Annotated in this window: 121 protein-coding genes, 1 pseudogene, 1 riboswitch and 1 other annotated feature (2 of these 124 cut by a window edge); of the genes and pseudogenes, 28 read left to right on the top strand and 94 right to left on the bottom strand. The window is 35.9% G+C overall.

Annotated features, from left to right (window positions below):
• From BM211_RS01255 to BM211_RS01100, 31 genes are all read right to left on the bottom strand, one after another.
• A protein-coding gene (locus BM211_RS01255; RefSeq protein WP_090994651.1) for a solute carrier family 23 protein crosses the window boundary here: on the bottom strand, window positions 1-1,046 show its 5' portion. Its footprint begins 238 nt before the window's first position; the window shows 1,046 of its 1,284 coding nt (coding positions 1-1,046); the start codon lies at window positions 1,044-1,046; the stop codon falls past the left edge of the window.
• A 147-nt stretch (window positions 1,047-1,193) separates the two neighbouring features.
• Window positions 1,194-1,739, bottom strand: coding sequence for a bifunctional pyrimidine operon transcriptional regulator/uracil phosphoribosyltransferase (gene pyrR, locus BM211_RS01250; protein ID WP_090994649.1), 546 nt, complete (start codon window positions 1,737-1,739; stop codon window positions 1,194-1,196).
• A gap of 206 nt (window positions 1,740-1,945) precedes the next feature.
• Window positions 1,946-2,854, bottom strand: coding sequence for an RluA family pseudouridine synthase (locus BM211_RS01245; protein ID WP_035429104.1), 909 nt, complete (start codon window positions 2,852-2,854; stop codon window positions 1,946-1,948).
• Window positions 2,855-2,857: 3 nt separating this feature from the next.
• Window positions 2,858-3,316, bottom strand: a complete 459-nt coding sequence (gene lspA, locus BM211_RS01240; protein WP_035429106.1) for a signal peptidase II — start codon at window positions 3,314-3,316, stop codon at window positions 2,858-2,860.
• Window positions 3,317-3,437: 121 nt separating this feature from the next.
• On the bottom strand, window positions 3,438-3,770 hold the full coding sequence (locus BM211_RS01235) for a TraR/DksA C4-type zinc finger protein (protein WP_035429109.1): 333 nt from the start codon (window positions 3,768-3,770) through the stop codon (window positions 3,438-3,440).
• 130 nt (window positions 3,771-3,900) lie between these two features.
• Window positions 3,901-6,666, bottom strand: a complete 2,766-nt coding sequence (gene ileS / locus BM211_RS01230) for an isoleucine--tRNA ligase (RefSeq protein WP_090994647.1) — start codon at window positions 6,664-6,666, stop codon at window positions 3,901-3,903.
• Window positions 6,667-6,746: 80 nt separating this feature from the next.
• Window positions 6,747-6,966, bottom strand: a binding site (T-box leader).
• A 51-nt stretch (window positions 6,967-7,017) separates the two neighbouring features.
• On the bottom strand, window positions 7,018-7,524 hold the full coding sequence (gene divIVA / locus BM211_RS01225) for a septum site-determining protein DivIVA (protein WP_035429114.1): 507 nt from the start codon (window positions 7,522-7,524) through the stop codon (window positions 7,018-7,020).
• Window positions 7,525-7,616: 92 nt separating this feature from the next.
• A complete protein-coding gene (locus BM211_RS01220; protein WP_035429117.1) occupies window positions 7,617-8,390 on the bottom strand; it encodes a YlmH family RNA-binding protein in 774 nt (257 codons plus the stop codon).
• Window positions 8,391-8,400: 10 nt separating this feature from the next.
• The gene (locus BM211_RS01215; protein ID WP_035429119.1) at window positions 8,401-8,667 is read right to left on the bottom strand and encodes a YggT family protein; all 267 of its coding nucleotides are present in this window, start codon (window positions 8,665-8,667) and stop codon (window positions 8,401-8,403) included.
• Window positions 8,668-8,673: 6 nt separating this feature from the next.
• Window positions 8,674-9,135, bottom strand: coding sequence for a cell division protein SepF (locus tag BM211_RS01210; protein ID WP_035429121.1), 462 nt, complete (start codon window positions 9,133-9,135; stop codon window positions 8,674-8,676).
• A gap of 19 nt (window positions 9,136-9,154) precedes the next feature.
• Window positions 9,155-9,829 (bottom strand): YggS family pyridoxal phosphate-dependent enzyme, encoded by a 675-nt coding sequence (locus tag BM211_RS01205; RefSeq protein ID WP_090994645.1) that lies wholly within the window; start codon window positions 9,827-9,829, stop codon window positions 9,155-9,157.
• Window positions 9,826-10,644 carry a peptidoglycan editing factor PgeF gene (gene pgeF, locus BM211_RS01200; protein WP_035429125.1) on the bottom strand — a complete coding sequence of 273 codons (819 nt, stop codon included), beginning with the start codon at window positions 10,642-10,644 and terminating at the stop codon, window positions 9,826-9,828. Before pgeF ends, BM211_RS01205 begins: the two co-directional genes overlap by 4 nt.
• A 115-nt stretch (window positions 10,645-10,759) precedes the next feature.
• Entirely contained in the window at window positions 10,760-11,038 is a 279-nt protein-coding gene (locus tag BM211_RS01195) for a YlmC/YmxH family sporulation protein (RefSeq protein WP_035429127.1), read from the bottom strand.
• A 443-nt stretch (window positions 11,039-11,481) separates the two neighbouring features.
• Window positions 11,482-12,261, bottom strand: coding sequence for an RNA polymerase sporulation sigma factor SigG (gene sigG, locus BM211_RS01190; protein ID WP_035429129.1), 780 nt, complete (start codon window positions 12,259-12,261; stop codon window positions 11,482-11,484).
• A gap of 140 nt (window positions 12,262-12,401) precedes the next feature.
• On the bottom strand, window positions 12,402-13,118 hold the full coding sequence (sigE, locus tag BM211_RS01185; protein WP_035429132.1) for an RNA polymerase sporulation sigma factor SigE: 717 nt from the start codon (window positions 13,116-13,118) through the stop codon (window positions 12,402-12,404).
• 21 nt (window positions 13,119-13,139) lie between these two features.
• A complete protein-coding gene (spoIIGA, locus tag BM211_RS01180) occupies window positions 13,140-14,057 on the bottom strand; it encodes a sigma-E processing peptidase SpoIIGA (RefSeq protein WP_035429134.1) in 918 nt (305 codons plus the stop codon).
• Between the two features lie 404 nt (window positions 14,058-14,461).
• Entirely contained in the window at window positions 14,462-15,610 is a 1,149-nt protein-coding gene (gene ftsZ / locus BM211_RS01175; RefSeq protein WP_035429136.1) for a cell division protein FtsZ, read from the bottom strand.
• A gap of 39 nt (window positions 15,611-15,649) precedes the next feature.
• Complete coding sequence (ftsA, locus tag BM211_RS01170; protein ID WP_035429138.1) at window positions 15,650-16,951, bottom strand: cell division protein FtsA; 1,302 nt, start codon at window positions 16,949-16,951, stop codon at window positions 15,650-15,652.
• Window positions 16,952-17,357: 406 nt separating this feature from the next.
• The gene (locus BM211_RS01160; protein ID WP_035429140.1) at window positions 17,358-18,104 is read right to left on the bottom strand and encodes a cell division protein FtsQ/DivIB; all 747 of its coding nucleotides are present in this window, start codon (window positions 18,102-18,104) and stop codon (window positions 17,358-17,360) included.
• 96 nt (window positions 18,105-18,200) lie between these two features.
• Window positions 18,201-19,106 carry a UDP-N-acetylmuramate dehydrogenase gene (gene murB, locus BM211_RS01155; RefSeq protein WP_035429142.1) on the bottom strand — a complete coding sequence of 302 codons (906 nt, stop codon included), beginning with the start codon at window positions 19,104-19,106 and terminating at the stop codon, window positions 18,201-18,203.
• A gap of 50 nt (window positions 19,107-19,156) precedes the next feature.
• Window positions 19,157-20,260, bottom strand: a complete 1,104-nt coding sequence (gene murG, locus BM211_RS01150) for an undecaprenyldiphospho-muramoylpentapeptide beta-N-acetylglucosaminyltransferase (RefSeq protein WP_035429144.1) — start codon at window positions 20,258-20,260, stop codon at window positions 19,157-19,159.
• A 167-nt stretch (window positions 20,261-20,427) separates the two neighbouring features.
• Window positions 20,428-21,525: a stage V sporulation protein E gene (gene spoVE, locus BM211_RS01145; RefSeq protein WP_035429146.1), complete on the bottom strand. Its 1,098-nt coding sequence runs from the start codon at window positions 21,523-21,525 to the stop codon at window positions 20,428-20,430.
• A 256-nt stretch (window positions 21,526-21,781) separates the two neighbouring features.
• Complete coding sequence (murD, locus tag BM211_RS01140) at window positions 21,782-23,134, bottom strand: UDP-N-acetylmuramoyl-L-alanine--D-glutamate ligase (protein WP_035429148.1); 1,353 nt, start codon at window positions 23,132-23,134, stop codon at window positions 21,782-21,784.
• Complete coding sequence (mraY, locus tag BM211_RS01135; RefSeq protein WP_035429150.1) at window positions 23,135-24,106, bottom strand: phospho-N-acetylmuramoyl-pentapeptide-transferase; 972 nt, start codon at window positions 24,104-24,106, stop codon at window positions 23,135-23,137.
• Between the two features lie 22 nt (window positions 24,107-24,128).
• On the bottom strand, window positions 24,129-25,604 hold the full coding sequence (locus BM211_RS01130) for a UDP-N-acetylmuramoyl-L-alanyl-D-glutamate--2,6-diaminopimelate ligase (RefSeq protein WP_090994643.1): 1,476 nt from the start codon (window positions 25,602-25,604) through the stop codon (window positions 24,129-24,131).
• Between the two features lie 437 nt (window positions 25,605-26,041).
• Window positions 26,042-27,958 carry a stage V sporulation protein D gene (locus BM211_RS01125; RefSeq protein WP_035429154.1) on the bottom strand — a complete coding sequence of 639 codons (1,917 nt, stop codon included), beginning with the start codon at window positions 27,956-27,958 and terminating at the stop codon, window positions 26,042-26,044.
• Window positions 27,959-28,041: 83 nt separating this feature from the next.
• Window positions 28,042-30,219 carry a penicillin-binding protein gene (locus tag BM211_RS01120; protein WP_035429156.1) on the bottom strand — a complete coding sequence of 726 codons (2,178 nt, stop codon included), beginning with the start codon at window positions 30,217-30,219 and terminating at the stop codon, window positions 28,042-28,044.
• Window positions 30,220-30,238: 19 nt separating this feature from the next.
• The gene (ftsL, locus tag BM211_RS01115; protein WP_035429157.1) at window positions 30,239-30,601 is read right to left on the bottom strand and encodes a cell division protein FtsL; all 363 of its coding nucleotides are present in this window, start codon (window positions 30,599-30,601) and stop codon (window positions 30,239-30,241) included.
• Window positions 30,602-30,616: 15 nt separating this feature from the next.
• Entirely contained in the window at window positions 30,617-31,549 is a 933-nt protein-coding gene (rsmH, locus tag BM211_RS01110) for a 16S rRNA (cytosine(1402)-N(4))-methyltransferase RsmH (protein WP_035429158.1), read from the bottom strand.
• A 384-nt stretch (window positions 31,550-31,933) separates the two neighbouring features.
• Complete coding sequence (gene bshC / locus BM211_RS01105) at window positions 31,934-33,550, bottom strand: bacillithiol biosynthesis cysteine-adding enzyme BshC (protein WP_090994641.1); 1,617 nt, start codon at window positions 33,548-33,550, stop codon at window positions 31,934-31,936.
• Between the two features lie 81 nt (window positions 33,551-33,631).
• Window positions 33,632-34,510 (bottom strand): 2-dehydropantoate 2-reductase, encoded by an 879-nt coding sequence (locus BM211_RS01100; RefSeq protein WP_090994639.1) that lies wholly within the window; start codon window positions 34,508-34,510, stop codon window positions 33,632-33,634.
• A 496-nt stretch (window positions 34,511-35,006) separates the two neighbouring features.
• Between BM211_RS01100 and BM211_RS01095 the strand changes: the two genes are divergently transcribed.
• Window positions 35,007-35,477 carry an N-acetyltransferase gene (locus tag BM211_RS01095; protein ID WP_090994637.1) on the top strand — a complete coding sequence of 157 codons (471 nt, stop codon included), beginning with the start codon at window positions 35,007-35,009 and terminating at the stop codon, window positions 35,475-35,477.
• A gap of 29 nt (window positions 35,478-35,506) precedes the next feature.
• Here the strand turns inward: BM211_RS01095 and BM211_RS01090 are convergent, their stop codons facing one another.
• The 3 genes from BM211_RS01090 to BM211_RS01080 all read right to left on the bottom strand — a co-directional run bounded on the left by BM211_RS01090 (window position 35,507) and on the right by BM211_RS01080 (window position 36,891).
• Window positions 35,507-36,028: an RsfA family transcriptional regulator gene (locus tag BM211_RS01090; protein ID WP_035429162.1), complete on the bottom strand. Its 522-nt coding sequence runs from the start codon at window positions 36,026-36,028 to the stop codon at window positions 35,507-35,509.
• Window positions 36,029-36,155: 127 nt separating this feature from the next.
• Window positions 36,156-36,329, bottom strand: a complete 174-nt coding sequence (gene rpmF, locus BM211_RS01085) for a 50S ribosomal protein L32 (protein ID WP_001984764.1) — start codon at window positions 36,327-36,329, stop codon at window positions 36,156-36,158.
• Window positions 36,330-36,390: 61 nt separating this feature from the next.
• The gene (locus tag BM211_RS01080; RefSeq protein ID WP_035429163.1) at window positions 36,391-36,891 is read right to left on the bottom strand and encodes a YceD family protein; all 501 of its coding nucleotides are present in this window, start codon (window positions 36,889-36,891) and stop codon (window positions 36,391-36,393) included.
• Window positions 36,892-37,044: 153 nt separating this feature from the next.
• Here BM211_RS01080 and BM211_RS01075 point away from each other — a divergent pair, with 153 nt between their 5' ends.
• Window positions 37,045-38,286, top strand: coding sequence for a nucleotidyltransferase (locus BM211_RS01075; RefSeq protein ID WP_090994635.1), 1,242 nt, complete (start codon window positions 37,045-37,047; stop codon window positions 38,284-38,286).
• Window positions 38,287-38,416: 130 nt separating this feature from the next.
• Here the strand turns inward: BM211_RS01075 and BM211_RS01070 are convergent, their stop codons facing one another.
• Both BM211_RS01070 and BM211_RS01065 read right to left on the bottom strand, forming a co-directional pair.
• Window positions 38,417-39,388, bottom strand: a complete 972-nt coding sequence (locus BM211_RS01070) for a SepM family pheromone-processing serine protease (RefSeq protein WP_371261853.1) — start codon at window positions 39,386-39,388, stop codon at window positions 38,417-38,419.
• A 46-nt stretch (window positions 39,389-39,434) separates the two neighbouring features.
• The gene (locus tag BM211_RS01065; RefSeq protein ID WP_035429166.1) at window positions 39,435-40,226 is read right to left on the bottom strand and encodes a patatin-like phospholipase family protein; all 792 of its coding nucleotides are present in this window, start codon (window positions 40,224-40,226) and stop codon (window positions 39,435-39,437) included.
• 109 nt (window positions 40,227-40,335) lie between these two features.
• Here BM211_RS01065 and ylbJ point away from each other — a divergent pair, with 109 nt between their 5' ends.
• Window positions 40,336-41,568: a sporulation integral membrane protein YlbJ gene (gene ylbJ / locus BM211_RS01060; RefSeq protein WP_035429167.1), complete on the top strand. Its 1,233-nt coding sequence runs from the start codon at window positions 40,336-40,338 to the stop codon at window positions 41,566-41,568.
• On the opposite strand, the gene coaD is transcribed toward ylbJ, so the two are convergent.
• Together coaD and rsmD are read right to left on the bottom strand one after the other, a co-directional pair.
• A complete protein-coding gene (coaD, locus tag BM211_RS01055) occupies window positions 41,563-42,051 on the bottom strand; it encodes a pantetheine-phosphate adenylyltransferase (protein ID WP_035429168.1) in 489 nt (162 codons plus the stop codon). The two genes, ylbJ and coaD, sit on opposite strands and share 6 nt — an antisense overlap.
• The gene (rsmD, locus tag BM211_RS01050; protein WP_035429169.1) at window positions 42,039-42,614 is read right to left on the bottom strand and encodes a 16S rRNA (guanine(966)-N(2))-methyltransferase RsmD; all 576 of its coding nucleotides are present in this window, start codon (window positions 42,612-42,614) and stop codon (window positions 42,039-42,041) included. The genes coaD and rsmD overlap by 13 nt, the downstream gene beginning before the upstream one ends.
• A gap of 537 nt (window positions 42,615-43,151) precedes the next feature.
• Between rsmD and BM211_RS01040 the strand changes: the two genes are divergently transcribed.
• Window positions 43,152-43,541 (top strand): DUF7147 family protein, encoded by a 390-nt coding sequence (locus tag BM211_RS01040; protein ID WP_035429171.1) that lies wholly within the window; start codon window positions 43,152-43,154, stop codon window positions 43,539-43,541.
• Window positions 43,542-43,845: 304 nt separating this feature from the next.
• On the opposite strand, the gene BM211_RS01035 is transcribed toward BM211_RS01040, so the two are convergent.
• The 6 genes from BM211_RS01035 to BM211_RS01010 form a co-directional block, all read right to left on the bottom strand.
• Entirely contained in the window at window positions 43,846-44,121 is a 276-nt protein-coding gene (locus BM211_RS01035) for a YlbG family protein (RefSeq protein ID WP_035429172.1), read from the bottom strand.
• Between the two features lie 181 nt (window positions 44,122-44,302).
• Window positions 44,303-44,755 (bottom strand): YlbF/YmcA family competence regulator, encoded by a 453-nt coding sequence (locus BM211_RS01030; RefSeq protein ID WP_035429173.1) that lies wholly within the window; start codon window positions 44,753-44,755, stop codon window positions 44,303-44,305.
• A gap of 76 nt (window positions 44,756-44,831) precedes the next feature.
• Complete coding sequence (locus BM211_RS01025) at window positions 44,832-45,404, bottom strand: histidine phosphatase family protein (protein ID WP_035429174.1); 573 nt, start codon at window positions 45,402-45,404, stop codon at window positions 44,832-44,834.
• A 78-nt stretch (window positions 45,405-45,482) separates the two neighbouring features.
• Window positions 45,483-45,728, bottom strand: a complete 246-nt coding sequence (locus tag BM211_RS01020) for a YlbE-like family protein (RefSeq protein WP_035429175.1) — start codon at window positions 45,726-45,728, stop codon at window positions 45,483-45,485.
• 11 nt (window positions 45,729-45,739) lie between these two features.
• Window positions 45,740-46,153, bottom strand: coding sequence for a YlbD family protein (locus BM211_RS01015; protein ID WP_035429176.1), 414 nt, complete (start codon window positions 46,151-46,153; stop codon window positions 45,740-45,742).
• 92 nt (window positions 46,154-46,245) lie between these two features.
• Window positions 46,246-47,283: a CAP domain-containing protein gene (locus BM211_RS01010; protein WP_090994631.1), complete on the bottom strand. Its 1,038-nt coding sequence runs from the start codon at window positions 47,281-47,283 to the stop codon at window positions 46,246-46,248.
• A 209-nt stretch (window positions 47,284-47,492) separates the two neighbouring features.
• Here BM211_RS01010 and BM211_RS01005 point away from each other — a divergent pair, with 209 nt between their 5' ends.
• Window positions 47,493-47,858, top strand: a complete 366-nt coding sequence (locus BM211_RS01005; RefSeq protein ID WP_035429179.1) for a YugN family protein — start codon at window positions 47,493-47,495, stop codon at window positions 47,856-47,858.
• A 159-nt stretch (window positions 47,859-48,017) separates the two neighbouring features.
• On the top strand, window positions 48,018-48,179 hold the full coding sequence (locus BM211_RS26645) for a hypothetical protein (protein ID WP_218160776.1): 162 nt from the start codon (window positions 48,018-48,020) through the stop codon (window positions 48,177-48,179).
• A gap of 32 nt (window positions 48,180-48,211) precedes the next feature.
• Here the strand turns inward: BM211_RS26645 and ctaG are convergent, their stop codons facing one another.
• The 6 genes from ctaG to cyoE form a co-directional block, all read right to left on the bottom strand.
• Window positions 48,212-49,132: a cytochrome c oxidase assembly factor CtaG gene (ctaG, locus tag BM211_RS01000; RefSeq protein ID WP_035429181.1), complete on the bottom strand. Its 921-nt coding sequence runs from the start codon at window positions 49,130-49,132 to the stop codon at window positions 48,212-48,214.
• Between the two features lie 166 nt (window positions 49,133-49,298).
• On the bottom strand, window positions 49,299-49,637 hold the full coding sequence (gene ctaF, locus BM211_RS00995; RefSeq protein ID WP_035429182.1) for a cytochrome c oxidase subunit IVB: 339 nt from the start codon (window positions 49,635-49,637) through the stop codon (window positions 49,299-49,301).
• Between the two features lie 3 nt (window positions 49,638-49,640).
• Entirely contained in the window at window positions 49,641-50,264 is a 624-nt protein-coding gene (locus tag BM211_RS00990; protein ID WP_035429183.1) for a cytochrome (ubi)quinol oxidase subunit III, read from the bottom strand.
• The gene (gene ctaD, locus BM211_RS00985) at window positions 50,264-52,126 is read right to left on the bottom strand and encodes a cytochrome c oxidase subunit I (RefSeq protein ID WP_035429184.1); all 1,863 of its coding nucleotides are present in this window, start codon (window positions 52,124-52,126) and stop codon (window positions 50,264-50,266) included. Before ctaD ends, BM211_RS00990 begins: the two co-directional genes overlap by 1 nt.
• 33 nt (window positions 52,127-52,159) lie before the next feature.
• Window positions 52,160-53,209: a cytochrome c oxidase subunit II gene (coxB, locus tag BM211_RS00980; protein WP_035429185.1), complete on the bottom strand. Its 1,050-nt coding sequence runs from the start codon at window positions 53,207-53,209 to the stop codon at window positions 52,160-52,162.
• Between the two features lie 92 nt (window positions 53,210-53,301).
• Entirely contained in the window at window positions 53,302-54,225 is a 924-nt protein-coding gene (cyoE, locus tag BM211_RS00975; protein WP_035429186.1) for a heme o synthase, read from the bottom strand.
• 647 nt (window positions 54,226-54,872) lie between these two features.
• Between cyoE and BM211_RS00970 the strand changes: the two genes are divergently transcribed.
• Window positions 54,873-55,820 carry a COX15/CtaA family protein gene (locus BM211_RS00970; protein ID WP_035429187.1) on the top strand — a complete coding sequence of 316 codons (948 nt, stop codon included), beginning with the start codon at window positions 54,873-54,875 and terminating at the stop codon, window positions 55,818-55,820.
• A 99-nt stretch (window positions 55,821-55,919) separates the two neighbouring features.
• On the opposite strand, the gene pyc is transcribed toward BM211_RS00970, so the two are convergent.
• From pyc to BM211_RS00955, 3 genes are all read right to left on the bottom strand, one after another.
• Window positions 55,920-59,366 carry a pyruvate carboxylase gene (gene pyc, locus BM211_RS00965; protein WP_035429188.1) on the bottom strand — a complete coding sequence of 1,149 codons (3,447 nt, stop codon included), beginning with the start codon at window positions 59,364-59,366 and terminating at the stop codon, window positions 55,920-55,922.
• Window positions 59,367-59,702: 336 nt separating this feature from the next.
• On the bottom strand, window positions 59,703-60,905 hold the full coding sequence (locus tag BM211_RS00960) for an FtsW/RodA/SpoVE family cell cycle protein (RefSeq protein ID WP_090994629.1): 1,203 nt from the start codon (window positions 60,903-60,905) through the stop codon (window positions 59,703-59,705).
• 140 nt (window positions 60,906-61,045) lie between these two features.
• Window positions 61,046-61,330 (bottom strand): Fpa/YlaN family protein, encoded by a 285-nt coding sequence (locus tag BM211_RS00955; protein WP_035429190.1) that lies wholly within the window; start codon window positions 61,328-61,330, stop codon window positions 61,046-61,048.
• A gap of 153 nt (window positions 61,331-61,483) precedes the next feature.
• Between BM211_RS00955 and BM211_RS00950 the strand changes: the two genes are divergently transcribed.
• Window positions 61,484-61,981 (top strand): molybdopterin-binding protein, encoded by a 498-nt coding sequence (locus BM211_RS00950; protein ID WP_035429191.1) that lies wholly within the window; start codon window positions 61,484-61,486, stop codon window positions 61,979-61,981.
• A 73-nt stretch (window positions 61,982-62,054) separates the two neighbouring features.
• Here BM211_RS00950 and BM211_RS00945 read toward each other — a convergent pair whose 3' ends face one another.
• Window positions 62,055-63,383, bottom strand: a complete 1,329-nt coding sequence (locus tag BM211_RS00945; RefSeq protein ID WP_035429192.1) for a PhoH family protein — start codon at window positions 63,381-63,383, stop codon at window positions 62,055-62,057.
• 167 nt (window positions 63,384-63,550) lie between these two features.
• A complete protein-coding gene (locus tag BM211_RS00940) occupies window positions 63,551-64,006 on the bottom strand; it encodes a pyridoxamine 5'-phosphate oxidase family protein (RefSeq protein ID WP_035429193.1) in 456 nt (151 codons plus the stop codon).
• 263 nt (window positions 64,007-64,269) lie between these two features.
• Between BM211_RS00940 and BM211_RS00935 the strand changes: the two genes are divergently transcribed.
• A complete protein-coding gene (locus BM211_RS00935; RefSeq protein ID WP_035429194.1) occupies window positions 64,270-64,470 on the top strand; it encodes a YlaI family protein in 201 nt (66 codons plus the stop codon).
• Window positions 64,471-64,612: 142 nt separating this feature from the next.
• On the opposite strand, the gene BM211_RS00930 is transcribed toward BM211_RS00935, so the two are convergent.
• From BM211_RS00930 to typA, 3 genes are all read right to left on the bottom strand, one after another.
• Window positions 64,613-64,888 (bottom strand): hypothetical protein, encoded by a 276-nt coding sequence (locus BM211_RS00930; RefSeq protein ID WP_035429196.1) that lies wholly within the window; start codon window positions 64,886-64,888, stop codon window positions 64,613-64,615.
• A 14-nt stretch (window positions 64,889-64,902) separates the two neighbouring features.
• The gene (locus BM211_RS00925; protein WP_035429198.1) at window positions 64,903-65,205 is read right to left on the bottom strand and encodes a YlaH-like family protein; all 303 of its coding nucleotides are present in this window, start codon (window positions 65,203-65,205) and stop codon (window positions 64,903-64,905) included.
• A 175-nt stretch (window positions 65,206-65,380) separates the two neighbouring features.
• Window positions 65,381-67,225 carry a translational GTPase TypA gene (typA, locus tag BM211_RS00920; RefSeq protein ID WP_035429200.1) on the bottom strand — a complete coding sequence of 615 codons (1,845 nt, stop codon included), beginning with the start codon at window positions 67,223-67,225 and terminating at the stop codon, window positions 65,381-65,383.
• A 141-nt stretch (window positions 67,226-67,366) separates the two neighbouring features.
• On the opposite strand from typA, the gene BM211_RS00915 reads away from it, so the two are divergent.
• Window positions 67,367-67,546, top strand: coding sequence for a DUF5325 family protein (locus BM211_RS00915; RefSeq protein ID WP_035429202.1), 180 nt, complete (start codon window positions 67,367-67,369; stop codon window positions 67,544-67,546).
• A 67-nt stretch (window positions 67,547-67,613) separates the two neighbouring features.
• On the opposite strand, the gene BM211_RS00910 is transcribed toward BM211_RS00915, so the two are convergent.
• Together BM211_RS00910 and BM211_RS00905 are read right to left on the bottom strand one after the other, a co-directional pair.
• Window positions 67,614-68,402, bottom strand: a complete 789-nt coding sequence (locus tag BM211_RS00910) for an inositol monophosphatase family protein (RefSeq protein ID WP_035429203.1) — start codon at window positions 68,400-68,402, stop codon at window positions 67,614-67,616.
• Window positions 68,403-68,490: 88 nt separating this feature from the next.
• Window positions 68,491-68,679 (bottom strand): hypothetical protein, encoded by a 189-nt coding sequence (locus tag BM211_RS00905; protein WP_035429204.1) that lies wholly within the window; start codon window positions 68,677-68,679, stop codon window positions 68,491-68,493.
• A gap of 207 nt (window positions 68,680-68,886) precedes the next feature.
• On the opposite strand from BM211_RS00905, the gene BM211_RS00900 reads away from it, so the two are divergent.
• Window positions 68,887-69,513 carry a YktB family protein gene (locus BM211_RS00900; RefSeq protein ID WP_035429205.1) on the top strand — a complete coding sequence of 209 codons (627 nt, stop codon included), beginning with the start codon at window positions 68,887-68,889 and terminating at the stop codon, window positions 69,511-69,513.
• Between the two features lie 82 nt (window positions 69,514-69,595).
• On the opposite strand, the gene BM211_RS00895 is transcribed toward BM211_RS00900, so the two are convergent.
• On the bottom strand, window positions 69,596-69,865 hold the full coding sequence (locus tag BM211_RS00895; RefSeq protein WP_035429206.1) for a UPF0223 family protein: 270 nt from the start codon (window positions 69,863-69,865) through the stop codon (window positions 69,596-69,598).
• A gap of 470 nt (window positions 69,866-70,335) precedes the next feature.
• On the opposite strand from BM211_RS00895, the gene BM211_RS00890 reads away from it, so the two are divergent.
• Both BM211_RS00890 and BM211_RS00885 read left to right on the top strand, forming a co-directional pair.
• Window positions 70,336-71,820 carry an aminotransferase class I/II-fold pyridoxal phosphate-dependent enzyme gene (locus tag BM211_RS00890; RefSeq protein ID WP_090994627.1) on the top strand — a complete coding sequence of 495 codons (1,485 nt, stop codon included), beginning with the start codon at window positions 70,336-70,338 and terminating at the stop codon, window positions 71,818-71,820.
• Between the two features lie 291 nt (window positions 71,821-72,111).
• Complete coding sequence (locus BM211_RS00885) at window positions 72,112-72,942, top strand: protein-glutamine gamma-glutamyltransferase (RefSeq protein WP_035429209.1); 831 nt, start codon at window positions 72,112-72,114, stop codon at window positions 72,940-72,942.
• Between the two features lie 32 nt (window positions 72,943-72,974).
• Here BM211_RS00885 and BM211_RS00880 read toward each other — a convergent pair whose 3' ends face one another.
• Both BM211_RS00880 and BM211_RS00875 read right to left on the bottom strand, forming a co-directional pair.
• Window positions 72,975-73,106, bottom strand: a complete 132-nt coding sequence (locus tag BM211_RS00880) for a GapA-binding peptide SR1P (protein ID WP_035429210.1) — start codon at window positions 73,104-73,106, stop codon at window positions 72,975-72,977.
• A 198-nt stretch (window positions 73,107-73,304) separates the two neighbouring features.
• Window positions 73,305-73,601: a DUF3055 domain-containing protein gene (locus BM211_RS00875; protein WP_035429211.1), complete on the bottom strand. Its 297-nt coding sequence runs from the start codon at window positions 73,599-73,601 to the stop codon at window positions 73,305-73,307.
• A gap of 131 nt (window positions 73,602-73,732) precedes the next feature.
• On the opposite strand from BM211_RS00875, the gene BM211_RS00870 reads away from it, so the two are divergent.
• Window positions 73,733-74,125, top strand: a complete 393-nt coding sequence (locus tag BM211_RS00870; RefSeq protein WP_035429212.1) for a DUF1885 family protein — start codon at window positions 73,733-73,735, stop codon at window positions 74,123-74,125.
• On the opposite strand, the gene BM211_RS00865 is transcribed toward BM211_RS00870, so the two are convergent.
• The 5 genes from BM211_RS00865 to pdhA form a co-directional block, all read right to left on the bottom strand.
• Window positions 74,122-74,355 carry a hypothetical protein gene (locus BM211_RS00865; RefSeq protein WP_035429214.1) on the bottom strand — a complete coding sequence of 78 codons (234 nt, stop codon included), beginning with the start codon at window positions 74,353-74,355 and terminating at the stop codon, window positions 74,122-74,124. The genes BM211_RS00870 and BM211_RS00865 overlap by 4 nt on opposite strands.
• Window positions 74,356-74,539: 184 nt before the next feature.
• Window positions 74,540-75,952 (bottom strand): dihydrolipoyl dehydrogenase, encoded by a 1,413-nt coding sequence (lpdA, locus tag BM211_RS00860; RefSeq protein WP_035429216.1) that lies wholly within the window; start codon window positions 75,950-75,952, stop codon window positions 74,540-74,542.
• A 6-nt stretch (window positions 75,953-75,958) separates the two neighbouring features.
• Window positions 75,959-77,245 (bottom strand): dihydrolipoamide acetyltransferase family protein, encoded by a 1,287-nt coding sequence (locus BM211_RS00855; RefSeq protein WP_035429218.1) that lies wholly within the window; start codon window positions 77,243-77,245, stop codon window positions 75,959-75,961.
• Window positions 77,246-77,334: 89 nt separating this feature from the next.
• Window positions 77,335-78,312, bottom strand: a complete 978-nt coding sequence (pdhB, locus tag BM211_RS00850; RefSeq protein WP_035429220.1) for a pyruvate dehydrogenase complex E1 component subunit beta — start codon at window positions 78,310-78,312, stop codon at window positions 77,335-77,337.
• Between the two features lie 3 nt (window positions 78,313-78,315).
• Window positions 78,316-79,431, bottom strand: a complete 1,116-nt coding sequence (pdhA, locus tag BM211_RS00845; RefSeq protein WP_035429221.1) for a pyruvate dehydrogenase E1 component subunit alpha — start codon at window positions 79,429-79,431, stop codon at window positions 78,316-78,318.
• Window positions 79,432-80,014: 583 nt separating this feature from the next.
• Between pdhA and BM211_RS27435 the strand changes: the two are divergent.
• Together BM211_RS27435 and def are read left to right on the top strand one after the other, a co-directional pair.
• Window positions 80,015-80,095: pseudogene (locus tag BM211_RS27435) on the top strand (YjcZ family sporulation protein); the annotation flags it as partial.
• Between the two features lie 106 nt (window positions 80,096-80,201).
• Window positions 80,202-80,756: a peptide deformylase gene (gene def / locus BM211_RS00835; RefSeq protein WP_035429226.1), complete on the top strand. Its 555-nt coding sequence runs from the start codon at window positions 80,202-80,204 to the stop codon at window positions 80,754-80,756.
• A 122-nt stretch (window positions 80,757-80,878) separates the two neighbouring features.
• On the opposite strand, the gene BM211_RS00830 is transcribed toward def, so the two are convergent.
• Complete coding sequence (locus BM211_RS00830; protein ID WP_090994625.1) at window positions 80,879-81,652, bottom strand: Cof-type HAD-IIB family hydrolase; 774 nt, start codon at window positions 81,650-81,652, stop codon at window positions 80,879-80,881.
• Window positions 81,653-82,156: 504 nt separating this feature from the next.
• Here BM211_RS00830 and BM211_RS00820 point away from each other — a divergent pair.
• Both BM211_RS00820 and rnjA read left to right on the top strand, forming a co-directional pair.
• Window positions 82,157-82,369 (top strand): DNA-dependent RNA polymerase subunit epsilon, encoded by a 213-nt coding sequence (locus BM211_RS00820; protein WP_035429230.1) that lies wholly within the window; start codon window positions 82,157-82,159, stop codon window positions 82,367-82,369.
• Window positions 82,370-82,372: 3 nt separating this feature from the next.
• The gene (gene rnjA / locus BM211_RS00815; RefSeq protein WP_035429233.1) at window positions 82,373-84,040 is read left to right on the top strand and encodes a ribonuclease J1; all 1,668 of its coding nucleotides are present in this window, start codon (window positions 82,373-82,375) and stop codon (window positions 84,038-84,040) included.
• 41 nt (window positions 84,041-84,081) lie between these two features.
• Here the strand turns inward: rnjA and BM211_RS00810 are convergent, their stop codons facing one another.
• The 12 genes from BM211_RS00810 to BM211_RS00755 form a co-directional block, all read right to left on the bottom strand.
• Window positions 84,082-84,750: a potassium channel family protein gene (locus BM211_RS00810; protein WP_035429234.1), complete on the bottom strand. Its 669-nt coding sequence runs from the start codon at window positions 84,748-84,750 to the stop codon at window positions 84,082-84,084.
• 289 nt (window positions 84,751-85,039) lie between these two features.
• Window positions 85,040-85,906, bottom strand: a complete 867-nt coding sequence (locus BM211_RS00805; RefSeq protein WP_035429236.1) for a cytochrome c oxidase assembly protein — start codon at window positions 85,904-85,906, stop codon at window positions 85,040-85,042.
• A gap of 101 nt (window positions 85,907-86,007) precedes the next feature.
• On the bottom strand, window positions 86,008-86,466 hold the full coding sequence (locus BM211_RS00800; RefSeq protein WP_035429237.1) for a TlpA disulfide reductase family protein: 459 nt from the start codon (window positions 86,464-86,466) through the stop codon (window positions 86,008-86,010).
• A gap of 73 nt (window positions 86,467-86,539) precedes the next feature.
• Window positions 86,540-87,088: a peroxiredoxin gene (locus BM211_RS00795; protein ID WP_035429238.1), complete on the bottom strand. Its 549-nt coding sequence runs from the start codon at window positions 87,086-87,088 to the stop codon at window positions 86,540-86,542.
• A 210-nt stretch (window positions 87,089-87,298) separates the two neighbouring features.
• Window positions 87,299-88,429: an N-acetyldiaminopimelate deacetylase gene (locus BM211_RS00790; protein WP_035429239.1), complete on the bottom strand. Its 1,131-nt coding sequence runs from the start codon at window positions 88,427-88,429 to the stop codon at window positions 87,299-87,301.
• Between the two features lie 54 nt (window positions 88,430-88,483).
• The gene (gene dapD / locus BM211_RS00785) at window positions 88,484-89,206 is read right to left on the bottom strand and encodes a 2,3,4,5-tetrahydropyridine-2,6-dicarboxylate N-acetyltransferase (protein ID WP_035429240.1); all 723 of its coding nucleotides are present in this window, start codon (window positions 89,204-89,206) and stop codon (window positions 88,484-88,486) included.
• Between the two features lie 71 nt (window positions 89,207-89,277).
• On the bottom strand, window positions 89,278-90,114 hold the full coding sequence (locus BM211_RS00780; protein ID WP_090994990.1) for a LysR family transcriptional regulator: 837 nt from the start codon (window positions 90,112-90,114) through the stop codon (window positions 89,278-89,280).
• Window positions 90,115-90,210: 96 nt separating this feature from the next.
• Complete coding sequence (gene cbpB / locus BM211_RS00775) at window positions 90,211-90,654, bottom strand: cyclic-di-AMP-binding protein CbpB (RefSeq protein ID WP_035429242.1); 444 nt, start codon at window positions 90,652-90,654, stop codon at window positions 90,211-90,213.
• Between the two features lie 208 nt (window positions 90,655-90,862).
• Window positions 90,863-91,054, bottom strand: coding sequence for an antirepressor AbbA (gene abbA, locus BM211_RS00770; RefSeq protein ID WP_035429243.1), 192 nt, complete (start codon window positions 91,052-91,054; stop codon window positions 90,863-90,865).
• Window positions 91,055-91,141: 87 nt separating this feature from the next.
• Window positions 91,142-91,660 carry a ribonuclease H-like YkuK family protein gene (locus BM211_RS00765; RefSeq protein WP_035429244.1) on the bottom strand — a complete coding sequence of 173 codons (519 nt, stop codon included), beginning with the start codon at window positions 91,658-91,660 and terminating at the stop codon, window positions 91,142-91,144.
• A 74-nt stretch (window positions 91,661-91,734) separates the two neighbouring features.
• Window positions 91,735-91,884 carry a hypothetical protein gene (locus BM211_RS00760; protein ID WP_090994623.1) on the bottom strand — a complete coding sequence of 50 codons (150 nt, stop codon included), beginning with the start codon at window positions 91,882-91,884 and terminating at the stop codon, window positions 91,735-91,737.
• A gap of 189 nt (window positions 91,885-92,073) precedes the next feature.
• Window positions 92,074-92,310, bottom strand: coding sequence for a YkuJ family protein (locus tag BM211_RS00755; protein ID WP_020059327.1), 237 nt, complete (start codon window positions 92,308-92,310; stop codon window positions 92,074-92,076).
• Window positions 92,311-92,819: 509 nt separating this feature from the next.
• On the opposite strand from BM211_RS00755, the gene BM211_RS00750 reads away from it, so the two are divergent.
• Window positions 92,820-93,059 carry a glutaredoxin domain-containing protein gene (locus tag BM211_RS00750; RefSeq protein ID WP_035429245.1) on the top strand — a complete coding sequence of 80 codons (240 nt, stop codon included), beginning with the start codon at window positions 92,820-92,822 and terminating at the stop codon, window positions 93,057-93,059.
• A 142-nt stretch (window positions 93,060-93,201) separates the two neighbouring features.
• On the opposite strand, the gene BM211_RS00745 is transcribed toward BM211_RS00750, so the two are convergent.
• The 3 genes from BM211_RS00745 to fadH form a co-directional block, all read right to left on the bottom strand.
• Window positions 93,202-93,693: a DUF3993 domain-containing protein gene (locus tag BM211_RS00745; protein WP_035429246.1), complete on the bottom strand. Its 492-nt coding sequence runs from the start codon at window positions 93,691-93,693 to the stop codon at window positions 93,202-93,204.
• Window positions 93,694-93,877: 184 nt separating this feature from the next.
• Window positions 93,878-95,095 carry an EAL domain-containing protein gene (locus BM211_RS00740; RefSeq protein WP_035429248.1) on the bottom strand — a complete coding sequence of 406 codons (1,218 nt, stop codon included), beginning with the start codon at window positions 95,093-95,095 and terminating at the stop codon, window positions 93,878-93,880.
• Window positions 95,096-95,317: 222 nt separating this feature from the next.
• Window positions 95,318-96,082 (bottom strand): 2,4-dienoyl-CoA reductase, encoded by a 765-nt coding sequence (gene fadH, locus BM211_RS00735; RefSeq protein WP_035429250.1) that lies wholly within the window; start codon window positions 96,080-96,082, stop codon window positions 95,318-95,320.
• A gap of 197 nt (window positions 96,083-96,279) precedes the next feature.
• On the opposite strand from fadH, the gene BM211_RS00730 reads away from it, so the two are divergent.
• Together BM211_RS00730 and BM211_RS00725 are read left to right on the top strand one after the other, a co-directional pair.
• The gene (locus tag BM211_RS00730; protein WP_035429251.1) at window positions 96,280-97,146 is read left to right on the top strand and encodes a metallophosphoesterase; all 867 of its coding nucleotides are present in this window, start codon (window positions 96,280-96,282) and stop codon (window positions 97,144-97,146) included.
• Between the two features lie 106 nt (window positions 97,147-97,252).
• Window positions 97,253-97,465 (top strand): hypothetical protein, encoded by a 213-nt coding sequence (locus BM211_RS00725; protein ID WP_035429253.1) that lies wholly within the window; start codon window positions 97,253-97,255, stop codon window positions 97,463-97,465.
• A gap of 289 nt (window positions 97,466-97,754) precedes the next feature.
• Here the strand turns inward: BM211_RS00725 and BM211_RS00720 are convergent, their stop codons facing one another.
• Complete coding sequence (locus tag BM211_RS00720; RefSeq protein ID WP_035429255.1) at window positions 97,755-99,863, bottom strand: RNA degradosome polyphosphate kinase; 2,109 nt, start codon at window positions 99,861-99,863, stop codon at window positions 97,755-97,757.
• Between the two features lie 110 nt (window positions 99,864-99,973).
• The gene (locus BM211_RS00715) at window positions 99,974-101,512 is read right to left on the bottom strand and encodes a Ppx/GppA family phosphatase (protein WP_035429256.1); all 1,539 of its coding nucleotides are present in this window, start codon (window positions 101,510-101,512) and stop codon (window positions 99,974-99,976) included.
• Window positions 101,513-102,008: 496 nt separating this feature from the next.
• On the opposite strand from BM211_RS00715, the gene BM211_RS00710 reads away from it, so the two are divergent.
• Window positions 102,009-102,467 (top strand): YkyB family protein, encoded by a 459-nt coding sequence (locus tag BM211_RS00710; RefSeq protein WP_035429257.1) that lies wholly within the window; start codon window positions 102,009-102,011, stop codon window positions 102,465-102,467.
• Window positions 102,468-102,498: 31 nt separating this feature from the next.
• Here BM211_RS00710 and BM211_RS00705 read toward each other — a convergent pair whose 3' ends face one another.
• From BM211_RS00705 to BM211_RS00695, 4 genes are all read right to left on the bottom strand, one after another.
• The gene (locus BM211_RS00705) at window positions 102,499-103,119 is read right to left on the bottom strand and encodes a YkyA family protein (RefSeq protein ID WP_051957201.1); all 621 of its coding nucleotides are present in this window, start codon (window positions 103,117-103,119) and stop codon (window positions 102,499-102,501) included.
• A gap of 56 nt (window positions 103,120-103,175) precedes the next feature.
• Window positions 103,176-103,994 carry a peptidoglycan-N-acetylglucosamine deacetylase gene (locus tag BM211_RS00700; RefSeq protein ID WP_177206864.1) on the bottom strand — a complete coding sequence of 273 codons (819 nt, stop codon included), beginning with the start codon at window positions 103,992-103,994 and terminating at the stop codon, window positions 103,176-103,178.
• 332 nt (window positions 103,995-104,326) lie between these two features.
• Window positions 104,327-104,479: a hypothetical protein gene (locus BM211_RS26640; RefSeq protein ID WP_218160775.1), complete on the bottom strand. Its 153-nt coding sequence runs from the start codon at window positions 104,477-104,479 to the stop codon at window positions 104,327-104,329.
• Window positions 104,466-105,002, bottom strand: coding sequence for a hypothetical protein (locus BM211_RS00695; RefSeq protein ID WP_090994621.1), 537 nt, complete (start codon window positions 105,000-105,002; stop codon window positions 104,466-104,468). The genes BM211_RS26640 and BM211_RS00695 overlap by 14 nt, the downstream gene beginning before the upstream one ends.
• 389 nt (window positions 105,003-105,391) lie before the next feature.
• Between BM211_RS00695 and BM211_RS00690 the strand changes: the two genes are divergently transcribed.
• From BM211_RS00690 to metE, 3 genes are all read left to right on the top strand, one after another.
• Window positions 105,392-106,927 carry an MDR family MFS transporter gene (locus tag BM211_RS00690; protein WP_035429259.1) on the top strand — a complete coding sequence of 512 codons (1,536 nt, stop codon included), beginning with the start codon at window positions 105,392-105,394 and terminating at the stop codon, window positions 106,925-106,927.
• A gap of 271 nt (window positions 106,928-107,198) precedes the next feature.
• Window positions 107,199-107,474 carry a hypothetical protein gene (locus BM211_RS25735; protein WP_141771578.1) on the top strand — a complete coding sequence of 92 codons (276 nt, stop codon included), beginning with the start codon at window positions 107,199-107,201 and terminating at the stop codon, window positions 107,472-107,474.
• A 90-nt stretch (window positions 107,475-107,564) separates the two neighbouring features.
• Window positions 107,565-107,753, top strand: a riboswitch (cobalamin riboswitch).
• A gap of 127 nt (window positions 107,754-107,880) precedes the next feature.
• The gene (gene metE / locus BM211_RS00685) at window positions 107,881-110,172 is read left to right on the top strand and encodes a 5-methyltetrahydropteroyltriglutamate--homocysteine S-methyltransferase (RefSeq protein WP_090994619.1); all 2,292 of its coding nucleotides are present in this window, start codon (window positions 107,881-107,883) and stop codon (window positions 110,170-110,172) included.
• 254 nt (window positions 110,173-110,426) lie between these two features.
• On the opposite strand, the gene comJ is transcribed toward metE, so the two are convergent.
• Together comJ and BM211_RS00675 are read right to left on the bottom strand one after the other, a co-directional pair.
• Entirely contained in the window at window positions 110,427-110,813 is a 387-nt protein-coding gene (gene comJ, locus BM211_RS00680; RefSeq protein ID WP_035429261.1) for a competence protein ComJ, read from the bottom strand.
• Window positions 110,814-110,844: 31 nt separating this feature from the next.
• Complete coding sequence (locus BM211_RS00675; protein ID WP_035429263.1) at window positions 110,845-111,279, bottom strand: NucA/NucB deoxyribonuclease domain-containing protein; 435 nt, start codon at window positions 111,277-111,279, stop codon at window positions 110,845-110,847.
• A 260-nt stretch (window positions 111,280-111,539) separates the two neighbouring features.
• On the opposite strand from BM211_RS00675, the gene BM211_RS00670 reads away from it, so the two are divergent.
• Window positions 111,540-112,298, top strand: coding sequence for a DUF3967 domain-containing protein (locus tag BM211_RS00670; protein WP_035429264.1), 759 nt, complete (start codon window positions 111,540-111,542; stop codon window positions 112,296-112,298).
• Between the two features lie 23 nt (window positions 112,299-112,321).
• Here BM211_RS00670 and BM211_RS00665 read toward each other — a convergent pair whose 3' ends face one another.
• Complete coding sequence (locus BM211_RS00665) at window positions 112,322-113,608, bottom strand: ATP-binding protein (RefSeq protein ID WP_035429265.1); 1,287 nt, start codon at window positions 113,606-113,608, stop codon at window positions 112,322-112,324.
• A gap of 215 nt (window positions 113,609-113,823) precedes the next feature.
• Here BM211_RS00665 and BM211_RS00660 point away from each other — a divergent pair, with 215 nt between their 5' ends.
• On the top strand, window positions 113,824-114,024 hold the full coding sequence (locus BM211_RS00660; RefSeq protein ID WP_035429266.1) for a hypothetical protein: 201 nt from the start codon (window positions 113,824-113,826) through the stop codon (window positions 114,022-114,024).
• 107 nt (window positions 114,025-114,131) lie between these two features.
• Window positions 114,132-115,289 (top strand): aminotransferase A, encoded by a 1,158-nt coding sequence (locus BM211_RS00655; RefSeq protein ID WP_090994617.1) that lies wholly within the window; start codon window positions 114,132-114,134, stop codon window positions 115,287-115,289.
• Window positions 115,290-115,304: 15 nt separating this feature from the next.
• Here the strand turns inward: BM211_RS00655 and BM211_RS00650 are convergent, their stop codons facing one another.
• A protein-coding gene (locus tag BM211_RS00650; protein ID WP_035429269.1) for a LacI family DNA-binding transcriptional regulator crosses the window boundary here: on the bottom strand, window positions 115,305-115,343 show its 3' end. The gene runs 990 nt beyond the window's last position; 39 of the gene's 1,029 nt are visible here — the last part of the coding sequence; its start codon lies beyond the right edge, outside the window — the gene reads right to left on this strand; it ends in the stop codon at window positions 115,305-115,307.

Here is a 115,343-nt window from a genome sequence, read left to right as displayed (position 1 = left end):
CCGAAGAGTAAGATTGATACACCACCCATTACCGGCGTTGGAATCGAATGGATAAGTGCTGAGATTTTCCCAATAAACCCGAAGATAATCGCAAATACTGCTGATCCGACGAACAAGTACACGCTATATGCTCTAGTAATCGCAAGTACTCCAATATTTTCACCATACGTTGTATTTGGCGGTCCTCCAATTGTGGACGCGATAAATGTTGCAATGCCGTCTCCCATAATAGAGCGATGCAAACCAGGGGTTTCAATCAAGTCTCTATTTACAACATTTCCAAGTACAATTTGATGTCCGATATGTTCTGAAATCGTTACAATCGCAACTGGTACCATGACTAGGACGATTTTCCACGAAAACTCTGGTGTATATGTGACAAATGGTACGATGAAGTCTGGCACGTCGAACCACTTTGCTTCTACCACTGGTTTCAAGTCGACTAAGCCTTGGAAGTAGGCAAAGATATAACCACCTATGATTCCAATTAATACTGGTATGATGCTAAAGAAGCCTCTTCCAAAAATCGAGCAGATGATTGTAATTGCTAATGTTACGAGCGCAACTGAAAAGTGTGTAAAGCTATATTTTCCATCTGCATTATTCATTGCCATATTTACCGCTGTGTGCGCAAGCCCAAGTCCAATTACCATAACAACTGGACCAACTACAATTGGTGGTAAGAGATTCATAATCCAGTTCGATCCAGACTTTTTAATGCCAAGTGCAATCAACATGTAAACAAGTCCTGCCATCATTCCGCCAAGCATAGCTGCTCCTGGACCGCCTGCTGCTTTTGCTGTAATAATTGGTGCAATGAATGCAAACGATGATCCGAGGTAAGCAGGTACTTGCCCTTTCGTCACAAGCAAGAATGCTAACGTTCCGAGTCCACTTGAAATTAAAGCAACTGCTGGATTTAATCCTGTTAAAAATGGAACAAGCACCGTTGCCCCGAACATAGCGAATAAATGCTGTATACTTAACAATAACCATTTTCCTGGCTTTGGTACTTCATGAATATCTAACACTGGCTTTTGTTCCATTGTTATCTCCTCCTCCAATGTTGAAAACTTGCAATAAAAAAACTCTTTGTGACTATGCACAAAGAGTCCTATACTTACGTATGTCAAATTAGACATATGAAAGTCAAGACCCTTTGGCAGCCTCACGGGACTACATTTAAAAGGGCTTTATTTTTTTTCGTATATGCTTACTCGATCTTGTTTATCTGTTTCTTGAAGGTCTACTTCAATACGCTCTTCGCTTGATGTTGGAATGTTTTTCCCAACATAATCAGCGCGAATTGGCAGTTCACGGTGACCTCTATCTACAAGAACAGCTAACTGAATTTGTGATGGTCTACCGATATCCATCAATGCATCCATAGCAGCTCGCACTGTTCTTCCTGTATATAATACGTCATCAACAAGAATGACTTTTTTATTTGTAATGTCAACTGGAATGTCTGAACCTTTTACAAGCGGTTCTTTGTTTTTAGATTGCAAAGTCAAGTCATCACGATATAACGTAATGTCTAATTCACCGACGGCCATTTCTTTTCCTTCAATTTGACCAATTCGTTCTGCTAAACGTTGAGCGATGAAAATGCCGCGTGTTTTAATGCCAACTAGAACACAATTTTCAACACCCTTATTACGTTCTACAATTTCATGACTAATGCGTGTTAAAGCGCGGCGAATCATTTGATCATCTAGTACCACTGCTTTTTCTTTCATGTTCTTCACCTCCAGGCTTTTTTTCTTGCGTGAGAGGAATGGTATAAAAAAAACCCTCTCGCCGTCGTGTGCGAGAGGGGTTTCTGAAAAAGGATATAAAGATACCCTATGCATTTCAAACCGTTACCTTCTCAACCTCACGGGGTTGTGTTAAAGGACTTATTCAACTGATGTTATTATGTCAGTTTTTATAACGATTGTCAATATTATTTTCGTAAATCATTTAGAAGCTCTACAAAAACTTGTGGAACTGGTGCTTCAAATTCTAAATATTCACCTGTACGCGGGTGAATAAAACCTAAAATACCTGCATGCAAAGCTTGACCATTTATATCAAATGTTTTCTTCGGACCATATTTCGGATCACCTGCAAGTGGATAACCAATATATTTCATATGTACACGAATTTGATGCGTGCGGCCTGTTTCTAATTGACACTCCACATGAGTGAAGTTATTAAAACGTTCTAATACTCGGAAATGAGTCACAGCATGTTTTCCATTTTCATCAACGGTCATACTTTGACGATCTTGTTTATGACGACCAATTGGCGCATCAATCGTTCCTTTATCATGTGGAATAACACCATGAACAATTGCTTGATAACGTCTTGTTACCGTCTTTGCTACAAGCTGGTTAACAAGCGCCTCATGTGCCATATCATTTTTTGCCACCATCAATAACCCAGATGTATCTTTATCAATGCGATGCACAATCCCTGGGCGCATTACACCATTTATACCTGATAAATCTGTGCAATGATACATAAGACCATTTACAAGTGTACCACTTGTGTGTCCCGGGGCTGGATGTACAACCATGCCACGCGGCTTATTTACAACCAATACATCAGCATCCTCATAATGAATTTCCAAATTCATATCTTCGGCCTGGATATCAAGTTCTTCTGGTTCTGGAATGGTAACTATAATTTCATCATTTGTTTTTACTTTATAATTCCCTTTAACGTCTTTTCCATTTACCGTTACAACACCATCTTTAATCCATTGCTGTACTTGTGAACGAGACCATTCATTATTCACTCCAGCAACAAATTTATCAATCCGTTCATTCTTTTGCTCTTCTGAAACTGTTACTTGTACTACTTCGCTCATTATTTACTCCTTTATGTTCTTTCCTTCTAGTAATGTTTGAATAATAATTAACGCCACTCCTACACATAATGCCGAGTCCGCAACGTTAAACACTGGGAAGTTATACGAAAAAATATACGTATGAATAAAATCAACAACCTCTTTTCGTACGACACGATCAATAAAATTACCAATTGCCCCGCCTAAAATAAGCCCCAGCGAAATACCGAGAAGCTTGTCTGTCTTTGCATATTTCTTCATATAAAACAGAATAAAGATTACAAAGATAACCGTAATAACGTAAAAGAACCACATTTTATTTTCTAGAATACCCCATGCAGCTCCGCGGTTGCGGTGAGACGTTATATACAGCACATTATCAATAATCGGAATGCTCTCACCTAACTCCATTTCCTTCACGATAATCCATTTTGATACTTGATCAATGGCAATCACAAATAATGCTATTAAATAATATATCATTTTCGTTTCCCCCACAATGACAGTATACCTCAAAATTTTAGCATAGCTGCTATGTTTTCACAATGAAGCATCGCATTGGAGCATAAAATAAAATGAACTAGGTAATATAATATTGTTGTCTTTAAAGTGTTTTTACTTTTTCATAAAAGCACTCATAAATTGTACGTGCTGTCGGCATCCCCTTTAATTGTCTAAGTGTCATTTGTTGTCCGGTTTCCTCACAAATTCCATACATCCCTATTTCCATTTTCCAAAGCGCTCGCTCTACATCTTTTAAATCTTCCCTCATATCATGCAATAATAATTTATTTTTCATATCTGTTTTCGCTATAAATAGCAATTCCTGACCAAATTCCACATCATACGCATACAACTCTTCTTTAGCTAATCTCTCCTGTAATTCTCGCTTCATTAATTGTAGTTCTGCTTGAATTTCCATGTATGTGTCAGTCACAAGTGCGTCCCTCCCGGCTGGAATGTATCGTTAGTTTATCCGAAACACACTCGATTACCGCACACACATTTTTCCTTCCAAGGAAGAAAAAAATCGACTGCCTTGTATGCAGTCGATTTTCCTCATTGCATTATTTTACATAATGTTCAGTTACAACTTCTCCGCAACGCTTACATAATGTTGGATGGTCCGCATTACTTCCTACTGTTTCAGAGACAACCCAGCAACGTTCACATGTTTCACCAGTTGCTTGCGCTACAACAACAGCTGTATGTTCATATTTCGGTGCATCAGCTGGTGCTTCTTCCATCGTTCCACCAAGATGGTACTCAGAAACGATAAATAATTGTTTCACATCTTCTGTAATGGATTGTAACAATTCTTTCATTTCTGCTGTTGGATAAAGTGTGATACTTGCATTTAATGATTTACCAATTACTTTTGCATTACGTGCATCTTCTAACGCTTTTAGTACGTCATCGCGAAGTGTCATAAATGCATCCCATTTTCCTTTTAACTCTTCAGCATCCTCTACTTCTACAACTTCCGGCATATCAGTTAATTGGACGCTCTCTTCTACTACTTCAGGGATATACGGCCATACTTCATCTGCTGTATGCGGTAAAATTGGCGTTACAAGTTTTGTTAATGAAACAAGTACATCATATAGTACCGTTTGAATTGCACGACGATCATGATTATTTTCTGCTTCGATATATAAAATATCTTTTGCAAAATCTAAATAGAATGAACTTAAATCAATTGTACAGAAGTTATGAATCGCATGATATACAGCAGCAAATTCATATGTTTCATAAGCATCTTTTACTTTTGCAATTAAGTCATTTAATTTCACTAGCATGTAACGATCTACTTCACGTAGTTCAGCTTTTGCTACTGCATCTTGACTTGGATTAAAGTCAGCTAAGTTTCCTAATAAGAAACGGAATGTATTACGGATTTTACGATATACTTCTGCTACTTGTTTTAAAATATCATCTGAAATACGTACATCAGATTGATAATCAACAGAAGATACCCATAGGCGTAAAATATCTCCACCTAATTGATCCATGATTTTCTTCGGTACAACAATATTCCCGATAGATTTACTCATTTTACGACCTTCACCGTCTAGTACGAAGCCATGACTTAAAACGCCTTTATATGGTGCTTTACCTGTTACCGCAACTGCTGTTGATAACGAAGAGTTAAACCAGCCACGATATTGGTCAGATCCTTCTAAGTACAAATCAGCTGGACGTTGTAAGTCTTCGCGCTCTTCTAGGACAGCTTGATGAGAAGAACCTGAATCAAACCATACGTCCATAATATCTGTTTCTTTACGGAACTCACCATTTGGACTAGATGGATGTGTAAATCCTTCTGGTAATAAATCATTCGCTTCACGTTCAAACCATACATTCGAACCATGTTCACGGAATAACGCTGCTACATGATTAATTGTCTCATCTGTAATAATTGGTTCACCATTTTCTGCATAGAATACAGGAATCGGAACACCCCATGCACGTTGACGAGAAATACACCAGTCACCGCGATCACGAACCATGTTATGAAGACGTGTTTCTCCCCAAGCTGGCACCCATTTTGTTTCCTCTACAGCTTGTAATAATTCACTGCGGAACGCTTCAATAGACGCAAACCATTGTGCAGTTGCTCGGAAAATAATTGGTTGTTTCGTTCTCCAGTCATGTGGATAAGAATGCGTAATAAATGTTAACTTTAATAACGCACCAACCTCTTCTAATTTTTCTGTAATTGGTTTATTTGCCTTATCATAGAATAGTCCTTCAAACCCTGGAGCTTCACTTGTTAATACACCTTTATCATCAACTGGACAAAGAACTTCTAAACCGTATTTCTTTCCAACAAGGAAGTCATCTTCCCCGTGCCCAGGTGCTGTATGTACACAACCTGTACCAGCATCTGTCGTGACATGTTCACCAAGCATCACAAGAGAATCACGGTCGTAGAATGGATGTTTCGCCGTTGTATATTCAAGCTCGCTACCTTTTACTGTTTTCACAACTTCAGCATTTTCCCACTCTAATGTTTTCGTAACTGTTTCAAATAGTTCAGAAGCGATAATATATTTTTCATTATTTACTTTCACAACACTATATTCAAGTTCTGGATGAACAGAAATACCTAAGTTAGCTGGTAACGTCCAAGGTGTTGTTGTCCAAATGATGAACTTCTCATCACCCTCTAAAACATTCTTTCCATCTTTTACAGGGAATGCTACATAAATAGATGCAGATTTTTTATCTTTATATTCAATTTCTGCTTCTGCTAATGCAGATTCACTTGTTGGAGACCAGTAAACAGGTTTTTGTCCTTTATAGATATAACCTTTTTTCGCCATTTCGCCGAATACCTTAATTTGCTGTGCTTCATATGCTGGCTCTAATGTAATGTATGGATTATCCCAATCACCGCGTACACCTAAACGTTTAAATTGCTCGCGCTGACGATTTACTTGCTCGTATGCGTATTCTTCACAAAGTTTACGGAATTCAGCAACTGTCATTTCTTTACGCTTAACACCTTTATTTGTTAAGGCTTGCTCAATTGGTAGTCCGTGTGTATCCCAACCTGGTACATATGGTGCACAGTATCCCGTCATTGATTTAAAACGAACAATAAAGTCTTTTAATACTTTATTTAACGCATGTCCCATATGAATGTCACCATTCGCATATGGCGGTCCATCATGCAGTACAAACAGCGGACGTTCTTTTGTACGTTCTTGTACTTTTTCATAAATGTTCACTTCAGCCCATTTTTCTTGCATAACAGGCTCACGTTTCGGTAAATTCCCACGCATTGGAAATTCTGTTTTTGGCATTAATAATGTATCTTTATACTCCATACTTAATTCCTCCTTGAATATATAAAAGATTGACACTTTTTCTAAATAAATGGAATAAAAAAGAGACCTTCTCATCCCCAAAAAGGGACGAGAAGGTCTCCCGCGGTACCACCCTAGTAGACTACTACATATAGTAATCCTCTTTATATTCTTAACGCGAATACACGCCTCTGCTTACTTTGTTGTTCAGCGAGGAACTCCAGGGTGATATTCCCATTCTCTCCTTATCCTGAGCTTCCACCGCCCTCAGTTCGCTATATAAGGTATGAAAAAAGTACTTATCCCTATCTTCGTTTTTCTAAAAAATTATGTTGTATAGAATTATATGTAATAATGAGAAAAACGTCAAGTTTACACAGTTTCTTCTTTTTTAAGAAGCTCATCTACTTCTTCTTCTAACTCGATTAACTTGTCCCAATCGTCATTGTTTAACATTTCAAGCTGCGCTTCTATTAGCATACGGAAACGCGTACGGAACACTTTTGCTTGCTTTTTCAGCTCTTCAATATCAAATGCCACTTTTCTTGATTTTACTAACGCTTCGTTAACAATACGGTCTGCATTTTTTTCTGCTTCACGAACAATTAACTTTGCTTCTTTTTGTGCATTACGCTTTACTTCTTCTGCTGCTTCTTGTGCTACAACGATAGATTTGTTTAATGTATCTTCAATATTGGAGAAATGATCTAATTTCCCTTCTAGTTGTGCAACTTTTTCTTCTAATGATTTTTTCTCACGAATTACTAATTCATAATCTTTAATGATTTGATCAAGGAATTCATTTACTTGATCCTCATCATAGCCACGAAAACCACGACTAAATTCTTTATTATGAATATCTAACGGTGTTAACGGCACAAACGCCACCTCCAAGTAGGTTATCTAAATTTTCTTTTTTAATTATATCTTTTCTTCGACAAAATGGGAGATTTTCCTTCTAAAAAAAGAAATCATTTTAAAGTCCCATACAAAATTCTCCATTTATCGCGCTTTGTTTTTCCCTCAGCAGCGAGTAATTTACCTCTACCATGACCTCTTACAGAAAATACATCTCCCGGAAAACATTCATAAGCAGATCGATCAACGACTTTCCAGTTTACTTTCACAAGACCATTTTTAATGAATGGCTGTACCTTTTGTCGAGATAGATGAAACATTTCTGATAGCAGTACATCTAATCGAAGTGACGGGACGGTACCTGACTTTTCATCCCACTGATCTTCTATATGTAATGCACGATCAATTGACACAGGTGATAATGATACTTTTGTTTTTCCAATTGATTGTAAATTCATTTCTATATACGACACAACTTCTTTTGCAACTACAATTTGGGCACGATTGTTCTGAAGCCAAATATCTCCGCATTTCTCCCGCTTTAAGCCAAGAGACATAAATGCTCCTAATATTTGACGATGCTCTAGCGTATAAAATTTAGAAGGATAGTCAATTTCTAATATTTCTATTTGAAACTCTTCTGCATTCGGCAGAAAGTAATCGGGATAAATTAACGCCCGTTTTCTTTCTGCACTCGGGGTAGCCCCGTATAACTGAAATGCAGCATCACCTTGATGTCCAACAATCATAGAAACAATTTGTTGTTCTCGCGGATCAAGAAAATCAGTAAGTTTTACTTGATGGTATTCTTCTGCTGCTTGCTTCCATTCTAATACTTTATCAACGAAAACTGTTTCTTCAGGTCTAAAATGTTCATAGATGCTCATCTATATTTCCCTATATCAAAAAGAATTCAAATACACGTACCAATCCTGATTTTGCAAAACGTAGTACAAGAATCGCCACAATTGGAGAAATATCAATTACACCTAATGGTGGAATAAACCTCCGAAACGGTTCTAAATACGGCTCACAAATACGGGCTAGGAAATCACCAAATGTTGACTCTCTAGCTCCCGGAACCCAGGATAAAAGGATATAAACAATAAGCGCAAATGAATAAATTTCGAATAGATAGTACAAAATTTGAAAAATTACCATCATAGTGCACTACCACCTTTTTATATTTGTTTCTTCATCTTCACCAAACAATTCAGAAATTGCCCCAACAATATCTACATTATCTGGCGTACATATAAATGTTTTTGGGCCTAACTTTTGAATATCCCCGCCTACTGCATATACAGTTCCACTTAAAAAGTCAACGATACGCACCGCTTGATCTGTAGACATACGTTGCAAATTAATTACAACTGCACGACGGCCTTTCAAATGATCGGCAATCCCCTGTGCTTCTGAGTAAGTACGAGGTTCTAATAAAACAACTTTTGAAGATTGTTTTGCTGTTTCAATGCTTACTACGTTTTGTTTCGTTTGTATCTTTGCAAGAGGAATATCCTGCTCTGGGTCCTGCTGTTTTTTCATTTCATTTTGCTCCTTTTCGTAAGCATAGTGCGCTTCCCGCTCTTCTGGTGTGTCAAAAAAGAAATACTTTACTTTTGACCAACTCATAATCAAATTCTCCTTCCTTTTATTCTTTTCCCACTAAAATCGTTCCCAAACGAATAAAAGTAGCGCCCTCTTCAATTGCAATTGTATAATCATTCGACATTCCCATTGATAACTCCGTACACGGAGCATACGATAGGTTTAAATCTTGTACTTGCTTTTGCAGTTTACGCAACATCTGAAAACAACTACGAATTTGCATTTCATCGTCTATGTAAGGTGCCATTGTCATCAGTCCAACAACTTCAATTTTATCAAATTGTTGTAAGTTGTAAATAAACTCAATGGTCTCCTCTATATCTAACCCTTGTTTAGACTCTTCTGCTGAGGTTTTTACCTGCACAAAGCAGCGAATAGGTTTCGCTCTTCGTTTTTGAATTTCTTTTGCAAGGGAAAGACGATCAAGTGAATGTAAATAATCAATCTCATTTACAACCTCTTTTACTTTTCTAGATTGCAATGAACCGATAAAATGCCACGTCGCTTTGTCTCCAAAATACTCATACTTCTGTAAAAAACCTTCATTACGATTTTCTCCAAGATGTACAAGCCCGGCTTGTAACACTTCATTCGTTTTTTCAATCCCTACTGTTTTTGTAACAGCAACAAGTGTAATTTCGTCTAAAGATCGATTCACTCGTTGGCATGCTCTTTCAACTTCTTGTTGAATGTATGCTAAATTCTCTTGTACTGTCACTGTTTTCCATCCTCCTTAAAACCAATAAAACTAAGCATTCTTCCTGTCTTTCCATGGTCGCGGCGATGTGAGAAAAATAATTGCGTTTCACAGCTTGTACAAAGAGAAGACATAACAATGTTCTCTTCTTTAATCCCAGCTTGTAAACATAGCAAACGATTTATTTCTTTTAAATCTAGTGCATATTGTCCAGTAGAAATCATGTCATACGGTACGGAGCCATGAAGCACCTGCTTAGCAGCAGATAATACACGCTCATCTACAACATAACAACACGCTCCAATAGATGGACCGATAGCAACGTGTATATCATCAAGCGGTATGCCTTCATTTTTCCACTTACCGATCATTTCACTCGCAATTCCTTTTACGGTTCCTTTCCAGCCAGCATGTGCAAGTCCAATCATTCTATAAGATGGTGCATAAAAATAGAGTGGTACACAATCCGCATAACAAGATGTTAATAACACATCTGTATCATTTGTATATATGCCATCGGTATTTGGGATACCGTCTTCATAGGAAAAGACACCTTTTCCTTTCTCTTGTTTGCCCACTTTTGCAACATGGTGATCATGAACTTGTTCAGAACAAATCCAATTTTCTAATGGAACTTGTAATTTTTCTGCTAAAAGACGGCGATTTTCATGAACATTTTCCACTTTGTCATGAACGTGCAGTCCTAGATTCATTGAATGAAACGCCCCAGTACTCACTCCACCTTCTTTTGTGGTAAATCCAGCTATGATAGGACCCAGTTCTTCCCATATTTGTAAATACAACATATCGTCCTTATATGTAAATGGTTCTCTCATAAAAAGGCTCCTTATAATAAAATAACATAAAAAGTATGGTACTTCCTGTCTATTTTACCATACTTTTATTTTTCCATAATGACAACTAAAAAAAAAGAGAAAATTGTAATATTCTTTAAAAAGTTGTCGGTGTTTGTATTGTTTCTGTAACAGTAGGAACATGATCCGCTCGAACTAATATTACATCTTCCCCTATTTTCACAATTTGTTTCCAAGGGATTACTAATTCCTCTTCTTTTCCAAATAACCCTAACATTTTCCCTTGCTTTGTAATGATAACTGCCTGAATCTTCCCTGTTCTCATATCAATATCGATATCTCCAATGTTTCCAAGCCTTTTTCCGTCGGATACATTGACAACATCTTTCATTTGAAATTCTGAAATACGTATCATTACAATCCACTCCTTGTCACATATTTAACTGACAATCGCAAATTCACCTCAATTAAAAAATGAAGTAAAACTTCCATAAATAAGTTTTTTCCTTCCTACCTAACTTCTTTGGCTCTCTCCGCCTCTTGAGATGAGGCCTGTTAGTATAATCATTAGTAGAGAATCCGTCCCTTCACGTACAAAATCTTTTCTTTATAGCCATTATATGAATATGAAACCTTTCCTATGAACAGAATCTCCCCTCTTAATTCTTACATGAAAGTGGCTGACTAAAAAATTCACTTTTCGGTATGATTCAGCTCAGCGAATTGACTACTTGTATGTCGAATATCGTCGAACGGTCTTTATATTGTGCCGAAACGCCGATATATTCTAAAGAGTGGTCGATAACGAAAAAAGAACTGACTTCAAAAGGCACTTATGCGCCTTTTGAAGTCAGTTTCTTAGCCTTGAATTGTTTTATTCATTTGTTTAATTGCTGATTTTTCAAGACGCGACACTTGTGCTTGAGAAATTCCAATTTCCTCAGCCACTTCCATTTGTGTTTTTCCTTGAAAGAAACGCTTGCGAATAATCATCTTTTCTCGTTCATTTAATCTCTTCATTCCTTCTTTTAACGCTAGCTCTTCGACCCATTGCTCGTCCCTTTGTTTATCATCACTTAATTGATCCATAACAAAAATCGGATCTCCACCATCATTGTATATTGGCTCAAATAATGAAACTGGGTCTTGAATCGCATCAAGTGCAAACACAATTTCTTCGTGCGTCACATCAAGTACTTTTGCTATATCCATTGCTGTTGGCTCCTTCGAATTTTCAGCAATGAGTTTTTCGCGTACTTGTAATGCTTTATACGCAATATCTCGCAAAGAACGTGATACTCGTATTGGATTATTATCACGTAAATATCTTCGAATCTCTCCGATAATCATTGGTACAGCATATGTTGAAAATTTAACATTTTGACCTAAATCAAAATTATCAATGGATTTCATAAGTCCAATACAGCCCACTTGAAATAAATCATCAACAAACTCCCCTCTGTTGTTAAATCTTTGGATGACGCTCAGTACAAGACGTAAGTTTCCGTTTACTAGTTTCTCCCTTGCGCTTATATCGCCGCTTTGCATTTCTCGAAATAGCTGTCGCATTTCTTCATTTTTTAGTACTGAAAGTTTTGATGTATCAACACCGCAAATTTCTACTTTGTTTCTCGTCAAAGTGTTCCCTCCTAACGGGAGTTGCTGTACAGTGTAAAGTATCTCCTTTGGAGGGAATTTTATGCATTAATTCATTTGTCTCACTTTATCAAATGAAACCTACATTCTTTATAACGAGACAATTGTCTGCTTAGCTTCATCTATACCATTTTATTAAATTCTTTACGAAGCCTTTTAATAATTCGTTTTTCTAAACGTGAAATATACGACTGGGAAATGCCGAGCATATCAGCAACATCCTTTTGTGTTTTTTCTTCTCCACCATCTAATCCAAAACGAAGTTCCATAATTTGTTTCTCTCGATCATTTAATTGATGCAATGCCTTCATAAGTAAATGGCGGTCAACAGTTGCTTCCAAATCTTTTGTAATAATGTCTTCATCTGTTCCTAAAACATCTGATAACAATAGTTCATTTCCATCCCAATCAATATTAAGAGGCTCATCAAAAGACACTTCTGAACGATTTTTATTATTTCTCCGTAAATGCATCAATATTTCATTCTCAATACACCTTGAAGCGTACGTTGCAAGTTTAATTTTCTTTTCTGGATTAAATGTATTAACCGCTTTTATTAAGCCAATGGTTCCAATACTAATAAGATCTTCAATATTAATCCCTGTATTTTCAAACTTTCTAGCAATATATACAACAAGACGCAAATTGCGCTCTATTAAAAGTGACCTTGCTGTTTCGTCTCCATTTGGTAGTTTTTTTAACAAAATTTCTTCTTCTTCTTTTGTTAATGGTGGTGGCAACGCTTCACTCCCACCAATATAGTATATTTCATCGGTCTTAATTCCAAGTTTTAACAATAACTTATACCAAAGATACGTTAACCGAAACTTCAACTTCAATTCAATCCCTCCATTTCTCTATTAAGCAATTGTTATTTTTTGTGACAATAACATTTTTGGATGTAAAATACACTGATACTCACCGTTCGCTGATAGCTGCTGTGCATTCAAACCAATTAATACTTTATTTACAGTAACTTTCGCAGATTCATGATAAATTTGTACATAGTCAGGTTTAAACGCCCATAAAAATTGTTGGTTAACCCCTACAGCGCGGTAAGGAATTAAGCGCAAACGTGTTGCCCACCCCGATTCTTCATCTGGTATATAAGGAATTGCTGTTTTTCGTTGAACTTGTTCTATTAGCCAACTCGGTAGCACATTGTCCAAAGAAGAAACATGGATAATCATAACTGGTGTTTTGGTAAGCGGATCATGCAATTGATTTCCACTATCAATCAATCCATCTAGTTGAATATCATTTATACCTATTTTGATATCTACTTTCACAATTTGCTCATAATGAATCTTTGTTACTTCTACATCTGCAATTCTCTTTTTTGAAAAATAGTAGATAACAGGAAACCCGATTATTACAAACAACCAACTTACAGGATCACCATACGAAATAGATTTTGTTGAAATTAGCCCATTCATCATGTCGCTTGTTTGAAGAAAAAAGTGAGTGCCGACAAGGCCACCTCCTACCATAAACGTCACAAAATAAAACGTTAAAACACTCTGGAGAAATGTCCGAAAACGAATGAAGCCAAATGCAGTATAAACAATAAGAAATGAATATATTAATTTCATTACAGGATGTGTCATCAAGAATGCTAACGGCGTGAATGCAAAAATAACAATTGTTGAACCGATACATGCCCCAAGTATAAGTCTCCATCTTTTCACTTTCCGTTTTAAAACAACTGCTGTTAATAAAAGTAAAAGAAAATCAATGCAGACATTTAATAACCATATAATGTCGGCGTATACAACCAAACGGTTCACCTCTTTTTTATAAAGTTGAGACTAGTATAATGCATATCCAATGGAAAAGTGTGTCAATTGACGGAAGGGATTTTTTGTTATTTTGAAACTTTAAGGAATAATTTGTCATGTAGAAAAAGAGGACTCTTATAAAACTACCGAGAAGGCACTATCTTTGAGTAAGTAACGAAATTTGTATCAATATAAAGATTATTATTTTTCTGTCCGTGAATAACAAAGGAAAGAGAATAAAAAAAAGAAAACCCTCTTTGCATTTAAAGAGAGTTTTCTTCTTTATTTTTCCATGAAATACGAAAATTCATCTCGCAACTTATGGACAGTAAAAACTTAATTGGTTCAACTAATAAGCAGCGGGTATACCCTACAACTTAAAGTTTCACTTTATAAACGCTCCATTAGCGTCTGCGACGATTACGTAAAAATGCTGGAATATCGATATCATCTACATCTGTATGACGCTCGCTAACTGGCTCTTCACGCTTTACTTCACGCTTTACTTCGCGTTGTTTAACTGGTTGTACTGGTTGCTGCGCACTTTTAGTAGTAGTTACTGAGGAACGAGTAATTGGTTTAGGTGGTTGCATTGAGATACTATCATCAAAACCTGTTGCAATTACTGTAACAACAATTTCATCTTTTAAGTTTTCATTAATTACTGAACCGAAAATCATATTTACTTCTGGATCAGAAGCTGAAGCTACAATATCCGCCGCTTCTTGAACTTCGTATAAACTTAAATTCGTGCCACCTGTAATGTTCATAATAACACCTTGTGCACCATCAATAGATGTTTCTAGCAACGGACTAGAAATCGCACGTTTTGCTGCTTCTGTCGCACGGTTTTCACCAGTTCCAATACCAATCCCCATTAATGCAGAACCTTTGTTAGACATAATTGTTTTTACGTCTGCAAAGTCTAAGTTAATAAGACCAGGCGTTGCAATTAAGTCAGAAATACCTTGAACACCTTGACGTAATACGTTATCTGCTTCACGGAATGCCTCAAGCATTGGTGTATTTTTATCAACGATTTCTAAAATACGATCATTTGGAATAACAATGATTGTATCTACATTTTCTTTAAACGCAGCAATCCCAGATGTAGCTTGCGTTGCACGCTTACGACCTTCAAATGTAAATGGGCGAGTTACAACCCCAACTGTTAATGCCCCTAGTTCTTTTGCAATTTGTGCAATAACAGGAGCTGCTCCAGTCCCAGTTCCACCGCCCATACCAGCTGTGACAAAGACCATATCCGCACCGCGAAGTGCTTCTTGAATTTGTTCTTTACTTTCCTCAGCAGCTTTTTTTCCTACTTCCGGATTTGCGCCCGCACCAAGTCCGCGCGTTAATTTACCACCGATTTGCATTCTTGTTTCAGCTTTTGATAAGTTTAGTGCTTGGGCATCTGTGTTTACAGCAATAAAATCTACGCCCTGTACGCCATTTTCAATCATACGATTGACAGCATTGTTTCCGCCGCCGCCAACACCAATAACTTTTATATTTGCTAATTGATCTTGTGTAGTATCAAACTCTAACATGTCGAAATCCCCCTAGAACCTCATTTTTCGCGTTTAAATCTAATCCCATAAATATCGGAATACACGCTTCACTTTTGACATCATTCGTTCATTGTTATCATTGTTTTTACGAGGCTTTTGTTTTACTGGTTGTTGCGCTGCAGCAGGTACTGGTGCATGTGTATGCTGTGTTTCATAATTTTCCTGCTTTTCCTGCACGCTCTTTCCTCGCAATTTAGCTTTTTGGTATGCATTTTTTATAAGTCCAACCCCAATTGTATATTGTGGTTCACGTACACCAATATAATCTGGCGTTGCAATACGAACATTTTGTTGTAGAATGTCATTTGCAAGATCAAGAATACCAGACATAGAAACAACACCACCAGTAAGTACATAGCCAGCTGGTAACTGTTTCAAGCCAAGTTTTTGCACCTCATCTTGTACTAGCATAAAAATTTCCTCTACACGAGCTTCAATGATATCAGCTAACTCTAATTGAGAATATTGCTCCGTTTGATCACTGCCCATCATTGAAACAGTAAACATTTCTTCCTCAGATGCTGTATCATAAAAAGCATGTCCATATTTTAGTTTAATTTGGTCGGCATTTTCAGTTGATGTTTTCAATCCGATGGCGATATCTTTTGTAATATGATCTCCACCAATCGGTAATATACTTGTCGTTTGTAATTCCCCATCTTGGAAAATGGATAATGTTGTCGAACCTCCACCGATGTCAATAAGAGCAACACCACGATTTTTTTCATCGTTCGATAATGCAACTGATGCTGCTGCTAATGGCTGAAGGCAAATATCAATTATTTCAAGACCCGCTTTTTCTACACATCGAAGTAAATTATGTAACAATGTTCTCGAGCCTGTAATTAATGTACCTTCCATTTCTAAACGTACACCAATCATTCCACGCGGATCATTAATTCCATCAAGGCCGTCTACGATAAACTGTCGAGGCACCACATCAATAAACTCACGCTCTGGTGAAATTGACACAACTTGTGCTGCATCAAGTACCCGAAGCACATCTTCGTTTCCGATTTCACGATCTTCATTTGAAACAGCGACTACTCCATGACAAGGAAGAAGCTGTACTTGATTAGAATTTACACCTACAACAACGCGTTCAATGTGAATTCCTACCATGCGTTCAGCTTGTTCAATAGCCTTTTTAATCGATTGTACAGTCTCATCTATGTCAACAATGGAGCCTTTTTTCAAACCATTCGACTTTACATTTCCAACACCAATAATGTTTAAAGCGTCATTGACCATCTCGCCAATTATGACTTTAACATTGGATGTACCGATGTCAAGACTAACATATATTTCATTGCTGTTCATTCTTTGGCACCTCCTTCTTTATTTATACCATAAGATTCAATATATGGAACAACAATCGTTGCTTTACTATGTTATAAGAAAAATATTCAACGTATTTATGCGTTTCCCTTTTTTAACACTATATTTTTCTTATTTTCGTTTGGTATTTATTCATTTTTTTAACAGCAAAATATAAATCACTGTTATTTTTTGAAACAACCTTATCTCTCTACAAAGATTACCGCCAATTATAAGTCTACACTAAGATGTACTTCTAGAAAAGTGAAACTTACTCCTAAGATTATATTAAAAAAAGAAAAAAGAGGAAAATATGACTTAATTACATAATTTTCAAGAATACATTTCTATTTTTCTTAACAAAACAAATTTTACAACTAAAGCATCCACTTTGCTAAGCTGTTATTCGTTAATTTAGATATTCAGTGTAAGCACCTACCTCTAGGTGGATAATTGCTTTTTTATCTGGCGACAAATTCTTAACAATAAGTGGATAAGCTTCCATTCGTTTTGCAAAATCTTGAATAACTGTACTTACTTCGTATCCCTCATTCATATATAGTGTAAGATGATCTGCATACAATTCTGTTGGTTTATACTGGATTTCTGATATGGAGCGAAGAACAGCTGGTGTTAACGTTTCTAGTTCAGCAATCAATTCTTTCATTTTCTTTTCTTCAAAAGGAACAAAAATTGGTGCAGCAACTGGTAACTTCCCATTTGGAAGGGCATCTAATGATTTTCCATTTTGTAAAAGAGGATATAATTTGTCATCTTTATTAATGTAGCCAATTGTCACATATTCCTCAACATCGATAACAATCTTGTTTGGAAATTGTTTTTTCACATGGACATTTTTTATTTCCTTTTGCTTCTTTAATTTCGCTTCCGCTTGATGTCCAATTAGACTAAAATAGCTCATATTATTCGTAATCCCAGACTGCTCCATTATTTGTTTATCCGTCATATAATGATTACCATGAATTGTAATCTCTTTTATATTGCTCATCGGAGATCGAAAATAAATTAAAAAAAGTACCAATAAAAATAAAATCGATACATATAAAATTAATCGTTTATTTACTTGTTTTTTCTTCTTTTGATTTTTTAATTTTGGTACACGATCTTGTAACTTAATAACTTTACTATTCTTCATGTACGCTCCCCCTATGTAACATAAAGAACGGCATGTTATGCATGCCGTTCTTCTTCTCATTATATCATAAATGATACAAGGCAGGACAGACAACTATTATCTTCCAATGATTTCTACTTCAGTGTGCATATCTAAACCAAACTGTTCTAGTATTGTCTTCTTTACAAAAGAGATTAAATCAAGAACATCTTGTGCTGATGCTGTCCCCGTGTTTACAATGAAGTTTCCATGCATTTCTGAAATTTTCGCACCACCAATTTGATAACCGCGCAGCCCAGCTTTTTCCACTAGATCACCAGCATAGTTTGGGAGCGGGTTTCTAAAAATGCTCCCTGCACACGGATGGTTCCAAGGTTGAGTATCACGACGATAATCTTTATTTTTTTGCATGATCCCGATAATTTCGTCACGATTTCCTTCTTTTAATTGCAATTCTACTTCTAGTACAATACCAGGGCGCTTCTTTTGTAACACAGATGTACGATAAGAAAATTCTAGCTCTTCTTTCGTTAACCATTCAAACTTTCCGTCTTCAAACATCACACGAGCGCGCTTCACAATTTTAGACATATCCGATTTATGAGCGCCTGCATTCATATACACAGCCCCGCCTACACTTCCTGGGATTCCACTTGCAAACTCTAATCCTGCGAGTCCTTGACGGCTTAGTAGAGTTGAAAGCTTAATAAGAGGATATCCTCCGCCCGCGCGGACATTCGTTCCAGTCACTTCTAAATGATCCAAACCCTCTCCTAGTCGAATGACAACACCTTCAATTCCTTTATCGGATACAAGCAGATTAGAACCGCGACCAATCGTAGTCCATTTTGTTCTATACTTTTTCACACATTCTAGCGCTTTTTCTACACCTTGCATGCTACTTGGAATGACTAAAATATCTGCTGGACCACCTATTTTCATTGTTGTATAACGAGCTAATGGTTCATTTTCTAATACTTTTCCTACATGTGCTTCCATAAGTTCTTTTGCTAATTGTTTCATGATGATCTCCCCCATATTAAATCTCTGTACTACAGTAGTATGCAGGGTATTCACCTAACGTTATTTTCTACAAGTTTTTTCATCACTTCAAATAACTTATTTGCTGCATCTGGAATTCCTAACTGCTTTGCAGCAAGTTTCATATTTTGTAATTTTTGTGTATCCAATAAAATTTCATCGATATCACCAAGAAGCGTTTCACCTGTTAAATCTTTTTCAAGAAGCATTTTTGCTGCCCCCTTTTCAACAACAGAAAGAGCGTTTTTCTCTTGATGATTGTTTGTAACATATGGACTTGGAATTAAAATACTTGGTTTCCCTAAAGCTGTCAATTCAGCTAACGTTGTGGCACCTGCACGCGAAACAACAAGATCTACCCCAGTAAGTACTTCTGGCATATTATCAATGAACGGCTTAATTATAACATTGTGTGGATTCCCTTTTTGTTTCACCAATTCTATCACTTTATCATAATGCACTTCACCTGTAACGTACAATACTTCGTAAGCTTTATTACCAAATTGTTCAATTGCTTCTAAAAACGCATCATTAATTGGTCTAGCGCCTCGGCTTCCTCCAAAAATTAACACTGATTTTTTTGAAAGAGATAAACCGACCGAACGCTTGCCTTTCATACCATTTTGATTCAACACTTCTGAAGCCCGAGGATTCCCTGTCATCACAACTTTATTTTGCGGGAAATGTTCTACTGCCGCTTCAAAACAAACCGCTACATTATTCACGTAACGGCTCAAAAATTTATTTGTTACACCAGGTACACTATTTTGTTCGTGTACAACTGTTGGAATACCCAGTTTAGCTGCTGCGTATACAACCGGACCACATACATAACCACCTGTTCCAATAACAACATCTGGATTAAAACGACGTATGTACCGTTTACTATCCTGTACACCTTTCACAAAACGCATCACCGTTTTCACATTGTCAACTGATAATTTACGCTTGAACCCACTAATAACAATGGATTGAAAAGGTATCCCCGCTTTGCGAACAATTTTACTCTCCAAACCATTTTCAGTACCAATATATAAAAATCTCGCTTCCGGATGAATTTTTTTGATTTCTCGAATTAACGCAAGAGCTGGATAAATGTGCCCACCTGTTCCGCCACCACTGACTAATACTCGCACTGCTTATTCCTCCGCTTCTTTTTTCTATTATCCCACTACTGCCAGATCATAAAAGTCCGATTTGTTTAACTAACCTTACTGTTCATAAATTTCACTGTATGCTATTCATATGTCAATCGCTTAGTTTCTATTTTTACATACGAAAAACCCTGTCATAAAAACAGGGTTTAGTAGCGAGAATGGCGACTTATATTTAGTAATACTCCAACCGCCATTAACATAAGGGTCAAGCTAGACCCACCATAACTTAAAAATGGTAAGGTAATTCCTGTAACTGGCATTAAACCAGTTACAACACCGATGTTAATCATTACTTGAATCGCAATCATCGCCACAATCCCGACTGCTAAAAAAGTTCCATATAAGTCTGGCGCTCCTAATGCTACTCGAATCCCACGCCATAACAACAGACTAAATAATAATAACACAAACGAACCACCAATAAAACCTAATTCTTCAGAAAGAATCGCAAAAATAAAGTCTGTTTGCGGCTCTGGTAAGTAAAGAAATTTCTGTCTGCTTTGCCCAAGACCAAGACCAAATAATCCACCCGGTCCGATTGCAAGTAACGATTGAATAATTTGAAATCCACTTCCAAGCGGATCCGACCATGGATCTAAATAAGATGTAATCCGTTTCATTCGATATGGTGCTGATACAATCAGCCCTACAAATCCTGCTACTCCTATTAGTCCTAACATGGAAAAGTGAAAAATCCGTGCTCCCGAAACAAAAATCATAACAATACAAGTGCCAACCATTACGGTTCCCGTTCCCAAATCTGGTTGCAGCATAATCATGCCAAATGCAACAAATACAAAACTAAGCGAAGGAAGCAATCCTCGTTTAAAAGATGTAATCATTTTTTGTTTTTCCGATAAAAATTTCGCTAAAAAAATAATCATCGCAAACTTCATAAACTCCGAAGGCTGAATTGAGAATGCCCCTATCCCAATCCAACTTCGAGCGCCGCCGCGCACCAGTCCAATACCTGGAATTAAAACTAATATAAGGAGAACAAAACAAATGAGTAAAATCACTTTAGAATATGTACGCCACACCCAATAATCAATCTTCATAATAAAAAACATAGCAACGACACCAAGCCCAGCAAATAACAATTGACGTTTTGCAAAAAAGAACGAATCTCCCATTTTATACGAAGCCCATACAGCACTAGCGCTGTATACCATCACCATTCCTACCGTCAAAAGTAACAAGGTTACAATTATAAGAATAAAGTCAGGCGTCTTTTTTGTTGGCAATGAGTATCACCTCTTTGAATGTAGCTTTTCGTTAACCATACTTTTTTTACAACCGAAGTCTCATTTATTTAGGCAAGAGGCAAGCAGCCTAATTCCACCGCAAAATCAAAGAAGATATGTGTGAATAACTGCCTGTAAGAACCTGGTGAAGATTTCTCATCAGTAGAAGATGAGCTCTCTCACCGATAGAAATTTCACATTATTTTATCTATAAAAGAATCATCAGCAGAAATAATCCACTGATGATTCTTTCACTTTATACTAGCTTATGCACAGCTTGTATAAACATGTCTCCTCTTTCTTCAAATGTTTTAAATTGATCCCAGCTTGCACATGCTGGAGATAAAAGAATTATATCTCCTTCTTCAGACAGAGCAAACGCTTCTTGTACCGCTTGTTCCACATTATCGACACATTTAATACCTTTCATTCCAGCCTTTTCTGCCACTTCAACAAGCTTCGGTGCAGTTTGTCCGAATGTAAATAATGCCTTTACATTCTCAAAGTATGGAATTAATTCGTCAAATTCATTCCCGCGATCTAGTCCGCCAGCTAATAAAATGACTGGTTTCGTAAATGCAGACAATGCTTTTTCTGTCGCCAGCATATTTGTTGCTTTCGAATCATTATAAAACTTACGGTTTTGAATTGTCGTTACATATTCTAAACGATGCTTTACACCTGTAAACCGTTTTAAGACTGCTATAATCGCTTCATTTGCAGCACCCATAAGCTTTGCAATGCTCATAGCAGCTAGGATATTTTCTAAATTATGTTTCCCTGGCAATACGATATCTTGAACATCAATCACTTTTTCACCTTTGAAGTAAAGAGCGCCGTCCTTTACACACGCACCGTCTTCAATGACTTTCGTCGTAGAAAAGTACACTTTTTGTCCTTTACTTTGCTCAGACAACATTATTACCTCTTCATCGTCAGCGTTAATGATGCTATAGTCATTTTCATTTTGATTTTTAAAGATATTCGCTTTTGCTAAACCGTATTCTTCTTTCGTACCATGATAATCTAAATGTGCTTCAAATAAATTTAACAACACCGCAATCTTCGGTTGAAATGTATCAATCCCCATTAATTGAAAAGAAGAAAGTTCTGTTACAACCACTTCTTGTTCCGTTACACCTTGTGCAACTTCACACGCTACCATGCCGATATTTCCAGCAATAACAGGATGTTTTTCTCCTTCTTTTAACATTTCAAATGTTAATGTTGTTGTCGTTGTTTTTCCGTTCGATCCTGTAATCCCAATTAATGGAGCATCCGAAATGCGATACGCTAGTTCTACTTCTGTTATAATCGGAATGTTTTTTTTCTTTGCCGCTACTAGTAACGGATTAGAATACGGAATCCCTGGATTTTTTACAACGACAGAAATATTTTTTTCTAATAATTCTAAAGGATGGCCGCCACATACAACTTCTATACCTTGACTTTGTAACTCTGTCGCTAATGGGTTTTCAGCAAGCGGCTTGCCATCATTTACAATCACATTTGCTCCAAGTTTCTTTAATAAGACAGCTGCAGCATAACCGCTTTTTGCCATACCTAATACAAGAATATTTTTATTTTGATAGTCAGTTATCGTTTTCAATTACATCCACACTCCGATATAAATTCCTAACACGGCAAATAAAAGTCCGACTGACCAGAACGTTACAACTACTCGCCATTCTGACCAACCACATAATTCATAGTGGTGATGAAGCGGACTCATTTTGAATACACGCTTTCCTCTCGTTTTAAACGACACAACTTGAATAATAACAGAGAGTGTCTCAATAACAAACATTCCACCAATGATAACTAATAATAATTCTGTTTTCGTTAAAATGGAAACAGCAGCTAAAGCACCGCCAAGAGCTAAAGATCCTGTATCCCCCATAAACACTTTTGCGGGATGGGCATTAAATACTAAAAATCCTAATACAGCTCCCACAACTGCCATACAAAAAATAGCAATTGTATACTGTTCCTGAGCAAATGCAATAATACTATATGCACCAAATGCAATAGCAGCTGTTCCTGCTAATAATCCATCTAAACCATCTGTTAAGTTAACTGCATTTGAAGCTCCTATCAGCATAAAGAGCACGAGAATAAAGTACGCCCAGTGTAAGTCAAACTTAATTTCCGTACCTGGAATCATTAAATGTGTATCAAATCCTTGTCCTTTTGCAATGATAAAGAATGCTACTGCAATAATAAATTGTCCTACCAATTTTTGCTTTGATGTTAAACCAAGATTTCGTTTTTTTACAACTTTAATGTAATCATCTAAAAATCCGATTAAACCGTAGCCAAATGTAACAAGAAGCAATAAGTACGTCTCAGCACTTTTTTGAAATTTAAACATCATAATAATAGACGTAATCATAATTGAAATAAAAATAACAATTCCGCCCATAGTCGGTGTTCCCGATTTCTTTTGATGTGATTTTGGTCCTTCATCTCGAATGCTCTGCCCAAATTTTAAACGACGTAAAAATGGAATAAAAATTGGTGACAACGCAACCGAAATTAAAAATGACACCCCAACTGTAATTAATAATCCTTGTTCAAGCATATTTAGTCCCCCTCTCTTGTTGTCATTCTTTCATGCTTAAACGTTGTGCAATTGCCTCCCCAGCAACCTCACGATCGTCAAAATGGTGTACCTCTGTACCAATAATTTGATATGTCTCATGACCTTTACCTGCAATTACAATAATATCTCCAGCTTTTGCCTCTGATACAGCATGAAATATCGCTTCTTTTCGATCAACAATTACTTCATAATTATTTCCCTCTATACCTTCAATCATATCATCAAGAATTGCTTGTGGGTGTTCGCTACGCGGATTATCTGATGTATAAATCGCATGCGTTGCGTATTTCATTGCAACATTGGCCATAATTGGTCGTTTCGTACGATCTCGATCTCCGCCGCATCCAACAATACAATACACATTACCTTTTGCAAATTGTTTCGTTGTCAACAATACATTTTCTAAACTATCTGGTGTATGCGCATAATCAACAATGACAGTAAAATCTTGTCCTCTATCAACAACTTCAAAGCGGCCAGGAACACCTTTTAATTCTTTCACAACGTCGATAATTGTTTGCAGCGCTACACCAGAAACAAAACATGCAGCTGTTGCAGCTAATACATTATACACATTAAACTTCCCAATTAATTTCATCGTGATGTCAAAACTTTCATTTGGAGTTACGAGTGTAAACGTCGTACCAGCACTTGTCATCTCAATGTTTTTCGCCATAATATCACTTTTTGTATCAATCCCATACGTAATCACTGTTGCTGCTGTACTTTCCATAAAGTCTATTGTTGCAGCGTCGTCATTATTTAATACAGCGTACTTTACACGATTATGATGATAACTATTACCAAGCTGTGCAAATAGCAAGGCTTTTGCATATTTATACTCTTCCATCGTTTTATGATAATCTAAATGATCTTGCGTTAAGTTTGTAAACACCGCTACATCATAGTCACATCCATGTACTCTTCCGAGACGCAACGCATGTGAAGATACTTCCATAACAGCGCTATTTACATTTTGTTCGACCATTTTAGCGAACGTATTTTGTAATGTTAATGCATCAGGTGTTGTATTTTTCACCTCATACGTTTCATCACCTATTTTCATATTAATCGTCCCAATTAGCCCTGTTTTATGTCCATGTGCGCGCATAATTTCGTTCATTATATGCGATGTTGTTGTCTTTCCATTTGTACCTGTAATTCCAATTAAGTGTAACTTTTGCGTCGGCTGTCCATAAAAAGAGTCAGCTAACACTGCTAAAGAACGTACTGTATCTTTAACAAGTACAACTGGAACGTCAACATCAATAGGTCTTTCCGCAACAATAGCAGCCGCACCTTGCGCGGCTGCTTGCATAGCAAATTCATGACTATCAACCGTATAACCTTTTATACATACAAATAAACTTCCAGTTGTCACTTTACGTGAATCTGCTTCAATTGATGTAATTTCTGGATTTTCTATTGGAATGACTGGAAAATCATGCAAATTTGATACGAGTGTATGCAACTTCATTTCTTTAAATCCTCTCTACTCTTTATTTACCTCTTATTAATGCTATCAAAGCACTCCATTAATAAGAATGTCATATATTTACCCAACATGCAATGTGAATCAAACATCTCACTACTATAAAAACCATTTTGATTTTTTGACATCTTTGTCTAACTCTGCCTCCTAGGCCCTTATGTATAAGAACCTTAGCCAATGGCCTAAACAGGCGGCTCCGCTTTTCTTTATAAGTCGCTGCTATGCAGATTAAAACATAACCGCTACTTGCTTGCTCTCTTTGTTCTAAACCCCGTATGTGGCAGGAAAAGGCCCTGACCGCTCCAATGCACGGCCAGATGCTCTCATCCTCCTAAAAGAAAAAGGGTTTTTATGCCAGTCTTTCAATTTGTATTTATATTGTTAGTTGAGTGTTACTATATCGTACACACATGCCTTGATACTTACTTATTAAAATATATTCGAACCTTGGATCCTGCTTTTACTTTCGTACCTGGCTTTGGAGACTGTTCAACCACTTTGTTTCCATCACCGCTGGCATCAATTTGTAAATCAACAAGTTGACTTTGTAATTCCTTTCGATCCAAGCCTACTATATTAGGGACTTCTACTAATGGCGTCTCATCCCAAGTTAATTTCTTTTCAATTTGCTCTTTTCTAGGCTCTACTCCCATAACCGGTAAGACATCACGAAGAATATTCCCAACGATTGGTGCAGCAACCACTCCGCCAAATTGTGTAACTCCCTTTGGATTATCTACAGCGACATATACAACAATTTGCGGATTATCCGCTGGTGCAAATCCAATAAATGATACGATATAGTTGTTATCCAAATACTTACCATCTTTTACTTTTTGTGCTGTACCTGTTTTCCCTCCAACACGATATCCATCAATATATGCTTTGTTACCTGAACCTTTCGCAACAACATTCTCAAGTGCATACCGAACCTTTTCAGATGTTTCCTTGGAAATCACTTGTTTCTTTGCAATAGGTGTTTTTTTACTAATTACTTTGTTCGTAGTTGGGTCTATGAATTCTTTCGCTATATAAGGCTGATATAACTTGCCTCCATTTACAGCAGCCGCTACTGCTGCTACTTGTTGAATCGGGGTAACAGAGACTCCTTGACCAAACGCTGTAGTCGCTTGTTCAACAGGTCCTACTTTTTTTAGATCAAATAAAATCCCTCTACCTTCTCCTTGTAGATCAATACCTGTTTTTTGTCCAAATCCAAAATCACGGATATATTGAAACAACTTTTCTTTTCCTAAACGGTCTCCAAGTTCTATAAAACCCGGGTTACAAGAGTTTTGAACAACCTCTAAAAACGTTTGGCTGCCATGCCCCCCCGCTTTCCAGCAACGCAATCTTGCACCGCCAACTTCTGCCGCTCCATCATCATAAAACGTATCTTTCTCCAAGTCTACTAATTTTTCATTTAAAGCAGCTGCAAGTGTAATAATTTTAAATGTGGATCCTGGTTCATATGTACTCCAAACCGGAAGATTTCGGTTAAAGACTTCTGGTGAAACACTTTTGAAATCCGCTGGGTCAAAACTCGGACGACTAGACATACCTAATATTTCACCGTTATTTGGATTCATTGCAATCGCGACGATTCCATCTGGATGATACGTAGACTCTGTTATATTTAATTCTCTCTCCATAATTGTCTGAATACGCGAATCAATTGTCAACTTCAAATTCAAGCCGTCGCCTGGCTCCTTATAATCATCGCCTATGTTCGGCATGCGTTGTCCTTTCGCATCAGCAAAGAAACGGACATATCCTTTGTCACCATTTAATTCTTTGTCATAATATGACTCCAGCCCCATAAGCCCTTGATTATCACTCCCAGCAAAGCCAAGCACATGTGATAAATACTTACCAAACGGATAGTATCGAATTGAATCTTCAGCAATATATACACCCTTTAAACTTAAAGCTCTAACTTCTTTCGCCTTATCATGAGAAATTTTTCGTCCACCTTTATCTAATCTGACTATAGACTCTTTTTTCGTAAGGCGTTGATAAATATCTTCTTTCGACACACCTAAAACTGCAGCTAACTTCTCTGCAGTCTCTGCCGGTTTTTCAATTTGCCTTGGTACCACAAAGACAGTTGGTGCACTTTTATTTGTTGCAAGTTCCACACCATTACGATCTACAATTTTTCCCCGTTCAGGTTCAAATGTAATATTACGACTCCATGAATCTTTCGCACGATCTGTTAACAGATTACCAAGAAAAAACTGCACATATCCAAGACGAATATCAATAATTGTAAAAATAAGTATACCAAAAATCAGCACAAAAATAAGTCTTTTTCTTACCGTTACATTTGATACACGCATATTGGAACAAGCCTCCTTTACGCCTAGCTTGTTCCAATATATGCTTGTACTTGTTTCATTAGAACACGTTCATTTCTCCTATGTTACGTGTCCTCTTTCTTTTCCTTCTTATTTGGTTCCCGCTCTGCTTCTTGTTGCGGTTCAAGAGGTGGTTCAAGTTTTACTTCTACCTGTGTTCTTTCTTGTAAAGGAGTACCTTCAGCGACACTTTGCTCAGTTACATAACCTGTACCAGAAAGCTTCACATCAAGATTTAATATTTTCGCTAAATTCATCACATCACGAAGGGCCCAACCATTAACATTCGGCATTTTCGGTTGATTTCCTACTAAGAATACACGATCACCCGTTAACGTTTTTTCATTCGCTTTTGGCACTTGTTGTCCGATTTTTCCCTCTCCTAAAATAACAGGTCGGAACTTCGCCTTTTCCAATATGCCTTTTGCTTCTTCCATTGTTTTACCCGTTACATTTGGAACAGTAGCTTGCTGCTGGTTTCCTTGTTTTTTCACATCTTTTATTTCATTTGGCTTAATTTTCAAATACTCCAAACTATTTTTCGTAACAGATTTAAACATTTCGGATAACGGCTGTGCACCATTTTCAGTGTCTTTCAATTTAGGTTGCTTAACTGCTAAATATATGACAAGCTGTGGGTCATCCATTGGTGCCATACCAAGGAAGGAGAATATATAATTATTTTTCCCTATCATATAACCGCCTTTTCCATCCGGAATTTGTGCTGTTCCTGTTTTACCACCAACGGAATATCCATCAAGTTTATACATCGTTCCAGTCCCTTTCGGTGACGTTACAACTCGTTCTAACAGTTGCCTTACTTGCGTTGCAGTCTCTTTTGTAACTGGTTTCCCTACTTCCTCTGGACGGTGTTGCAAGACAACTTTATTATCCATCGGATCTACAATTTGATCAATCATGTAGGGTTTCATCATTTTCCCATCGTTAGCAATTGCAGTAGCTGCTTGTACAAGCTGAATTGGAGTTACAGTTGAACCTTGTCCAAATGCTGTTGTTACTTGCTGGATTTTCTTATCAAATAAAATTGTATTTTCGCCTTCTCCAGGTAAATCAATACCAGTCTTTTCATCCAGACCAAACTTATGAATATATTGACGAAAACGATCAGGGCCTAGCTTTTCATTTCCTAAAATAGCAAAAGCAACGTTTGATGAGCGCTCTACTCCCTCGTCAAACGTAATAGAACCCCAACCTGATCCGCCATTATGATCTCTAATTTCCTCATTCCCCACTTTGTATCTACCAGATTGATAATAATCTTGTCCTTTATATACGCCCTCATTAATAGCAGCTGCTAACGTAAAGATTTTCATCGTTGAACCTGGTTCATACGCGTTTGCAATCGTATCATTTAAAAAGTATTGAATATCTCGATTATTCGGATTCGGATCAAAACTCGGTCTGCTAGACATCGCTAAAATTTTTCCTGTTTTCGGATCTGCTACGACTCCAATTAACATAGACGGATCATAATGTTTTTCTGCCTCTTCCATCGCATCTTCTAGATAGCCTTGAATCCGTTGGTCAAGTGTTAAATATACATTATCCCCGTTTTTAGGAGGCTTCACAGACTGTTTACCACCATCTAACGCAATACCTTTCGTATCTCCTGTATACTTCATGCTTCCGTTAGAAGCTCTTAAATATTTATCTAAGCTTTGTTCCAGTCCAAATTTCCCTTCTGCAATTCCTTCATCATTTGGTTTTGCAAATCCAAGTATGTAAGAAGCAAAATTTCCATTCGGATATATTCTTGCCTTTTCTGTAACAAACGATATTCCATCTATTTTCAGATTATCAATTTGAATTTTCTTTTCTTTCGTTAAGTCTTTTCCAATCTTTCCGAACTCTACTTGTGTAGCATTTTTATTTAAGTACTGTAAAATTTCATTTTTATCAACCTCAAGTACTTTTGATATTTTCTCTGCCGCATCATCTTTGTCTTTCACATACTTTTGTCCTTTTAGTGCGGCAACCATCTTATACGAATTTGCATCCTGAGCAAGCACGTAACCATTTTGATCGTAAATCGTTCCTCGATTTGCTTCAAGTACCCCTTTTTTATTATGCTTTTGCTGTGCAATTGTCTCTAAATCTACTCCATGCACTGTTTTCGTTGCTTGAATATAAAGAAAGCGCGCTAACAACAGAAAAAAGAGCAGGAGAAACACCTTAATGAAGAATCCTGCTCCTTTGTTAGTATGAAATTTACGTATATTCATCTTTTCTTCACACCTATTATTAATTTAAGCCTTTTACATGATTCGCATTAATTTCAAGTCCATGTTTTTTTGCAATTTCTGCAATGCGATCATAACGTGTTAGCTTTTCCTTTTCAGCTTGTAATTCTTGATTTTCTTTTTGGTGTTTTATAAGGGTGCTTTCCATCTCTGTCACTTTAGCATCAGCTTCATATAGCGCCGCTTTATTCCCAATAACAGCTACGCATGTATATAATAAAAAGCCAATAAATGCAACATACAATAATTTTTCAATTCTTGTAATTTTTGTTTTGACAGTTGGCTGTACTACTTGCTGCGGAGCTTGAGATTGTACTTCTATTTCCACTTGTTGCTTTTTGTACTTAACGGCTAAATTTGACATACCTCTCTCTCCTTTTTATAGTTTTTCAGCAATTCGTAACTTCGAAGAACGTGCTCGTTTATTTTCTTCTAATTCTACATCAGAAGGCAAAATCGGCTTTCTTGTAATTAACTTCAACTTCGGCTTGTATTCATCCGGAATAATTGGTAATCCTGGTGGAAGCTGTGGTGTTGTACTATGTCTTTTAAATGTCGTTTTACAAATCCGATCTTCTAGCGAATGGAATGTAATCACACTAATTCGACCACCTGTTTTCGTCATATCGATCGCCGCTTCTAACGCGTACTCAAATACTTTCAATTCATCATTAACTGCAATACGAATTGCCTGGAATACTCGCTTCGCAGGATGTCCTCCCGTTCGCCTAGCCGGGGCAGGAATCCCTTCTTTAATTAACTCCACTAGTTCTCCAGTTGTTTCAATTGATTTATTTTCACGGTATGCTTCAATTTTTCTTGCAATTTGCTTTGAAAACTTTTCTTCACCATATTGAAAAAAGATTCTTACAAGTTGTTCATATGACCAACTATTTACAACGTCATATGCTGTTAGCGGGGCATCTTGATCCATGCGCATATCAAGCGGAGCATCGTGGTGGTAACTAAATCCACGTTCTGGCGTATCTAATTGTGGGGAAGAAACACCTAAATCGAATAAAATACCGTCTACTTCCGTTATTCCTAATTCATTTAATTTTTCTTTTAAATAACGAAAGTTACTTTTTACAGTTATAAATTGACCGTCATAAGAAGAGAATTTTTCTTTTGCATTTTGAATTGCAACCTCATCTTGATCAAATGCAATTAATCTTCCTTCTTCAGAAAGTTGAGATAGTAAATAAGCACTATGTCCTCCACCTCCTAGCGTACAATCTACATATGTACCATTAGGTTTAATTTCCAATCCATCTACTGTTTCTTTTAATAACACTGTTACATGTTTAAACATTGTTGCACCTACTTTTTTACAAAATAATCTTTTGAAGTCATCTTTTTATCCCCAATTCCAAAAATGAAAAGGAATCAAGATAATTGTCCATAAAATTCCGATTGGCGTGGTCAGTAATTAGTAAGAATTCCACTTCCTACTAAATTAAAGTTTTATCTTATTATATACTAAATCTTATCATCTTTTTCGGGAAATTTCACAAAAACATGTCGAAAATGATGATAATTCACTTTCTTTTTGTTCCATTTTGTCAAAAAAGAACCATTCTTCAAAAGTTGTGTATTTTCAACCAATATACTTTACAATACATATAATCAATAAACCAATTTATTTTACAGGTAATTCCACAAAATAAAATAAAATCCTGCTCTTAAGAGCAAGATTTTATAATTTTATAATATGCTGTTTTCCATTCCAACGATAAGTTTGCTTCATTACTCGTTCTACAAAATCAAGCCCATAGACATTTAAATAATAACAAATGTTCCATATTCGTTCTTGCGGTGCACCTAACGGTTGTAATGAGCACTCAATTCTTCTGAATTTATTAAGCTGCACTTCATGTTTTCTTTCTAAGTCAGATTGAATTGTCCGCTCTAACAGTTCAAGTTGTTGCATAATTTTCAACTCATTTTTCTTCGCAAAATCTCGAAGACCTGGACTTACTTTCTGAACAAATTGTTGTAATGATGTATGAATTGCTCCAATTTGCTCCGACGCATTCATAAAGTGACTGTCTATCGGCTCTTCAACTTGCTTAGATAGCCACTTTTCTCGCAGTGCAGGAATACCAGTACTGAACACTTCGCTCTCCTGAATCTGCAAATCCTGTAAATCAGTTTCAATATCGCGTTCTATATAACTAATTGTCAAGCGAGGCACAACTGGCGGCATTTGGAAGTCCACCGCATGAAATACTTGTTGGAGTTCACTCCAATACGCAATTTCTCCTGGTCCACCAATAAATGCAAGTGTAGGAAAAATATATTCTTGCATAAGCGGTCTTGTAACAACATTGTTACTAAATCGTTTTGGATGATCTTCCATACTTTTTATAATCTCCTCGTAGGAAAACGAATACATCCCTTCTTTACAAATAAAACGCCCTTCTTCTTCCTCTAACAAAAGACGTTCCCCATTAATCTCCATAAAGATATGCACTACATTCGGCTTTGTTTCAATAATTGTTTTATAGTCCAAATCACGTAATATACGTTGCTGATCGTTAAGTGCTACTTGCACATTTTTATAGCGTGCTAATAATTCTTTTAAAAAAGGAACTTCAATATTCCGCAGGATAGGATGATGAGAATCTACAAGAATTAAACCCGAATGCATAAATAGCTTTGTAATAAAACGCGCAAAAAAATCAACGTATGTACGTGATTGCTGTAAACATTCTTCTACCAAACGAAGTAGATCCTTTGTATGTTTTGTTTCTGGATATGTTTTAAATATTTCTTCGATCCAATGTTGACAATCCTCGATGGAAATCTCCGTTTCAGATGCACTCGCTTTATTTAGGTTACGTCCGTGAAAAATTGTCTTTTTTACTTTTCCGTTTTTCGTAACGAACACATGGTTAATTTCATCAATGTCATGATCTTCACCAGCAATCCAAAAAACAGGAACCACTCGTACGCCAAGCGAAGCTTCTTTTTCCTTTGCAAGTTGTAAAATAGATATAATTTTATGGATCGTATAAAGAGGACCCGTTAGCAATCCAGCTTGTTGCCCTCCTATAACAACGTATGTATCTTCTTCTAACAAAGCATTGATATTTTGAAACGTTTTTTCTCCTGCATTTAATTCTTGATTATATTGTAATAAATGTGATACTAACTCTTGTCTTGGATACTGTCTATTTCGTAAATCTTGTATACGTCTTACAAAACTCTCTTCCGTTACTGGATAATCAAAGCATTCTTGAATTTCTTTTTTATGTTTCAAATAGTCCGCAACAACTCCTTGAAGCGGGACAGAGATTTCTTTTATCTCCATATACTTCTTCCTTTCATCTCCGAATCTCTCACCAACCAAATTGTAGTCAATGTTCGTTGCAAAAGCAAAGAATAACTCTTATCATTCTAATCCTTTTATAGAATGATACAAAAAAGACAGCGTTGGAACTGATTTTTGTTGTTTCTCTGCTTCTTCAAGTAAATAACCGACAATTGCATCAATTTCTGTTTTTCTATTATTGCGTACATCCGTTAACATAGAGGAAGTGTTATGAGCTGTATTTTCACACACTGTGCATACACGATCCCAATACTCTTTACATTGTACGTCACCTACTATTCCCATTACTTCTGAAAATACTTGCTTCATCACTTTGTGAAACGAAGGATTTGTCAACAATTCTCCATTTTGTACACCGAACAACGCGGTTAATGGGTTAATACACGCATTTACGACAAGCTTATTTATCATGATTCGCTTCCAATCACTTTCAACCACTGCCGGGAATAGACTCGAAGAAAATGCAGTGAACAGAAGCTCTAAGTCCTTCCTCTCTCCATGTATGATTCCAAATTTCGTACTACCAACTCCAGTATGATGAACGATACTCCCATTTTCCTTTTTCGCTCCGTGCTCTACAATTCCTACTGCAACGCTAGCACCTTGAATTTGTTGTAATAAATGAAGGTGTCCCATTCCATTTTGTAAGAAGATAAGTCGCTTTTCCGCTTGCAAACACGGTAATACCTCTTCTAAATGATATTGCTTTACAGCAATAAATATATAATCATGTGTTTCATTTTTTATATTCTCTAAATGATTTACACGAGGAAATACAGTTTCCCGCATACCATTTTGCACACATGTAATTCCGGACTCTTTCAAACGCTCAGATTGCTCCGCTGTTCGTGTGTACAGTGTGACATCCTGCTCATTTTTTTGTAAATAAAACGCAAAAAGAAGTCCAATTGCTCCTGGCCCAACAATTCCAATCCTCATCTTTACAAAGCCCCCATTTTCATCATGCTATACATTATGAATAACTTTCCGCAAACAAAAAAAGAATTTCTACTAACGAAAGCTTTACTATATATAAATCCATTTTAATTTTTCGACATCTTTGTCTAGCTCTTTCTCCTAAGCCCTCATATTTAAGAACCTTACCAACGGGCCTGAACATCCATAAGTCGCTTCAATGCAGAATATAACATAATCGCTACTTACTCTTTTTGTTTTTAAACCTTGCAGGTGGCAGAAATAAGCCCTGACCGCTATTATACATAGCCAGATGCTCTCGCTCTCCTCAAAAAAGAGGGCTTATATGTCGGATTTTTAATTTGTATTTATATAGTTTATAAAATTAGTTTAGCAAACTTCTAAAAAAAATATCGAAAGAATCATCTCTTTTCTTCATAAAAATAAAAAAATGCGTTATAATATTATTGTAAATATTTATACTTTTCTTTATTTTACAACAAGAAAAGGATGTGATTCTATGCATTTCCCAAAAGTTGAGCGCTTGCTCATCAATTATAAAACGTTAGAAGAGTTTAAAAAATTCAAGGGTTGTGGCGCTGAAGAATTATCTATGCTGGAAGATCTACAAGCAAATATTATCGAAAACGATAGTGAATCCCCTTTTTACGGAATTTATTACGGTGGTTCTCTTATCGCTCGCATGAGCTTGTATACGAAACAACAGGCCAGCAACAATTCGTTAACTAGCCCTTATGTAGAACTTTTTAAACTCGAAGTGTTACCAACATTCCAAAAACAAGGATTCGGTAAGATGCTTGTCAATTATGTAAAACAATTAAACCTTCCTATCAAAACGATTGCTCGCGTCCAATCTGCTGATTTTTGGGAAAAATTACACTTCGAAAAAGTAACCATCGATGATAGCGATTTTTACATTTGGCATCCAAACGTAAATTTGAATGCGGTTACAAAAAGTGAATCTGCTTAAAAATAAAAACAGCTGCATAACAGCTGTTTTTATTTTGATGTTTTTTCAAGTATTCCTTTTTCTCGGTTTCTCTCTCTTTCAGAAGGTTCTAATACCATCGAGTTTCTTTTTCGGTCAATATAATCGAATAAAGTACGGTATTCTTCTTCATACAAAGACAATTGCTGCAAAAGTCCTTCTTTTTCCCTTTGCAATGCCTCAATCTTCTTATATAATTCCGTTTTTTCTTCTTCTTTTTTATAGCTTTGTAAAAAGACAATTACATCTTCTAACGTTATTGAAAGAGAAGTCACTTTCTCTTTCTTTTGTTCTCGCACTTCATAATTATCAGCTTTCCTTATTTGCTTTGCTTCTTCAATGCGTTCTTTATATTGTTTACGTACGTAAGAATTCCAACGAAATCCACAAGCGGCAGGTGTTCGCGATAAATGTCTTCCTACTTCTTTGAAGGCAGAAAGTTGCGTTCCTCCTTCACGTATATGCCGGAGCACTACTTCCGCCAGAAGTAAATCTTCTTCATCAGTCCATGCATCTTGTCTTGTTGTTGCCATCTCTCTAGTCCTCCTTATGCATTTTTTATTAAACATATGCAGTTACTAGAAAAGATAGAAGAATAACATGTAAAGAAAAGCGAAAAAATAAACGCAGGAGGTTTCCCTCCTGCGTTTATTTTTGCAATTACTTGCTGATTACTTCTTTACCTTTGTAAGTACCGCATGCTTTACATACACGGTGAGCTAATTTCGCTTCACCACAGCTTGGGCACTCTACCATACCAGGTACTGATAATTTGAAATGCGTGCGACGCTTTCTTTTTACTGTTTTAGAAGTTCTTCTAAAAGGTACAGCCATTCTTCCCACCTCCTTAAAAGAGAAAGTTATTTTCATACGAAGGCCTGAAATGGTCTTCTGATTATTTGTCAAAAAACTTCGCAAGTCCTGCTAATCTTGGATCAACAGGCTTTTCTTCGCTTTTTTCCGAAATCACTTGCCAGTCTCGACCTTGCATCGGTGTTCCTTCTGAAACATCCTCACTGAAAATTTGCATTGGAATCTCCAATAGTATATTTTCCTTAATTACAGGGAGTAAGTCAAGTACTTCTCCTTCTAAGTAATGAAAATCTGCTTCAGTTTCATAATCTTCTTTCGAAACTAAGAACACCTCAGTTGTTTCAATTTCAAATGGTAATGTTACATCTACTAACGTTCTAGAACATGGTAATACCATGCTTCCTGTTATATGTAGATGAAACGTATATTTGTTAGAACTAAAATCAACTCTACCTGTCACATGAACAGGAGTAACATCTCGAACATCGTTCTCAACATTTTTCAGCTCACTTACATCTACCATCTCATCTAACGTTAGTCCTTTTTGTCGATATTTGTTCAATTGATGAATCGACCATTTCATATCATATCACCTCAAGGCAACAAACAAAATTATAGCTAGCCATTGTATATTTGTCAATATTTTTTCTTTACACTATAATGAAGTCATTATAGGAAATAATATATAGATTATCATGTTTTAGAAAAAGATGCTACACCGAAAGGGGAGATTATTATAAAAGCTAGCGGCATTGTTGTTGAATATAATCCATTTCACAATGGTCATGCTTATCATATGCAACAAACCAAAAAGTTAACAAAGACAGATATTATCATCGCTGTTATGAGCGGACCTTTTTTGCAGCGCGGGGAACCGGCTCTCATTTCAAAATGGGCGCGAACACAAATGGCCTTAGCAAATGGCGCGGACATTATTGTCGAACTTCCATATGCCTTCGCAACGCAAAAAGCTGAAACATTTGCAAACGGTGCTATTTCAATATTAGATGCTCTTTGCGTCTCTGAGGTTTGCTTTGGGAGTGAAAGTGGTAATATTGATCATTTCTACAATACGATCACTTTACGTCAAGCTGAGCAAGACGCATTTCATTCCCTCGTACAACAATACTTAAAAACAGGAATGAGCTATGCGAAAGCAACTTCTGAGGCATTTGCATCCTTACAAAAAAACATAGATACTATCGACATTTCAGAGCCTAATAATATTTTAGGAATGCATTACATAGAAGCAATTATCGGGCAAAAGAGTTCAATGAAAGCGAGTACAATTAAGCGCTTTGCTTCGCATTATCATGACGAAACATTTCAAGATGAACGAATCGCTAGCGCAACGAGCATTCGCAAGCAATTATTTAATGATCCAGAAACTTTTCCAGCAATTATTCCCTTTGTTCCAAAAGTGACAAAATTACTTTTAGAGCAATATACACATTCCTATCACCTATTACATAATTGGGAGCATTATTTTCACTTGCTAAAATATAAACTCCTAACAATGTCACCATCGCAATTACAAAATATATATGAAGTAGAGGAAGGGTTGGAACATCGGATTTTATCATCTATTCAAGAAGCTACTTCATTCGCAAAGTTTATGGAAATATTAAAAACAAAACGTTACACATGGACACGATTACAGCGCATTTGCACACATATTTTAACCAACACAACAAAAGAAGAGATGCACAAAGTCCGTGTAGAACAACACGCACAATATATTCGTTTGCTCGGCATGTCCCAAAAAGGACAAGCGTATATATCAGCAAAGAAAAAGCAAATAACACTTCCATTGCTTTCTCATACAAAAACGTTTCAGCATCCTCTTTTAGATTTAGACCGAAAAGCAAGCGCTACTTATTTCTCTATTTTACAAGGAACCCTTTGCGGTGAAATGATAAAACGAGATATAACGCAGCACCCTATCCGATATGACGAAGTGCAACACGTATTTTTATAAAGTGAAACTTCCATAAGTGGGGGCTTATTGCCCACGAATAGCGGGATAAAGTGAATCTCTCAGCTTTCCGTGTTTAATCTTTCACTGTCTGAAAATAGCACGAAAAAAAATCCTCTCTTAAACGAGAGGATTACTTTTTTTCTGACATTTTATCTAAATACATTAAGGCATCATCTAACGTATCTACAGGTATAATTTTCATTTTTGTGTTTATATCTTTAGCTGTTTTCACTGCCTCTTTATAGTTTGAATTCTCTTTTCCATTCTCATTTGGTGCGAAGAATACTTCTGCACCCGCATTATGTGCTGCAACTACTTTTAGAGAAATACCTCCAATTGGACCGACTTCTCCTTTTTCATTGATCGTTCCAGTTCCAGCTATTTCGTGACCTTTTGTTGTATCTTCTTTCACGAGCTGATTATAAATTTCTAACGTAAACATAAGACCAGCAGAAGGTCCTCCAATCTTATGCGCATCAATTTTCACATTAGGACTTACTGTAAGCTTCTTATCTGAAATAATAGAAACTCCCATACCAGCGCGGTTTTTATCTTCTGGAATTGGCTTTAGTACAAATTTGTCTTCCTGTTCTTTATTTTCACGCACATATTTAACGCTTACTTCATCATTTTGTTTTTTTGTTTTCATATAGGCAATAAACTGCTCTGCCGTTTGCAATGATTGACCATCAACAGCAAGAATCCGATCGCCAAGTTTTAATTTTCCAGCAGCTGGCATATCATTTGCAATTCCAACTACAAGCACACCTTGATTTTCAAACGTAACAGAGGCATTTGCTTTTTTATACGCATTATAAATAGCCGCATCTTGTGACTCTTTCATTGCATATACTTGGCGAAATTGATATTCTTCATCACTTTCACCTTTTCTTAAAATTTCTTCCTTCTTAAATATTTCGTTATATTTGTTAAATTTAGCAGAAAGATAATTCACAACATTTGCTCGCCCCATCGAAACTGTTACGAGCATAAAATCCCCTTTCTCTTTATTTCCTCCCTCAACTTTTACATACGGCTCTAATTTCTCTGCCATGCCTGGTTTTGTAATATAGTATGGCAGAGGGACAAACACGATTAGCATCGCGATAATTACTCCAATAAGTAGTGCATATAAATACCGAAACTTTTTAAACATCTTTTTTCTCCTTCCACTGCTCAATCAATGTGTAAATTGTTTGAATGTGCTGCTTTGCTTCTTCTTCACCGACACGAATGATATCTTCTATATTCGTAAAGGATCGCGAACTAAACTGTTCTACAGCTGGATGCATCATAAGATCTGATGCAATTTGTCTATTTACTACAAGCTCATGTTGCATAATTTCGATACTTTGCATAATGACATCATAAATGGATGTAACTTCCCCATTGACCTTAATAGGGGATACATCAACAGCAATCACAATATCAGCCCCTAATGTTCTTACTACTGATACTGGAATACGATCAATCACTCCTCCATCAACGAGCAGCCTTCCATTTATTTTCTCAGGAACAAATATACCGGGCACAGATATACTTGCCCTAACAGCATCTGCAATAGAACCTTTTGTAAAGACAACCTTTTCACCATTTAAAATATCAGTTGCTACAACCGCTGTTGGAATGTCTAACTCTTCTAATTTTTTATTATATGTAAACATTTTAATCATATCTTTTACACGTTTTCCAGTAATAAATCCCATTTTGGGTACAGTAAAGTCCAAATAGTACTTCCGCTTAAATACTGTTGCTAAACGATACAAACGGTCCACATTACATCCTGCTGCATAAAACGTACCTATTAGTGCCCCCATACTGCTTCCTGCAATCATATGAATAGGTATATTGGCTTCTCGTAGTACTTTAATAACACCAACATGTGCAAATCCTTTTGCACCACCTGACCCAAGCGCTAATCCAATTTTCGGTTCATTCATCTTCTTCACCCTCAAAAATTTTTCACTCTCTTTTTATACTTATGGTCTAATTTCACTATGTATCCTCGTATACTGAAATGAACATTTGGGACAAAGGGGGGGATATAAAATGTACGAAAAATGGAAAACAGGCTTTCTCACCATATCGGTTTCTTTTCTTACAATTTCTCTCGTACTCCATCCCCAAGCAGCACTCCAATCATCTATTCGAGGCTTAAATATATGGTGGGAAGTTGTATTTCCTTCCTTGCTACCTTTTTTTATTATCGCGGAACTTCTAATCGGACTAGGAATTGTAAAGTTTATTGGGGTGCTATTAGAACCTTTGATGCGTCCACTCTTTCGTGTACCTGGCATCGGAGGCTTTGTATGGGCAATGGGTATGGCCTCAGGTTTCCCTGCAGGCGCAAAATTAAGCGCTCGGTTACGTCAAGAAAACCAACTTACACAAATTGAAGCAGAACGCCTCGTCTCTTTCACAAATTCTTCCAATCCACTATTTATTTTTGGAGCTGTAGCAATTGGTTTTTTTGATAACCCAAAATTAGGAATAATTTTAGCAGCCTCCCATTATGTTAGTAATTTCACAGTTGGACTACTCATGCGCTTTTACCAAGATAATCGCAAGCAAAAAGAAGCAAAAAGACATACACCGCCAATTCCGTTGCGGCATGCTTTTTCAGTTCTTCATAACACTCGATTACAAGAAAAACGCCCCATTGGTAAATTAATCGGTGATGCAATTTCTTCTTCTGTTCAAACATTACTTATGATTGGCGGGTTTATTATTTTATTCTCTGTTTTAAATAAAATGTTAACCGTTTTTCATATTACAACCTTCCTTGCTTATATTATGAAACAAATATTAGCTGCATTTCAACTTTCGCCTTATTTTAGTTTCCCGATTTTATCCGGCCTTTTAGAAATGACACTTGGGAGTCAAATGATTAGTCAAACAGAACACACTTCTATTTTACAACAAGCTATGATGACAAGTTTTATCTTAGCTTTTAGCGGTCTTTCTATTCAAGCTCAAGTTGCCAGTATTTTAGCAGAAACGGATATCCGTTTTAAACCATACTTTTTTGCACGGATTATTCAAAGCTTCCTTGCTCCAATCTATACATACATATTTTGGGGACCACTTTATGAAAGATTACATTCTTTTTCGCCTACTCAATACGATATTCCAGTCTTTTTATCTGAACAATCTACCGTGTTTGCAAAAGCTTGGAATTCCCTTATTATGTTTGGTCCGGCCTTTACACTATTTTGTTTATATTTATACGTTTTATTACTCGTTGTCCGTCTCTTTCATAACAAAAAACCCCGTTCATCATAACGGGGTTTGAAACTTCTCTTTTAAAGCACGTTCTACAATTGGCGGAACAAGTCCAGAAACACTTCCACCATAACGAGCTACCTCTTTTACAATACTTGAACTTAAAAAAGAATATTGATTATTTGTCATAATAAAAAATGTTTCTACATTCTCTTCCAATTTACGATTCATAGATGTAATTTGCATTTCATATTCAAAGTCAGATACCGCACGTAAACCGCGTAATATCGCATTCGCATTACGCATTCTCGCATACTCTACTAATAATCCACTATGCGAATCAACCTTTACATTCGGAATGTCTTTTGTCGCCTCGCGAATTAATTCTAAACGCTCTTCTACCGTAAAAAGCGGTTTTTTTGATGAATTATTTAAAACAACAACATATACTTCATCAAAAACTTTTGCACCCCTTTTAATAATATCTAAATGTCCAAGGGTAATTGGATCAAAACTTCCCGAAGAAATCGCTATGCTTGCCATTCGGTCCCCTCACCTTCATACTTATAAATCGAAATCGCTGTAATACCGTAGTTTTCAGCTCTTACCTTCACAAGTCTACCAATCGTTTCAGGCAGGTCTATATCTACACCATGTTCAGCCATTACGATTCCATCTTCTTTCAATAGATCATGCTGATCCATTATACTGATTAAAGAAATAATCCTTTGATCTTTATACGGCGGATCTAGCAGTACAAGATCGAACGATAACGCACGTTTCACGAGCGCCTTTACAGCACGTTCTGCATCATTTCTATATACTTCAGCTTGCGCTTCTAACTTGCAACTTTCTAAATTTTGATGGATTACCTTTATCGCTTTTCCATCACGATCAACAAAAATAGCTTTATCTATCCCTCTACTAAGAGCCTCAATACCAAGCCCTCCACTCCCGCCAAACAAATCAAGAGCTAAACCACCATCAAAATACGGACCGATAATATTAAAAATAGCCTCTTTCACCTTATCTGTTGTCGGCCGTGTTGTATTACCTGGTACAGCTTTTAAAGGATGACCTTTACACTTTCCTGAAACTACTCTCATAATTTTTCACTACCTTATCTCTTTCTATATCAATCCAAATTAAAAAACGACATAAAACCATTCTTTTCAGGTGGGTAAGAGCATCTGACTGCAATCTATATGTCGAAAAATCAAAATGGATTCATATAACAAATGTTCATATAAATCATTTTGTGTAAGTACAACTATACCCCGCTACTCGTGGGCAGTAATACCTCCACTGATGAAAGTTTCACTTTATGTATATGCACCTTTTTTATCCTATCATAAAACATTCGAAAGAAAAATAAAAAGGAAAAGAGAAAATTTAATTTTGCAATGTATATCTTCATACAGTTTGGGGATAAATAAATATAACAACATCACCTTCGATGTTGTTGCCAACCGCGGAGAAGACTTACGTTTCCCCATAAGTTCTTCCTCCGGTTTCTCCTCTCCCTTTGCCTTCTTGCTAGTCATACTAGTATAAGAAGGGCCCTGCTTCGGCAGGGTTTTTTCTTTGTCTTCTTTTCATTTTGAAAATGAAATGATACAGTAAAAGAAAGAGGAGGAAAAGACATGATTCAACGTTTTATTGAACTAGGAGAGGGATACTCCGATTTATACGAACTACTCGAAATTGCAAAAGTAAACAAACATCGCGTAGCGCATATGCTACAATTTAATACTTCGAAAAGCGACAAAGCTGTATGCTCTCTCGTCGTTGTTCTTCAACCCACGACAGTAGGCGATTTCCAACCTTTATACATATGTCGAGAAGGGATCCCTGTATTAACAGATAAAAAAAGCAAACGAATTACTTTATTTGAAGAAACGGCTGAACAAATCGGAAAAAAAGTAGTGTCTTTTACTGTAAAACCATCTACTATATTTCCAGAAACCGAACTATACTTTAATCATCTCATCGGTATTTTACGAATGAATCATTTTATTCCACCGATGCAATAAAGTGAAACTTTAATCAGTGGGGATTTTCTTCATCCCCCACTGATTATTAGCCCTCACAAATCGGGCTTTGATGAGCAGTTTATCTCCCGCCTAACTTCTTAAGAAAAGCGGAAGTGGCTCGCCCAGAATCGCAGGACGCCCACGCCCCTCGGACGAGGCGCTTTTTTGCCTCGTCCGAGGGAGTGAAACGGCCGGAGATCCTAGAACAATGCTTTTGCTGAATTTTGAGGCGGGAGTATTACTGCCCACGAATAGCGGGATAAAGTAAAAAATACAAAAAGCCCACCAAAATTTTGGCGGGCTTTTAATCCATCTTATTGTAATCATACTCTTTTGCACGATCTGGTCTGGAATTTTCGAACTCCGTTTTTAAAAACGGCCGATAAGATGGCTCGATTTTTTTTACAAACGGAAGTTTATTTAATTTTTGCATCAGATGTTCTAATTGCTCCATATCACAATATACAACAGCATATTTAAACCGTTTCGATATGTAATGAATGTTTCCATATTTCCTTAAAATTTTAGCATTCTTTAAGGAATTTAGATAGACAATCATACTTTGTCGTTGCCCAAACATAATGTTCTCCTTTTATTTAATATCATTCATTTATTTTACAATAAGCCACAGAAATTCATCCCGTATTAACGGGTATTAGGCCTCCACATACAAAGATTTCGTTATCATTTTTCAAATATTTAAAAAACGGAAGCCATTTCTTGTAGTCCTTTTTCTTCTATATTCTAAAAAACGGGGCAGATTACCCCGTTTTTTTACACCCACAACTACCTCCAGAGCCACAACCGCCTCCACAACCACCTGCATCAAAAAACGGATTGCCTGTCGGAACCTTAATAGCAGGAGAGATTTCAGCTCCCATAATTACACTTATCTCATCCAATAACTTTTGCAAATCATTTTCTGCTTTTTTAAAAGCAGCTATTTTTTCATGCAAATCTACTGCTCGTTTTAACTCCCGCATTTGTTTCGATACGGTTGTATAGTCAGGATGATATTTTCCAAAACGCTGCACTTCTTCATAACGCTCTTTCATTGCTGAAAATTGCCCTATTAGCATTTGTACTTCCGAATCTTGTTGCAATATGCGGTAGCACTTGCGGTATTGCTCTGCTATATCTGAAAGAACAACAGCCTTTGCAAGTTGTTCAGACTTGTCTAAAATCATTACGCTCTCTAGCGTCGCTACAATCATGAGAGACACCTCCGAATATTAATCATATCACATTTATAGCAGAACTACTAATTCTATGACTTTATTCAGATATAAATTACAAACAAATATGTTCAGCAATATTGTACTTCACAACTTCCCATGTTCCTTCCATTTCTCTCACATAACTAATACATGCATTTTGTAATGGTGTTTGAAATGTAATTTCTTCTGGAGAAATAGCGTGTAACATTGCTTTAATTGCATGAGAATGTGCAACAATAATTATACGTTTTCCCATATATTTTTGGGCAACATCTTTTAATGCTGCAAAACACCGCTCCACAATTTCTTGATCCGTTTCCATTCCTTCTACGTTACCATCTGTAATAAACTGTCTAACTTCAGCAACCGGTTTTCCTGATGCTACTCCAAAATTTCTTTCCATAAAACGTTCATCAAGGTGAATTGTGTCTATTTTCACCGCATTAGCAATAGCTTGTGCGGTTTCGTATGCTCTTACTAGCGGACTACTAACAATGATATCCCATGATTCAGCTTTTAAAGCTGCAGCACTTTGACTTGCTTGTTTTTTCCCAATTTCATTTAAAGGAATATCTTCTCTTCCTTGAATGATTTCTTGAAAATTCCAATCAGTTTGTCCATGTCGTACTAAACAAATTTCCGTCATGCTATAACTCCTTTTTCTATAATCCATTTTTTTATTGTAACAAAAGTTTCGCATGACGGACACAGTTTTTACTCCTAATCAATTAACATTTTGCTGTTTCATATATTGAAACATGTCTATCATAAGAGAAGCAACGGATAATTGATTTTGAAACTTTTCTACCTTATCTGGGATCGTCTTTTTAAAATATTGCATAGCTGCTAATTCAAATGCTTCTTTTTCACTTGGATTTCTAGAAAGTTTCCGATACCAATGCGGTTGCTCACGAATATATTTCTGTAAATCTTCATTCGACTTTATAAATTCGATGAGTTCTGATCTCATCACTCTTCCTCCTAATCTTTTTGAAAGAAAAACGGATTATTTTCAGAATTGCGCTGTTGTTTTGTTGTCTGGTTCCCTTGAAACTGTTGAATAACCTGCTGTACACTTCCAATAGCTGTAGTCATATTCACTAAATGTTGCTGCACCTGTTCCACATCTATTTTTTTAAAAAACGACGCCATTTGTCCCATAAAGTCCCCTGACTTTTCTCCGCTCTCTTCTTGTACAGAAGGAGGAACAACCTCTCCGTTTACTTTGTAGTAATTCCATACGCCATCTTCTTCTCCAAGTAAATACCATTCTTCGTAAAACTGTTGCCATGATTTCTTTCCATTTCGAACGTCATGAACCATCTTTGGATGCTGACGTACAAACTCTTTGAACTTTTGGATAGAAGGATGTAAATCTCCTTTCACTGTTGTCATCACAATCACCCACCCCATCAGATGTATCTTTTTACTATATTGTAAGAAAAAAAAGGCGCATGGTTCGCCTATTTTTAGGCAATCCATACACCCTACTTCTGAATAAAATTTTGCGTATAAAATTTATCATACACGCCAATCCCTAAACCGGTAAATTGTTCGTTTAGTAAATTCTTTCGATGCCCCTCACTATTTAACCATCCTTGAATCGCTGCGATTGCATCACTATGCTGCGCCGCAATGTTTTCTCCGGCTAACTGAAATGATACATTTCCTTTTTGCAAACGATCTCCTAATGTACCAAACGAAGGTGAATCATGAGAAAAATAGTTGTTATCTTTCATGTCTTTACTGTGCTCAAATGCTACTGCTGCCGTTTGTTGATCCCATGCTAATAATGGAATATGGTAACGACTTCGAATGACATTTGTTAAATCTAAAATTTGCTGCGCATTCCCTTGTTCAACTTGTTTCATTAGTTCTGGCGATAATGGCTGTGGATTCGTTAATTCTCCAGAAGAAACGAGTTGATACGGTTTTTGTTTAATTAACGTCTCATCATCCATATAACGAACACCAACAAGTTTATGTGTAAAATGATCAAAATATAATTGCGCCCAGCCATCTTCTATAGAAACGAGTGGTTGTTCTATTAGTTCAACATCAGATAATTCGAATTGATAGCTATTTCTTCCCATTTTAAGTGAAATTTCATGTGAAAACGGATTTTTCTTATAAATATCTTCATATGTTTCCCCAATATGAAATGGCGAAATATTTACTTTCTCTCCGCCAACATAAATCGTAACAATTTTATGCTCTTTAACTCCAAACTGCACATATTGCGATTGGTCTTTATTATATATCCACCATTCATAACCATATGCAGATGGTTCAATTCGCGCTGGTTCATCCCAATTCGCTAATAAAATTTCAGAATCCCTACCAAGTAACTCTGGAATCGTATCTGGTACCCCTTTAATCTCTTTTTCTTTTTTGATTTTCACAATCTTATGCTCTTTTTTTAATTGAGGTGATTGAAATATATATTGAGAAACGAGTAATTTCCCGTATAGATCGATTGCTAAAATAAGAAAAATAATTACTATAATACGAAACAACTTTTTCAAATTATATACCTCCTGAATAACCATGAAATTGAGGTATACACAAACAAAACTTTTTTCCATTTTGTGTGTACCACACTATGTTCACTATATCATATTTCTATTATAAAATCAGACATTCCCCCTTTTCTCTCTATATGAATTGCGTTTTCTCACTATTCGTACTATTATAAATTCAAGCGATACTATGTTTATAATAAGGGGGCAATTTCATGCAATTTGCAAATACGAAACTTGAAGGCGTAATTGTTGACTTCACACTTCTTACTGAAGTAATGGACAATCATCACTTTGTACTAGCTGGGCAATGGGATTACGAGCGAGTTACATACGACTATAAATTTGAAATGCTAAATGATGTGTATTATTTACGTATACAAGGTTTTGCAACAGAAGGAGACATCGGGCGTCGACATGCCCATATTAAATTATTAAAACCTCTTTTAGGTAAACATTATTATCCACACGGCGTGGAATATGGAGAAAATGAAAATTTCCCAAAAAACGTTCTTCAAAAAAGCGAACAGTTACTTCAAAATATCGAAAAAGAGTTGCAAGGTTTGGCGATTACAGAATAAAGAAAACCTTCTACGAGTTTCACTATATACAAGGTAAAAAACGACATAAAACCCTTTTCTTTTAGGGGGGCGAGAGCATCTGGTCATGCATAGAAGCGGTTAGGGCCTTTTCCTGCCACATGCGGGGTTTAAAACAAAGGGAGCAAGCAAATAGCGATCATGTTGTATGTTGCACAGCAGCAGCTGATCCAACTCCAACTGTTTAAACATGAGGGCTTAGAAGGCAAAGCTAGACAAAGATATCGAAAAATTAAAATGGATTTATATAAACAAAAAGAAGGTATACACAATGATACACCTTCTTTTTGTTTAGTAAATTAACCTCGTTATTCGTGGGCAGTAAGCCTACTTGGTTAGAGCTTGCTTTCAGCTTGAGCTTGTAAATACGGGGGTAATGCATGTATTTGTTCAGCATCCTTTTTCCGTTCTTTACGCGCCCACGAGAAGAAAACATACCCAATCACTGTCCCATATACAACTTCTTGAATAACCTTCATGATAATCCCTCCTGTTTTCTGATCCTCCAAAACAGGAAGCCAATGTAAGAAATCAGGACCTGTAATATTTAGGTTAGATAATGTTCCAGCTGGCACGCAAAGTTCCATTGCCTTCATCCATGCACTTGGATCTGTATATGTCACAAATAACGGCTCATTAGCAAAAATAATAAGCGCACAAGCCGGTGTTAATAGCATCCCATTAGCAAACATATAACCAATCTTTTTAATTTCACTTAATGTTTGATATTGTGATAACGGATTAAACATCGGCCACCATAACATAATTGCCACAAAAAACAGTACAGCAAGAACAATTGGATGTCCTATTTGACTCTGTTTTACCGCATCAAACACAATTGGTAAATGATACATCGAAAATAACCCATTAAAAACAATTAATGCGATAATAGGATTTGCCCATATGCGTAACATGATACGAATCCATCGAAATGATGTGATATACTCAAACAACCAGTTTGGTAACCCTAGTAATAATAATGGCGGCACAGCAATATACATAATTGCCATTTCTAACATATGTGCACTAAATACAATATGTCCAAGTAAATCAATTGGGCCTCCTTTAACAAAATATAAGAGGAACATACCACTTGTAAAACAAATGATTTTTCGCTTACTTACTTTCTCTCCGTTCGGAAAACGATTTCGATACTTTCCAATTATAAAAAAATAGCTAATCACGACAGCTAGTATAAAAAGAAAAAAGATTGGGCTCCACAATGCTTCAAAACCAAATATCCATAAGTTGTTCATTTTTTGACACCCTACCTTTCATAAAGTGAAACTTTAATCAGTGGGAGTTTTTTCATCCCCCACTGATTATTAGTTGAACCAATCGGTGCATGCCAGCAGTTATCTCCCACGAATAGCGGGATAAATAAAAGGAGATTGATAAACCTCCTCAATCTCCTTTCATTTTTTAAACCCAAACAATTGTCATAAACGCTAAAATCGTTAATAATCCAACTAGCAAACCACCATACAAGAAAAATGCCGGAGCCTCATGTCCCTTATGGCTCATATGCATAAAATAATACAATTGAAAAATAACTTGTACGGCAGCTAACAGTAAAATAAATGGTACAGAAAAAAGCGGACTAAATGTTTTTGGATATGCAACTGCTACAAACGAGATCATTGTCAAAAAAATCATTAATCCGAAAGTAACGACTTGATGCTTCATTTCTTCTGCACTTTTTTTTCTGCGATAAGCAAGATCCACTTTAGGGTTATTTATATTTGTTTGTTTTATCGCCATTGTTTATCCCACCATTCCCATTAAATATACTACAGTGAAAATAAACACCCAAACTACGTCGATAAAATGCCAGTAAATTGATGCGACGTAAAACTTTGGAGCATTGTATAAATTCAAACCACGCTTCGCATTACGAACCACTAGAGTTAAAATCCAAAGTAATCCAAATAAAACGTGTAATCCATGCGTACCAACTAATGCATAAAATGCAGAACCAAATGCACTACTTTTCATTGTATGCTTAAATTCATGAGTATAATGAGTGAACTCATAAATCTCAAAACCTAAAAAGCCAAGCCCAAGTAAGATCGTAATAATAAGCCAAAGCTGCATTTGTTTAAAATTAAAATTTTTCATATGGTACATTGCATATACACTCGTTAAACTACTCGTTAAAAGAAGCATTGTCATAATAAACACAAGCGGCATTTGAAACATTTCTTGTGACGTTGGACCGCCGTTAGTTGAATTTTTCAACGCTAAATATGTTCCAAACAAGGAAGCAAACAGTACCGTTTCGCCTCCTAAAAACAACCAAAACCCAATAAATTTATTCTTTCCTTCAAGGGTTGCTTTTTCAGGCTCTGCTGGAAAGGTTTCATTTGTTAATTTTTCCTCTGCATGCATTACGCCTTGCCCCCTTTATCATCTAAATCTTCTTTATGAATGTGGTATCCATGATCATCAATTACAGATCGGAAGAACATCGCTCCAAACGTGATAATAAGACCAACAATCGCTACCACTAACCACATTTTCTCTTTTCCACCTTGCATATACATCGCTCCAAATGCTGCGATAAATAAGCCTAATGAAATTACAAACGGTAAGAAAGATGCATTTGGCATATGAATGTCACCAACCGGCTCTGCTGGTGTCATCTCATTTTTTCCTTCCCGTTTTTCAATCCATAATGGGTCTAAGCCACGCACAAACGGTAATTGTTTGAAATTATATTCAGGTGTCGGCGTCGGAATTGACCATTCTAGCGTGCGGCCATCCCAAGGATCGCGGCCCGCCTGCTTTTTGGAAAAAGATGTTTTCACAACATTAACCAAAAGCACAATTGTTCCAAGAGCCATAAATACTGCGCCTATTGAACTAATTAAGTTTCCAGTTTCTAATCCTTGTCCTGGCAAATACGTAAAATATCGACGCGGCATACCGATTAAACCAAGGAAGTGCTGAATAAAGAACGTTAAATGAAAACCAATAAAGAACAACCAAAACGTAATTTTACCAAGTGTCTCATCTAACATTTTATTAAACATAAGCGGCCAATAATAATGAGCCCCCGCAAATAATCCAAACACAACTCCACCAACAATTACGTAATGGAAGTGAGCGACAACGAAGTAATTATCATGAAACTGATAATCAGCAGGAGCAGACGCAAGCATAACCCCTGTCACACCCCCCATAACAAATGATGGGATGAAAGCAACAGCCCACATCATTGGCGTTGTAAAGCGAATACTTCCGCCCCACATCGTAAAGAGCCAGTTAAAAATTTTAATCCCTGTCGGAACTGCAATTGCCATTGTAGCTACAGAAAAAATGGCATTTGCTACCGGTCCAAGACCCACCGTGAACATATGATGCGCCCACACCATGAATCCTAAAAATCCAATTAATACCGTTGCAAATACCATAGATGAATATCCGAATAATCGTTTTTTAGAGAATGTCGCAAATATTTCTGAGAATATTCCGAAAACTGGGAGTATAAGAATATATACCTCTGGATGACCGAAGATCCAAAATAAATGCTCCCATATTATCGTATTTCCTCCTAAAGCTGGATTAAAAAAGCCTGTTCCAAATAAGCGATCTAACATTAATAAAGCTAAACCGACTGTAAGCGGAGGAAATGCAAATAAAATAAGTGCAGATGTTACAAATGTCGTCCATGTAAACATCGGCATACGCATATATGTCATTCCAGGTGCACGCATATTAATAATGGTAACCAGGAAGTTAATCCCGCCTATTAATGTTCCAATACCTGAAATTTGCAAGCCGAGAACATAGAAATCGATGCCGTGTCCTTTTGATGCGAGTGATAACGATGCATATGATGTCCATCCTGCGTCAGGTGCCCCGCCTAAAAACCAACTTAAATTTAAAAATACACCACCAAAGAAAAACAGCCAAAATCCAAGTGCATTAATAAATGGAAACGCAACATCGCGTGCGCCGATTTGGAGTGGTACAGCTGCGTTCATCACCGCAAACACAAGCGGCATTGCTGCTAAGAAAATCATTGTTGTTCCATGCATTGTTAACACTTGATTGTATGCATCTCCAACAAGAAAGTCATTGTTTGGAAACGCTAACTGATACCGAATAAATATTGCTTCTATTCCACCGATGATAAAAAATAACCCACCTGCAATTAAATAGAGAATGGCAATCTTTTTATGGTCTACTGTCGTTAAATAATCCCAAATTACAGAGCCAACTCCCTGTTTCTTTGCTACAGAACTCACGTTTTCAACCTCCCCTTCGCAAATAGTTTCTCGTTACTTTTCAACTTTTAATGTTTTCAAGTAAGCATTTAATGCCTCTACTTGATCATCAGTAAGATTACCGTATTTTCCAGTCATTTTATTTCCTGGTTTCATGCTTTCAGGGTCTTTTAACCATTTTTTTACGTTTTGTTCATTATTTTCAGCAATTCCCGCAACCAAATCACGATCTGCAAAATTTGCTAAATTAGGTGCGATACGTGCAGAAGGTGGTCTGCTATCATTTGATCCAACTGCATGACAACCCATACAACTCTTTTCAAAAATTTGTTTTCCATCTTGCTCTTGCGTGGAAGCAACAGCTTTCTTACCATCTAATTCTTTCATACTAGCAACCCATTTTTTGTACTCGCTTTCATTAAGAGCTTTCACTTTAAATTGCATTAAAGCATGCGATGGGCCACAAAATTCTGCACAAAAACCATTATATGTGCCTTCTTTATCCGCTTTAATCCACATTTTGTTTACATTATCTGGATTTGTATCCATTTTTCCAGCTAAAGATGGCACCCAAAATGAGTGTTTGATATCAGAACCTTTTAAATTTAAATACACTTTTTTACCTGTAGGGATGACTAAATCTTGCGAAGTTACTAATTTTTCATTATTGTAAGAAAATTCCCACCAATAAAGATTCGCTGTTACATCAACAACGATTGTATCTTTATCAATATTCTTTTTCTCCATTCCACTAACGTCAGCAAGTTTAAACGTATATGTAACAGTAGGGACAGCTAACACCAATAAAAGTAAAATCGGAATGACTGTCCATATAATTTCTAGCTTGTGATTTCCTTCTACTTGCTTTGGAATATAATTTTCCTGTCCTTTCCTTTGGCGGAAACGAACAATTACATACAAGAAAATAATCGTAACAACAAGAACAACACCAATCATGATTGCGCTAGCTAATAACAATAAATCATATTGCATTTTTGCTACTTCACCTTGTGGTATCAAAGTAGATTGAAAGGCTTTACCGCATCCCCCTAACAGTAAAGCCACTAGTGAAACGAGCGAAAGCAATCGCCACTGTTTCTTCATGCAAACAACCCCCACTTTCTTTGTTATTTAGATTGTACTTTATAGTAAGTAAAGTAAATCTCAACGTAAAGAAATCCCCTCATGTCGTTGTCTTAGAAGAAAGTTACAACAATCATTGAAATAAATAAGATTGTTAAGTAATTTAAGGAGTATACAAACATTTGCACGGACCATTTGATGTCATCTTTCTTTCGGAAGCCATAAAACCCTAAAACGATCCAACCGATGTTAAGCAATGTTGCAATTACCATAAATGTTACTCCAAGTGCACTCATATAAAATGGCAGTGGTAATAAACATACTGTCCAAATCATAATTTGACGCTTTGTAATATCAAATCCATGCGCAACAGGAAGCATTGGAATACCTGCATTGCGATATTCTTCAACACGTTTCATCGCAAGTGCGAGGAAATGTGGAATTTGCCAAACAAACATAATTAAGAATAGCATCCAAGGAATAGGATTACTCAAACTTGGATCAACAGCTGCCCAACCGATTAAAGGCGGTACTGCACCTGATACACTACCTACTACTGTATTTAACGTATATTTTCGCTTTGTCCATAATGAATACAGAACAACATACGTAAAGAAACCAATAAAACCAATAAATGCTGCCATCGGTGTTGTAAATAGTAAAAATACAAAGCCTAGAAGCGAAATTGTAATACCTAATGTTAATGCGAATCCAGGTTTATATTTTCCTGTTACTGTTGGACGATTTTTTGTTCGTTCCATTAAATGATCAATATCGCGGTCAATATAGTTATTTAAGCTACATGCCCCCGCCATAATTAAAGCAGAGCCGACGATTGTAAAAAACATTTTATCTAGATGGTCCACAACATTCAATCCATTGAAATGTAAAGCTAACCAAATGCCTGTAAATACAGTAAGTGTATTGGAATTTACAATCCCCATCTTAACGAGCGCTAATAAATCTTGTACACGTGTTGTTTCCGGTACAATTGTTACAGCTGACTCATCATGCAGTTCACTTGTTGCATGGTTCATCACTTTAACCCCCTCTTAAAACTTCCATCTTTCTTTTGTCCATTTACTTAAAATAAAACATCGCGCTTTTATATAGCAATATTATTACAGTAGAAATGTTGTTTTATGGTTTCACTATTAATATACACTTCTCGCTCGAATATATTAAAACATATTTCATGAAGAAATTGTGAAGAAAACATGAACTTTTTGTGTCTATAACTCAATAAGTTTCCTACTCCTTCATCAATCATAGAACGTAATTCTCTTTTATAATAAACTATTTTGTCAAATTCCGCATGTATTTCCGCTTATTTATTTATAAAACTCACTTTTTTTTGATAAAATTAGCAATTTATGTTCAAAATGTTAATGATTTTTTTTCTTCTCGTCACATTTTCTGTCCCCTTTGCTATTTTATCAGATTTTATATATCATAGGACTGTAGTGCATTTCTGTTTCTATAACATGTATGGCTATCTACAAGTAGTAAGGACTCCACCTTAATATTCTGAAGACATATAGTATATCGGTTGGGAACTACTCGTATGCGCCAAATTAGTTTAACTAACCCTTGGTAAGGATGAAAAACAACAGCGAGGGAAGTTTCACTTTATTTTATTAAAATATTGCACAATAACTTTGAAATTGAAAGCTGGTGAAAAGGATTGCAACGCTTTATAAAATGGTTAGCAGTCATTACAAGTCTTGATTTATTATTTGTTCTTCTTGGCGGGGCATTAGTTACTAAAACTGGCTCTGGACAAGGCTGCGGTAAATCCTGGCCGCTATGTAATGGAGAATTAGTTCCTTCGAATTTATCAATGGAAACAATTATTGAGCTAAGTCACCGCCTCACTTCCGGTTCTGCAGGAATTCTCGTTACATTGCTATGTATCTTATCTTGGAAATATTATGGACACGTTCGTGAAACAAAAGCACTTGCTATTTTATCTTTCGTGTTTTTAATAGCGCAAGCGCTAATGGGCGCTGCTGCGGTTGTATGGGGGCAAGTTCCGGCTGTACTAGCAATTCATTTCGGTATTTCCCTTATTTCATTTGCTGCTGTTATTTTATTAACACTTCTCATTTTTGAAATCGATAAGAAATTTGATGCCTATTCACTTGTTATTGATAAAAAGATGAAATTTCACATTTATGGTGTAACAATTTACAGTTACCTTGTTGTCTATACAGGAGCATTAGTACGGCATGAGCACGCAAGCTTGGCCTGTCCGATTTTCCCATTATGCAGTAAAAACAGCCCTCTACCCACGCAATATCATGAATGGGTACAAATGGGGCATCGGATCGCTGCTATGTTAATTTTCGCTTGGGTTTTATATGCCATGATGATAGCTATTAGGCATTATAAACAACAAAAGGTTATATGTTATGGGTGGATTACAGCTTTTATTCTTGTAACATGTCAAGCAATCGTTGGTATTTTAGTTGTATACACAGACGCAAGCTTAGCAATGTCACTTCTTCACTCGCTCTTTATATCATGTTTATTTGCTGTATTATGCTATTTAGTTATACTAGGAACACGCAGTAAAACCAACATGAAAAAAACAGAAATAAACCGTACTACTAAACAAACAAAACTATCATAATAACTTGTCTCTTTCGGCAAGTTATTATTTTCAAAAAAGAAAAAGAGCTGCACTAAAGCAGCTCTTTATTATTTTCAAAATTCAAGTGATAGCCTTATTTTATTGCTCTAATTCAATCAGCAAATCACCTGTTTGAATTGCCTCTCCGTCTTTCACATACACTTTTTTCACCGTGCCAGTAAATGGAGCTTGTACAGTTGTTTCCATTTTCATCGCTTCTGTAATTGCCATGGTATCACCTTTTTTCACTAGCTCTTCTTCTTTTACCACCACTTTAATTACAGTTCCCGGCATTGTTGCATTAATATGACTTGGATTTTCACGATTCCCTTTCACTCGTTGCGAAACAGTTGCTTTAACACTTTCATCTTTTACAACAATTTCACGAGGCTGTCCATTAAATTCAAAATAGATAACACGTGTACCATCTAATTGTGGTTCTCCAATCGAAATTAATTTTACAATTAACGTTTTACCGCGTTCAATTTCCACACCAATTTCCTCACCAAGTCTCATTCCATAGAAGAATGTCGGTGTATCAAGAACGGAAATATTTCCATATCGCTCTGCAGTTTTTTGATAATCCATAAATACTTTCGGATATAACGCATACGCTACAATATCAAACATCGTTACTTCACGACCGAGTTTATGGAATAATTCTTCTTTTAATGCTTCAAAGTCGATTGGCTCTAATAATTCACCTGGTCTTACTGTTAAAGGCTCTTTTCCTTTTAGAATAATCTCTTGTAACTCTTTAGGGAAACCACCAAACGGTTGTCCAAGATCACCCGAGAACATTTCGACAACTGACCCTGGGAAATCTAATGCATGACCACGCTCATAAATATCTTTCTCTGTTAAATGATTTTGCACCATAAATAGAGCCATATCACCGACTACCTTTGATGATGGCGTTACTTTCACGATATCACCGAACATATCATTAACGCGGCGATACATTACTTTCACTTCATCAAAACGATCTCCTAATCCGACAGCTTTCGCCTGTTGCTGTAGATTACTGTATTGACCGCCTGGCATTTCATGCATGTACACTTCTGTATGCGGTGCATTCATTCCACTTTCAAATGAAGAATAATATTTACGAACATCTTCCCAATAATGAGAGAGTTTCTCTAACGAATTCACATCCACATTCGGTTGTCTTTCGTTTCCTTCCAATGCATAGAACAATGTATTAGCGCTTGGCTGAGATGTTAAACCGGCCATAGAACTTACCGCAACATCTACAATATCAACACCAGCTTCAATTGCTTTCACATATGTTAATACACCATTTCCACTCGTATCATGCGTATGAAGATGCACTGGAATCGATACCGTTTCTTTTAATGCGGATATTAGGTCGTATGCTGCATTTGGTTTTAATAACCCTGCCATATCTTTAATCCCTAAAATATGAGCACCAGATGCTTCTAACTCTTTTGCTAAGTTTTTATAGTAATTTAAATCATATTTACTGCGCATTGGATCATGGATATCACCTGTGTAGCACATTGTTGCCTCTGCAATTTTACCGTTTTGACGCACAGCATCAATTGCAACACGCATACCTTCTACCCAGTTTAAGCTATCAAAAATACGGAATACATCAATACCCGCCTGCGCAGAACATTCCACAAACATTTGAATTAAGTTATCTGGATAATTTTTATATCCTACTGCATTTGATGCACGAAGAAGCATTTGGAATAATACATTTGGCATACTCTCACGTAATTGTAATAAACGTTCCCACGGATCTTCTTTTAAGAAACGATACGCGACATCAAATGTTGCTCCGCCCCACATTTCTGCTGAAAATAAATTCGGTAACATTCTTGCTGTTGGTTCAGCAATTTGGTTCAACTCTTGTGTACGAATACGTGTCGCTAATAACGATTGATGTGCATCGCGAAATGTAGTATCAGTTAATAAAACTTGCTTTTGTTCTTGAACCCATTTTACTAATCCATTTGCTCCACGCTCATCTAAAATTTGCTTCGTACCAGTTAGAATTGGTTCAGAATGTTTTATGTTTGGAATGCGCGCTTCTGCAAAAATCGGTTTTTCTTGTCTCCCTACTCCAGGGAATCCATTTACTGTTACCGTGCCAATATACGATAGCATTTTTGTACCACGGTCTTTTCGCTTTGGAAATACGAATAGTTCCGGTGAGGAATCGATAAATGATGTATCATATTCTCCAGATAAAAAGTTTCGGTGTTTCACAACATTTTCTAAAAATGGAATGTTAGTTTTAATGCCCCGAATACGGAATTCTTTTAAGTTACGTTCCATTTTAGCTGCCGCTTGTTCAAACGTTAATGCCCAAGTTGTTACTTTTACAAGTAATGAGTCATAATATGGTGTAATAACTGCACCTTGGAAGCTATTTCCTGTATCTAAACGAACCCCAAAACCGCCACCAGAACGATACGCCATAATTTTCCCCGTATCTGGCATGAAATTATTAAGCGGATCTTCTGTTGTCACACGGGATTGAATTGCAAATCCATGTGTAATAATATCTTTTTGTTTTGGAATACTTATTTTTTCACTATGCAGAGCATATCCGTCCGCAATTAAAATTTGTGATTGAACGATATCAATACCTGTAATCATTTCTGTAATTGTATGTTCTACTTGGACACGTGGATTCACTTCAATGAAATAGAATTCATTTCCTCTTACAAGAAACTCAACTGTCCCCGCGTTCACATAATTAACATTTTTCGTTAATTGAACTGCCGCCTCACAAATACGATCGCGCAGTTCAACTGGAAGAGACACACTTGGTGCTACTTCTACAACTTTTTGATGCCTGCGCTGTACAGAACAATCACGCTCATATAGATGAACGATATTCCCATGTTCATCTGCTAATATTTGTACTTCAATATGTTTAGGATTTTCAACAAATTTTTCAACATATACTTCATCGTTCCCAAATGCCGCCTTCGCCTCGGATTTCGCACGATCATACGCTTCCTTTAATTCGTCTGCAGTTCGTACAATCCGCATCCCGCGGCCACCGCCACCAAGAGCTGCTTTAATAATAATTGGGTAATTATGCTTTTTAGCAAACTCTTCTACTTCTTCAAGTGCATTTATAGGACCATCACTACCAGGAATAACAGGGATATTCGCCAATTGCGCTTGCGTTCTTGCCTTTACTTTATCTCCAAACATGTCTAAATGCTTACTCTTTGGACCGATAAAAATAATTCCCTCTTCTTCGCAACGTTTTGCAAATTGGATATTTTCTGACAAAAATCCGTATCCCGGATGAATTGCATCAATATGATTACTTTTAGCAATTTCAATAATACCCTCAATATCAAGATATGCATCAATTGGTTTTTTTCCTTCTCCTACCAAATACGCTTCATCTGCTTTATAGCGATGATATGAACCGCTATCTTCTTTCGAGTAAATCGCAACTGTGCGTAGTCCTAATTCTGTACAAGCACGAAACACACGAATCGCAATTTCGCCGCGGTTAGCTACTAATACTTTTTGAATGCGTTGCAACTTTTTCATGATTTTCCCCCTCTATTTTCCTACCATTCATAACGCTATAAACCTGTCCCGATTTAGTGGGAGTAAGTACTTCACTTCCAGCATTACTTTTTCACTGCGTGCAAGCTTCAGCTTATTTTTATTCATCATACCTCATTTTTCTACAAATGATAAGCACTCTGTCTATATTATCCGACAAAATTAGTATAGCATAAAACGAAAGAAGCAACCAACCTTTTTGTAGAACACATTTATCTATATGTGACATACTCTTTATTGTAAAATAATAAAATAATCATCTTTTTTTCCAAAATCCATGGAAATAAAAGAAGCTTTGTACAAATGTACAAAGCTTCTTTATTTTACAACAACAAGATGTCTCTCTTGTTTAGGTTGTTGTTGTTGTTGTTGTTCTCGCTCTTGCTGCTCTCTTTTTTCTTGCTGTTTTACAAAACTAGCTACATTTAATAAGACTCCCATAGCAGCTAGAGTTGACACTAAAGAAGTACCACCAAAACTAACAAATGGTAACGGCACACCAGTAAGTGGCATAATTCCCGTAATCCCACCTAAGTTTACAATAGATTGCACTCCAATCATGCTACCAATTCCAATTGCAAGTAAACTCCCAAAAGGATCTTTACATTTTTGAGCAATTCGAAAAGCACGAACGACAATGACTAGTAAACCTATTAAAATAATTGCCACTCCAATAAACCCGAGTTCCTCAGATACAATTGCCATGATGAAGTCTGTATGCGGCTCTGGTAAATATCCATACTTTTGAATGCTATTTCCTAATCCTCTACCACCTATACCACCAGAAGCAATTCCAACAAACGAATTAACTAATTGAAACCCTTTCCCTTGCGCATCTCCAAACGGATTCCAAAATGTAGTGAACCGCGCGATTTGAACAGGTGTTAAAACAGTTTTCCCTATGAAATATCCGAGCGGAAGCCATATAATTGATGTAAGAGCAATTCGTTTTAGCCAAACTTGAACTGGTACCCCTGAACAGAACGTCATGATCCCAATCGTTGACATAATTAATAACGTTGTTCCTAAGTCAGGCTGTTTCAAAATTAAACAAATTGAAATGAACAAAAAAAGAAACACTCGACCAGCACCATGCCAAATCGGTCCATCAGTCGCTTGTTTTTTTGCATAAAAACGGGCTAATACAATGATAATCCCTAATTTAACAAATTCCGATGGCTGTACACCAAACACCCACGATTTCGCATGATTCACAACAGTTCCCCATTTTAAAACTATTAATAGCATACCAATGCTAACAACAACAATTAAAACAGTAATAATGCGCTTTCGCCACACCTGAAAAGGAATAGACATAATAACAATCAATCCAACTGTCCCAATTAACATCGCTTTTAACTGTGACCGAAAAAAGTGATCGCTCGTCCATCCGTATTTTGGATAATATTTTGTAATCGCAACAATAGAACTAGCACTATACACCATAATGACGCCGAGCACGCATACAATAACAAGAGGAAGCACTAAAGAATAATCTATGGACTTCCAGACTCTTTTCATTCAAAATCCTCTTTCTCTCTTCTTTTTTACAGTTGTATTCCATATCTATTTGTATTCTTCCTGCTTTTTCAGGAAAAATCGTTTTTTTCACAAAAAAAGCTCAAACTGATTCAGTTTGAGCTTTTTATTTGAACCAGCTATTATTGTTTGTTTGTAAAAGCATCATGCAACGCCGATAACTCGCGTTCTAATTCTCCTAAAATTTCCTTACCTTGCTCTTCCACAATAAGACCAAGACGAACCGCAAAATCAACTTCACGGGATAAGCCAAACATTTGTGTATCAAGTACCTCTTCATATAATGGACACTGTGGCATCGTAAGGTGGTCCATTTGCACCTTAATAAGTTTTAATATTTTTTCTGCATCAGCTTGTAGAAGGGCAAGTGCCTTTTCCTGATGATTTGTTACTGTCTCAGACGCCAATTTGGTTCCCTCCGTTTCCGTCCTACTCTCCTATCCTATCTATTAATATTAGCGATAGTTTTCATAAATTGCAATAGAAACATTTTCTGTGACAATTGTACCTAGTCCTATTATACTGAAAAGTGGGAGTATAAGACAAATGGGGGAACTATAATGACTGAAATCTTATTTATTAACGGAAATGTCCGCTTTCCAATTACAATTGATCCAAGTGTCTGGATTTTTGATGATCGAAAAGTCGACTTAACAACATACTTTACAACTCCAAAAGAAGAAATAAGCGAGTTAGCACAATATACGAAAGAAGCGTCCAAGCATTGGGATCGTGAAATTAAAGAAGGAGCTATTTTTCCACCTGTTAATAAAAGCGTTGCCAGGTTCGAAAAGGAGAAAATTATTACGGGAACATTCGGCATACCTTTTTTACCCTTTTTAAAAAACGCAGAAATGTCTAATGACGCAACACATGTAGAAATCCATACCGAATCTGGTATTACAACGATTTCAATACACGAAGCAAAAGATGCCATTCTCGGTTTTTCTAGTAATGGAAAGCCACTAAAAGAAGATGGCCCTGTTCACCTTTATTTCGGTGATGGCTCTAATGTCAATAATCCTGTTCGATATATTCGAAAATTTACTATTGTATAAAATGAATCTTCTATTAGTGGGAGAGCTTATTGTTTATAGAAAACAATTAAGAGTGGCTTAACGCCACTCTTTCCTACAATAAATCCGCCGCTAGTTGTGCTAAATTAGAGCGCTCACCTTTTACAAACTTCACATGCCCACTAATTTTTTGTTCTTTAAACTTCTCTACCACATATGTTAAACCATTATTATATTCATCTAAATATGGATGATCAATTTGCTGTGGATCTCCCATTAAAACAATTTTACTTCTCTCGCCAACACGTGTTAAAATTGTTTTCACTTCATGTTTTGTTAAATTTTGTGCTTCATCAATAATAATAAACTGCTCTGGAATACTCCGTCCGCGAATATATGTTAAAGCTTCCACTTCAATTGAACCCATTCCCGCTAAAATTGCATCTAATTCTCCAGGCTTTTTCGTATTAAACAAATACTCCAAATTATCATAAATAGGCTGCATCCAAGGTCTTAACTTTTCTTCTTTCTCTCCTGGTAAATATCCAATATCTTTTCCAACTGGAACAATAGGCCTTGCTACAAGTAACTTTTTATACATTCCCAAATCTTCTGTTTGCATAAGTCCCGCAGCTAATGCTAATAATGTTTTCCCCGTTCCAGCTTTTCCGGTCAATGTTACAAGAGGAATGTCTTCACGTAACAACAATTCCATCCCCATAATTTGTTGCACATTTCGAGGACGAATTCCCCAAATCTGATCATTTGGAAAAATAAGCTTTTTAATCTTTTTCCCCAAAGGATCCACAATCCCAAGAGCCGAACTTGATCCACCTAAAGCATCTTTCATTACAATAAATTGATTGGGATAAAACGGATGATTCGCAATTTCAGAAAGAGGAAGCTCCCCTTTTTCATAAAAAAGATTTAAAATCTCTTTTTGTATGTAATACTCTAAGAAGCCTGTATATATATTTTCAACTTCCGTAACACGATCACTCAAATAATCTTCGGCTTGTAATCCTAGAGCATCAGCTTTTACTCTTACAAGTACATCTTTACTCACAAGGATGACAGTTTTCCCATTTTCTTTTTCTTGCTCTTCTAATGATAAATTTTTGGCCACAGCTAATATACGATTATCATTTGTTTTCTCTACAAAAATATCTTGTAATTGAACGAACGAACGATGATTTAACTCAATTCGAAACGTCCCTCCATTTTCAAGAGGAATGCTATCATGTAATTTGCCAAGTTCACGAAATTTATCTATTAGCTTTGATACATAACGCGCATTCCTTCCAACTTCATCCATATATCGTTTCTTTGAATCTACTTCCTCTAACACAACAGCTGGAATGACTACATCATTTTTTTCAAAAGAAAAAATAGATAATGGGTCCTGCAAAAGCACATTCGTATCTAGCACATAAATTTTCCCCAACCTGTTACCCCCTGACTCCACTATGAAATTTGTAGAACAAGGGTTTCATCCATGGATATGGACGAACCATTGTTATAATTATATGTACTGTACAAACAAGGTAGAATAGAAATCATTTTAAATATAAAGAAAAAGAATGAACAACTTTCCTTACTGCCCATCCTTTTTCACGCATCCTTCATCGCTGATGAAACTTGGTTATCTAATTTTTCTGCAGCGCGAAGATCGTATGTTTTTTCATATTTCGGTTCAATAGCAAGTTTTGCACCATAAAACATTACGTCACGTACTTCTTGCACAGAAACTTCAATTAAAGTTAATTTCAACGGAACACCTTCTATCCGTTCTGCTTTTATAATCGCTTCACCACTTATAGAATATATGGATTCATTTGCCATAACAGTAAGAACAAGTCCTGCGTGATGACGCAAATTCTCTACAATACGAGAGCGTTGGTCCACTGCAAAACGAATAACTTTTTCATCCATTGCATATACCCATGAAATTGCACTTACGTTGGGAACACCTTTCTCAAAATCAGTCGTTGCAATTGTTACAATACGTTCTTCACGTAACGCCTTCACTAAAGCATCTGTTAATGTTAGTTCTACTATATTTGCCATGCTTGCACCTCCATAACCATCTATATTGATTTCGCTTAAACAAGTACTTCCTACCACAAGACTGTAACAAACGAAAAAAGAGGTCTGCCAACTTGATTCAACTAACCATCAACAAAATTCACATACAACGTTGATAGTAGTTTCACTTATATAATAACTTATTTTTTGAATTGCGGAAATATTTATTTTTTCTTCTGTAGTTCAAAAACTTCTAAGGTACATGATATACTAAAGTAAGATAGAACTTGTGCTGAGGTGACAAAATGAGAGTCAAATGTATTCTTTGCGATAAAGTAGACAGTTTAAATGACGAAGATCCAGTAGCGAAGCGGCTTCGCAATCGTCCTATTCATACATTTATGTGTAAGCAATGTACAGATCGAATTGCAGAACGTACTTTAGAACGACAAGCAACAGGAAATTTTCGGTTATATCGTGATAAAACAGTTGACGATGAATGGTAATCCGTTAATGGCGATATCATCCATTTGAACATAGATAGCAATAAAACAACCATCGCTATACAGCAGTTTTTTAGCTATCTATTATATTATAGAATACTGTACATAATTGTAACGTATAAATAAGCCCTCAAAGGATGAGGGCTTATTTATATTTCTCTGGCTCACGGTTTATCTGTTCTAAAAAACAATCAATGAGCTCAAGCGGAAACCGAACTGATTTTTTTTCCCCTTCTCTTTCATATGTAACAACATACATATCTTCCTTTCTTTCTACTGTAACATGTTGTAATTGATGATCTTCATGTAACATATTATGAAAAAGCATATATGTTTCTTGAGCAGCTTCATCAGACGGACGAGCCTCCGCAACAACTTTAATCGTTAACCAATTATATAATGCATCTTGAACAGAACGCACCTTCCATCCCCCTTTTAACCTGCTTTTGAATGTTTCGCTTGCCGTAAACGTAGTTTATACATACTAAGTATAAGAATCGCTACAACAAGCCCTTCTCCTACAGGCAGAAAAACAGCAAAAAAAGTTAAAATAGTGCAACCAAGCATTAGTACAGTATAGATTACTACATTCTTTAACAACGATAACTTTCTAGCAAATCCTAAATTATAAACAATAATGCTGAATATAATAATTGTACCGTAAAGAAGCCACATTCCCACTTCTGGATTGACATCTACATTGTACAACTTCGCAAAAAATGACATTTTTTCAAGCACTACATTTCTCCCCCTTACTCACGCAGATGAATAACAACTCCTTCTATATTCATTTCCAATTTACTTACTATAAGAGTACCCTGCAAAAAAAGTACTGTCCACAAAAAAGAACAAATTTTCAAAAAATATTCACGATAAAAAAGCTGCCTTTTATTAAAAGGCAGCCCTACATTACTTAAGCTTCTACAGATTTCTTTTTCTTAGCAGCTCTTTCGCGCTCACTCTTATCAAGAATCTTTTTACGAAGACGAATTGATTCTGGAGTTACTTCACAGAACTCATCATCGTTTAAGTACTCTAATGACTCTTCTAAAGTCATTAAGCGTGGTTTTTTCATTGTTGAAGTTTGATCTTTCGTCGCAGAACGAATGTTAGTTTGTTGTTTCATTTTTACAACGTTAACCGTTAAATCATTCTCACGTGTATGTTCTCCAACAATCATACCAGCATATACTTCTGTACCTGGTTCAACGAAGATTACACCGCGATCTTCAACTTGCATAATACCGTATTGTGATGCTTTTCCTGCTTCAAGTGAAACAAGAACACCTTGACGACGTCCACCAACTTGTCCAGCATGTACTGGTTGGTAGCAATCGAATGTATGGTTTAAAATACCATAACCACGAGTTAATGTTAGGAATTCTGTCGTGTAACCAATTAAACCACGTGCTGGAACCATGAAAGTAAGGCGAACTTGACCATTTCCATTATTCACCATGTCTAACATTTCACCTTTACGTGCACCCATTGATTCCATAATAGAACCAGTGTATTCTTCAGGCACATCGATTTGTACGCGCTCTACAGGCTCACATCTTACACCATCAACTTCTTTAATAATTACTTCTGGTTTTGACACTTGTAATTCGTATCCTTCACGGCGCATGTTTTCGATTAAGATTGATAAATGTAATTCTCCGCGTCCAGATACAATCCATGCATCAGGAGATTCTGTATTATCTACACGTAAGCTCACATCTGTTTCTAACTGTGAACGAAGACGTTCTTCAATTTTACGAGATGTAATATACTTACCTTCACGACCTGCAAATGGACTGTTATTTACAAGGAATGTCATTTGTAGTGTCGGCTCATCAATACGTAATAACGGCAATGCCTCTTGATGTTCAACTGGACATACCGTTTCACCAACGTTAATGTCTTCCATACCTGAAACAGCTACTAAGTCTCCAGCTTTTGCTTCTTCAATTTCTTGACGTTTTAATCCCATGTAACCAAATAATTTTGTTACACGGAATTGTTTTACACTTCCATCAACCTTCATTAATGCAACTTGTTGTCCTACTTTCATTGTACCGCGGAATATACGACCAACTCCGATACGACCTACATAATCATTATAATCAAGAAGTGCTACTTGGAATTGAAGTGGCTCTTCACTGTTATCGATTGGTGCTGGAATATGCTCAATAATTGTATCAAATAATGATTTCATATTCTCTTCTTGGTTTGCTGGATTTGAATCTAAGCTCGCTGTTCCGTTCATTGCTGAAGCAAATACAACAGGGAACTCTAATTGATTTTCGTTTGCACCAAGTTCAATGAATAAGTCGATTACTTCATCAACTACTTCGTCTGGACGAGCAAAGTCACGGTCAATTTTGTTTACAACAACGATTGGAGTTAAGTTTTGCTCAAGTGCTTTCTTTAACACAAATCGTGTTTGTGGCATACAACCTTCATATGCATCAACAACAAGTAAAACACCATCAACCATTTTCATGATACGTTCTACTTCACCACCGAAGTCAGCATGTCCAGGTGTATCTAAAATGTTAATTCTTTTATCTTCATAATGAATCGCTGTATTTTTTGCTAAAATAGTAATACCGCGTTCTCTTTCTAAATCATTTGAGTCCATTGCGCGTTCTTCAACGTGCTCATTTGCACGGAACGTCCCCGCTTGACGTAACAATTGGTCAACAAGTGTTGTTTTACCATGGTCAACGTGGGCGATAATTGCTATATTTCGTAAATCTTCTCGTTTTTTCAACATGTCCAACTCCTAGTGTCTTTTTAATCCTTTTCTATTATAAGAGCGAAGGGGATACAATAGCAATCAAAATAAAATCAAGAATGAAAATATAGTTGTATTCTCACTTTTGTGAAAGTACAATAAAAATGGAGGGTGAAATATATGGAACAGATTCAGTATCGTTTTTTATTAACAGCTATCATTGGTGTTATTTTTATGATTGGCATTGGAATTATGATTGCTGAGAATAGCCCGATTGGTGTAATTATTTGTATCATTGGTACGATCTTTACAATCGGATACGGCTTTATAACAAAAAGAAAAATGCGTAAACTACAATAACAACAAAAAGTAAGAAGCGATTTTCTCTGCCTCTTACTTTTTTGTTTATTCTATGGATTTTATACACTTACTGTACATATTGTAGCATCTCTTCATACACACCTGGTCTTGCAACCAGAACGCTGCTCTTCTCAATAATTCGAAGCGACTCTCCAGTAAATGTCGTTACTTTTCCTCCAACCTCTTCTACAATAATTTTCCCTCCACCAAAATCCCATGGAGACAAACGAGGCGTCACATATGCATCTAATCTTCCTGTTGCCACATATACCATTTCCAACGCTGCACAACCGTACGAACGTGTTCCTCTTGCTTTTTTTACAAGCTGTGCCATTTTCCTCATATCAAGACGAGAGTTATCGGTAAGCCACGTTGCATTTACAGCAATAACGCCTGAAGATATTTCACCCGGCTGTAATGATGGAATTTTTATTTCATTACAAAATGCTCCAACACCCTTTTTCGCATGATATAACTCATCATGAACTGGGTCATATACGAGGCCAATTTTCCCAATACCATTCTCATATATACCAATTGAAATTGCAAAATTCCGCTTTTGATGAACAAAATTCATCGTGCCATCAATTGGATCAATTAACCACAAAACCCCATCCGTTGAAGCCAAATCATCGCCATATCCTTCTTCTCCGAGAATATAGTGTTTAGGAAATATTTCTTTCACTTTCCCAATAAAAAATTGTTCAATTTCTCGATCCATATTTGTTACTAAATCAGAGGCATTTGACTTCGTTTCAATAATAAGAGACTGCTTCATTGATGAAATAAGGTACTGCCCCGCTTCTTTTATCCATTGTTTTGCGTATGCATCAATTTCTTCCCATACCTCTTGCATTTTTAAACACTCCGATCTGTACGATTCACAGAAAAAACGAACCCTTTATAAGGTTCGCACCAACTTATTTTTTATACATACACTATTATTACGCCTCTAAACGGATCATTTCAAGTCTTAACACTTCTAATTTTTTCATACACTCCTCTTTTTTCATGTCATCATTTTCCATCATCGCATCATATAGGGTTGCTAATTCGTAATCTAATTCTAAACGTAACACCGGAATTCTCTTCTCCGCATCTGTTCTTTTTAATGCATTAATTACCTGTCTCATATTCGTTTGCCCCCTCCCAATATTCGTTTGCCCTCGACTTGAATTTACCTAATTTTCTGATTTTTTGTTTTATACTATATTATGTGGGATAAATCATCTATGCAACTAATTTGAATTTTTATCTCAAATTTTTTTATAAGCGTCTTTTTTTATGAATTGTACGAGCTATGTTAGAATAAAAACAAACTAGGAGTTGGAGGAACTACCATGACATCAAAAACTTTCAAAGAAAAAGACTTTGCTGTGTTCTCAGTAGATGGTTTAGAAGAAAGAATGGCTGCAATTAAAACGAACGTTCATCCGAAGTTAGAAGCTCTCGGTGAACAATTGTCTCATTTCTTAACAAATGAGACTAGTGAACCTTTTTTCTATCATGTCGCGAAACATGCACGTCGTAAAGTCAATCCACCAAACGATACTTGGGTTGCATTTTCAACAAATAAACGCGGATATAAAATGCTACCTCATTTTCAAATTGGACTATGGGGAACACATGCTTTTATATACTTTGGATTAATTTATGAGTGCCCACAAAAAATGGAAGCGGCTCATGCCTTTTTAAAGCATTTAAATGATTTAAAAACAAATATACCAAATGATTTCGTTTGGTCCATTGACCATACTAAGTCTGATGTAAAATTACATAGCACTCTTCAATTAGAAGAGCTACAAACAATGATTGAGCGGTTAGGAACTGTTAAAAAAGCAGAATTATTAGTAGGAATTCACATTTCTCCAGAAGAATTTACAAATCTTACTGACGAACAATTCATCGGAAAAATTGAAACAACGATGTTCTCACTCCTTCCTTTATATAAAATTTGTAATCGATAAAGCAAAACGGACAATATTTGTATTGTCCGTTTTTAGTTGTTATCCCATTATAACACTTCATTTTTTATTTTTCAAAAAATTTTTACATTTTAACAATATCTTCTTCCTGTAAATCTTTCGCCTTTTGAATTGTGCGATAAATGGAATAACCACTCACCTCTTGGAATTCTTTGTCGATTTTCTTTTCTTCTGCTTTTCCAGGCACAATTTCTTTAAAATGACGATACAAGCCCATTAAATTTTCTCTTTTCAACCCTTTTTCATAAGCTTGTTCAATCGCTTCATAAAATTTTATTACTGCAACCATTTCTTCTGTTGACCAATCATAATTAATTGGATATTGATATTCCATAATAACACCTCATCTATTCCAGTTCACTCTAATTTATTCTTCTTCATTATCATACGCGAGATAAAGTGAAACTTCCACCTGAATGCTTCTTCACGAATCGTTTTCTTTACCAATCCGTAATCTCATCAATGATATTTTTCTTGAATTCAGTAAAAAATATAATCTGTTCATGTGCATATACCTCACTCTTTCCGTCACTTATTTTGCTCAAGCTTCATTCGTTGATACTCTATCCTTAAATTTTTATCAATCCAGTAATTCATTTTTTACGCTTGAGCCTGCCAACTTAAAAATAATAATTACCATTATTATTTTTATATACATCTTCTCCTATAGGTGATATAATGCTTTTGTTTTATAGAACATAAAGGGATACTTCAAATAGTAGTGAGAATTTCTCTTCTGCTATTGATTAGTCGAACAGGATAAACATAAAACAAAACTAATAAATATTAATAAAAAAAGAAGGGGTGTATAGATTGTCCCAATACGAAACACCATTGTTTACTGCTTTAAGAGAGCACAGCAAGCGAAATCCAGTTCAATTTCATATTCCAGGTCATAAAAAAGGACAAGGAATGGATCCTGAATTCCGCGAATTTATTGGGCATAACGCATTATCAATTGATTTAATTAATATTGCACCACTCGATGATTTACATCATCCAAAAGGTATGATTAAGCATGCTCAAGATTTAGCAGCAAAAGCTTTCGGCGCTGATCATACATTTTTTTCTGTCCAAGGAACAAGTGGTGCAATTATGACAATGGTGATGAGCGTTTGTGGTCCTGGAGATAAAATTCTTGTACCGCGAAATGTTCATAAATCTATTATGTCAGCGATTATTTTCTCAGGCGCAAAACCAATTTTTATTCATCCAGAAATTGATCCAACATTAGGAATTTCACACGGAATTACAATTCCTTCTGTAAAAAAAGCGCTTGAAGAACATCCAGATGCAAAAGGACTACTTGTCATTAATCCAACATATTTTGGTTTTGCAGCTGACTTAGAGCAAATTGTAAAGTTAGTACATTCATACAATATGCCAGTACTAGTGGATGAAGCCCATGGTGTTCATATTCATTTTCATGACGAAATGCCAATGTCAGCAATGCAGGCTGGCGCTGATATGGCTGCAACAAGTGTTCACAAACTAGGTGGCTCATTAACACAAAGTTCTGTTTTAAATGTAAGAGAAGGGCTTGTAAACGTAAAGCATGTTCAATCGATTATTAGTATGCTTACAACGACTTCAACATCTTATATTTTATTAGCTTCACTTGATGTTGCAAGAAAGCGTCTAGCAACAGAAGGACGAGAACTTATTACGAAAACTATTCAATTAGCAGAAGAAGTTCGAGAGCAAGTAAATGAAATTGAACACCTATATTGTCCTGGTAAAGAACTGCTAGGAACCGATGCAACTTTTGACTATGATCCAACAAAGCTTATTATTTCTATAAAAGAATTGGGAATTACAGGGCATGATGCAGAATTATGGTTAAGAGAGCATTATAATATAGAGGTTGAGCTTTCCGATTTATATAACATTCTGTGTCTTGTTACACTTGGGGATACAGAAGATGAAACAAATTTACTAGTACGCGCTCTGCATGAATTATCAGCAACCTTTAAACATAGAGCAGAAAAAGGTGTTCAAATGCAAGTAGATATTCCAGAAATCCCTGTACTTGCGCTATCTCCGCGCGATGCCTTTTATTCTGAAACAGAAGTTGTTCCTTTTGCAGAAGCTGCTGGCCGCATTATAGCAGATTTCGTTATGGTCTATCCACCAGGTATTCCAATTTTTACTCCTGGTGAAATTATTACACAAGAAAATTTAGACTATATTCAAAAGAATTTAGAAGCAGGATTACCAGTACAAGGTCCTGAAGACATGACATTGCAAACTTTACGTGTCATTAAAGAATATAAAGCAATTAGCAAATAACTTCCTTCCCACTTCATATCTTTGGAGTGGGATTTTTCATTTATAAATACTCCTCTCCCAGCCTTCATATTATTTTTCCTATGCACCCTTTATTCGCCTATTCATACGATATAATGTAAAACTTCTATAAGGCGAAAGCCTGCTCAATCAAGATCTTACGGACAGTTCTCTCCCGGCAATCACAAAGGCCTAGTAGATGAGAATCAATTAGACTTTAACTCCCTCTTAGCTGAGAGCCTCATCGCCCTTTAATTCAAAATCAAAAGAATGTAAACATATAGGTGGGATTTTATGATTGTAATTGGCCGCTCCATTGTACATCCATATATAAAAAATGAAAACGAACCTTTCTATTCGGAAAAACAACAAATTTTAGAAATTATGACTGGAAATCATGAAGTATACAATTTCCAATCATTACATGAGTTAGCTTTTGATATAAATGTCCGTGTTCATATCATTACTTCTGCTTTAGAGTTATTTAACAGCGGGTTACAATTTCGCACATTTAAGCAATCTTTCTGTAATCCTAAATTTTGGGAAAGAACGCATTTAGGTGGCTTTCAGCTTCGCCCTAATGTGTTACCCTCTTTTGCTATTCGTGATATTTTTCTAAACGGCAAAAAATATGGAACAGAATGTGCAACTGCAATGATTATTATCTTCTATAAATCACTGTTAGCATTGTATGACGAAGAAACGTTTAATCGTTTATTTGCAAATCTTTACTTATATACATGGGACTATGATAAGGATTTAAAGCTCACTACAAAAACAGGCGGAGAAATTGTTCCTGGTGACCTTGTTTATTTTAAAAACCCACAAGTGAACCCAGCGACAATTGAATGGCAAGGAGAGAATGCAATTTATTTAGGAAATTTCTTTTTTTATGGGCACGGTGTCGGTGTAAAAACAGAAAGTCAAATTATTGATGCACTCAATCAACGACGTATTCCTTTCGCTTTTTTAACAGCATATTTAACAGATTTTCTAACACGGATAGACAGTCGGATGATGAGCCAATTTGCCTCTACAAAGAAAATGCAAACAGAAATCGAACTCATTCCCATCCGAGACGATGCAATTATTGCAACAATTGGTCACACGACTTCAATCCACTAAAAAAACGCCTGCACATGCAGGCGTTTTTATATTTATTGGGCTTTAGTATGTTCTTTATGCTCACACTCACAGTTAGAACCGCATTTTCCGTATAATACTGTTACTTTTTCATCCTCAAAATGCGCAATTGTGTTCTCACAAATTTGACATACGATAGTTCCCATTTTTAAATTCCTCCTAATATTGTAATTCCTAAGAATTTTTTGTAACCGCTTAACTTTCTGTCTTTATTTTAATATGTTATACTTTTTTAGTCAATAGTTTTGATTGTGACATATTAATTATTTTTTAATTTCATTAGTATGAAACATTTATAAATAATAAGCAGCCGTATATTTATTATTACGACTGCTTTGACACAATTATTCCTCATATTCAGCATGCACAGAAGTAGGTGGCAATAGAAATTTAAAAAACTGCGCAAGATCTGTTGCCTCTTCACTCGTTTTTAGTTTAAAGACATCTTGTAAATGGTGCACATTTTCAATATCATCCTGTCCAAGGAGAGTTGCTCGACCAGTTTGCATACAAACAACAAGTGGTTTACCAAAAAACATAGTTGTGTACACCACACCAAAATCATACCGTGTCTCATTTGTCATAAAACCAAGAAAGCGGACTTTTGTATTTTCATGTTCATCATATAATTTCTCAAACATTGTCCCTCTCCTTTCTTCTTGATTTATCCACAATGTATATATTAAACAAAAAAAGCAAGATCCCTTTTAATTGTCAAAAAATTTACAACAATGTTAAAATAGTAATATATTATGTCCTTAGGAGGTTTATTATGCAAGATGCAGTCATTAAACTCGTCCCAAATTCAAAACAGCAATCTATTTCTCTAGACGATGTTAAACAACTATTTCATTACTATAAAACAATTACAGCTCAAACAGGTCAACAACTCGGCTTTTCATACGCAAACACTGCCTTTCCATATGAAATGGTTGATACTTCAGATACAACACTTTGTTTAAAATCTAATCATGAACGCTATCACTCTATTTATGTAGGAATAGGAATTGAAAACGAACAATCTTTTATACAAATTACATTACCATCTACTGCAACCTTTGGAGATAAAGGAAAAGCTAATGAATTTTGCAGATTTTTAGCAAAGAAATTAGAAGGAGAATTACAGCTCTTTAACGGAAGAACAATGTACTTTTATAAACGTTAACTAAAAAAAAGTAACTTACTCATAAAAAAGAGAAGGCTATTAGTAATAGTGAATAAAATTGCCTCTTTCCTGGAGTGCAACATCATATTGGCAATAACATAAGCCAAATAAAAAAACACAAAAAAGAGCAGTACTTTGTAATGCAATTTATCGCGACTTGATAACAATAACACAACGGAAAATGCACCCCATATAATAAAATGAAACAAAGCAACAAAAGCTATTTTCATGCTGTTGCCTCCTTTCACACGTCCTATTGTATTATAATATATGGGCGCTAAAAGAAATCATTACATATATATGAGGAAACTGGCAGAAGAAGCAAATTGGTTTATTATTTTCATTATCATATTTCTTTTCCAAATAAAAACAACCGCCTCCTAATATATAGGAGGCGGTTGTTTTTATTTATCATTATTTTACAATGTGAATTGGCATTCCAAGAGCAACTTCAGCTGCTTCCATTGTGATTTCACCTAATGTTGGATGAGCATGAATTGTTTGAGCGATATCTTCAGCTGTCATTCCAGCTTCGATAGCTAAACCAAGCTCAGAAATAATATCAGAAGCGCCTGCACCTGCAACTTGTGCACCTACAATAAGACCATCTTCTTTACGAGTTACAAGCTGTACGAAACCGTCTGTGCTGTTTAATGATAATGCACGTCCGTTAGCAGCGAATGGGAATTTAGAAACTGCTACTGTCATTCCAGCTTCTTCTGCTTGTTTTTTCGTATAACCAACAGATGCTAATTCTGGATCAGTAAAGCATACTGCTGGAATTCCGATGTAATCGATTGCTGATGCATGACCGCTAATTGCTTCAACAGCTACTTTACCTTCATAAGAAGCTTTATGAGCTAATGGTGGTCCAGGAACGATATCACCAATTGCATAGATGTTTGGTACATTTGTACGGCATTGCTCATCGATTTCGATTACGCCACGGTCAGTCATTTTAATTCCAACTTGCTCAAGACCGATTTCTTGCGTATTTGGACGACGACCTACAGTTACTAATACATAATCAGCATCAACAGTTTGTACTTCGCCTTTTACTTCGAAGCTAACTTTTACGCCGTTTTCAGTTTCTTCAACGCCTTTAGCCATAGCTTTTGTATGGATTGTTACGTTGCCTTTTTTCTGAAGTGCACGTTTTACAACTTGGCTCATTGCTTTTTCGAAACCAGCTAAAATTTCATCGCCAGCTTCTAATACTGTAACTTCTGTACCGAAGTTTGCATATGCAGTACCTAATTCCATACCGATGTAACCGCCACCGATTACAACAAGCTTTTTCGGAATTTCTGGTAAGCTTAGAGCACCAGTTGAGTTAAGAACGCGTTTAGAGTATTTGAATCCAGGAATTTCAATTGGTGTAGAACCTGTTGCAAGAACAGCATTTTTAAACGTATATGTTTGTGCTGCTTCTTCAGTCATTACGCGTAATGTGTTTGCATCTACGAAGTAAGCTTCACCGCGAATGATTTCAACTTTATTACCTTTTAGAAGGCCTTCTACACCGCCAGTTAATTTCTTAACTACGCCGTTTTTCCATTCTTGAACTTTTGTGAAGTCAACTTTTACGTTTTCTGCAGTAATACCCATGTCATCAGAATGTTTTGCATTCTCATAACGATGACCTGCATTAATTAATGCTTTAGAAGGAATACATCCAACGTTTAAGCAAACACCACCAAGGTTAGCTTTTTCAATAATAGCTACTTTTTGTCCTAATTGTGCTGCACGAATTGCTGCAACATATCCACCAGGACCTGCACCAACAACGACTGTATCTAATTCAATTGGGAAATCTCCTACTACCATTGTTTATTACGCCTCCATTACTAATAATTGTGGGTCGTTTAATAGACGTTTAATTTGGTTTAATGCTTTCTGAGCTGTTGCACCGTCGATTAAGCGATGATCAAAGCTTAAAGATAATGCTAATACTGGAGCTGCAACGATTTCACCGTTTTTCACAACTGGTTTCTCAGCAATACGGCCGATACCAAGGATTGCTACTTCTGGGTGGTTAATAACTGGAGTGAACCATTGTCCGCCTGCAGAACCAATGTTTGTAATTGTGCAAGATGCACCTTTCATCTCTGCTGGAGCTAAGCGACCTTCACGTGCTTTACCAGCAAGTTCATTGATCTCGTTAGAGATTGTGAAGATAGATTTGCGATCTGTATCTTTAACAACTGGTACTAATAGACCTTTGTCTGTATCAGCTGCGATACCGATGTTGAAGTAATGTTTATGAACGATTTCTGAAGATGCATCGTCTAAAGAAGTGTTCAACATTGGGTATTCACGTAACGCAGATGTTAACGCTTTTACAACGTATGGAAGGTAAGTTAATTTAATACCTTTTTCTGCTGCAACAGCTTTGAACTTCTTACGGTGAGCAACAAGTTCTGTTACATCTACTTCGTCCATTAATGTTACGTGAGGAGCTGTATGTTTAGAGTTAACCATTGCTTTTGCAATCGCTTTACGGATACCGCTCATTTTCTCACGAGTTTCTGGGTATTCACCAGCTGGAATTGGTTGTGCTTTTGGAGCTTCTTCTTTCGCTGCTGGAGCTTCTGCCGCCACTGGAGCTTCTGTTTGTGCTACTGCTGCTTGTCCACCGTTTGCAAATGCGTCGATGTCAGCTTTTACAACACGTCCGTTTTTACCAGTACCAGCTACTAGACGAATGTCTACGCCTTTTTCACGTGCATGTTTACGAACAGATGGCATAGCAATTACGCGCTCATTAGCTACTTCTTCAGTTGCTGCTGGAGTAGCCGCTGCTGCCGGAGCTTCTTCTTTTACTTCTTCAGCTTTTGGAGCTTCGTCATGATCGTCACCCTTAAACTTAAGGTTTTCATAGCCAGGAGCGTCGAACTTAATTAAAGTATCTCCTACTACTGCTACTGTACCTTCTTCTACAAGAATGTCAAGTACTTTCCCTTTAACTGGAGAAGGAATTTCTACAACTGCTTTATCATTTTGTACTTCAAGAAGTACATCATCTTCGTTTACTTCATCGCCTACTTTAATAAACCATTTTACGATTTCACCTTCGTGGATACCTTCACCGATGTCTGGTAGTTTAAATTCAAATGCCACGGAATTCAGCCCCCTGATTCTTATCATTATTATTGGAAATTGCAAAAGAAATCAGCATGTGCTGACTTCCTTTGCACATAAAACTCAAATTAGAAGTTCATTACTTTGTTAACAGCCTCAACAATATCTTTGTGGTTTGGTAACCATACGCTCTCAGCTTGAGAGAATGGGAAGATTGTATCAGCAGCTGCAACACGTACAACTGGAGCTTCTAAGTTTAAGATTGCACGGTCATTGATTTCCGCTACAACGTTAGCTGCAATACCAGCTTGTTTTTGAGCTTCTTGAACTACTACAACACGACCTGTTTTTTCAACAGAAGCGATAATTGTTTCGATATCTAATGGTTGAACTGTACGTAAGTCCACAACCTCTAAAGAGATACCTTCTTTTTCAAGTTCTTCAGCAGCTTTTAATGCAGCATGTACCATTGCACCATATGTGATAACAGATACATCTGTACCTTCACGTTTCACATCAGCTTTACCAAGTTCAATTGTGTATTCGCCTTCTGGCACTTCTTGACGGAAAGAACGGTATAATTTCATATGCTCTAAGTATACAACTGGATCGTTGTCACGAATTGCAGAGATTAAAAGACCTTTCGCATCATATGGAGTAGATGGAATTACAACTTTTAAACCTGGTTGTTGTGTCATTAATCCTTCTAAGCTGTCAGCATGTAATTCTGGTGTATGAACGCCGCCACCAAATGGAGAACGAATTGTAACTGGAGCAGTCCAACGTCCACCAGAACGGTAACGTAGACGAGCCAATTGACCAGAAATAGAATCAATTACTTCGTATACGAAACCGAAGAATTGGATTTCAGGAACTGGACGGAAGCCTTCTAATGCTAAACCGATTGCAAGTCCACCGATACCAGACTCTGCAAGTGGAGTATCCATTACACGGTCTTCACCAAATTCAGCTTGTAATCCTTCAGTAGCACGGAATACACCGCCGTTTACACCAACGTCTTCACCAAACACAAGTACGTTAGGATCGTTTTTCATTTCAACGCGTAAAGCATCAGTGATTGCTTGAATCATTGTCATTTGAGCCATGGCTTACTTCGACTCCTTTTCTTTATAAATTTCATATTGTTCAGCTAAGTTGAAAGGCATTTTTTCGTACATGATTTCCATTAAATCAGTTACTTTTTGTTTTGGAGCTTGGTCAGCTTTAGCAATCGCTTCTTTAATGTCTTCTTTAGCTTGTTCGATTACTTTTTCTTCTTCTTCTTGAGACCAGATGCCTTTGTTTTCTAAGAATGTACGGAAACGTACGATTGGATCTTTTTGTTCCCATTCATTTTCGATATCTTTTGTACGGTAACGAGTTGGATCATCACCAGCCATTGTATGTGGACCGTAACGGAATGTTAAAGTTTCAATTAAAGTAGGACCTTCACCGTTTACTGCGCGCTCACGAGCAAAAGCAGTTGCTGCATATACAGCTAGTGGATCCATACCGTCTACTTGAACACCGTAAATACCAGCTGCAACTGCTTTTTGTGCTACAGTTTTTGCTGCAGATTGTTTTTCTACTGGAGTAGAAATTGCATAACGGTTGTTTTGAACAACGAAGATTGCTGGAGCTTTAAATGCACCTGCAAAGTTCATACCTTCGTAGAAGTCACCTTGAGACGCACCGCCGTCACCAGTGTAAGTAATTGCAACAGATTTTTTACCACGAAGTTTCATACCTAATGCAACACCAGCCGTTTGGATGATTTGTGCACCGATAATGATTTGTGGAGAAAGTGCATTTACATCAGCAGGCATTTGGTTACCCATGAAATGTCCACGAGAGAATAGGAATGCTTGATATAATGGTAAACCGTGCCATACTAATTGTGGAACATCACGGTATCCTGGTAAGATGAAGTCTTCTTTTTCAAGAGCAAAATGACTTGCTAATTGAGAAGCTTCTTGTCCAGCTGTTGGCGCATAGAAACCTAAGCGACCTTGACGGTTTAAAGAAATAGAACGTTGATCTAATACGCGAGTATATACCATACGACTCATTAATTCTTTTAATTGCTCATCAGTTAATTTTGGCATAGCTGCTTCATTCACAACTTCGCCTTTTTCATTTAAAATTTGTAATGTTTCAAATTGAGCTGCGATAGCTTTCATTTGCTCATCAACATTAAATAGGGTCTTTTTTGTTTTAGTACCCATTCCGTTCACCTCTTCCTCTCTTGAACCATATTCTTAAACGCTTTCACTAGCATCTCACTATACATGAAAGCATAAGTTTGAAAACTGACGTATCATTTGTCAGTTATTGAATAATTTGTGTACCTAACAATCTGTACTAATGTTTTCATTTAAACTAATTAATACAATCTTGATCACGTTTTTAAGTTTACAACTATTCTAATCATGATGTCAATCACTTTGATTTCAATTTTTTTCGAAGATTAGAGAGATTTTCTAAACAAATACAAGTTTTCAAAAAACCATCTGTATTAGTGAGCAAAAACCTCCTGTTATATTATTCCCTTTTCATACATATTTTGCTCATAGAATAATATGTAAACGCTTTATGTCCCTTTTATCTTTTGTCCTATCTTAATAAAAATATACAGCATCTTCCTTCTTTTTAGGCGAATAACTATACATTTCTCTTCTTTCTTCCATACATTATACTAACCGCAGCATTCGCGGAAATGGTAAAGGAGGTCACACCATGTACGGATACACTTTTTGTTATCCCTCAACTGCCTCATATCCTACGTATGGCTATGGTGGTGGTTGCGGCGGCGGCTTTGGACACGGTTTTGCTTTAATCGTTGTATTGTTTATACTTTTAATTATCGTCGGTGCTGCTTGCATCTGTTAATGCAAAACGAAACAATTATAAAAGAACAAGGCGTTTATTGCCTTGTTCTTTGTCATGACTTTTTTCATAACCTTTGGTAGACTAAAGATGAAAGGAGAGATTATATATGCTTACAATGAATGATGTAATTCGTGAAGGAAATCCCATTTTACGAGCAGTGGCTGAAGAAATAGCTCTACCTGCAAACGAAGAAGATGTTCATATATTACGAAAGATGATCGAATTTGTGATTAACAGTCAAAACCCTGAAATGGTTGAAAAATATAATTTACGTCCTGGAATTGGTTTAGCCGCGCCGCAAATCGGTGTTTCTAAAAGAATGATCGCTGTCCACGTCACAGATCGAGACGGTACATTATATAGCTACGCTTTATTTAACCCAAAAATTATTAGCCACTCTGTTGAACGTACATACTTACAAGGGGGCGAAGGATGCCTGTCAGTGGATCGTGAAGTCCCTGGCTATGTACCTCGTTACACTCGCATTACTATTAAAGGAACAACAGTGGATGGCGATGAAGTCAAGCTGCGTTTAAAAGGATTACCAGCAATTGTATTCCAGCATGAAATTGATCACTTAAATGGCGTTATGTTTTATGACCACATAAATAAAGATAATCCATTTATGGATCTAGAAAACGCAGCACCTTTAGAAAGATAAAACGAGTTTTCCATCAGCAGGAATTTTTGGCGACGTACAAATAACAAGATAAAAAGAGTCAGTTTTCACTAAAGGTGGCGAAAACTGACTCTTTTTATTGAAATGGTTCTCATATTTATACTTTATAACAACCCTGCCCACTGCAATCCATGAAGGATACCATCTTCTGCAACATCTTTCGTTACATAATTTGCAAGCTTTTTCAAATCTTCATGCCCATTTCCCATAGCAATTCCTGTACCTACAGCTTCAATCATTTCTAGATCATTTAGCCCATCTCCAAATGCATACACTTGTTCCCTTGTGAATCCAAGCTTTTCAATATACTTTTCAATCCCTTTCGCTTTCGACCCTCCCATTGGAATAATGTCCATAGAGTAAGCATGCCAGCGAATAAAATGAAACTTCGCATAGTCGTTAATAAACTTTTCTTCTTCTCCTGCTTTGCAAAATACAAGCGTTTGGTAAACTTCACGTTCCTCAAAAAAACTAGGTTCAAACGTAGGATGATCCATATGAAGGCTAGCAAAGCTTTCTGTTACATAATGATGCGATGTTACTGTTGCTTTCATTTCTTTATGATTCAAGTACACAAGCGGATAGCCTTCTTGTTCTGAAAATTTCGTGAAATCATGCAATGCATCAGGGTGCAAGGGATTTTTATATATAACCTCATCTTCAAACACCACATACTGTCCATTGAAACTTACATAGTTATGAATGTTTAGCTCTTTACGAATATCTTCAAACATAAATGGAGCACGTCCTGTTGCAATTGCCACATGTATACCTTTTTCTTGTAAACGGCGTACAGCTTCTTTTGTGGATTTTGGTATTTCTTTGTTGTGGTCTAGCAATGTTCCATCAATATCAAAAAAAACAATTTTATCATTCATTCACATAACCCTTTCTACTTCATCAATTCAAACGTAGCACATTATACTAAAAATATTTTTTCAAATACTAAAAAAGTATAACATATTGATAAATAAACTGCTTATTATCTAACCTTTCTGCCTAACTATGCATATACTGAAATAAAAACGATACTACGGTTCAACTTATGCATTTTCTTTTCTATTCTATCTCATACTATAAGTTGAACGAAATATTTTCTTATAGGTAGTTCATCTTTTGAAACTTAATTCTTCTTACTTATTTTAATTAAGATTATATACATGTTTTGAGCAAAGAAAGGAAGGGACAACCGTGCTGAAGAAACTGAAGAAAAAATTAAAAGTATATTGGAACGATTTGCTTCGAAAAAAAACAATTGCTTAAATCATGCCCATTCCGGGCTTTTTTCTTCACTCTTATGCGAAAAAACATGAAAATCATAACCGTTTGCTTTATAATAGTTAAAAGATAGCCTAAAACATAGACAAGGAGAGATTGTTTTAATGATTTTTAAAGTATTTTATCAAGAAAAAATGCTAGAAGTACCTGTACGTGAAAATACTAAGGTGCTATATCTAGAAGCTGGGTCTGAAAGAGAAGTTCGCACAAAATTACACAAGTTCGCATATAATATTGAGTTTATCCAGTCTGTTACTGGTGCTCATCTTGAATACGAAAAGCAATATGCAGATTTCAAATTAGCGGAGAACGTTTAATTTATGAAATTCCTAAAAAATGACCAAACTGCTGTTTTCGCGCTTGGCGGACTCGGTGAAATCGGCAAAAATACATATGCTGTTCAATTTCAAGATGAAATTATTATTATTGATGCTGGAATCAAATTTCCAGAAGACGAACTTCTTGGGATTGATTATGTCATCCCTGACTACACGTATCTCGTACGTAATGAAGAAAAAATTAAAGGACTCATTATTACACATGGTCACGAAGATCATATCGGCGGGATTCCTTATTTATTGCGCCAAGTAAATATTCCAATTTACGGCGGGAAACTAGCACTCGGACTGATTAAAAACAAGTTAGAAGAGCACGGATTACTGCGAAAAGCACAATTGCATGAAATTAAAGAAGACGACGTGATTAAGTTCAAAAAAACATCCGTTTCCTTCTTCCGTACAACACATAGTATTCCTGATTCATATGGTATCGTTGTGAAAACACCGCAAGGACAGATTGTGCATACAGGAGATTTCAAATTTGATTTTACACCAGTTGGTGAGCCAGCAAACTTAACGAAGATGGCTGAAATCGGAAAAGAAGGTGTCCTTTGCCTGCTATCTGATAGCACGAATAGCGAAGTCCCTCACTTTACGATGTCTGAGCGCCGCGTTGGTGACAGCATCCAGGATATTTTCCGTAAAGTAGAAGGCCGTATTATATTTGCAACATTTGCTTCTAATATTCATCGACTGCAACAAGTTGTCGAAGCTGCAGTAGCAAACAATCGGAAAATTGCTGTTTTTGGTCGAAGTATGGAAGCTGCAATGGAAATCGGACAAAATCTTGGCTATATTCGCTGTCCGAAAGATACAATTATTGAATCCTCGCAGTTAAATCGCATACCAGCAAATCAGGTTGTGATTTTATGTACAGGGAGTCAAGGGGAACCGATGGCTGCATTATCTCGCATCGCTAACGGTACACACCGTCAAATTCAAATTATTCCAGGTGATACTGTAGTCTTTTCTTCGTCTCCAATCCCAGGAAACACGGTAAGTGTAAGCCGTACCATTAACATGTTATATCGTGCAGGTGCTGAAGTTATTCACGGACCATTGACTGATATTCATACAAGTGGACACGGTGGACAAGAAGAACAGAAACTAATGTTACGTCTTATTAAACCAAAATATTTCATGCCAATTCACGGTGAATACCGTATGCAACGAATGCATGCAAAATTAGCAAACGATTGTGGTATCCCCGATGAAAATTGCTTTATAATCGATAATGGTGACGTACTTGCACTTCGTGAAGATGAAGCAGCAATCGCAGGAAAGATTCCGTCTGGTTCTGTCTATATCGATGGAAATGGCATCGGCGATATCGGTAACATTGTACTTCGCGATCGTCGCATTCTTTCAGAAGAGGGACTTGTTATCGTTGTTGTTAGCATCGATATGAAGGATTTCCAAGTAGCGGCTGGGCCAGATATCATTTCTCGTGGATTCGTTTATATGCGCGAAAGTAGCGATTTAATTAACGATGCACAAACATTAATTACAACTCATTTAGAAAAAGTAATGGAGCGCAAAACAACACAGTGGTCTGAAATCAAAAATGAAATTACAGATACATTGGCTCCATTCTTATATGAAAAAACGAAACGTCGACCAATGATTTTACCAATCATTATGGAAATTTAAATAAAAAGGACAATGCCGCTTTGCCGGCATTGTCCTTTTTATTATTTCGCTAAAAATATTTCGAAACGGTCTACATCATTATCGTGACCAATTACAATTAAAATGTCTCCCTTTTGAATATTTTCTGTCGCACGCGGTGAAACAAGAACTTCCTTCCCACGCTTAATTGCTACAATGTTTAATCCAAACTTCGCACGAATGTCTAATTCAATCAATGAATGACCATCAATCTTTTCGTTCGCAATAATCTCAACAATACTATGCTCATCTGAAAGCTCTAAATAGTCCAAAACGCTACTTGAGGCAATATTATTGGCGATTCTTTTCCCCATATCGCGCTCAGGGTGAACAATTTGATCCGCTCCAATTTTCCGAAGAACTTTTTCATGATAATCATTTTGTGCTTTTACAGTAATATTTTTCACACCTAGCTCTTTCAAGATAAGGGTTGTTAAAATACTTGATTGAATATTATCCCCAATTGCAATCACTACATGCTCAAAATTTCGAATTCCAAGACTTTTTAATACCATCTCATCTGTAGAATCCGCAATTACAGCATGAGATGCAATATTTGCAAACTCATTTACACGATCTTCATCCATATCAATCGCCATAACTTCCATTCCTAATTGCGCTAATTCTCTACAAATACTCCCACCAAATCGACCAAGACCAATAACAGCAAATTCTTTTTCCTTCGTACCCACACAAACTCCTCCAGTAATATTAAATCATATCAAATGAAACTTTTATCAGTGGAATTTCTTTATCTTCCACCTATCTTCTTTAACTCTTCAAAAACTTGATGTGAAGGCTTTGGACCTTATACACCATAATCCACTATCATTGTAGCATATTTTATAAAGTGAAACTTCCATCATTGTCTTTTCATTCCTAATGATGGAAGTTTCACCAACAGTTACCATTCTATATTCACTACATACTTAAACTTAGTAGTTTTACGTAACAAATGCTGTAATGATTGTCTGTCCGTTTTTATTTTTGTTTTTGAATATAAAAAAATTGCTGTAAATAAAAAGCTAGCATGCATATTAACATACCAAAAATGAATATATTTCCAAATGAACTGAACGTTTGAAATACAAACATTAATGTTTCTTGTCCAAAAAAAGCAAATAATAAATTTATAAAAGCAAATAATATCGCAAGCTGATAGTGATGCTGATGAAATAAATAATGAGTTGCTCCTAAAAAACCAGCAAATGAAACAATAAACACCCACCACGTTTCCATCATCTTTTGCCATCCTACAATCTCAAACCCGTTCATAACAATAGCAATTGCTCCTATAACAATCATCGTTTGAACGCTCCAAAATAAAGCCCACTTTCGAAAGAGTAATATCGCATTCCTGTCTTTTCGTTTATATGCGCAATATGTTAAAAAAGTCGCACTTATATATAAGACCGATACAATCGTTAAAATAATAATTAACCAAAAATGAAGCTGATAATACTCATGCTCTATATTAGTAACGATTGCAGCTAACAGCCCTGGAATACATAGGCCAGTATATCCTTCCACCAACTTCTTATTCCAAAAGACCATATTACCAATTCGAATTCCTAACAACATAAAAATAATGGCCCCAAGGATAAATAAAGTCATTTTATTTCCAACTAAGCTCGTTGAAAAAGCGATTAAACCAACAAATAAAAATAAAGCAAATGCATTCATAATTTCTGCAACAGGTGATAAATACTCTCTCACCCACTCATATGTGTTCGTATGGTTTTCTTTTTTCGCTAAACAATATGTATAAAAACTAACACCAAAATAAATTGCTGCTACAATTACATATGTATATAAAAAGAAACACAATATAGTACTTACGATTTGCACACTATCCCCTACCTTTTTTTCTCTATGTACCATATTGATTTTACACAATTTTCATATAAAATGTAAACTAAAAAACCTCCCCGTTCAAGGGAGGTTTTCCTTTATTCAGCTGTTTTTTCAGCTTCATCAAGAACGCGATTTACTCGTTTTGTTAACATTTGCATACCACTACCGCCCGCTTGGAAATGACGCAATACACCGTTTTTATCAAACACGTAATATGCTGGTACATATTGATTTTCAAAAGAGTCTGTAATCGCATGCTGATTGTCTACCAAAATAGGTTGTACAATTCCGTGCTCCGCTGCTACTGCTTTCACGTTTTCAAGATCTAAATCTTCTTCTGAACGCGGCATATGTACAGCAATTACATTTAATTTATCTTTATAGTTATCACGGAATTCATTAATACTCGGCATGGCTTCTTTACATAAATGACAGCTAACAGACCAAAAATGAATCAATGTTGGTTTATCGCCAATTAGCGATTCCTTGACTACTTCTCCATTTAGCACAGTCGTTGCTCCTTCTAAGGAAGGCATTGGTTCACGTAATTTCATAACATTTCCTCCTTATATTATGTAGAGAAAGGTCTAACAACAATTTGCTAGACCTTGTTCACTTATTCAAAAATTAAACGTTTAAAGTTTCTTGACCTGGTTTCCAGTTTGCAGGGCAAAGTCCGCCAGTTTGAAGTGCTTGAAGAACACGGAGTACTTCGTCAACTTCCCGTCCAATGTTGTTATGATGGACAACTTGATACATTAATTCGCCTTCTGGGCTAATAATGAATAGACCACGAAGTGCGATTCCTTCTTCTTCAAGTAATACACCATAATCACGAGATACTGCATGATTTGTATCAGCAGCTAATGGATAGTTTAACTCGCCTAAACCATTTTTCGTACGGTCAGTGTTAATCCATGCTAAATGAGTATGGATTGTATCAGTTGATACACCAATAACTTCTGCATCTAAATCTTCGAACTCATCATAACGATCAGAAAGTGCGATAATTTCTGTTGGACATACGAAAGTGAAATCCATTGGATAGAAGAAAAGCACTGTCCATTTGTCTTGTTTCATAATCTCTTCAAGGCTTACTTTACCAAATTCTTTGTTTGGCATAACAGCATCCATCTCAAAGCGTGGAGCTTGTTTTGCTACCATACGTTCTGTCATATGTACCAACCTCCGTTAATTTTTAGTTATTTTTGTATACTTTTCTATTATATAGGAAAAATAGTTTTTAGTCAATATCATTTAATAGTTATTATAAATAAACTAACTATCAACTCCTTCTCCCATCTACCATTATAAAGCATTGTGCTAGAATTTCAAAAAAATCGCACTATTTATACAAATTTTCTTATACAAAAAAAGGAACAAGCATTACGCCCTGTTCCCTTTCCATTTTACGTATGTTGTTAAAAATATTATCGCTTTTTCAATTGCTGATTCATCTGGCTGTAATTTTGCATGATGTAGACCGTATTCAGATTCAACACCAAGCCAAAACATTAAACCCGGGATCTCACGCAGCATATATCCAAAATCCTCTCCTGTCATCGCTTCTGTGCAAGTGATAACATTCATATCTGTATGTTGATCCGTAAACGCCATGAATTCCTTCGTTAACGTTTCATCATTATACACTTGATGATACATCGCTCCGTAATCAATCTGCGCTGTACACCCAAAAGACGTTTCGATTCCAGCAACAATTGCTTCAATCCGCCCCTTTACTCGTTTCATAGATTCAACAGATAATGTACGAATCGTTCCTTCTAAACGAGCCTTTTCCGCAATAATATTTTGTACTGTTCCACCAGTAATTTTCCCGATTGTAATAACTGCACTATCGAGCGGATTCACATTGCGACTAATAACAGATTGTAGTTGCGTAACAAGATGGCTTGCGGCAACAATCATATCGTTCGCTGTATGCGGATATGCTGCATGTCCACCTTTCCCTTTCAAATCAATGTAGAGCTCGGATGTATTCGCAAAAAGCAATCCCTCTTTTGTCGCAATTGACCCTACTGGATATTCTGGTGCAATATGGAGTCCCAAAATCATATCTGGTTTCCATACTTGTAATTCCTCACTTTGTAATAACGGAAGAGCACCACCCGGTCCTTCCTCAGCTGGTTGAAAAATAAACACGAGGTCATCGTCAATTCGCTCTGTAACAAAAGCTGTTAATAACCCAAGGCCAATTGTCGTATGGATATCATGTCCGCATGCATGCATCATCCCTTCATGTAGTGAGGAAAATTCATATCCTGTCTCTTCTGTAATTGGAAGTCCGTCAATATCAGCGCGATAACCAATTGTTTTTTCTGGATTACGACCATGTATTTTTACAATGACACCAGTTTTCCAAGTCTTTACTTCCATATACTCACTTGGAAGGGTATTTATATAATTTAAAATATATTGCTGTGTTTTCCATTCTTGAAAACCAATCTCTGGAATTTGATGTAAATCTCTGCGCATTTGAATAAATTTATTTATCATCATTTCACCACCATTGATAAAAAGCGTAAGAGCCTACAAGCCCTTACGCTTTCTTTTTTATTCTTCTGGATTTAATTGACGAAGCTCTTGTTTAATTTCTGTTTTCGCTTTAGTTTTTTCGTCAATTTCCTTAATAACGCGTGCTGGTGTTCCTGCAACAACTGTGTATGGTGGTACGTCTTCTGTTACAACTGCACCCGCTGCAACAACTGCACCTTTACCTACTGTAACACCTTCTAGAACTACTACGTTTGCACCAATTACAACATCATCTTCAACGATAACTGGTTTTGCAGATGGCGGCTCGATAACGCCTGCAAGGACAGCTCCTGCTCCAACGTGACAGTTCTTACCTACTGTTGCACGTCCACCAAGCACTGCGTTCATGTCAATCATTGAACCTTCACCAATTACAGCACCAATGTTAATTGTTGCGTTCATCATAATAACTGCATTATCACCAATTTCAACCTGATCACGAATAATAGCACCTGGTTCAATACGTGCTTTAATGCCTTTTAAGTCAAGCATTGGGATTGCAGAGTTACGGCGATCATTTTCTACAACGTAATCTGCAACATGTTTTTTATTTTCTTCAAGGATTGTCTTAATTTCAGACCATTCCCCGAATAATACGCCTGATTTTTTATTTACAAACGCTTGTACTGTTTCAGGGAATGTAATTTCTTTTAAATCCCCTTTTATGTATACCTTTACAGGAGTTTTCTTCTCACTTTTTTGAATAAACGAGATAATCTCGTTTGCATCCATCATTTTCATGCTTGTTGCCTCCTAAATCCATTTATACTGTTACTCTACCAAACGAAAAGACTCCTCGCAAGAAAATAATCTTATTTTCCTGCTTGAATTTCTTCAATAATATCTAAAAACGCCTGTACTTGTTTCAATTGTCTAGCCGATTCACTTGTTAATAACCACGTTTCTCTCGTCAGCTGTACTGGGGTTTTATATGTCTTTTCTCTTACTTCCCTTAAAACAGTAGACGGTAAAAGAGCATAACCAATACCATTTAAAACAAGTTGTTTACACGTTTCAATTTGATCGACAACAATCGTACGTTTAGGGGGATTAGAAAATAAACCATACCACCAATTTTGAATTTGTCCATAATATGTTGAATCACTTTTAAATTGAATGAACGGCCTATTGGTATCTTTTAACATGGAAATATCCTTAATTTCTGTATCGACTAAATACAACTCATCTTCAAATAACTGTTGCTTATAACCTTTATATTCTTGTGTCCCTCGTAAAATCGCTACATGAACATCACCTTCGTAAAAGTGATTTTGCACTTCACTACTCCAGCCTGTAAAGAGAGAAATTTTGACGAATGGATACTTTTGTACAAACATCTTTAAAACTGGTGGCAACCAATATTGCCCAATGACAGAAGCAACAGCAATCTTTAAAGTTCCATATGTTTCCGTTTGGAAAGTTGCTAGTTCACTCTTAATCGCTTCCTCTCTTTCCAACATATCTTTAGCATAATTCGCTACTTTTTCGCCTTCTGGTGTAATCGTTAATCCTTTTTGAGAGCGAATAAAAAATTTCATCCCCCATTGTTTTTCCATCGATTGAAGCCTTTGACTAAGCGCTGGTTGTGATACAAATAAGCGCTCCGAGGCCTTTCGCATATTTAACTCTTGCGCTAAGATAACCATCATATGAAAATCATCAATTTGCAATATTTTCCCCTTCTTTCGTTACAACTAAACGATAAAAGCGACTTCTTCTTTCAGTTGAAGTCGCCTTTTCCAACATTATCGATTAAATCGTCTCACTGTTTTATTTAGTAATTTTAAAATCGCACGACGCGTCAAAATCCCTTCAAAACACCCTTCCTCATTTTCAACACATACAAATGGATGATCAATTGTCATCTCTAGTGCCTTTGAAAATGAATCCTGTAACTTAAGGCGTGGAATATCTCCTTTCATCACACTTTCTACTTTCATATCCTCTAATTTTTCAAATTCAATTCGCTCTAGGCCTAATATACCGTCCAAAATCATCGCTGTACTTACTAATCCATGTAATTTGTACATCGGATCTAATACTGGAATTGCTGAATAACCAGATTTCACTAAAACAAGTAAAGCGTGCTCTAGACTATTTCCAATTTGAACATGTGCTACTTTTTCCGATGAAATCATTAAATCCTTTACAATAACTTGCTGAAACTCTTCTTTTGGAATGCTAATCATATTGATATCCCCCACTTTAACTCATTCTAACAAGTAGCAATTGTAAACCAATCGTAAAAAACAATTCGTTCAAGTAATGTTTTACTTTCTCATTTCTATTTTTAGTTTATGACAGCGTTTACATATTATTATCTGTCCTTATTTTCTTATTTTGATCACAGTTCATTTTACCATAGAAACAAAAGAAAAGACCACCTTTCTGGCAGCCTTAATATCCTTCATTCTTCAGACGAGCAAATAAGTTTGTAACTTGTTTATAATGAGATACGTCTGTTTTCTTTCGCCCGTTTTCGATATCAGAAAGTTCAACGGAAAGTATTTCACTCGCATAATTTTGCCGGAACAACACATCTAACAATAAGTTTTGTTCCTCTTTCGTTAAATCAATTTCTCTACTCATTTTCTCCTCCCCTTATTCAACCGTCCTAATTATTTATTATATATAATATTCCTTTTATTTAATAGACTGAAAATTCAGCACGGAAAATCATTTCGTGTACCGATTTGCATAGCTAAACGCCGCATATGCATCAGGCTTAATTTTAGGTGTTAATCCCATTGCTGTAATTTTATTTGTCATATCCGCAATAAACTCTCTCGTTAAACCATATTTTCCAATATCCAAATGAATCTCCATAACAAATTCAGCACCTTCTTCACGGTATGGATAAAGAATATCCCAAAGTTGTTGTATGCGATCAGGGGTAAATAAATAAGCAATCTCTTGACTAAATTGTGTTTCCAAATAAATTTTTTCCCGTAAACTTGGGGGCTTTCGCTTTATCATTTGGTGGTATAAACACCCCCAAGCTCCTTTTCCAACGCGATGCAAATGAATAGCTGTAATAAAACGTGTATTATTATGATGTACTTGTGAATCTGTTCCAATTGATAATCGATACATGTTGCGCGGTGCACTTTGAATAAAATGACAAATTCTTAAAAATACAGTTTCGAAACTCATGTGTCGCTCTGATAAGTTGTAAAATTGATATTCTCCGCCCATACAGTCACGTCCCTTCTCATAGACAGACTTTCGTATTATCATTGTATGGGACAAAGTAATAAAATATGACTTACTTATCCTTTGCTCGTTTCGATATTCCGTATTAAATATGTACAAAACGGACATTTGAAAATAACATTTTGATTAGACTGCGCTGTTAACACATGTGTAATCTCTGACTGTTTATGACATTTTGGACATACAACAATAGGCATTTTTTCCACTTTTCTCACCTCTTTATGTCACTGTTTATGAGCAGGACTCTATCTTAAGGTTACCTGTCCATAAGAGTGCAATTAATGAATACTACACTCTATAGAATGCGTTATCAGTTTAGGGTCAGAGAGTGAATCTTATTCATCACAAAAAAAAGAAGGTGCCTTCATTTTTTTGAGGCACCTTCTTTTTATGTATCAAGAAAGAATATCGTAAATTTCGATTGCAACCATATCAATATTATCGAATTGATATACTTGTGGTTTTTCTCCTTGTTGATACACTTCTAGCTCGTACATATCGCTTTTATCAAAATATTTTACGCTACACTTGCGTTCACCGTTCACTTCAAAATAGCGTTGTGCTACTTCGCCGCTTTCAGCTTGTTCTTTTAGGCTAACAAGACGAGTTAAAATTCCTTGGAGCAGAGACATGAAATCTCCCCTTTCTCTAATGTTCCTACGAATAGGTTTTACAGCAATACTCATTCTATCCGTCATAACTGAAAAAATGTCCCACACCCTAGGATAATGCTTATGAGCAAGAAACTCAACTAAAATTTGTCGAAAAAACATACAAAAAGCCGAAATACACACTTCTACTACTTTTTTTACACATTTAACAAAAAAAATTATATATATTCACATTAAAAAACGACAAAAAACATTCTTTTTATCTAGCCATGTATAGAAGCAATCAGGCCACATGCGATGCAAAAACAAAGAGACATAGCAAGTAAGGGCACCCTTTTTCTACTTAGCAGCAATCCTTATGTCGAAAAATCAAGATAAATCCACATATCATCAATATTATGAATAGAGATAAATAAGGGTTATTTAATTCATATTCAATAAAAAAGTCGCCATGTTAATACAAATTTTGCTTTATTGAAGTTTTTTTTATACGAGAATATAATAAAAATGAGCTGAAGAGGAGGAAGTACATGAAGAAAGTAGATATATACACACAACCTAATTGCCCACCATGCCAAATTATTAAAGAATTTTTAAAACATAATCATGTTGCTTTTACAGAATATGATGTCAAAAAAGATACTGCTGCTCGCAATCGTCTTCTTTATGATTATGATTCCTATTCAACGCCAACTGTCGTTGTAGACGGGAAAGTTGTAGCAGGATTTCAAATTGAAGAATTACAACAACTTTTAGGATTAGAACAATAAAAAAAGTGACAGTATGTACGTCACTTTTTCCTATCCACAAATGGTGAAATTTATCCTCAACACTTTAAAGACACAAAAATGGAGACGATACGATGAAACTCTTGTCATTTTAGGATGGTCCCTCAATGACAAGAGTTTCTCTTTACTCTTTTTCGTATTTTTTAATTTCAGATAATAGCTGCTTATTTTCATGATAACCCGCCAATTTCCATTTATCACCATTTTTTTGCAGTGTTATAATTTGATACTCATCCGTTTTTATATTACGTTCATACACATATAACAAATTATGCTCCTCATTGTATACAATTTTTGTATTTGACGAAAAAGTAAATGGTGCTTCTTTAGCCGGTAATAAATATTGAGCACTCCGTTTCACATCCTGATTATTTTCATCCGTAAAAACTTGAAGGAAGTTATCCGTGAAATAAGGAGATAATGTATCATACATTTTATCCATTGATAGTCGCTTACCACGAATAGCAAACTGCGCTTCATATCCCTTTTGAATCGTTACAAATATTTCATTTTGATCAATTTTTGTTTCTTCTTTTCCAAGAACCGTTGTCACACCTTGTCCAATTACAAATGCAACGAAAAGAAATAGCACAATCCAAATCCCGTATTTCCTCATTTTCGCACCCTCCCTGTAAAAAGAGCTTATCCTTCTACTATTCATTGTAGCAATGATTATGCATAAAAAAAGTAACTATCGTTCGTAAAATGTTTACAACGATAGACATCATTCTTATCATAGTTGTCACTATTACCAATTTATGATAAAAACAAACAAAAAAATGCACGAAATATTTCGTGCATTACAATAAAACATCTTCTTCATATAAAAATTCATAAGATAAATCAATAAATAAATAATGCTCATCATCAATAGGAAATGAAAAAGTCCGAACCAATTCACTAGTTTCAAGATCTCCATATAAATCAGACAATCTTCCCTTTTGCTCAACGCGTAGCTTCATAATGTTTTCTAAAAAGTACGGACGCCAGCTCCAATTTTTCATATAATACTCTGGCATTAACACCCATTCCCCGTCTTTCTTCATTACATTGCCTGATTTTTGAAATCCGTCTTCATTACAAATAAAAATACGAAAGCTACAATGTGTTACTTGTTGACTAAAATTCATTAGCCATTTATTAAAATCTTCTATTTTTCTCTGTTTTGCTAATACATTCCCAACATATTCTCGAAGCGTTTCTGTCAATTCATAAACCTTTTGTAATTTTCGTTTTTCACGCTGAATAAATTGATGACACTCATTGCCAAGGCGCTCTTTCAAAATGTCTTTATCAATAAAATTAGGCAAAAATTCTTTCAAATAATCCCCTTGGTAATATCTCCCTCCATTTTTCCACGCATATTGCAACTGATAGAATGCATCAATATCTTCATACAATAATGTTGCTCCAATGCGTCTCGCCAAGAGTGATAACGAATACAAAATATCCTGGTACGATTGTAACAACGCCGTTTGACGTAAGTTTGTTAAATCTACTTTTAGAATATCGGGAGTTAATATACTAATTCGTTCGAGATTACTTGTGCCTGTTCCTACTTTATTAATCGCAACTTGAATACCATATGTACGGTAATACATAAGCAAATGGTTAAACTGTTCAATATCTTCTTTAAAATCATGTTCTGTTGTTTCTAATACAATACGATTTAAACATAGTCCTTTTTTCTCATACGTTAATAATAACTCCAATAAACTTTCACTTTCATCGCTCATTAATACATGGGCATTACGATGCACAAATAATAAAAATGATTGATCTGTTTCCAAATACCGATCCAATGCTTTTCCTAAAATGACATTATCTACCTCAAGTTGAAATTCATGTGGAATCGAATCATCATGAAAAAATGTAGCAAGACTGTGAATCCCTTCTTCTGTTTGAATACGTCCTACTACTTCATATCCAATTACAGTATGTTCATCCGCACTAAAAATAGCTTGATAATAAGGAAGGACTTTATCCAAATTACTCATCACATCTAATGCATCTACCATAGCGCTCCCCCCCTTTACTTTTCAAGATTATAACATGTTATGTAGAAAAAATAATAAAAAAAATCCCTTCAGTTTCCTGAAGGGATTAGAGGGGTAAAATGCTAAGGGGAATTAGCAATTCTACTATGAAGAAAAAAGAGATATTAAATATACCTTATAAACAGTTTTCTTGTAAAGCCCCTCTTTCCATATGTCACAATTCTGTCACAATTAACCCCTCACTTAAAACGGATATTGATGCAAATGTTGACCACCATCCATTGTAATACAAGCTCCATTTATGTACGCTGCTTCTTCAGAGCATAAATAAAAAGCAAGGCCAGCAATTTCTTCAGGTGTACCAAGTCTGCCAAGTGGTACGCTATGTAATGTACGCTTCGCTGCTTCTTCAGATATCCATAACTTATCAGCTCCCCCTGTACGTTCAATTGGCCCTGGAGCAATTGCATTTACACGAATTCCATATTTACGTCCCCACTCAACAGCAAGCGTTCTCGTCATCGCTAATACACCCGCTTTTGCTGCTGCAGAATGAATAACACCTGGACCTGCATCCCATGCATAAGTTGCAACCATATTAATAATTGTTCCTTTTATCCCTTTTTCAATCCAGTATTTACCGATAGATTGACTGCAATAAAATGTCCCATTTAACACGATGTTAATAACCGAATTCCAACCATTTGGCGATAAGTCTTCAGCATGACAAAGAAAATTTCCCGCAGCATTATTTACAAGTACATCGATGCGTCCAAATTCTTTATCGATTTTTTCAATCATTCCTTTTATATCCTCAATATTACGTACATCCATTTGTACAGGTAATACTTGTCCTTCAAATTGTTCAATTTCTTTCTTAGCCTCTTCTAACTTTTCTAGTGTACGTCCTGTAATTACAACTCGCGCTCCTTCTTTTGCAAAACGAGTTGCCATTCCTTTTCCCATTCCACTTGAACCACCTGTAATTACAACTACTTTTTCTTTCATAATTTCCCCTCCCTAAAATGAATACATATTCATTTTATCACTTTATACAACAGAATTCTTTATAAATTTAAATTTTTCTGATATCTTTTAATAAAATACACTATTAATTTACGAAAGGAGAGAAGATACGCAGCGACTTATTCTAACGATCATATCTTTCTACTATTATCATTTTCTATCATCTCGCTCATATGAATATGAATCAAATAACAAGAAGAAACTTTATAAAAAAAGGCATTCGTACACTATTATATACGTGTATAACGACTGGTACAGGTTACTATTATGCAAAGTTTATAGAACCATCCCTTCTCTCTTTTACGAATCACACACTTCACTCTCCACTTATCCCACATGGATTTAACGGCATTAAAATTGTTCAATTTAGCGATTTACATTTAGGGTATTATTACTCACTGCAGCAGCTTTCTAAAGTAGTTGCAAAAATAAATGAAAAAAAACCCGACATCGTATTCTTTACTGGGGACTTAATCGATGATTATCAAACATATGAAGGTACTCCATTTGTATCGTCAATTCTACAAACGATTCATGCCCCGCTCGGTAAATTTGCTATTTTCGGTAATCACGATCATGGTGGTTACGGAACAGAATACTATAGTCACATCATGAAGCAATCCGGATTTGAAGTATTACAAAATGCTGAAAAACGCATTCGTCTACTAGATGGAAGTGAAATTTCTATTTTCGGTATTGATGATATTATGCTCGGAAACCCTGATATACATGGTATCTTAAAACAAGCGCAAGATCATCTTTATACGATTGTTCTCGTACATGAACCAGATGTTGCATCGCATATTGCAAATTTCCCTATTAATTTACAACTTTCTGGACACAGTCACGGTGGACAAGTGCAACTCCCTTTCTTTGGTGCCATTATTACTCCTACACTGGCAAAGCACTATATTGAAGGTTTTTATCATATTAAGAAAAAGTATGAATTGTTATTGTATGTAAATCGAGGCATTGGAACAACACGTATACCATTTCGATTTTTAGCAAAGCCGGAAATTACACTCTTCACTTTACAATCGACATAATATAAGAATGTTTTTCGCCTATTTTCTGCATCATTCTCTCTTGTACTCGCTCTTTCACGCTTTTTCCCCATATGATAACAATGAGTTCATTGAAGGAGGTTTTAACATGTATCCACAATATCAGCCATTTCCATTCCGTTCAGTTCCAGTTGGTCCAATCGGAAATTCACGATTCATACCGTTTTTTGGATTTCCTTTTTTAGCCGGTCTTGCAGGCGGGTTACTCGGCGGGGCACTGGCATTTGGGCCTAGACCATACTATCCACCTCCATTTTACCCTTGCTACGGCCCTCCTTGTCCAACACCATTCTATTATTAATGTAAGTAGAAACTACTATGTAAAAAAGGCCTCAAATCGAGGCCTTTTTCTCTATGTATCTCTTATTCCATTACGTACAAATATATCCATTTTCATTTTTCGGCATCTTTGTCTAGCTCCTGCGGCTATGCAGAACCCAACATGACCGCTACTTGCTTTCTTCCTTTGTTTTAAGCCTCGCATGTGGTAGGAAAAGGTCCTGACCGCTTCTATGCATGGCCTCCCCCTAAAAGGAAAAGGCGTTTTTATATCGTTTTCTTTTATATTTATAGAGAATTCTCATTTTACTTTATTCCTCTTCGGTGTGTACATATGCCATTTGAAAGAGTTGCACTTGACTTTCAATATTTTCGATAAGGTCCCTTACCACATAATGATATTCACCGCGTTCATTTTGTTCACGAGATTTTACATTATCATCTAAAATAAGTTGTAAAACATCTTTAATTCGTGTTTTCATATCAAGTCCTAAAATAGGAAATGAAATTTCTACACGTTTTTCCATATTACGCGTCATCCAATCGGCTGAAGATAAAAATATTTTTTCCTCGCCATTATGGTGAAAATAATAAATACGACTATGCTCTAAATAACGCCCTACTAAACTAATAACACGAATATTATCACTTACACCTAAGATTTGAGGACGTAAACAGCAAATCCCTCTCACAATGAGATCCACTTTTACACCAGCTTGCGATGCTTCGTATAATTTTTGAATGAGCGGCTTATCTGTTAACGAATTCATTTTCGCTATAATATAGCCATTTCCGTATTGTTTATGATAGCGGATCTCTTCATCAATGAGTTCACTAAATTGCTGACGAATATCAAACGGGGCAACGGATAATTGATGAAAGTGTGGTTTCATCGTATATCCACTTAAATAGTTAAAAAAGTTTGTTGCATCAATTCCGAAATCTTTGCGTGATGTAATATATCCAAAGTCAGTATATAGTTTCGCTGTTGCATCATTATAGTTCCCTGTTCCTAAATGAACAAATCGCTCAATTTTCCCGTGCTTCCGCCTTACAACAAGCGTAATTTTACTATGTGTCTTTAAATGGCTAACACCATAAATCACATGACAACCTGCTTTTTCTAATTCTTTTGCCCATTGGACATTATTTTCTTCATCAAAACGTGCCTTTAATTCCACAAGTACTGTCACTTGCTTCCCATTTTCTGCAGCTGTTTTTAATGCTTGAATAACAGGGGAATCCCCACTTACACGATATAGTGTTTGTTTAATTGCTAATACATCTGGATCTTCAGCTGCCTCTGCTACAAAGTCAATGACAGGATGAAATGACTCAAACGGATGATGCAATAGAATATCTTGTTCTAACACTTTTTCAAATATATCTTCTGCATCATCTAAATCTTGAGGTGGCTGCGGAATAAATGCAGGATAGCTGAGATGTTCATATGTAGATGCTAATTTTTTATAGAGCACAAATAAACATGTTAAATCAAGCGGGCCCCCAATCATATATACATCCTCATCTTTCACTTCTAACACTTCGTATAATAGAGACAATACTCGTTCATCTAAATTATCCATTCCAACTTCTAAACGAACCGCCGCTCCCCATTTTCGTTTTTTTAATTCTTTCTCAATGACTTTCAATAAATCGCGTGCGCCTTCCTCATGAATTGTTAAATCTGCATTACGTGTAATTCGAAAACGCGTAACAGAGGATACTGTGTATCCAGTAAATAATTTATGAGTAAAGTTACTAATCACGTCTTCTAAAAAAATAAATTTTTGCTTCTTATCTTCATTTGGTAAAAAAATAAAACGTTCTAATAATGATGGTACTTGAACAATGCCAAGCTTTGTCCGGTTTTCTTCTACTGTTTGTCTTTCGTCATATAATATAGCAGCTAAATTTAGGCTTTTATTTAATAACATAGGAAACGGTCGATACGCATCAATTGCTACAGGTGTTAACACAGGGAAAATTTGCTCATCAAAATATTCTTCAATAAATTCTCGTTGTTCTTTCGTTAAATCATGAAACGACAATTGTTCGATTCCTTCTTCCTGCAGTGCAGGAAGAAGAACATTTTGATAAGTATCATACTGCACTTGCATTAATTCATGTGCCTTATACGAAATTTTTTCTAATTGTTTTTTTGGCGTTAGTCCCGCTTTATTTTCCGGTTGATTAAATCCAGCTTTCACCTGATCTTTTAATCCTGCAACACGCACCATGAAAAATTCATCTAAATTTGAGCTGAAGATACTAATAAACTTTAATCTCTCTAGTAATGGATTACTGTCATCTTGTGCTTCTTGTAATACTCGTTCATTAAAGGCAAGCCAGCTTAATTCACGATTGTTATAATAGGCTGTATCATTCAAGTTTATAAGACTATTTTTCATCACTTCCATATCCCCTTTACACTTCCCCCTAAAGCTTTCTCAATATAATTTAGTTATATTTATTTTAACAAATTTTTACTGGAATAAATGTAAATTTTTTGTAAAGAAGTTCGTACAACTTAACATTCCTCTTTAAAATAAAGATCAATGTTCACCTTTAAGATTTTCTCTATCTGCTTTTTCTGCTTTTCTGCTTGTACTTCTTCAGATAACGCTGATTGCTTACAGTAAATATAAAAATCAAGCCCACCTTCTCTTTTTACAATACGAACAGATTCAATAAGATTACGATTAGACACATTTAATGCTGCTGAAAATTGCAAAACCGATCCTAATAATCGTATTTGTCTTTGTTCGTCTTTTTCAAACCAACCGGCAAATGGTTCGATGCATTGTTTAAAGAGCAATTTCGATTTATAAGAAGCAATTAATGCTAATTTAATCCGTTCTTTATGCATCATGCCATCTATCGTTTTATTTGCTAATAAATAAAATGTATGCTGTCTGCTTGACTCTTCATCAATATATCTTCCAATATTAAATACTTTCGCCGCTCTATGCAACGCAGTCCAATCCTCATTCTCGAAAGAAACAACCTCATTTTTTTCTAATTCTTTACAAATCATCGTCGCATTTTTTATAAGCTGTATTACAAAGCTCATATCCATCTCGTATTCATGAGAAAGTAAGTGTAAGCTTTCTTCCACTACATTTGGATAATAAGTAATGCCAAGTGAACTAACTAATTCTTCATAAAAAACACCTTCGCGTAGTCCTTTTCTACTTAATACAAAGGACGAGGCTTCTATAATAGTTGTTAACATCTTAAATACTTCTACTGCCGGAATAATAGTATCTGCTCGGTCTTTAGCAAGCCCCTCTAACTTTTGCAATTCTGCAAAAGAAAGCCTTAATAAATGTTCGTGTACATATTCAATATCCGTTGTCTTCATCTTATATAAATGCAATCCAGAAATTGGATAAGAAATGAGGTTTTGGTGAATATTCACCATATTACGTGCACTACCTCCAATAGCAATTAGCGGTAATTTCTTATCTTTAAGCCATGGAATAAATTGGAACTGATACCATAAATACCTTCTTAACTCTTCTAGTTCTTCTGAAGTTGGCGTTTCATTACGAAAAAATTGTTGTTTTAACGAGAGCGCGCCGAACGGAAAACTATGATAGTTTACAATTTCTCGATTTTGAAAATACGTAACTTCTGTACTTCCTCCTCCAATGTCAACAGTAATTCCTTCTGTGAAAGATGTAGAATTCGTAACAGCTATATATCCATACTGTGCTTCTTCATATTCCGATAATATTCGAAGCTTAAAATCAGTGCTCTCTTCAACAAGAGATTTAATCTCCATTTGGTTTTTAGCCTGTCGAATTGTTGCTGTTGCAACGCACAACACTTTATGTAACTGATGAAACCGCGTGCTTTCTTGAAATTGTAACAAAGTGTATAACAATTTACGAATCCCTTCTTCACTTAAAGAACCATCTATTAAATAATTCCGTAGGCGCGCAACTACCTTTGTATTTTCAATTTCTTTGTAAAAGCCACCACCTTGTTTTTCATAAATAACTAATCTCATTGTGTTCGATCCGATATCAATAATTCCATATTGTTTTTTCAACGCTCTCGTCATCCTTTTCTTCGTTTCATTATCTCGTTTTTAACATTTCAAAACTCATCCACCATTGCATAAAAGCATCTAAATGAATTAATAAAGTGAAACTTGAATCAGCTCTCACCAATCGGGCTTTGATGGGCAGTATATCTCCCGTCTAACTTCTTAAGAAAAGCGGAAGCGGCTCGTCCAGAATCGCAGGACGCCCGCGAATAACGGGATAAAAGCCCCATCTCAGTTTTATCTCTCAATAATAATAGTATTGACTTACTTTTAAGAAAGATATAACTATATAAATGCATACTACTATGCATAGTTAGATGCTCTTGCCTATCGAAAAAGAAAGAGGGGTTTTTATGTTGTCTTTTCAATTTGTATTTATATATTATACAAAATAGTTGTTTTTTGTCACAACATTGCTTCAATATTGAAAATACTTATTTTAGCTTTTTACATAGAAAAATTGCTAACTTTTATTGAATTATGATAATGTAGACAAGAAAGGAGTGCTAAGGTGAAATCTTCCCAATCTCAGTCTAATTCTTATAATCAATTTTCAGTTCATCAACTTGCAGAAGCAATTTTCACTGTCAACCGACATGCAAAATCTGCTACAAATCCGAAATATTTATATTGGCTAAAAAAGACAGCTTTAGAACGATTAATTACAGAAAAACAAGCTACGAAAGAAGGTTTACATTTTTCCAAAAACCCACGCTTTAGCCAGCAACAATCTGACGTTCTTGTCCGGGCAGGTAATTATTACTTCCATATCCCTCCAACGAAAGACGATTTTCGTAACCTTCCACATCTCGGCAATCTTGATTGTGCCTATCGAAACCCAAAAACACATCTACCCTTAACCTCTGCTAAAAAAATGCTTCAGCAGTATATTGGGAAAGAGGCATTTCAACAAGAAAAAAAGTTAAGCGAACCAACTCCTTGGTATCGTCGTACTTATACACAAAAATAAAAAAGTTTTGGCCGAAACGGCCAAAACTTTTTTATTTTTTATCTTCTTTTATTTTAATGTTTGCTTGCTTGTAGAAAGATAGTTTTTCTTCATTATACTGCTTCGTATATTCATTAAATTTATTTTTTGGAGCATCAATCTCTTGATAAGATTGATTTACACCTTTTACTTTTTCGCTAATCGCTTTTAATTTTTCATCTTTCGATTGCAACATCGTATATAATTCTTTTTCTAGTTTTAATGACTTTTTATAGCTATCATACATCTTTTTGAAAGTATCATAACGGCCTTTATATGCAGCTTGTACTTTCTTTGCTTGTTCTTGTAACTTTTTATCCTCAAGTTCTTTTACATATTTATCAACATCTTTTGTTTCTGTTTGCGCTTTATCTAACGTTTCTTTTTCTTTATCTAACACTTTTTCACGATCAGCAACGCTTTTTACAGCTTGATCTAACTTCTCTTTTACCACTTGATTGTTATCTTTTCCGTCTTTTACAATCTGACTATACAATTCTTGCCCTTGCTTTTCTAATGTTTCTAATGTTTTCGCATCTTCAAAGATTGTTTTTTCTTTTTTTGCTGCATTCTCAAATGCCACGTACAACTCTTCTTCCGGTTTAGGTCCGAAGCAACCTGCAAGTAAACTCATTGATATAGCTGCTACTATTGCTACTTTTTTATATTTCAACTTCAATTCCTCCTATTTTATATGCGATTATCATGCCAAAAATTTAATGAGAAATGATTTGCTTCATCATATACTTCAAAGTCATACCCTTTTTTACGAAGATCATCAATGATTGTTTGCAAAGCTTCCACTGTTTGCTTCTTTTCATGCATTAAAACAACTTCTCGTTCTTTATTAACATGAGAAACAACATTTTGAATGACCCCATTAGGATTTCCTGGTAATTTCCAATCTAAAGAATCAACAGTCCAATCCCATTCTTTCATATCAACAGATGTCATTTGATCTCGCAATTCTTGAGTAAGACCCGGCATACTTCCATATGGACAACGAACAAGGTTCGGATGAATACCTGTTACCTCTTTCATAATATCCTGAGCACGTTTCATTTCCTCAACAAATTTACCTTCTTTATACAGTTTGTTATAATTATGCGTCATGCTATGAACACCTGGATAATGTCCCTCTTTTACTAGACGCTTAACACTATCCTTATGAGCCGGAATATTTCCACCAATCATAAAGAATGTACCCTTTATCTTATTCTTCTTTAAAATATCTAAAATTTCCTTTTGAAATTCGCTTGGACCGTCATCAAATGTTAAGTATACTATTTTACGCATTTGTCCGTTATATTTGTCTGGCACTTCTTTTCTCAGTTCTACTTTTGGTTGTTCACTGGCGAACTGAATAGTATTTTCTTGATTCGCAACTGCTTTTGCAGGAGAAGTGATGGATTGAAACATAAAAAATCCTGCTGCTACAATACATATTACGATAATAGCAATACCCAATTGCTTAATTATTGTAGAGCGACGGTTCGTAACGTCTACCATTCTATCATTTCCTTTCTATTTTTCTATACATCTGTACTTTTTTCATTTTACACAGCATAAAAGAATCGACGTAATAATAAATTCCGAGTATGACCCAATTATCTTCAAAAGGAAAAGTGTAGAGGTTTTTCCAACTCTACACTTTTAATGAGAAATCATTGTGCAAAATGTACTGATACGCCTATCGTTTATTATATGATGATTAACTACATTTTTAAAGGGGGTTGTTACAAAATATACAATTCCTTGTAACAAAACTGCAAAAAATGTTTCTGAATAATAAAGAAGGATATGCCCCATAGATTCCACTGTTCAATCATGATTACATCCGCTTAATCATATCGTGTTTTACGTCCTACAAATGTTGCGAATCTCCCTTTTCTTTTCTCATGACTTGAAACAATCGTATCTAATTCCCAGTTTCCAAAGGTTTCTCGTTTTTTCAATTTGTATTTATACATAAATTTATTTTCAGTCGGTTTCATTATTCCTTTTTATCAGCAGAACTTCCTTTGTTTGCAATGGTCCATACACTTGGTGATTATGTTGAAATGTGTACGTAGCCCGAAGAGGCAAAGAAGGTAATGTACTGTTTTGCTCAACTTTTACGTGCCATACTAAACATGCCTTTTCTTTCGGTAATAAGTTATCAATGCGCCAACGAACAAGTTGAAATAGAAATTCATTTTCCCCATTATCGGATGTTAAAGTATTGGGGACATACGATAACTGATCTCTAATCATATGACTAACACATATGTGAGAAACAGACTCTTCTCCTTGATTATCCACTTCAATTTGAAGTGCAATTATATCTTGGATTCCATAATAAATACTGCGTGAAAACGAAGATTGCTGTTTCACATTGCACACTGTAAGCGCTACTTCTATACGAGGAATGTATTGCTTATAAGCTAAATCTTTGTCAATACTCCCTGACCATAAAGCAGGTTGTATACTCAACGTAAACTTATTTCGGTTTTCTAACTCCTCGCAATATCTCACCATACAAATTCACCCCATTCTCATATTGAATGTATAACAGTCTCACATCTTTCATAAATCGCTCTCAACAAAAATTTATCCTTTTTACCTTATATAATATTCAATAAACAAAAGAAAAAATCATTCTAAAAAAGCTGCACATCATGTACAGCTTTTTCTTGTATTTCTTTATTCTCTACCAACTGAAAATAAAAACTCTCCTATTGATGAAAATATGTAATTTTCAACTAAATGATTCATACAGACGGCAAAATAATTTTACTGAATGAAATCATTTGTGATTTAGTCAAATTTAACTATAATATAATTTATCCCGTTCTAACCAACAGAAGGGATGAGAAAACACTAATGAAAGTTTCACTTTCTTATTGGTATATAAAGGAGGATTATACTTGGAGGAACAATTAACTCAAAAGCAAGCGAGCAATACAAAGTTTGTTGTAACTGGATTGTTACTTGGAATACTATTAGCATCAATGGATAATACAATTGTTGCTACTGCAATGGCTACCATTGTAGGTGATTTAGGCGGATTTGATAAGTTTGTATGGGTTACTTCTGCCTATATGGTAGCTACTATGGCTGGGATGCCTATCTTCGGAAAGCTATCAGATATGTATGGACGTAAACGCTTTTACATAGGAGGATTGCTTCTATTTTTAGCTGGTTCAATGCTTTGCGGCACTGCCAACAGCATTGAACAATTAAGTATATATCGCGCAATTCAAGGTATTGGCGGAGGCGCTCTAATGCCAATCGCTTTTACAATTATGTATGACATTTTCCCAGCAGAAAAACGCGGTAAAATGACAGGACTATTTGGAGCTGTTTTTGGAACGTCAAGCGTATTTGGCCCACTTCTAGGTGCGTATATTACCGACTATATTAGTTGGCACTGGGTATTTTATATTAATATCCCACTCGGAATTATCTCGCTGTTTTTCATTACAAAGTACTATAAAGAATCTTTACAATATAGTAAACAAAAAATTGATTGGGCAGGTGCCATTACTTTAATTATCGGGATCGTTTCTCTCATGTTTGCTTTGGAACTTGGTGGTAAAAAGTACGATTGGGATTCAAGTGTAATTATTAGCTTATTTGCTACATTTACTGTTATGCTTATTATCTTTTTCTTTATTGAACGAAAAGTGGAAGAACCGATTATTTCTTTCCATTTATTCCGAAAACGATTATTTGCAGCGAGTCAAGGCGTTGCCTTCTTCTATGGTGCAACGTTTATTATTTGCACAGTTTATATTCCGATTTACGTACAAGGTGTTCTTGGTGGATCTGCAGCAAATGCTGGATTAATTTTAACACCAATGATGGTAGGATCTGTTATTGGAAGTCAAATAGGCGGACAATTATCAACGCGTACAAGTTATCGTAACATTATGACTATCTCTGGTATTTTCTTTATTCTTGGTATGTATTTGTTAAGTACATTAACTATAGATACCTCACGCGCGATGGTAACAGTCTTTATGATTTTAGCTGGACTTGGCGTTGGGTTTTCCTTCTCTGTCTTAAGTATGGCTTCTATTCATAATTTAAGTATGAGAGAGCGCGGCTCTGCAACATCAACAAACTCTTTCTTCCGTTCACTTGGCATGACACTTGGTGTAACGATTTTTGGTACCATCCAAAATCATGCATTTACAGATAAACTAAAATCTATTTTCCCGCCGGAACTAGCAAAAATGGCTCCAAAAGGTGGCGATACAAGTTTCTTATTATCTCCAAATGCTACTGAAAAAATACCACCAGAAATTTTACATGGCATTAAAGAGGTGCTAGCAAACTCTATCGCTGACACATTTTTATGGACACTTATTCCTGCATCGCTTAGCATTATATGCATCTTATTAATGGGAAAAGACCGATTAGTTGTACCAGCAAACAAGAAACAAAAACAAGTGAGTTAACATTCTCCGGACACAGCTTTATATTTTGGAAAATATTATTAATCATGCTTCTGCTCGACTTCGATCGTTAAAACAACTATATAAAGAGGCAAGAATAGAAAAACTTTCAAAATTCAATACAGAATTAAACTAATATATAAACAGTCACCGAAAGTGACTGTTTTTTCTATTCATAAAAATGGATTTTCTAAAGCGCTTTTTTCCATTTTTCTTTTTTGTAACCCCTCTCCTTTTTCATTACAATACAAATATATAAAGGAGGCGAAATCTTATGAAAGGTCATTTAATTAAGCAATACGGATTCTCCGTATACTACCATTCTAATTTACAAAAACAAATCTTATACATACTAATGCTTCGCAGTGAAATCGCTTTTCAGTCCCATTCATTACACCCAAAAGAACAACTGGAACTACTCTCCTATGACCGTTTACTCTTTCATCACGCTCGCGATATATATAAACGAATACAATATTCCTACTCTGTTTTTTCACATACATATCCCCCCTCACATTGGTGGTGGCATTTAGAAAATTTTTTGTTTTAATAAAATGAATTATCTTATTTTTTAAAATAGTAGACATTTTCAAAAATATAAGATAAAATCTGTTTCAATATCATATACGCTAGTTACATTCCTTTCCAAAAGGAGATAGGTACACGAAAAAATATTTTCGTGTTTAATAGGGAAGTTTGGTGAAAAACCAACGCGGTCCCGCCACTGTAAGTGCAAAGATTTCTTTCTATATACCACTGTGAAAACGGGAAGGTGATTGAAATCGCTGATGCATGAGCCAGGAGACCTGCCTATTTTAACGGCACTGATAGACTCACGGATGATGAGGAGGTGTTTTTAACGAAAGAGAAGTATTTTCTGCTTCTATGACTACTTTTCGTTAAAGGCATTTCCGAGTAAACGGAAATGCTTACTTTTATTTAGGGAGGAATTTTCAATGACACTTTTAACAAGTAACTTAGGATATCCAAGAATTGGATTACAGCGCGAATGGAAAAAAACGTTAGAATCTTTTTGGGCAAACAAAGTGGATGAAGGGCAATTTGTAAAACAAATGAAAGAGATTCGCCTTCAACATCTAAAAGTACAACAAGAAAAAGGAATCGATCTCATTCCAATCGGTGATTTTTCATACTATGACCACGTCCTTGATACAGCATATATGCTCGGGTTTATCCCTTCTCGGTTTTCAAAGTATACATCAGAACTTGACGTATACTTTGGCATCGCACGCGGTTCAAAAGATCACGTTGCTTCTGAAATGACGAAATGGTTTAATACAAATTATCATTATATCGTTCCAGAATATGAGGAAGATTTACATATTTCTCTTAAAGAAAATCGTCCACTTCGTTTATATGAAGAAGCAAAACAAGAACTAGGCATTGACGGTAAGCCTGTCATTTTAGGACCTTATACATTTTTAAGCTTAGCCAAAGGTTATAAAAAGGAACAATTCGCAATCATTTTACAAAAATTAACAGAACCGTACATTCAATTGTTACAAGAATTGCAAGATGCTGGTGTACGCTGGGTTCAAATTGATGAACCAATCCTTACTTCTCTATCAAAACACGAAATTAGTATCGCAAAAAAATTATATGAAACAATCTGTAAAGCTGTTCCAAATCTATCTATTATGCTTCAAACGTACTTTGATAGCATAGAAGAAAACTATGAAGAAGTCATTTCATTCCCAGTTACTGGGATCGGACTTGATTTTGTACACGGTAAAGAAGGCAATTTGCGTGCCTTACTACAACATGGATTCCCATCCGATAAAGTATTAGGGTTTGGTTGTATCGATGGCCGTAATATATGGAGAGCGAACCTTGACAAAACTCTCTCTCTTTTCCATACATTGCAAGAAGCCGTACAACCGAAAGGTTGGATTTTACAACCGTCCTGTAGTTTACTTCATACTCCTATTGACAAGACAAATGAAGCGCACCTTGTAGACGAATTATACGATGTGCTTGCTTTTGCAAATCAAAAATTAGAAGAAGTTACTATTTTACAAAAAGCTCTCGTACATGGGACAGAAAGTATTTCTCATGAATTACAAGCATCTGGACGTGCGCATGACGCAATTCGCACTTCAGCAGCTCGTAATCGTAAGGATGTACAATCTATACTTTCAACATTACAAGAAGAAGACTTTTCTCGTCCTCTTTCATTTGAAAAACGCTTTACCTTACAGCAAAAAGCTCTGAATCTACCATTACTTCCAACAACAACAATCGGTAGCTTCCCGCAAACACATGAAGTTCGTCAAACTAGAAAACAATGGCGCAGCGGTGATATTTCAAATGAGCAATACGAAAGATTTATTGAAGCAGAAACAAAAAAATGGATTCAATATCAAGAAGAAATCGGGCTTGATGTCCTCGTTCACGGTGAATTTGAACGAACAGATATGGTGGAATATTTCGGTGAAAAACTTGCTGGTTTCTCCTTTACGAAAAACGGTTGGGTCCAATCGTACGGTTCTCGCTGCGTGAAACCTCCTGTTATTTATGGTGACGTTGCGTTTATCAATGGTATGACAGTAAAAGAAACAGCATTTGCGCAAAGTTGTACGAATAAAGTTGTGAAAGGCATGTTAACTGGCCCTGTCACAATTTTAAATTGGTCTTTCGTTCGAAATGATATTTCTAGAAAAGAAGTGGCATATCAAATTGCTCTAGCACTTCGTAATGAAATTAAATTACTTGAATCATCCGGTATTCATATCATTCAAGTTGATGAGCCTGCACTACGTGAAGGAATGCCGTTAAAAGAAAAAGATTGGGAAACATATTTAACGTGGGCTGTAAAAGCATTCCGCCTTTCTACTTCTTCAGTGGAAAATGAAACACAAATCCACACGCATATGTGCTACAGTAATTTTGAAGATATCGTTGAATCAATCCGTCAACTTGATGCAGATGTTATTTCCATTGAAACATCAAGAAGCCACGGGGAGTTTATTGATACATTAAAAGAACATCCATATGAAAAGGGAATTGGCCTTGGTGTATATGACATTCATAGTCCACGTGTACCAAGTATCGATGAAATGTATGTAATTGTAGAGCAATCATTACAGGTGTGTAATCCAAAATACTTCTGGATTAATCCAGATTGTGGCTTAAAAACAAGAAAAACAGAAGAAGTTATTCCTGCACTAGAACATATGGTAAAAGCAGCTATAAAAGCACGGCAACTTTTACAAACAAGCGCGCGATAATGAGGATATCCTTCTCTCATTCGGAAGCTTACCACCTGTGAATAACTGGATAAAATAGAAAACTACTGTCCAAAGGGCAGTAGTTTTCTATTTTATCCATATAAGTTGCTGAACGCAGAACAAAATATGTCCTATACTTGCATTCTGCCTTTGTTTTGAACCTCGAATGTGATCGGAAAATGCACGGTCAGACGCTCTCGTCCTCTCCTAAAAAGAAAGGGATTTTGATGTCAGTTCTTCAATTTATATTTATATTAGTTCTCTTCAAAGAACAATTCATACTTTACTTTGTACAAGTTATCTGCTGAAAGTTCTTCGAGCGGAACTGCTTGCATAGTTACTATGTAATTCCCTGAAGGAACTAAGAAAGGAAGTTTACTTGTTAATACACTACTTATATACACCCGTTCTTGTAACACTGTAAACGGAGCTGACACGATTCGCACTGCTTCTTTGTTTTCTACAAACTTTTGAGTATACACCATGATTTCACACGTATAATCAGATATTGCTTCAAATATAATCGCGTCTCCGCTCTCAGCATAACCTCTTTCAAAATCTTTATCCGTCCAGTCTACATGCGGAGGTGTCACATCTTGATTCATCACCATTAATTGCGAATAGGAAATTGTTAACTCCACCCTTTTCACTCCTTTAATACAAGATACGATATTATTTCACAATAAATTTCACACGTGTTCCATCTGGATATTGATCTAATTGATTTCCGACCCAAGAACCTGCACCTCGGTTATCTGAAGGGCTAATATATTCAATGTGTGCTCCTTTTCCACCTTCTTTACACATCGCCATTGGCCATTCATCACGATCATAGCCCTTCTTTGATGGATATGGAGCTAGTGATTGCTTTCTTCTATCCGCAGCACCCTTTCGATCAATCGTACAAATTTGAGAATGACCTTCTTGCATTGCATTTGCGATATGTTTTCCTGTTTCAGGATACTGTTTTTTCGGGAACTCAAGAACTTGGTCGTATGCTATGTCTTTCTTATCCCCTTGTTCTGGTGCCATCAAAAATTCGTATACACCAATTAATAACAAAAGGACTGCAGCAATTGTAATTAAAATACTTTTAACTTGTTTCATCTAAACTAAATCCTCCATTTTCTTGCCGCTAATATGGAACGATTCTCCTCCTCTTTCTGTCATTATAACAAATTTCATATTCTTATGTTTTCAGACATTATTCTATATTCCCATCTTCTTTTTCATCAAAATCATGCTGTTTCGTGCAGCATTTCACTAATCATGTAGAAAACTTTAAACCTTCCGACATTTTTTTTCAAAGGAAGTACAAAACAAGAAATGGAATTGATATACATGATACTTTTTAGGGAGGAAATGTCATGAATGGAACTTATAAAACGAAAGATGTCACAAATAAAACGGGAATCCCCAAAAATGTAGTTCGTAAATATAGCCAACTTTTAGAAGAACATGGCTATTTTATTGATAAAACAGCACAATCTCGCACGTATAAACTGGATGATGTACGGATATTAAAATTAATTCACGAACGAGCTGCTTCATTGAAAGAAGATATTATGGAAACAATTGCATTCATACTAAAAGAAGAAGAGGCTCCAGCAGCATCTCCTACTATTGTAGAGGAAAATAAAAACCTGCAACTGAATGAACAAAGCAAAAAATTTGAAGAATTCATGCACAAATTAGATATGCTCGCACAATTAAATGAAGCCATTATTCATCAAAATTCCACCCTTATTACACAAAATCGGTTAAAAGATGAAAAGCTAAATGAATTAATGCAACAAGTATATGTAAAAGAGGTAAAACAGGAAGAAATGCTACAAAATCTTGTGGATCATGCCGCAGACAATGATGCGCTGCAAAAAGAAAAAATGGATCTACTCATGAATCATATGTATAAACGAGAATCCAAACAAGAAGAAAAAATGAACAAACTTATGAATCAAGTTTATAATAAAGAAAGTAATCGTGATGCCCAACTCATGCAAGTAATTCGAGAAATACAAGAAACAAAACGGTTAATTGCCGCTTCGCAAGAACAAAGTTTCTTAAAATCGTTTAAAAGTTTATTTGTTCGTTTTAAATCTGAAAAAACAGGAGAAATCAATAAATAAAAGTTACCATTTTTTGGTAACTTTCATTTTTTATGTATTATGTTTTGCATTGCATCTGGTAATGTAATGATCGCTTCCGTACCTTTTCCTATTTCACTTTTATATTCAAGTGTACCACTATGAGCTTGCAAAATACTAAATGTAACCATTAACCCAAGCCCTGTTCCTTTCTCTTTCAATGAATAATATGGTTGTCCAAGTCTTGCAAGTTGCTCTTTCGTCATACCAACACCGCTATCTTTAACACGAATAACGATAGATTCATCTTTTTGCCATGCAGTTACCTTTAAGTATCCTTTATTTTCTTGAATTGCTTCAATTCCATTCTTCACGACATTCATAATCGCTTGTTTTAATTTTGTTTTATCACCTATCGTATATAAATTTTCTGCAATTTCGACTTGTAAATATACGCCTCTCATCGCAGCAAATGAAGACATTAACGTAGCCATTTCAATAAGTTGCGCTGATAAACAAATATGTTCTTTCTTATCAATTTGTGGCCTCGCTAAATTTAGATAGTCTGAAATAATTTGTTCTGCCCGGTCTAATTCAGCTAAAACAAGATGCATGTATTCTTTATTTCTCACATCTTCTGTGCTTTCTAGTAATTGAATAAACCCGCGTACAACTGTAAGTGGATTACGAACTTCATGAGCTACGCTCGCTGCTAACTCACTAACAATATTTAATTTCTCAGACTTTTGCATTTCTGTTCGTAACATTGCATTTTCATATAAATATTCTGTTAAGTAAACTTGGAAGGTCATTGTCATAATCATAATGAATGAAGCAAATATGTATTCACTATATAAATAAGATATCATTGGTGTAAGTCCCTTCCCAAACAGCAATCCAAACACTTCAAATCCTAAAGAAATAAGAGTATAAAAAGATGCCAACATAAAAGATAAAACGATTTTTTTCTGTCTCGAAAATGTACTCCACTTTTTAGACAATAAAAAAGGAATAACAGAGATAAAAATAACTTCTAGTGCACGGAGCCAACTTAAACCATTGAGAAATCCATCGTATAAAATAGCGATTAGAGCTGGAATAATACCAACTATGCCACCATACAAAAATGCGCTAATAATAGAAATTTGATGAAAATCATAATTACAAGTTTCCCAAACACAAATCGGATATGTCATCGATAGGATAAGCGTAATTGTTGATAATAATACAATAAAATAGCGATTAGGCTTTTGATGCATACTTTGATAGCGATTTAAACGAATTGCTTCATACAAAAATAGCGGCAAAATGATGATAGCTACTTGAATCATTAAATCACGGATAAGTCCCATCTCCTCATCCCCTATATTCATTTTGATATGATTATATCATTTTATTGACAATTTTGTTTTATTTTTTCGATTATTCTAAACATTTACGTAAATAAATTGTGAAGATTACTTCACAACTGTTACAACTTTTCGAAATGATTGTAAACCATGTATCAAATTATCCTAATGCCATATACAATAAGTACAGGATAAGAAATCGATTGGAGGAAGATAAAATGACTGGAACTGCACTCGTTTTAAACGAAGAAAACCTTGTTGTATTAGAAAATATTGAAAAGTCAGTGTACGAAGAATTACAAGGACGAACAGGTACAAAAGATTGTACCTGCTGTGTAAACAACTCGGTAGTGCATTTGGGGAAAGTTTCTTCTGTTCTTTGGAGTGAAGACGAAATCGATTGGGAATACGGTTATTAAACAAAAGGTCGCTTTAGCGGCCTTTTTTGTTTGTAGCTTTTCAAAGCGATTGTATGATAAATATGATAAAATAAAATATATTTTACAACGGAAGAAAGGGAGACAAAATGGAACAATTTATTAACCCTCGTGTAAAGGACATTCAAATATCTGGAATTCGTCAATTTTCTAACATGATTCAAAATTATGACGATCTTATTTCACTCACAATCGGACAACCTGACTTTCCAACGCCTTCTTTAGTGAAGGAGGCCGCTAAACGGGCCATTGTAGAAAATTTTACAAGTTATACACATAATGCAGGCTTATTACCACTTCGTCAAGCCGCATGTGATTTTTTAAAAGAACGCTATGATTTAATATATTCTCCTGAGAATGAAGCAATTGTCACTATTGGAGCAAGTGAGGCAATCGATATTGCCTTTCGGACAATTTTGGAAGAAGGAACAGAAGTAATTTTACCAGCTCCTGTCTATCCTGGATATGAACCTATCATTCGCCTGTGCGGTGCAAAGCCTGTTTTTGTAGATGTTCGTAATACTGGCTTTCGTTTAACTGCAAAAGCAATTGAAGAAGCAATTACAGACAAAACACGTTGCATCGTATTACCATATCCATCAAATCCAACTGGCGTAACATTATCCAAAGAAGAACTCGAAGAAATTGTAGCAGTATTAAAGAATAAAGATATATTTGTTCTTTCCGATGAAATTTACAGTGAACTTGTATATGAGCATGAACATATTTCTATTGCAAATTTCCCAGAGATGCGCAATAAAACAATTGTCATTAACGGTTTATCAAAATCTCATTCTATGACAGGATGGCGTATCGGTTTTTTATTTGCACCAAGCTTTTTGGCAAGTCAAATCTTAAAAGTTCATCAATATAATGTTACATGTGCAACTTCAATTGCACAATATGCGGCAATTGAAGCATTAACAGCAGCTAAAGACGCTCCCCGTATGATGCGTCATCAATACCAAAAGCGCCTTGATTATGTATACAACCGTCTTGTACAAATGGGATTAACTGTAGAAAAACCAACAGGAGCATTTTATCTCTTCCCTTATATCGGTGATTTCTCTTCTTCTTCTTTTGATTTTGCAATGGAACTTGTGAAAGAAGCTAAACTCGCTGTTGTTCCAGGCTCCGCATTTTCTGAATATGGTGAAGGGTACATTCGTATTTCATATGCTTATAGCATGGAAATGCTGAAAGCAGGCTGTGACCGTTTAGAAACATTTATACAACAAAAAAACTAAGAGAAAATTCTTCTCTTAGTTTTTTTCATTTCCACTACAAGTTTGACGCTTCAC

Source organism: Bacillus sp. 491mf, from assembly GCF_900112415.1.
In the GTDB taxonomy this organism is placed as follows: Bacteria; Bacillota; Bacilli; order Bacillales; family Bacillaceae_G; genus Bacillus_A.
Note: the sequence above shows the minus strand (reverse complement) of the source record. Positions and strands in the feature narration are given on the sequence as shown.

Coding starts and splice junctions, on each gene's coding strand:
- def (WP_035429226.1), top strand. CDS start 80,202: ATGCTTACAATGAATGATGTAATTCGTGAAGGAAATCCCATTTTACGA.
- BM211_RS00910 (WP_035429203.1), bottom strand. CDS start 68,402: ATGCAAGAGGTATGGGAAGAAATTGATGCATACGCAAAACAATGGATA.
- lpdA (WP_035429216.1), bottom strand. CDS start 75,952: ATGGTAGTAGGAGATTTCCCAATTGAATTAGATACAGTCGTTGTTGGT.
- mraY (WP_035429150.1), bottom strand. CDS start 24,106: ATGCTTGAACAAGGATTATTAATTACAGTTGGGGTGTCATTTTTAATT.
- BM211_RS00905 (WP_035429204.1), bottom strand. CDS start 68,679: ATGAGACAGGTAATTAATGCATTAAAAAGAACAGATGCGGAGAAGAGA.
- BM211_RS00830 (WP_090994625.1), bottom strand. CDS start 81,652: ATGAATGATAAAATTGTTTTTTTTGATATTGATGGAACATTGCTAGAC.
- BM211_RS00960 (WP_090994629.1), bottom strand. CDS start 60,905: ATGAAAAGAGTCTGGAAGTCCATAGATTATTCTTTAGTGCTTCCTCTT.
- BM211_RS00755 (WP_020059327.1), bottom strand. CDS start 92,310: ATGTCTCTGCTCCAAGGAATTTTAACTCGTCTTGTTAGCCTAAAAGAA.
- coxB (WP_035429185.1), bottom strand. CDS start 53,209: ATGAAGAAACAGTGGCGATTGCTTTCGCTCGTTTCACTAGTGGCTTTA.
- BM211_RS01090 (WP_035429162.1), bottom strand. CDS start 36,028: ATGGCAACAACAAGACAAGATGCATGGACTGATGAAGAAGATTTACTT.
- rnjA (WP_035429233.1), top strand. CDS start 82,373: ATGAAATTCCTAAAAAATGACCAAACTGCTGTTTTCGCGCTTGGCGGA.
- BM211_RS26640 (WP_218160775.1), bottom strand. CDS start 104,479: ATGAAACCGACTGAAAATAAATTTATGTATAAATACAAATTGAAAAAA.
- BM211_RS26645 (WP_218160776.1), top strand. CDS start 48,018: ATGTTGTATGTTGCACAGCAGCAGCTGATCCAACTCCAACTGTTTAAA.
- BM211_RS01070 (WP_371261853.1), bottom strand. CDS start 39,388: ATGCTAATCGTGTTTGTCCCTCTGCCATACTATATTACAAAACCAGGC.
- rpmF (WP_001984764.1), bottom strand. CDS start 36,329: ATGGCTGTACCTTTTAGAAGAACTTCTAAAACAGTAAAAAGAAAGCGT.
- BM211_RS00895 (WP_035429206.1), bottom strand. CDS start 69,865: ATGGAATATCAATATCCAATTAATTATGATTGGTCAACAGAAGAAATG.
- murB (WP_035429142.1), bottom strand. CDS start 19,106: ATGAAACAATTAGCAAAAGAACTTATGGAAGCACATGTAGGAAAAGTA.
- BM211_RS01005 (WP_035429179.1), top strand. CDS start 47,493: ATGCAATTTGCAAATACGAAACTTGAAGGCGTAATTGTTGACTTCACA.
- rsmH (WP_035429158.1), bottom strand. CDS start 31,549: ATGTTTAAACATGTAACAGTGTTATTAAAAGAAACAGTAGATGGATTG.
- BM211_RS00800 (WP_035429237.1), bottom strand. CDS start 86,466: ATGAAATTACGTGAACCAATGCCTTCCTTAGAAGGAGCAACGACTGTG.
- pyrR (WP_090994649.1), bottom strand. CDS start 1,739: ATGAAAGAAAAAGCAGTGGTACTAGATGATCAAATGATTCGCCGCGCT.
- BM211_RS01195 (WP_035429127.1), bottom strand. CDS start 11,038: ATGATACGTATTTCAGAATTTCAAATGAAAGATGTTGTCAATGTATCC.
- BM211_RS00705 (WP_051957201.1), bottom strand. CDS start 103,119: ATGAGTTTACTTGCAGGTTGCTTCGGACCTAAACCGGAAGAAGAGTTG.
- BM211_RS01245 (WP_035429104.1), bottom strand. CDS start 2,854: ATGAGCGAAGTAGTACAAGTAACAGTTTCAGAAGAGCAAAAGAATGAA.
- BM211_RS01035 (WP_035429172.1), bottom strand. CDS start 44,121: ATGTTTGGGCAACGACAAAGTATGATTGTCTATCTAAATTCCTTAAAG.
- BM211_RS01015 (WP_035429176.1), bottom strand. CDS start 46,153: ATGACAACAGTGAAAGGAGATTTACATCCTTCTATCCAAAAGTTCAAA.
- BM211_RS01065 (WP_035429166.1), bottom strand. CDS start 40,226: ATGAATGAACCGAAAATTGGATTAGCGCTTGGGTCAGGTGGTGCAAAA.
- ftsA (WP_035429138.1), bottom strand. CDS start 16,951: ATGAACAGCAATGAAATATATGTTAGTCTTGACATCGGTACATCCAAT.
- BM211_RS00765 (WP_035429244.1), bottom strand. CDS start 91,660: ATGGGCGGAGAATATCAATTTTACAACTTATCAGAGCGACACATGAGT.
- BM211_RS00700 (WP_177206864.1), bottom strand. CDS start 103,994: ATGGTAGACGTTACGAACCGTCGCTCTACAATAATTAAGCAATTGGGT.
- ctaF (WP_035429182.1), bottom strand. CDS start 49,637: ATGGCGATAAAACAAACAAATATAAATAACCCTAAAGTGGATCTTGCT.
- BM211_RS00695 (WP_090994621.1), bottom strand. CDS start 105,002: ATGGTGAGATATTGCGAGGAGTTAGAAAACCGAAATAAGTTTACGTTG.
- BM211_RS01130 (WP_090994643.1), bottom strand. CDS start 25,604: ATGAAGTTGCATACACTCGTATCAAATTTGCATGATTTTCCAGTCATT.
- BM211_RS00820 (WP_035429230.1), top strand. CDS start 82,157: ATGATTTTTAAAGTATTTTATCAAGAAAAAATGCTAGAAGTACCTGTA.
- BM211_RS01220 (WP_035429117.1), bottom strand. CDS start 8,390: ATGAGCATCTATGAACATTTTAGACCTGAAGAAACAGTTTTCGTTGAT.
- lspA (WP_035429106.1), bottom strand. CDS start 3,316: ATGATATATTATTTAATAGCATTATTTGTGATTGCCATTGATCAAGTA.
- BM211_RS00750 (WP_035429245.1), top strand. CDS start 92,820: ATGAAGAAAGTAGATATATACACACAACCTAATTGCCCACCATGCCAA.
- BM211_RS00795 (WP_035429238.1), bottom strand. CDS start 87,088: ATGACAGAACGTATGGTAGCAAAACAAGCTCCACGCTTTGAGATGGAT.
- BM211_RS01120 (WP_035429156.1), bottom strand. CDS start 30,219: ATGAATATACGTAAATTTCATACTAACAAAGGAGCAGGATTCTTCATT.
- BM211_RS00950 (WP_035429191.1), top strand. CDS start 61,484: ATGACTGAAATCTTATTTATTAACGGAAATGTCCGCTTTCCAATTACA.
- BM211_RS01210 (WP_035429121.1), bottom strand. CDS start 9,135: ATGAGTTGGTCAAAAGTAAAGTATTTCTTTTTTGACACACCAGAAGAG.
- BM211_RS01030 (WP_035429173.1), bottom strand. CDS start 44,755: ATGATTGTAGCGACGCTAGAGAGCGTAATGATTTTAGACAAGTCTGAA.
- BM211_RS00725 (WP_035429253.1), top strand. CDS start 97,253: ATGTATCCACAATATCAGCCATTTCCATTCCGTTCAGTTCCAGTTGGT.
- BM211_RS01095 (WP_090994637.1), top strand. CDS start 35,007: ATGCATTTCCCAAAAGTTGAGCGCTTGCTCATCAATTATAAAACGTTA.
- typA (WP_035429200.1), bottom strand. CDS start 67,225: ATGTTGAAAAAACGAGAAGATTTACGAAATATAGCAATTATCGCCCAC.
- BM211_RS01020 (WP_035429175.1), bottom strand. CDS start 45,728: ATGAGATCAGAACTCATCGAATTTATAAAGTCGAATGAAGATTTACAG.
- BM211_RS01080 (WP_035429163.1), bottom strand. CDS start 36,891: ATGAAATGGTCGATTCATCAATTGAACAAATATCGACAAAAAGGACTA.
- BM211_RS00740 (WP_035429248.1), bottom strand. CDS start 95,095: ATGGTAGATGCATTAGATGTGATGAGTAATTTGGATAAAGTCCTTCCT.
- BM211_RS00715 (WP_035429256.1), bottom strand. CDS start 101,512: ATGACGAGAGCGTTGAAAAAACAATATGGAATTATTGATATCGGATCG.
- pdhA (WP_035429221.1), bottom strand. CDS start 79,431: ATGGGTACTAAAACAAAAAAGACCCTATTTAATGTTGATGAGCAAATG.
- BM211_RS00880 (WP_035429210.1), bottom strand. CDS start 73,106: ATGGGAACTATCGTATGTCAAATTTGTGAGAACACAATTGCGCATTTT.
- coaD (WP_035429168.1), bottom strand. CDS start 42,051: ATGGCAAGCATAGCGATTTCTTCGGGAAGTTTTGATCCAATTACCCTT.
- cbpB (WP_035429242.1), bottom strand. CDS start 90,654: ATGATTAGCATTCCAAAAGAAGAGTTTCAGCAAGTTATTGTAAAGGAT.
- BM211_RS00675 (WP_035429263.1), bottom strand. CDS start 111,279: ATGAAACAAGTTAAAAGTATTTTAATTACAATTGCTGCAGTCCTTTTG.
- BM211_RS00935 (WP_035429194.1), top strand. CDS start 64,270: ATGAGAGTCAAATGTATTCTTTGCGATAAAGTAGACAGTTTAAATGAC.
- BM211_RS00990 (WP_035429183.1), bottom strand. CDS start 50,264: ATGCATGCAGAGGAAAAATTAACAAATGAAACCTTTCCAGCAGAGCCT.
- BM211_RS00745 (WP_035429246.1), bottom strand. CDS start 93,693: ATGAGGAAATACGGGATTTGGATTGTGCTATTTCTTTTCGTTGCATTT.
- BM211_RS01160 (WP_035429140.1), bottom strand. CDS start 18,104: ATGAAGAATAGTAAAGTTATTAAGTTACAAGATCGTGTACCAAAATTA.
- BM211_RS00670 (WP_035429264.1), top strand. CDS start 111,540: ATGAATGGAACTTATAAAACGAAAGATGTCACAAATAAAACGGGAATC.
- BM211_RS00665 (WP_035429265.1), bottom strand. CDS start 113,608: ATGGGACTTATCCGTGATTTAATGATTCAAGTAGCTATCATCATTTTG.
- ftsL (WP_035429157.1), bottom strand. CDS start 30,601: ATGTCAAATTTAGCCGTTAAGTACAAAAAGCAACAAGTGGAAATAGAA.
- metE (WP_090994619.1), top strand. CDS start 107,881: ATGACACTTTTAACAAGTAACTTAGGATATCCAAGAATTGGATTACAG.
- ctaG (WP_035429181.1), bottom strand. CDS start 49,132: ATGAACAACTTATGGATATTTGGTTTTGAAGCATTGTGGAGCCCAATC.
- rsmD (WP_035429169.1), bottom strand. CDS start 42,614: ATGAGAGTAGTTTCAGGAAAGTGTAAAGGTCATCCTTTAAAAGCTGTA.
- fadH (WP_035429250.1), bottom strand. CDS start 96,082: ATGAAAGAAAAAGTAGTTGTAATTACAGGTGGTTCAAGTGGAATGGGA.
- ileS (WP_090994647.1), bottom strand. CDS start 6,666: ATGGAGTATAAAGATACATTATTAATGCCAAAAACAGAATTTCCAATG.
- BM211_RS00900 (WP_035429205.1), top strand. CDS start 68,887: ATGACATCAAAAACTTTCAAAGAAAAAGACTTTGCTGTGTTCTCAGTA.
- BM211_RS00720 (WP_035429255.1), bottom strand. CDS start 99,863: ATGGAAGTGATGAAAAATAGTCTTATAAACTTGAATGATACAGCCTAT.
- BM211_RS01100 (WP_090994639.1), bottom strand. CDS start 34,510: ATGAGGATTGGAATTGTTGGGCCAGGAGCAATTGGACTTCTTTTTGCG.
- BM211_RS00660 (WP_035429266.1), top strand. CDS start 113,824: ATGACTGGAACTGCACTCGTTTTAAACGAAGAAAACCTTGTTGTATTA.
- dapD (WP_035429240.1), bottom strand. CDS start 89,206: ATGAAAATGATGGATGCAAACGAGATTATCTCGTTTATTCAAAAAAGT.
- BM211_RS00655 (WP_090994617.1), top strand. CDS start 114,132: ATGGAACAATTTATTAACCCTCGTGTAAAGGACATTCAAATATCTGGA.
- BM211_RS01125 (WP_035429154.1), bottom strand. CDS start 27,958: ATGCGTGTATCAAATGTAACGGTAAGAAAAAGACTTATTTTTGTGCTG.
- BM211_RS01040 (WP_035429171.1), top strand. CDS start 43,152: ATGATTCAACGTTTTATTGAACTAGGAGAGGGATACTCCGATTTATAC.
- BM211_RS25735 (WP_141771578.1), top strand. CDS start 107,199: ATGAAAGGTCATTTAATTAAGCAATACGGATTCTCCGTATACTACCAT.
- BM211_RS01215 (WP_035429119.1), bottom strand. CDS start 8,667: ATGATGGTAATTTTTCAAATTTTGTACTATCTATTCGAAATTTATTCA.
- pyc (WP_035429188.1), bottom strand. CDS start 59,366: ATGAAAAAGTTGCAACGCATTCAAAAAGTATTAGTAGCTAACCGCGGC.
- BM211_RS00940 (WP_035429193.1), bottom strand. CDS start 64,006: ATGGCAAATATAGTAGAACTAACATTAACAGATGCTTTAGTGAAGGCG.
- pdhB (WP_035429220.1), bottom strand. CDS start 78,312: ATGGCTCAAATGACAATGATTCAAGCAATCACTGATGCTTTACGCGTT.
- abbA (WP_035429243.1), bottom strand. CDS start 91,054: ATGAGTAGAGAAATTGATTTAACGAAAGAGGAACAAAACTTATTGTTA.
- BM211_RS00865 (WP_035429214.1), bottom strand. CDS start 74,355: ATGAAAATAGCTTTTGTTGCTTTGTTTCATTTTATTATATGGGGTGCA.
- BM211_RS00875 (WP_035429211.1), bottom strand. CDS start 73,601: ATGTTTGAGAAATTATATGATGAACATGAAAATACAAAAGTCCGCTTT.
- BM211_RS00780 (WP_090994990.1), bottom strand. CDS start 90,114: ATGATGGTTATCTTAGCGCAAGAGTTAAATATGCGAAAGGCCTCGGAG.
- BM211_RS00915 (WP_035429202.1), top strand. CDS start 67,367: ATGGAACAGATTCAGTATCGTTTTTTATTAACAGCTATCATTGGTGTT.
- BM211_RS00870 (WP_035429212.1), top strand. CDS start 73,733: ATGCAAGATGCAGTCATTAAACTCGTCCCAAATTCAAAACAGCAATCT.
- BM211_RS00885 (WP_035429209.1), top strand. CDS start 72,112: ATGATTGTAATTGGCCGCTCCATTGTACATCCATATATAAAAAATGAA.
- BM211_RS01025 (WP_035429174.1), bottom strand. CDS start 45,404: ATGACGGAAATTTGTTTAGTACGACATGGACAAACTGATTGGAATTTT.
- bshC (WP_090994641.1), bottom strand. CDS start 33,550: ATGGAGATAAAAGAAATCTCTGTCCCGCTTCAAGGAGTTGTTGCGGAC.
- BM211_RS00730 (WP_035429251.1), top strand. CDS start 96,280: ATGAATCAAATAACAAGAAGAAACTTTATAAAAAAAGGCATTCGTACA.
- pgeF (WP_035429125.1), bottom strand. CDS start 10,644: ATGAGAGAACCATTTACATATAAGGACGATATGTTGTATTTACAAATA.
- ftsZ (WP_035429136.1), bottom strand. CDS start 15,610: ATGTTAGAGTTTGATACTACACAAGATCAATTAGCAAATATAAAAGTT.
- BM211_RS00790 (WP_035429239.1), bottom strand. CDS start 88,429: ATGATGATAAATAAATTTATTCAAATGCGCAGAGATTTACATCAAATT.
- ylbJ (WP_035429167.1), top strand. CDS start 40,336: ATGTACGAAAAATGGAAAACAGGCTTTCTCACCATATCGGTTTCTTTT.
- cyoE (WP_035429186.1), bottom strand. CDS start 54,225: ATGAACCATGCAACAAGTGAACTGCATGATGAGTCAGCTGTAACAATT.